Below are 115,343 nucleotides of genomic sequence, written 5' to 3'. Positions count from 1 at the left end.
CTGCTATTTCCTGTCCATCAAGATCGTAGAACACGAAGCCGGCATGCTGCAAAAATAACACAATCGCAAAATTGATAAACACACTGGAACTGACATTGTAGCCGCTCATGCGCCGCCAGCAGGTTAATGCCGCCCCCACTTCCTGCTTCAAGTTTCCATTGGGAAAACGGCAGGTAAAACGGAAACTGTTCCAGCCGTTAATGATGGGGGCATCTATAAAATTAAATGTGTTGTCATAAAATTGGTACTGTTCAGCCGTTTTGGCGATGGCAGCCTCCACGGCCCAGGTGACGCAGTCGTTCATAGTGATGACCAAGCCATCTGGATTGTATACGCCAAGCAGATCGGCCGCCTTCTGCAGGCAGACCCTCGGGATCTCGTTTAACAGGATCTGCTCACTCCACTCTTCCGTCATGGTGGCAGCCGCCTTCTCGGCCTTCGCTGCCTTGCGCATCTTTCGGGCAGACCAAGCTGCCAAATGCGCTGAGTCAAATACAACTGATTCTTTCTCTGATTCTTTTTGTTCAATCATTTTCTAAGAGTCATCTACGGATAACAGAACTGATTCTACTGTAAGTATCTGTACTAAACAAAATCATCTAGTAGGATTTGTAGAATCCCGCAAATAACACTCATAAATTAAACTTGAAAAGCATTAATTGACAAACTAAAGCATTTTTGATATTTTATCTTTAGGTAATTCTTAGATAAACTTATTGACAGATTATTCAAGGAGCCGCCATGGCCTTCTCTAACGATATCCGGGTTGATGCCATTGTAGCCACCCATGAAGAAACACAGGCAATGTTTGCACCAGTTGAATCGAATACATTGAATCATCATGATTCTGATGGTTCTAGTCGGAGCAACCGCCGAGGAATCGAAGATCAGCCAGCTGATACCTTTCCAACAATCTGCTTGGTGGATGAGGAGCAACAACCGTCTCTGCGGCAGTTGATCACGCGATGTGGCCAACAAAAAGAGGGCTATACCCATAAAGTCATGTTGCAAAAATTGATGAATCCAAAGAAGTTGGTTTTATTTAAAAATATTGAGTATGCACTGGAGAAATTGGATTCGTTGGCACAGAAAATGCCGAATTTCAAAGAAGTGATTCTGGATGTGCAGGCACAAGTCGTGCTGCAGGGAAGGATAGGGCAAGCCTTGGTCTGCCAGCCGATGATATTGGTTGGCAATCCGGGAACGGGCAAAAGTCATTTTGTTAGCGAGTTGGCTGTGGCTTTGGGTTTGCCCCTCTTCGAGAAATCGTTTGAAAACGTGACCACCGGTGCGGCCTTAAGCGGGACAAGCAGCAAATGGGGCAACGGCGCACCAGGTGCGGTGGTGCAGAGAATGTCGGATAGCGATACCGCCAATTTCCTATTTTTTATTGATGAAATCAAAAAAGCTGTGAAAGACGAGCGCTATCCTTCCCCTTTAAATGTACTGCACTCGCTGTGGGAATCGGAAACTGCCCGAAAATTTCACGATGATTTCCTAGAACTGCCGATTAATACTGCTTATATCAACTGGATCGCGGCGGCAAACAGTTTGAACCGCATTCCGGCCAGTATCCTGTCTCGGGCAACCGTTTATCACATCGCGTTGCCGACAACGGAACAAATGCACCGGATGATTGATGGTTTTTATGCCTCCTACCGTGCCGAATACCGGATGGAACATTGCACCCCGGCTAAATTGAATGACGAAGTGGTTCGTGCTTTGGCAAAGGAGTCGCCACGTGATGCCAAAAAAAGGCTGGGCCTGGCTCTGGCTCGGGCGTTTTTGGCGAATAGTCAATATGCCGAAATTAAGTTACATCATCTGCCGTTGCTATATAGCAATGTGTCACAGACAGAGGATGAATGCGTATCCATTACCGGGCTGCTACATTAAGGAGGTGCTACATCATCATAGGCGGGTGTTGCTTTTCCAGTTTGGCACAGAACTCTTCCAGTACAAGGCTGGGGTTCAGCTCCAGTGCTTGGCAGTATCTCACAAACTCGGCAATGTCTAAGCGCCGCTCACCCGTTTCAACCTTCCCGATAAACGACAAAATGACCCCCATGCGTTCTGCCAACATTTTTTGGGTTAAATTCAGCTCCAAACGGCGGCCGACTAAGGTTTGCCGCAGCCATGCCATTTCGGGGGAATAAAGGGAGGGACGCATTCTTTTCATAGGAAAATCATAGTGTATTGCTTAATATTCCCCAATTTGGGATAATAGGATATTACAGGTTGTTAACCTATATCTTTGAACTTGAGCCTACCTTTCAGGCTATCTGATAACTGTGTGATTTTTTACAGGAGAACGTTTGATGAAGAAGTCAATATACCTATTACCTTTAGTGAGCTTGTTGACCGCGTGCGGTGGCGAGCCGAGCAATAGCGACATTAAAGGAGTGCTGGCGGAAACCTTGGCACAGATGAATCATTATTCGACGGGAAATCCGATGGCGGGCGAAATGTTGGAAAAGATACAAAGCAACCTGTCTGTCAGCAAAGCGGGAAGCTGTGTGAAGGACGATACAGAAGGGAAGCGCTTTGAGTGCCCGATCAGCTACGAAGTCGGCGAATATGAAATCAACGGGATGAAAGTACCTGCCTATACCGGTTCGACTACCATTGTGCTGGTTCGCACCGATTCAGGCTGGACAGCACATTAAACACTGCCATCTGTTTTTTCTTTTTAACTTTCCCATAAGGAGCATGGTCATGACGACTGAAAACCAAAACAATGCCTCCATCACAAATACATCTAGTGCCGGTAATGGCATCAGCAAACGCTTGGTGGCGGCCTTGTTAGCCATATTTTTGGGTTGCTTAGGCGCACATAAGTTTTATTTGGGTATTAATAAGGTAGGTTTGATCTATCTACTGGTCAGCATACTGGGATCTTTTTTGTTAATCCCAATACTCGTGATCAGCGTGTTAAGCCTGATTGACGGCATCAAATACCTGATGTAGCGATGAAGAGTTTGAGCGTGTGTATGTACAGGGCAAAAAGGCTTGGTTTTAATCCTTAACCCTTAATCCAACGTTTAGGCTACCTGAAAATCATCAGGTAGTCTAAACACCGGTTACTATTTCTTTTAACTCACTTTTTCTTCGAAAAGGGAAGCAAGGATGAAAAAATTAGTTTGTATTGCCATGTTGACTGTATCATTAGTCGCTTGCTCTAAAAAGGATGCTAATAATAGCAATTTTCAGGAAGCTATCCAGAAAGGCTTTGATGAAGGTAGGGCAAACCACAGCGCAGGAATGTGTTTAAGCATCAATACAAATGGAAGCATGCGACTAGGTATTATTTTTGATGAGGACAGCCAAAAGATTTCTATTGGCGACGGTTCTTCTGATGTTGTTACCCAAGAACGTATTGACACTTTAACTGATGCTGGTTTGATTGACCCGGAATCTAATGATGGACATACCTTTAAGGTAAGTGAAATGGGGAAACCATTTTTGCGCAATGTCCTCGACAATAGATATCCAGCTTTTTGTACAGGTAGATACACCATCAAGGTTGAATCATTCAGCGAGCCAGTCAACGATGGCAAACGCACGTATTCAGAGGTTGCCTACACTGCGACGCTCGGTGATCAAGCTCCGTGGTCCAATAATCAAAAAGTTCAAAAAGCTATGTCGTCTATGGTAATGGAACCGCATTATGCTATTGTTTATCTAACCGATAATGGTTGGGTTATGGAAGATAATAGCGATACTGCTGGTATGAAAACAAGTATTCTACCAGAACCGAGCTTATACATGTATTGATGCAGAAAAGTTTTAGAAATCAACAGTGTTTTTTACACTCTCAGCTTTTTCTTGAACAGTCGATTCAGCAGATATTTGATATTATCAAGGATATCAATCAGCACAAAAAAATCTCTGTGTTTTTGATAATGGCGGAAAAGTGTAAACAATACGACGTTTTCCAATATGTGTAGCCTTTATGCAATGCAACAAACCAAGAAATACGGAGTTGCTAATAATGAACAAGCTGATTTTGAATACTAAATTAAAAACCGTCGCAGCCGTCTGTGCAACGATATTCCTGACCGCCTGCGGAGGCGGTGGTGGCGGCGGAGGGGGAAGTTCTCCCGACTGGAGCAGCACGCCTACCGCGCCCGGTGTTTCCAATACCGGCAGTGCCGATACCCCCGACACCCTCGAACCGGACAAGCCGGGCTTCGGCAACAACTGCAAAGGCTACCCCCTCTGCGTGGCAGACCATCTCAAACCGGACAGTACGGAAAATGCACCGGCACCGAATTTGAACATCAATCCTGTTGCAGGGGAACTCCCACCTGTTTTAAACGGATATCCCGAAGCTAATCCGCGTCTGAATTTTAACGACCTAACCCAGTACAAAAACGCGATTAACCTGAAAACCGCACACGATCTCGGCTACAAAGGCAAAGGCGCGGTTGTCGGTGTGGTCGATGACGATATATCCGATTATGCCGAACTGTTCGGCAGCACGACCCGCATCAGCTACGGGTGCAGCGGCCACCAGGCCGGAATCTCGGAACTGGACAGGCTGGCCTGCCCGGGCATGGTATCCGACGGTACGGAAGACATGAATATCGATCCGGCGTATCTCACCGTCAAAGTCCGCCCGTTTGATGTGTATGACAACGCGAAACTCAATCGTGTGTTCCGTGATTTCGAAAACCCGACTTTCCAGCACGGCGCGCCCCACTCGGACACGTTGAACCATATGGATATAGTCAGCTATCTGCTTGCCGGACGTGCCGTGCCCGGCTACGGCACGGGCGGCGTGGCACCGGAAGCCAAACTGGTCGGCTATGACGTGCGGGACAAATTCAATAAAGAAGACATTATTGAAGGCTGGCGGTTTGCTGTCAGCAATGGCGCGAAAATCATCAATAACAGCTATGGTGTATCGGATATGAATGATGCCGGACACGTTGCCCAGTTCAATGCGGATGCCAATTCGCTGAGCTTTCGCAAGATGGACGAACATATCCGCAAAGACGGCGTGCTGTTTGTCTTTGCGGCAGGAAACGATGGGCTGACTTATGGCAGCTATGAAGGATTCTTTCCATACGCCTATCCGAAAGCGCAAAAAGGCCTCATCGTGGCCGCCGGGGTGGAAAGCGACGGTACGATTGCCAAAAGTTCGAACCGCTGCGGCCTGATGGCGCAATGGTGCCTGTCCGCACCATATCAACCCGGTGTTTTGTTTAAAGGCCGTCAATACGTAGACGCCTTGGACAAAAATATGGTTATCAGAGGCTCGAACGACGAACCGCTTCTCGGTTTGGGAAGCCGTGGAACGTCGCTGTCCGCTCCCCTTGTCAGCGGAACGGCGGCGCTGGTGTTGGGCCGTTATCCGTGGATGTCCAACGACAACCTGCGTACCACCATCCTGACTACCGCGCAGGACATAGGCGCCAAAGGCGTGGACAGCGTGTACGGCTGGGGATTGCTCAATGCCGGTAAAGCAGTCAAAGGCCCCGCTCAGTTCGCCTTCGGTATGTTTGATGCGAACGTGACGGGCGAGGACACCGTGTCTTTCTTTGAAAACGACATCAGCGGCAATGGCGGATTGAACAAAACCGGCGACGGCCGCCTCATCCTTGACGGTGAAAACACCTACACGGGCGTGACCAATGTAATGGGCGGCATGCTCTCCGTCAACAAAAGCATTACTTCGGACGTATATAGCGGAAGCAAGTTCCATTTGAACGACAATGCCAGAGTGAAAGGCAATGTACAGGTTGATGTCAACGGCTTCCTCTTTGGCGGCAACAACAGCACCATCGACGGCAATCTGACCTTTACTCAAAACGGCAATCTGTTTGTCCAGTTGGGCGATGTCCTCAATGTGACCGGCAAAACCGAGTTTGGCGACACCGGTGGTATCTGGCTGGGCGGCGTAAGCAAATACTACGCCCGTCCGAACGAACGCCTGATTACCTTCCTGCGTTCAGAGGGCGGCATTACCGCAAAAGACGGACAGGTTCAGCGCGTCTATGCCGACGGCGAGATGGTCTCCCGCGACAAAGTCGGCACCGCCACCGGCAAAGACCTGTACTACAGCCTGCGCCGCAACAATGTCAATACAGTTGCCATGACGGTTAAAGAACGCCTCGATCCCGTACTCGCCCATAATGTCGTACAGGGCGGACGCAACCTCGAAAACCTGATGGAGGAAGCCGACAAACTGAGCGACAAAGAATTGGCAACCGGTTCTTACGCGCAGACAGGCAGGTTGCTCATCCGCGCTCAAAGCGAACGCACGGACGGAACCGCAACCATGTTGGAACAGTTGGCCGCCGGGATTCACGCCAACAGCACCAATGTCTTTGCGGAGACTCAAAGCCGCCGCCTGAAATCGACGGCCGACAAACTTGACCGACCGCTTAAAACCGGCGAAACAGATGTCTTTGCCGAAACCAAACGCGACACCGGCGACTGGAAACACGGGGCGGCTTCTGGCGGTCTGACCGACTTCCGCCAAACCCTGGGTGTCAAATACCAGGCGGGCGAACAAACCACACTTGCCGCCACGTTTGACGCCGGTCAAACCAAATGGGACGAGAACACCCGTGGTAGCGCAGCCGTCAACAGCTTCGGTCTGAATGCCGGTGTCCGTCACAATCTGGACAACATGACTTTTGTCAAAGCCCTCTTGGGTTACAGCGGCTACAAGAACAAAACCGCCCGCCTGAACGGTGTCGATATCCGCGCCGAAGGTGAAGCAGAAGGTTCGCTGACACAGGCAGCCCTATTATCCGGTTTCCGCCTCCCCGTTTTCGGCAGCGGCCTGCTGGAGACCGAAATAGGTGCCCGTTTGGATATACTCAGACAAAAGGCGTTTGAAGAAAAAGGCGGTGCGCTGGCATGGAAAGCCGATAAACTCTCCGAAACCACCCCCGTCGGACTGCTCAACGTCCGCCTGACACAACCGCTGAACGACAAAACCGCCCTCTTCGGTTTTGCAGGTGTCGAACATGACTTCAAAAAACGCGATTACGCCCTGACAGGTATGTTTAAAGGTGCGAATCAGGCTCGTGGCAAAACCGGTGCTTGGGATATGCCGCAAACCCGTTGGAATGCAGGTCTCGGTATCCGCGCAGAATTGGGCAGAGGTTGGAGCGCCTTCGGCAATTACGAGCACACAGGCAGCAGCCGCTACAAAAGCAACAGCCTGAAAGCCGGTGTCGGATACAGGTTCTGACCGTCAAAAAAAACGCCATGTTTGAAACGTGGCGTTTTTTTTACCGGCTGCCGTATAGCACGACAAACGGTGTTATATATACAGAATTTGCTACCTGTTTTGGCGGGACAGCAGCATCGGTTCCGCCCAAAGCCTGATAGACGGACAAGCCGCTGTGTTTCTGCATGATTGGAACGCATTCTGCCGTCTGTTTGTCCGTACCGGTAAACACCGTGGCCATACAGACAACCAAGCGGAAGACGGCCAATACAGTTATTTCGGCTTGCCAATTGTGCATACGCCAGGACAAAATAACGCTCCTGCCGTATTGGAAGCCGACATCGCCAAACTTCCGTTTTACATCTATTGGCGCACTGCCTGCACTTCCGATGTACACCGGTTAGCAGGCGGCACACGCGTTGTACCCCTTGCCGATTGGGAAGCCTTCTGCCAACAGTTGGTATTGACCGGCAGATAGGGAGGGTAAATGGTAAACAGTGCTAGTGGTTTCTGCATTTTTAGTTATTCATTGGATGCTAACATATAAATCAATATCTAAACTTACACTTCTTGACATTTTTAAATCTCCTATAACTTTTAATATTCAAAATATTTAATACCTTTTTTGTTCAAAAATTCTTTAACATGTTTGGGGATTGGTGTATTTGAATGTAATTCATATGTTGCTCCATTTTTTGTTGCAATTTTCAATCTATCACCCATATCTGATTTAAATTTTTCGAATTTTTGAGGTGTAGAAGTGTGATCTCTCCAGAAATTACCAGATTTGGCTTCATACCAACGATTGATTGTAATAGCACCATCAAACTCTCTTTACCTCGGCAGCATAAGGCGCAGCGGCATTGACTGCGCTTTAACCCGCTGGCTCGGTGGCGTTAAACAAAGGCCGTCTGAAACGATTTTCTGTTTTCAGACGGCCTCTTAGCTCAAACCTTGAGAACCGCATGAGTGCATTCCATGCACATCCTACGTATTGAGTTTAGGTTTCATATGGGCCACGGCTTGCTTTCCAAATATGCTTTTATTTCATACATTAGATTATTTATATTAGGGGAAACTACATTTCCTGTTTTTCCTATTACAAGTAGACAATTATATTTTATTGCCCAATCAATGATTTTCTGAATAAATTTAGTATAATCAAATCTTAAATCAAGTTCACACTCTATATCATCTGGCCAAACGGTAAGACTATTACCAAAATTATCACAAAACATGATTGCGTCTTTATCCCAAGACTCTTTCAATTTAAGCTGTTTTTTTGCTTCATTTATTATTGATGATAATATAACATCATTATCGATAAAGTAATTTTCAAAACTTTTATTCTCATTAAAATTCTGAAAACCATTAGATCGATACTCATCAAGTATGATATCTTTATTTGCATTAAATTTATTTCTGATAGCAGCTGATGGGATAAGGTAGTACCGATAATTCCAAATTGCCATTTTTATTTACTCCTATAACGAGGTCTCTTAACATTACCTGATTCATTCAAGACATCAGTAGGATTTTTCCAACTAGTATTAGGAACAGGAAAGTCAACTTTTTTAAATTTTAATTCATGTATCCTGCCAAGGTATTCTGCAGCAAAAACCCTATTATTTCCTCTTACGATATATGCTTTTCCATTTATTTCAACGTACTCCACAACTGGATTTGTGAAGCCATTCTCTTTAACTGATTTCACAAGCCTACTAAAAACCTTGTCATTCATGCTATCGGTAAATTTTCCCATTCCATCTGCAAAATTAATTTCATCGGCAGATTTTAGTTTATTAATTTCCCTCTCTAGTTGAGCATGTTGGCTAAAGTTACTGTTTTTATTACCGTTCCTTATTTCCTGAACATTTTTCTCCACCTGCTCACGAGTTGTCAATTTATTAAGCTTCCTATCAACCTCCCATCTCGGTTTTGCATCAGACACAGGCTTAGCCTTAGGCATACCGGCTCCTGATTTACCCACACTGAACAAATCTATAGAAAACTGAACATATTCCGCAGCCTGCTCCGACAGCCCCAACTGCTTCAAGGTCTGAACCGTAATCGTCGGTCGTTGTTCGCTGGCTTTTTTTCCGAAGTTCTTCGCCCCAGTAATGACATGATCGTAGGAAGACGTTACACCAACCAAAGCGGCGGCACAGCCTAAGCCGAAAGTCTCGGCACAAGATCCGCCTCCGGCTACTCCTGAAAGAACAACACCCAAACTGCCCGAAACGATTTCAGCCCCGGGTGAGATGTAGCGGTGCAGGATACTTTTGTCTTCCCTATCCAGCTTTTCGTACTCAGCCTTCAAATAAGAGGCTACTAAATCAGGATGTTGATTTAGGTAATATAAGGATTCTTTTTCTAAGTCCTTAAACCGACTGTCAAAGCGTTGGTCTTGGGTAAATTCGATAATGCGTCCTATATTTTGACGACATTCGGTAATTCTTCCTGTGGAACTGCATTCATGTTTGACTTGCTCTTTTATGACGGAATAAATTTTACGGGCTGTCTGTTCATCCCGTTTTAAGGCTTCCGATGTCAGATAGAGGTTGTTTTCCACCGCATTCTGCCCGACCGCCCCTCCGGTTTGCGCCTCTGCCGGCGTGCCGCCCACGGCCGCGCCCGTCAGCGATGCAATCACCCCGCTCTTCGATTTGATTTCTTCTTTGATATGTTCCGGCAGCAGGTTGGCATTGAACTCGCCTGTTTGCGGATCGATTGCGGTTTTACCGTCGTTATACCGTTGGGCAAGATGTTCCGCTGCTTTTTCAGCTGCAACTGCAGCCGAGCCGCCGGCAGCAAAATTACCACCGTTGACGCGGGCAATAGCTGCTCCTAAAAGGAAATGTCCGACGGCTTGGGCGGTTTCGTTTTTGTTTTCACCGTGTCCAAATGTCCTGCCTATTGCTTCGGAGGCATAAGGCGCAGCGGCATTGGCTGCGCTTTGTAACCCGCTGGATCGGTGGAGTTAAACAAAGACCGTCTGAAACGGTTTTTCCGTTTTCAGACGGCCTTTCGTCAAGTAATGGGGGATGCAGACATAATTGGTATTGCGGAATCTTCAAGCCAGCGTGCGTGCCATACTCACTCTATAGGGAGGATTGGTTTACATTGTGGCTTGTTCTGCATCAACTTACATCAAATATCAGATTTTTCTTCATCGGTTTTATCATTCATTACCTTATTTACGGCTTCAGGAGACAGGGGCTTGCCGCATTTGCTGCAGTAATCGATTTTTGGAACAGGGGAAATGCCTTTAAAGAAAGTAAAGCTATCCGACCCGATGCCGACGGAGGTGCCATAATTCATCTTTTGGAATTCGTGGCAATAGGGGCAGATTCCTGCGATGATTATGTAGAATAAAATTATGATACCTCCGAAACTGAAATATATCACAAATATTATTTGCACAATTGTTATTTGCAGAAAGTTAGAACCCGTTATCACGTCTTGGATAAATGCCAAAACCACTGTGATTCCGAGAATTAAAAAGAAAAATTTCGGAATCCTCATCCTTTTCTGAAACCTGATTGCGGTATCCATGGCTTTGTCTTTGTCATTTAAGTTTGTGTTCATGTTTTTGACCCTCTTTGTTTCTAAAATCCTTTTTAAATTGCCGACTTTTTCCGTTCCAAATGTCCCATTTGAACATTATCCCGCTGCCTATTTGTGTGTTGAGAGACACCTTTGCTTCGCCTCCTTTATAGATGGAGGAAGTGCCATTAGGCTTATATTCCCTTCCTCCATGAAACGATGTGTTAATATTCAGAATCCCAATCTTACCTTCAATTTCGGCTTTCGTGCCCAAGGATGCGTTCGCGTCCTGCGGGGAAGAGCCGAATTTGGGATTAGCTAGGATGTATTCCGTGGATACGGCAAGGCTTTTGTTTTCGTCCATCTCTACATTCCTCCTTTGGGTATTTCCTCCTACCGAAACTTTCGCACCCAAGCCTAAACCCACACCGCCTTCAGCTTGTACGGACGAACCTCTGTTCCCTAAAGTTACGATTACTTTTGCGTTGACCTGTACACCCACCCCCAGCGCACCTGACAGCTCTCCTTTCAATTCAAAGCCCGTGGGGTAATTATAGTCACGTTTACCCTGATATGTAGATCTATCGATCTGATTCCTCAAATTTTGGCATGCGACAGTATTGATCCCTTTATCACATGCCGCATAAAGTTTTCTCGTATTATTAAGCCCAATCTTCTCCCATTTTTTATCAACTTCAAATTCGCAACGCCAATCGGCTTTGCATGCTCGGAATTCCGCATTCATTTGGATTCGCTGCCCTGCGAGCAGATGGTTGTTTTCCACCGCATTCTGCCCGACCGCCCCCCCGGTTTGCGCCTCTGCCGGCGTACCGCCCACGGCAGCTCCCGTCAGCGATGCAATCACCCCGCTCTTCGATTTGATTTCCTCTTTGATATGCTCCGGCAGCAGGTTGGCATTGAACTCGCCTGTTTGCGGATCGATTGCGGTTTTACCGTCGTTATACCGTTGGGCAAGATGTTCCGCTGCTTTTTCAGCTGCAACTGCAGCCGAGCCGCCGGCAGCAAAATTACCACCGTTGACGCGGGCAATAGCTGCTCCTAAAAGGAAATGTCCGACGGCTTGGGCGGTTTCGTTTTTGTTTTCACCGTGTCCAAATGTCCTGCCTATTGCTTCGGAGGCATAAGGCGCAGCGGCATTGACTGCGCTTTGCAATCCGCTTTGACCACCAAGCAGACCGGTCGCGAGGGTGATGCCGGCATTAAGGGCACGGCTGTGTTTACCTCCCACCCCCCAATTTTGGGCTTCGGCATCGGCTTTGCGATAGGTTTCTGAGTAGTTGATTAGGATTTTTTGCCGTTCGGTTTCGTCCAGTTTGGCGTAGGCTTCATAGCTGCCGTCATTTTGGGCTTTCAGACGACCTTCGAACTCCGATTCGGCTTTGGCTTTATTTTCTGCAGCGGTTTTTTGGCGGTTGCTGCTGAAAGTGTGCGCAGCGGTTACTATATCGGAAGTTGCTTTAGCTATAATCTGTTGCTTTTCGGTAATCTTGGCTAAATCGGGCAGAGCCGCAACAGCACGGTGTGCGTTACTGCTGTCACTATTGATACCCAGTTCTTGCGTAGTGGTCTCTTTGCCGCCGATGTTCAGACGGCCTTCGCTCAGGGTAGCATAGGTGGTGCTGTTGTCGCCGCCTTTTTCATATTGCGGCAAGCCGGGGTTGAAGTCGGTACCATTTTTGCCTGCAGAGCGTGCAAATGCCTTACCTAAGTTTGTTTGACGGAAGTCGGCGTTGTCGGGGGGTTCAGAGGGGCTGTCGCTACCGTAACTACCGCTCAAGCTGACATTGGATGCGCTATAACTGCTTTGGTTTTGAATATTTTCAAAAGTAAGACGTTTGGCAGTTAATTCATTTTGCTCCTTCGGCGCGGTAGAGGTAATGGCTCCGCCTTTTAGGTGGATGCTGTCGGCCTCGATGTGGTAGCCGCCTTCTCCTGCAAAAAGTCCGGATTGGATAGCCGCACTGTCACTGCTGCCTGAAGCTTTGCTTTGGTTGAAGTTGCCCGAAGCCTCCCAGGCGGTGCCCAAGGAAACTTGTACACGTACGCCGGCGCCGGTTTGTTTGTTGTCCTGTTCGGTATGGTAATGTAAGCGGGCAATTATAGCAATGCACAAAAACAGACAAAAAGATAAAAAAACGCCATAAATGAAAATTTAATCACATGTTTATAGGATATGGAAAAGAGGAAGCGAAATCTGAAGCCGTCTGAAAACAACCATAGGCAAAACCCATTTGTTATTTTCAGACGGCCTCTTAGCTCAAACCTTGAGAACCGCATGTGTGCGTTCCGCACACATCTTACTTGTTGAGTTTAGGTTTCATATGGGCTACGGCTTGCTGAATCACTATCGGCACAGCTTTTACCTTCGCACTTCACATTCTCTGCAACAACCATCAGGCAGCCACGACAAAAGTTGAAGATGACGCGATAGGGTTTTGTTCATGATTTTAGTTCCTTGATTTTTATAGAATGATTGCAAATAATTGGACAATATTATTCTAAATCAAGGATCTTATCTAAATCAAAGGATTGCTGCCATTCGTTTATGAGAACTTGTATTCAATACAAGTTCTAACATCTTAATCATGGCACAGCGTATAAGCGTGGATTTGCAGTCCAATCTATATCGCTGATTCTATTCATTAAGCTAATTATGCTTATTCCTCAATCACAGTCTCCACCACCGAATGAATACTTTTAGGCAATTGCAAAAAAGCATTCCAAGCAATTAAAGCAGTTTTAAAAGTATGCAGCGAACAGCTTAAATCAGGCCAGCCGTCTTCTTCATCAAATTCGTTGTGATAGAAAACTACTTTTTCAGCAGAAATATCCCAGCAAAAACCTTGTCCACCTCCTGAATAAACTTCATTGGGATTATTTTCTGCTTGATAGATAAATTCTAAATTTTCATCTATGTCTTTTTGTAGATAAAGGTCTCCTGTTAAAACATAAATAATATATTGATACACTGTTCCTCGTGTATTTATCTTTTGATTAGAAGAATTATCTAAAAACTGGCAGTAGTTAAATAATTCACCAGAACTAAACTGATCATAAAAACATTTTATTTTATACATTTAAAAACACCTTTTTAATCAATACTTCATTTACTATTATAAAGTGGATAAGCTGTTCGATTAGGTTCCGTAAATCCTTCTATTTCAACACCAGATTTACTTGTACCTCTCCATTTTTGACCTTCTAATTCCTTTCTTTTCTCCCAAGCCGAAGTAACTTCAGCCCTAATTCTAGCCTCATCCCAATCTTTTGGGAACATGGTGTGCTTGGTCATCACTTTCCCACCTTTTTTCGTTTTCACCTCCCAACTTCCATCAGGCTTTTTAATTTCCACTGTCGCTTGATAAACCCCATGTTTATCAGGTGCCGAGGTTTGTTGTATCACCCGTACATCACCACGGGTTAGACTATGCCCTCCTGTTACTGTGCCTTTCTTATTGATATCACCACCTATAAAATGATTAAAATCTAACCCTGTTTTATTTTCCCATTCTCGTTGCGCATGGGCTTTAAACTGACTACTCTGACTCCTTCTTCTCGTTTCCTGAACATTTTTCTCCACCTGCTCACGAGTTGTCAATTTATTAAGCTTCCTATCAACCTCCCATCTCGGTTTTGCATCAGACACAGGCTTAGCCTTAGGCATACCGGCTCCTGATTTACCCACACTGAACAAATCTATAGAAAACTGAACATATTCCGCAGCCTGCTCCGACAGCCCCAACTGCTTCAAGGTCTGAACCGTAATCGTCGGTCGTTGTTCGCTGGCTTTTTTTCCGAAGTTCTTCGCCCCAGTAATGACATGATCGTAGGAAGACGTTACACCAACCAAAGCGGCGGCACAGCCTAAGCCGAAAGTCTCGGCACAAGATCCGCCTCCGGCTACTCCTGAAAGAACAACACCCAAACTGCCCGAAACGATTTCAGCCCCGGGTGAGATGTAGCGGTGCAGGATACTTTTGTCTTCCCTATCCAGCTTTTCGTACTCAGCCTTCAAATAAGAGGCTACTAAATCAGGATGTTGATTTAGGTAATATAAGGATTCTTTTTCTAAGTCCTTAAACCGACTGTCAAAGCGTTGGTCTTGGGTAAATTCGATAATGCGTCCTATATTTTGACGACATTCGGTAATTCTTCCTGTGGAACTGCATTCATGTTTGACTTGCTCTTTTATGACGGAATAAATTTTACGGGCTGTCTGTTCATCCCGTTTTAAGGCTTCCGATGTCAGATAGAGGTTGTTTTCCACCGCATTCTGCCCGACCGCCCCTCCGGTTTGCGCCTCTGCCGGCGTGCCGCCCACGGCCGCGCCCGTCAGCGATGCAATCACCCCGATCTTCGATTTGATTTCTTCTTTGATATGTTCCGGCAGCAGGTTGGCATTGAACTCGCCTGTTTGCGGATCGATTGCGGTTTTACCGTCGTTATACCGTTGGGCAAGATGTTCCGCTGCTTTTTCAGCTGCAACCGCAGCCGAACCGCCGGCAGCAAAATTACCACCGTTGACGCGGGCGATAGCTGCTCCTAAAAGGAAATGTCCGACGGCTTGGGCGGTTTCGTTTTTGTTTTCACCGTGTCCAAATGTCCTGCCTATTGCTTCGGAGGCATAAGGCGCAGCGGCATTGACTGCGCTTTGCAATCCGCTTTGACCACCAAGCAGACCGGTCGCGAGGGTGATGCCGGCATTAAGGGCACGGCTGTGTTTACCTCCCACCCCCAATTTTGGGCTTCGGCATCGGCTTTGCGATAGGTTTCTGAGTAGTTGATTAGGATTTTTTGCCGTTCGGTTTCGTCCAGTTTGGCGTAGGCTTCATAGCTGCCGTCATTTTGGGCTTTCAGACGACCTTCGAACTCCGATTCGGCTTTGGCTTTATTTTTTGCAGCGGTTTTTTGGCGGTTGCTGCTGAAAGTGTGCGCAGCGGATACTATATCGGAAGTTGCTTTAGCTATAATCTGTTGCTTTTCAGTAATCTTGGCTAAATCGGGCAGAGCCGCAACAGCACGGTGTGCGTTACTGCTGTCACTATTGATACCCAGTTCTTGCGTAGTGGTCTCTTTGCCGCCGATGTTCAGACGGCCTTCGCTCAGGGTAGCATAGGTGGTGCTGTTGTCGCCGCCTTTTTCATATTGCGGCAAGCCGGGGTTGAAGTCGGTACCATTTTTGCCTGCAGAGCGTGCAAATGCCTTACCTAAGTTTGTTTGACGGAAGTCGGCGTTGTCGGGGGTTTCAGAGGGGCTGTCGCTACCGTAACTACCGCTCAAGCTGACATTGGATGCGCTATAACTGCTTTGGTTTTGAATATTTTCAAAAGTAAGACGTTTGGCAGTTAATTCATTTTGCTCCTTCGGCGCGGTAGAGGTAATGGCTCCGCCTTTTAGGTGGATGCTGTCGGCCTCGATGTGGTAGCCGCCTTCTCCTGCAAAAAGTCCGGATTGGATAGCCGCACTGTCACTGCTGCCTGAAGCTTTGCTTTGGTTGAAGTTGCCCGAAGCCTCCCAGGCGGTGCCCAAGGAAACTTGTACACGTACGCCGGCGCCGGTTTGTTTGTTGTCCTGTTCGGTATGGTCTTGAACACTTTCGATGTTCAGACGGCCTTTTACATCGGCATCAATGCGGCCGGCAGTGGCTGCAGCCCCTTTGAGAGTGGTATCACCTTTGCTTGCCAATTCGATTTTATTAGCTTGGAGGGTCGTGTGATCGTGTGTTTGGGCAAGATAATGGTTTTTACCTTTGCTGCCACCCACTTCGCCATAAGCATAAACACCGGTTTGCGCGCCTACGGAGACGCCTGCACCCACTGATGCACCAAGGCTGCTATTTTTTCCATCGGCGGATTGGGAAGATTGGCCAGATTCGAGTATCAAATCTTTGGCTGAATCTAAGCGGAGGGTTTCAGCCGCTTGTGCTTGGGTGTTTTGAAGGTGGATGTTACCTTCGGTAGAACGGATATTGAGGTTACCACCGGCATTCAAAACATTGGCTTGGCTATGGTTTTGGCTTTGGTCTTGGCTGCTGTTGGCAGTTTTAAAGCCGAAACCTACTTCTGCTTTGGCTAATGCACCGCCGCTGGTAGCGGTATTGTAGGTAGAATAAGCTTGTGCACCTGCAGCCAGTGTTTGCAGCGCCTGCGTGCGGTCGTCTGCTTTACTCTTCACCGCGCCTTCGGCAGCGTTTACCAGGTCGATCAGTGGAGAAGATACCTTGGCAAAGGTGCCAATTTTAACGTCGCGCTCGGATTGGTGGCTGTTGTTGCGATTGTGGTCAGCCAGAATCTCAACGCTTTTTGCTGTAATATTGATGTCTTTGGCGGCCACCACATTGGCAACCTGTTGGGTATAGTTGCCACCAGCCTGTATATTGACGTTGCCGCCCAAGCTCCCAACTTGGGATTTAATCTGTTCAACTTGATTACTGTTACTATCTTTCCGGTTTTTCATCCACCCGGCAAAGTGTTCGGTATCGGAAATTACCGCAGTGCCGATGCCGCTGGTGATTTGACGTTCTGATTGGGTTTGATTGTTTTGGCTGGAACGGATATTGATATTGCGGCCGGCAGACAAGGTAACATCATCTTGCGCGGCAATGCTGCTACCGAAGATGTTGATATCCGCTTTTTTCGCTTGCAATGTGGCGATGCCACCCGCGGACAATTGTGTGCCGGTAGCTTTATCGAGATTGCCTTGTGCATTGCTACGGTCATTAAACGTCCCCGCCGGAATCAATTCTCGGTTATCTATGCTGAAACCGCTGCGCTTACGGGAACCGTGTTGATCGGCGGTGTTGCGGGCAACATCCAACGTTATACTTTCTGTTGCCGAAAGCAGGATATCGCGTTCGGCAGCCAGTTTTGTCCCTTCACTTCTGATACTGCCGCCGTCGGCAACAATGTTTAGGTTGCCTTGCGCAGAAACGGCCGTTACCACTGCTTGCGTATCTTCTTGATGACGATTTTCCGTAGTTTTTTGGCGACCACCGTTGATGACGATAGGAGTAAAAGCTGCTGTGGATGCCTTTGCTCCGGCATCGGCGCGTTGCAAGGCCTTACCCACTATGCTATTGCTGTAGCCACTGCCTTGCATATTGCGTTTGTAATTAGCTTTGGCAGCATCAATGGGATTCAGGGTTATGCCCATGGATAGACCTGATTGTTTTTGTTCGATATCGTTGTTGTTATTTGTTTCCGTGTACCCTGCATTTAAAGCAACATCACGTCCCTGTAGGTGCATATCGCCACCTGATGCCAGTATCGCAGCTTTGGTGTTTAGGGTTCGTTCGGCAACAACTACGGTATTACCTTGTTTACTACCGACTTGGGAGTTTGTCAGGGTGGTTGCAGTTTGGTCTTGGTTGGATTTTGTGGAAGCTTTAGTGTATCCGACACTTAAAACACCGTCGCGGAAGCCTCCGCTCAGACCCGATTTTTTATATTCGTGTGTTTCAGCATCAAAATAGCGATTGGAAGCTGCTTCTAGCTGGATGTCCCTACCTGCTTTTAAGACAGTGCCCTTATCAGAAATAAGGTTGCTGCCGCGTACATTGATATCCTGCCCGGCTGCAACAATCATTTTGCCGCCGCCGATGTTGCTGCCGACTGCTTCATCATGACTGAAGCGGTAGCGGTCGTGTGTTTTGGTACTGGAAAGGATGCCTTTGCTTTTCCCGCTTACCGAGGTATCCAGTTCGGTTATTTGGCGTCCTTCGCTGATAGTGACATCACGTCCTGCGGCAAGGACGGTTTTGCCTTCTTCGGCCTCCAGTTCGCCTTGGCGGATTTTTAAGTTGTTACCGGCTCTAAGCAGTGCGCCGTTTTGCATGCGGATACTGCTGCCGACTTCGGTACTTTGGCGGACATGGCGATGGTTCTCGTCATCTAATGCACCATAGGCTTCGCGATGTTCGGTATGGATGGTGCCGAGGTTGAGATTATTGCCGGCGGTAATTTGGGTAGTGCCGCCTTTAACTTGGTTAGAGACGGTGGCCGCATTGAGGTTGATATCGTTGCCGGCATGCAGGGATAGGATGCCGTCTGAAGCTCTGTTATCTACTTGCTCAGTATAGCTTCCGACCACGTTAATGCCGGCCATACGGTCGATGGCGGTATTGCCGTTACGTTCATTACCGGAAGTTTGGGTTGTACCGTTAAGGTTGATATTTTGCGCTTGGGCAGTCAGCAGTCTGCCTGCTTGTACCTGCCCGCCGTCGATATTGATACTTTTTTCAGCTTTTAAGCCGATTTGGTCGGCTTGAATGTTGCCGTTGCTGTTAATATTCCGTGCCTGGATGAGTACGGCCTGCCGCCCCGCAATGGTACCGCTGTTAGTCAGGTTGCCGTTTTGCAGTTTAAGTAAGACTTGTTCGGCACTAATCAGGCCACCGGAGGTATTGAGATCACCTTTGCGCGCCAGGGCATAGACTTTAGGAACCAGTACGGTTTGAGTCGAACCGTCAGACAGTGTGACGGTTTGATTTTCCATCCAAACGATATCTGAAGTTAAGCGGGCAACTTGCTCTGAACTCAAGGCGATACCTGGGGTGAGACCGAATGTTTTGGCAGCAGTAAGGCCGTTGTCCATCAGAGCTTTGAATTGTTCTTCATCACTCCTGTAGCCGTCGAGTCGGCGGTAGCCTGTTAACTGGTGGATTTGTTCATTAACAAGTTTTTGTTCGTAGTAGCCGTCGCCTAGCCGTTTGTGTAGATGATTGGCGTCCAATTCCAGTTGTTGCAACATGTAGTCGCTGCCCAACCAGCGGCGGTAGTCTGCAAATTGAGGATCGGTTTCAATCAACCAGCCTTTATTGTCAGGATGGGTGGTATAGAGGCTGCTGTTAGGCAGAGTAACAGTAGCGTTATTTAACGAGACCACATTACCGGTATGGATGCGCTGACCATTGACGGCTGCTGTGGATACTCCGTCAATCAGTTTGATTGCAGATGCAGCGGGTTGAAAGGAAGGGGAGGCGGCATTCTGTTGGATGACGGATACAGGCGTGTCGAAGTCGTGGGTAAATAGTTGGGTATCATGGTAAGGAGTATGGTTTCTTTCAGTACGGCGTTGTCTTTTTCTGCCGCTGTACCATCCTTTTTTTGTAACTGAATCCCACTGTGTGCCGACAGCATCTGTGCGACCTTTGCCTGTTGTACTTTGATTGGTAATTTCTTTCTGGTTTAAATCATCAGTGATAATACGCCCGCCCACTACAATCCGGCTGTCTTTGTTCAGCCAATTTTGACCTGAGGCAGTCAAATTACCGCCCACAGTAATGTGTGCCGGCCGGTTTTCGATGATGCGTTCTTTATAAGTCTCGATGTGGTAGTCTCGGACATGCCATTGGTTGGCCTCAATACGAGAACCATTTTTTAAATGGAACGTAGCAGTAGTTTGGTCTTTTTGTCCTTGCGAGTTGTCGAATAAACCGTCTTTTCCTGCCTGATAGTAGGTATTTTGCCCCAGTACGGTGTAGTCACGAACTTGCTTTTCTGCTTTGGCTAAGTATGTCTCTGTTTTAAAGTGATTATTGATATTCTGCATATTCCGAACAGACATCAATGCATCACCTTGTACTTCCAAACCGGCACTGCCATTAACAAAGGTATCGGCCATGCCTGCCGCATGATGTTGTTCATCCAGTCGATTACCTACGGCAAAAATACCTTCGCTGGATAGTAGGGCACCTTCTTGGTTATGAATCTCTTTCGCTCCAATATCCAAACGTTTCCTTGCAGCTATTGCCCCCGCTTTGGTACTGCCTTCCGTCGTTTCTTCCCGGTTAAGCAGTATTTGCGCGTCCAGGGCAATATGGTTGCCATAGATTTTGCCTGTCCCGGTGTTGGTCAGGGTTTGACCTGCACCGATGTGGGTCAAACCGTCGCTGTTGATCAAGCCCCTGTTGTCTACATGCTGTTCGGATGTGATGTCCGTTTGTTCTCCGCCAATAATTTTGCCTGTAACTTGGTTATCTATATTGCCGGCATTGAGTTTGAGCGTATGGCCTGCTTGTAGGGTATGGGTATTTTTCAGACGGCCTTTTATGCTTAGATTTAATTGTTTGCCTGCAGTGAGGTCGCGCTCTACGACGAAATCGTCCGCCAAAGCAATATCCAGTTTGTTACCGGCTGTTAATGTGCCATTGTTGGCGAGTGATTTGGCTTGTAGCGATACATTACCGGCAGATTGAATCGTGCCGTCCGCATTGTTTAACGCCAAAGTGTTTTGATTTTTATCGTGAATAGACAACTGCCGGTTGGTGGCAATTTCACCATGTTGGTTGTATAGGCCGTCTGAAACAGCTAATTGTGCTTGGTTTGCAGATAGTAGTTTGCCGTTTTGGTTGTCTACATTTCGACTATCGATAGTCAGTTGTTCGGTAGCAGTAATATGGCCGCTTTGGTTAGTCAGTTGCTGACTTTGGATGTTAACCGTTTCAGCCTCTATATGTCCGTGCGTATTATCTAGAGCCTGACCTTCGGTATTCAGTCGTGCAACAGAAACTTTTCCTGTATTGCGAAGATTATTCTTGGTGGTAACGGTTCCACTATCGGCAAGAATGTTACCTGCATTATGTAAACCGGCGGTATCAAGCTGTAAATGTGCAGCTCGAATATTGCCTTTTTTATCATTGCTCAAGCGGCCCGAATGAATGAGTGTCAGATTGTTGGCGGCAATTTCTCCGGCATTATGCAGTTCACGGTTGTCAATCTTGCCGGTTAGAGTTAATAAGTGACCGCTGTTTTTAGCAGTTTGAGTGTTAACAGCCAGATCGTGTGCCTGGAGTTTGCCTTTTACCGTATTGTTAAATGAATCGCCTGATACTCGTAGTTTAGCCGCATTCAGACTACCCGAATTTTCCAAACCGTTTTGGGCGGCAATGTCAATTTGCCCACCTGCATTGATTGATCCTGCATTGTCAAATGCTCCTGTTGTTTGAATGCGTCCTACGGCGTAGTTTTTTGCAGGTGCTGTAGGTGAAACGGGATTGTTTGAACCAGGCTTAGATACCGAGACAGTGCTGCTGCCTGAACCTGTTGCAGTACTCGGAATCTGTGGTATGACTGATGGATTGGGATTCAAACCGGTCTGTGGAACGTCACTTACACCAATCTTGCCACTGTTATCGAATTTGCCGGCAGATACCAAATCCAATGCTTGTGAACCTGTTTGAGTAATATTACCTGTGTTATCCAAACCACCTGTTGACATATCTAAGCGGGCAGCCTGGATCGTACCGTTGTTTTGGTTTTTCAGACGGCCTAAATTACGGACAGTCAATTGACCTGAGGATAAGACCGTACCTGAATTGTCCAGCGTCTGGCTGTGAATATTGGCATCATCCTGTGAGGCAACCGTACCGCTATTATGAACATTGCGGGCATGAAGTGAAACCGCATGATTTTCTCCCGTCGCTGCAATCATGCCCGTGTTGACCAGTTTACCCTCAGCATTCACTGCCACATTGCCGGCTGAGGCAAACCATTGCCCCTGATTGCGCACGGATGCATCACGATCAGTGCTGATCAGGGTGATCTTACCGGCATACATACCGCCCAATGCCCCTGTATCGATGGCATACAGTGAGTTGTCGGAATTTATATTCGTAGCAGGGGAGTGTGAAGACCGGATAGAGCCATCAGCTGAGACATCATTTTTCCCTGCCGACACACGCACATCTTTACCCCACACAGGCCCATCAATCTTAACCGCATGGCTCAATATCTGCGTGAAATCGGTATCACGGGCATCCAAACCTTGTCCCGTGATCGCAACATGACCCGAACGAACCTGAAAGCCTGTTAATGCGCCTATTTGATATTGTGGCTCACCTGTCGTCAAAGTGGCACGGGAAGCATTGATAAAACCACCACCATTGACTGCAATCCCTGCCGGATTGGCAATAACGACTTCTGCACGTCGTCCGCCCACTTCAATATAGCCATTCAGTTGTGAAGAATGGCTGCTGTTGATTTGGTTTACAACCACACGTGCTTCGCCCCTTGCCAACCAAGGATTGCCTTGAATCCAACCGCCTAGCTGTGTTTGGGTGTTGCTGCGGCTGTTGTTTAAAATCGCCCCGCGATTACCCACATCAAACTGGGCATATTGATTAACAGAAACCCCTGCCGAAGTAGGGGTTTGAATATTGACTTGCGGTATGCCGTTACCTGTTTGCAGGATGGTAGGCTGTTGCTGTGCAGGTGCGGATTTGTCGGCAACGATACCTTGGGCATTAGCAGAAGAAGAAGTCAGGATAAGGGCAGAACCGAGCAGTAATGAAAGGGAGAATGAGATAACAGAGATAGAATGGATAAAACCCGCAAAGCCCGCAATATCATTTGGCAACATACCTACAGCTTGGGTGTCGGCTGTGTTTTTGTCCTCGCGTTTGGCATTTTCAGCAACGGCTATCATGCAGTTTCGATGTTTGTTAAATACAACTTTGTACAGGGTGCGGTTCATAGTAAGGGCTTTCTTAATAATATTTTTATAATCGTAAATTAGATTAATTTTTAGAGGCTGACGTAGATTAGCAGTTATGCCAGGCTACGAAAATAAAGATAACCAATTGTAAATTAAACAATAGAGTTCAAAAGAAACTGCTTGAATTTTTCGTACTCCAAGCTACCGCCCGTTCCGCTGCCGATATTTTGGGTATGGCGCTGCGGTCAATTTCCGTTCCCACTTCGGCGAGTTGGCGCATAATAGAACGCTCGCGCACGATTTCGGCATAGCGCCGGATGTTGGCGGCAGACGGAGTATTTTGCGCCAGGGAAATCAGATATTCGAATCCCCACGCTGCTTCCAGCTCTTCGTTCCGCTGCAAATCTTCCTGAACCGTGATGACATCGGCAGGACGGCTCTCATTGATCAGTTTGGCAATGGATCGGAAAATCAGGCGGTGTTCATGCCGGTAAAAATCCTCTCCCGAAACCACATCGGCAATCCTGTCCCATGCCGGATTTTCCAGCATCAAACCGCCCAAAACAGACTGCTCCGCCTCCATTGAGTGCGGCGGAAGCGACAATGAGCCGATTCCTCCGTCTTCAGACGGCATGGCTGTGTAATCGTTCATGGTACATCCGCCAAAATTGCAATCTTCTATTGTAGCGTAAAGCAGGTTCAATTGGTTTCCGTACCGCAAAACAGGTAGGATACGCGGGCTGCCGGGTTAAATACCTTCCTCAACCATCACAGTTAACATAGGAAATAATCTGGCAATCTGAGAATCGGCTATCCACCTGTTTGTCCCTTCAGTCCTAAGCATACCTGAATCTTTAACCCAAATTGTTCCATCCTTGTCCTTAAAACGTGTGCCATTAGAAATCTTTTCCCATTCGGTTAAACCGACTTTTGCATTTTTGTTTTCAGGATTTTTGACCCCATTATCTTTAGCCGCATCTTCAAATCCCCAACGTTCCTCTACGGCTTTTTTCAGAATATTCAGCCTATGGGCTTTAGTCACGTTCTGACCTTTTGCAATGAGCGAAGCGATATATGCTTCCGCCCTGACCCGTATCGTTCCGGCTTCCAAATCAGTCATTCCGGCAAAAAGTTCCGATTGATTTTCAAGAGGGATGTCTTTCGACCCTATTTTATGTAGGATTGAGAATGTAAAACCTACAATTTTTCGTCCTTCTTTATGCTGCTCGTAGGTAATGGAAATATCCGTTTTATCATTGATCTGCTTGACGGCGAAATCCAAAACCTTACGTTTGAACAGCTCCATTTTTTGATACTCGTCAGGCATCACACCCAAACGTTCACGCAACTCCATTGTACTGAACATCGGTGTCTTACCGGCTGCACGCCATGAAATAATAATTTCGTAGAGCCGCACCGCGTATTTACTGCTCAACGATGAGACCTGATCAAGCTCGTAGCTTGTGAAGTTTTTTTCTAGCATCGTAATCAAAGGGGCAACATTTGGTGCAAAAACTAACTCTACCGTTGCCTGTTGTTCAATATAGGCGACCTGAGATACCCACCTTGTCCGTACTACCTTTTCCCCTTTTGGTGTTTTCTCGATAAAACTGAATTGGCGTTCAAAAAGGTTGTTACAGGCATCTTTCAAAGCCTTATACGCCGTATTGCGGTTGGTATGGAAATTATTCATGTAACTGCTGGCTGTAATGGTCAACCTGTCGTTTGCGGTAATCCCCTTTCCCGTAGTCCTAGCCTCAATAATGGACAACAGTATTAACCTCTGCTCCACCAGTTCAAGATTGTAGCTGGCATTGATTAACGCATTGTCTTTAACAACAAGGTTTTTAACAGCCATAACAGATGGTTCCGCTAAATAAAAACAATATGCTACCTTTGTATGATTAGGGTGTCAAATGATCGGTTGATTCTTGAACCTTATGCACGCTAAAAGGTGTGATATACCTGCAAAACGGTGTGCCACTTCCCGACAGACGGTGCTGCATTGCACGGTAAACGGTGTCAAATAAAACGACAAAAGGTATGATATTGCCCGATAAACGGTGTGATATATCCTGATTTACAACAGCAATATCTTTGAAATCCAATATATTCTTTTGAAATATACAGACCGAAAAGAGAAAGTGGTTAAAAGACTAAAATGAAAAACTCACTCTATTTTTTTGTTATTCAAGGGTTAAACCCAAGACTGTTGCACGCCAAACGGTGTTATATAAGTTTTTAAAGGGCAGTACATAAAGCATCATCCTGATTTAGAAAGGAACGAATGTCCAAGCGACGGGTTTCAACCGGTAAGGAATTTTGCACACCAAAAGGTGTTATATTGAGGGTGTTTATACAGAATTTATTATAAAAATATATATATATCAATATATTAAAATAGCAGCATAAGTGAATTTTTTAAGCACGAAAAACGGTGTTATATCTTTGGCTGAAATCACATTTGCAAGACAATCAATCCGGAACCTTACATTAAAAGGCACACTGCTATGTGTGCTGCCCTTATTTTTGAGGACATTCATTAACGCCTTCTTCTTACCAGTACTTGGACACTCGTCCTACGTGTTAACGGCCCACCACACCTACAGGTAGGGTTCCAGCTAACAAAAGTTTTTGATGAAATTTAGCACATCGTATGGTGTGATATTGAAGGCAGTATTGACGATTATTTAGAATAAAATCTATATACATCAATTAATTAAATTAATAACTAGGGGGAAATTTTTCAAACACGATAAATGGTGTTATATCAATGTCAGATATGTTGTTCACAGCTTGTTTTACACGAAAACAGGTGTGATATGTCTATTTTCCCATCTGTTTAGTCTTGCACGCTAAAAGGTGCGATATACCTGCAAAACGGTGTGCTATTTCCTGATAGACGGTGCTGAATTGCACGACAAACGGTGTCAAATAAAACGACAAACGGTGTGATATTGCCCGATAAACGGTGTGATATATACCATGATGGCGAGATAAATCCATTTAAATACAGAACACTAGACAAATAAAAAGACTGCTAAAAAAGAGAAAAGGTATTAAAAGACTAAAATTAAAAAATAACCCTATTCTTTATTTTTTAATATAGGCAAACGAAAAGGAATCATGTATTTCATGATTCCTTCTTAAATCCTGTATCAACCCAATATCAAAACACAGCCAAAAATATCTTTGACCATATGGGGGCAAATGCCGTCTGAATGCCTGAGAAGCCGTTTCAGACGGCATTGTTTTATTTGGTAAGCAACTGTCTGCGTTGTATAATTGCCCGCTTTAGAATCGATAATAAACAATAGGAACCGCTATGACCGAATCCATCACCCGCGACAGTATGCAATACGATGTCGTGATTGTCGGCGCAGGCCCGTCGGGTTTGTCCGCCGCCATCAAACTCAAGCAGCTTGCCGAAAAAAACGGGCGCGAAATCAGCGTTTGCGTGGTGGAGAAGGGTTCGGAGGCGGGGGCGCATTCGCTGGCGGGCGCGGTTATCGATCCGATTGCGCTGAACGAGCTGATTCCCGACTGGAAAGAAAAAGGCGCGCCGCTGACGCGCACGGTAACTCAGGACAAGGTGTTGTTCCTGACGGAGAAAAAAGCGTTCAATCTGCCTATTACCCCGAATTTCGACAATCACGGCAACTACATCGCCAGCTTGGGCGAAGTCGTGCGCTGGTTGGCGGAGCAGGCGGAAAATTTGGGCGTGGAAATTTATCCGGGCTTTGCCGCCGCCGAAGTGCTGTATCACGAAGACGGTTCGGTCAAAGGCATTGCGACCGGCAATATGGGCGTGGGCAAAGACGGCGAGCCGACCGATTCATTCCAGCCCGGTATGGAACTTTGGGCGCGGCAAACCCTGTTTGCCGAGGGTTGTCGCGGTTCGCTTTCCAAACAAGTCATCGAACGTTTCCAACTCGACCAAAACAGCCAGCCGCAAACTTACGGCTTGGGCATTAAAGAAATTTGGGAAGTGCCGTCCGAACAGCATCAGCCAGGTTTGGTGGTGCACAGCGCAGGCTGGCCGCTGGACAGCAAAACCTATGGTGGCGCGTTTGTTTACCATTTCGACGACAACAAAGTCGCCGTCGGCTTCGTGGTCGGTTTGGACTATCAAAATCCTTATCTGTCGCCGTTTGAAGAGTTCCAACGTTTCAAAACCCATCCCGAAATCCGTAAAACCTTTGAAGGCGGCCGCCGCATCGCTTACGGCGCGCGTTCGCTGATTGAAGGAGGTTTGCAAAGCCTGCCGAAACTCTCGTTCAAAGGCGGCGTTTTAATCGGCGATGCGGCGGGTTTCCTCAATATGCCGCGCATCAAAGGCATCCATACCGCGATGAAGTCCGCTATGATTGCCGCCGAAGCCGTGTTCCCCTTATTGGGAAACCTTGAAGAAGTGGAAAACTTCGACAGCGGCAAAGAGGCGGCGGATTACCGGCAACGTTTTGAACAAAGCTGGCTGTATCAAGAGCTTTATGCCGCGCGCAACGTCCGTCCGTCATTCAAATGGGGCGTTTACCTCGGCTCACTTTATACCGGCATCGACCAGATGATTTTCAGAGGCAAAGCCCCGTGGACTTTGAAACATCACGGCAAAGACAACGAGCAGCTCAAAAAAGCCGCCGCGTGCAAGCCGATTGATTATCCGAAGCCCGACGGCGTGTTGACCTTCGACCGCTTGAGCAGCGTTTTCCTCGCCAATCTCGCGCACGAAGAAAACCAGCCCGACCATTTGGTACTGAACAATCCGCAAGCGATGATAGACGTGAACTATAAAGAATACGCCTCGCCAGAAACGCGCTATTGTCCGGCCGGTGTGTATGAAATCGTCGAAGAAAACGGCAGCCCGCGCCTACAAATCAACGCGGCCAACTGCGTTCACTGCAAAACCTGCGACATCAAAGACCCGACGCAAAACATCACTTGGATTTGCCCTGAAGGCGCGAGCGGGCCGAATTACGGCGGGATGTAAACCTTATTCCGCCGTTACGCCCGGTCAGGAATAAGGAATGGGGCCGTTGTTCAAACCTGCCCCGTTTGAACCCATAATATAGTGGATTAAACTTAAATCAGGACAAGGCGACGAAGCCGCAGACAGTACAAATAGTACGGCAAGGCGAGGCAACGCCGTACTGGTTTAAATTTAATCCACTATAAAAAATGCCGTCTGAACCTTGGCTTCAACGTTCAGACGGCATTTCTGTTTGGATTTACTTGAAAATATAGGTATCAGGCATATCGTCGAAACCGACAACCTTACCGCCTTTATCCTTGGCAAATTTTTCAGCCTGCTCCTTTTTGCCGAACGGCAGCGCGTCTTCCGCACCCATACCGCCGATAAAGCCGCTGTCAATGACATAAAAGGCTTTTTTCGCATCTATCCACTCCGTGTCGGCATTGGGATTCGTCCAATCGGTAACATTGCCCATATCGGTAACGTAAATCACGCGGATGCCTTTAGGCTCTTCGGGCAGCTTGGTATAGCCGAACATCTGCTTGATGGTGGAGAACCAAACTGGCTGGTCAGGTTTACCGTTCAAGAAAATCTGGGCTTTGGGGCCGTTGTGTTCGGTCAGATTCATACTGCAATAGTGTCCGACCGAACGGTCGCTAATCTGCTGGGGTAAAGGCGGCGGTGCCTCTTCCGCCTGCCGGCAGGCACTTAAGGCGAAAACGGCAACAATTGCCAACAGGGTTTTCTTCATATTTGTCGCTTTCTAAAAATTCCGGCTGCCAAAACAAGCGGAATGATAACCCATAAAACCTGCGCAGTCAGCAAAACGGGGACGGTCAGGCTGATTTGTCCGCTCAAACCCGCCATACCCGCATACATAGCCGTATTTTCGTAACCGGTCAGGTTGAGCAGGCGGTAGATGTCGGTAGGATTAAACAGCAGCACTGTTTCAACAACAGGCGCGGTAATCACCTGTTTCGAGTCGGCAACCAGAATACCCAAAAGCGCCATATCGAAGATGACGACGAAAAACAACCACACACCGATGGAAATGCCGGCCGCCGTCCCCCGCTCTTTGACTTTCGCACTAATCAAGTAGCCCATAGACAGAAAAGCCGCACCGAGGATGACGCTGGCGGCAATCAACAATGCAAAGGGTTTCCAAGCGGCGATGTCGAAACTGCCGTTGGCAAGTTGCAGCGTAATGCCTGCCAATCCGTAGCCTGCCGTGGTGGCGAGGGCGAGGATGATGAGGTGTCCGACAAACTTGCCGGCAAGGATTTGGTTGCGTGAAATGGGATAACTCAACAGCAACGCCATCGTACCGCGCTCGATTTCCCCAATCAGTGCGTCATAGGAAAGCAGCATCGCAATCAGCGGAATCAGGAAAATAGACAGGCTCGACAGGCTGACGACGGTAACGGTCAGCGGATCGACCTTGACCGAACCGGTGGGCGAGCTGCCGAGAAAACCTAAAGAAAGGGCAAGTGCGGCAAGCAGGAGGGCGGCGGCAAGCACCCAGCGGTTGCGCAGACTGTCGCGGACTTCTTTGCCGGTAATAATCCAAACAGGGTTCATACGTCCTCCCTTTTCAAGAACTGTGCGTACATTTCATCAAGCGTCGGCGTGTGGATGTCGAGATAGGCAAGGTCGGACAGGCTGCCCAATTCGCCCAAAAGGTTCATACGTTCTTCCGCCTGACATTGCGCCCGGTAGGAAATGCCGTCTGAAAGCGGCTGCCAGCGGCTGCTCAAGGTGCGCGGTGCATTGAGGCGGATATTGACGGTCAGCGGCAGTCCGCTTTGGACGTGCAATTCGTCCATACTGCCGTCGGCAACCTTAACGCCGTTTTTCATCACGATAATGCGGTCGGCGTGTCCGTCCAACTCGGCAAGGGCGTGGGTGCTGAGCAATACGGTCGCGCCGCGCCCGTTAAGTTCGCGCACGACTTCGTAAAACATTTGTCGTGATGCAGGGTCGAGGCCGGTTGTCGGTTCGTCAAACAGCAGGACTTTGGGCTCGCCCAGCAGGGCTTGTGCCAAGGCAAGGCGTTGGCGCATCCCTTTAGAATAAGTGCCGACGCGGCGGTGTGCCGCCTGTGAAATGCCGACGCGCTCGAGCAGCCCCCGGTTTTGTGTGAGCGGCTGTTTTTTAAGTTTCGCGTAAAAGTCCAGCGTTTCGATGCCGGTCAGCGAAGGGTGCAGCGCAACGGTTTCGGGCAGGTAGCCGATTTGGCTGCGAAGCCGCGCCCCCGCTTTGCTGCCGGTACGTTCGCCCAAAAGCATCACTTCGCCTTCGGTCGGGGTAATCAGCCCGAGTATCAGCTTCATAATGGTGGACTTGCCCGCGCCGTTGTGCCCGGCAAGCCCGACGCTTTCTCCTGCCTTCAAAACCAAATCGACTTGGTTGACCGCTTTTTGCGCCCCGAACCGTTTGGTTACCTTCCTCAATTCGACATGATGTGTGGTCATGGTTGTTCCTTTTGTGTTTTCAGACGGCATTTGAATCCGGATGCCGTCTGAAGCAGACTAGTTCAAAGAACCGTTTTCCGCCCTGCCCCATTCCGACTGCCGCGTTTCGGCTTCTTTGAGCAACTCGTCCTTCATCGCCTGATAACGGGTTTGAATTTTGGGGGCATAAGGCTTCATCAGCGGTTTGCTGTCCACCACGCCTCCGGGCAAAACGGCGGGAAACTGCGCCTGCGCCCATTTGACGATGCTGATTGCAGGGCTGTTCATCAAGAGGCGTGATACGGGCGCGCGCCAGATGATTTGGTCGATAATGCCGTTGGGACGGTACGCGCTGTCGCCGAAGCCGTCGCCGTTCAAATCGAACGCGCTGTTGTCGCTCCAATAGTTGCCGTGTCCGCCTTCGCTCCAGTCGAGAAAGCGCGTGCTGACGTATTTGACCTGGCTTTCGTTGTTGATAAAGGAATTGTCATGCAGGGACGTGCCTTCGATGGCGGCGGTAAAGTGTATGCCGATTTGGCAGTTTTCAAAATGATTGGCGGACAGTTTATCGTAGTTGGCATTGTAGGCAAAAACGCACTTGCCCGCTTTGTTGATAATGTTGTCGTGAATATCGGAATAGTTGACATAGTTGAGCATAATGCCCTGATCGCGGCTGCCGACGGCGATATTGTCGAATACTTTGAGCCGCTCGGAAAACATCAGCACATAGCCCATATTGTTGCCCACGGAAATATTGCCGCTGATTTCGCTGTCGTTGGTGTACATATAGTGGACGGCGAAACGCAAATCGCTGAAACGGTTGTTTTTATAGGTGTTATGCGTGCTGGTATTGGAAAAAATGCCGTCCCGTCCTTTGGAAATGTCGTTGCCGACGACCTGCGCGCCGGGCGCGTTCCAAACGGTAACGCCGTTGCCGCGCTCGTTCACGCGCAAAGTCGCGTCGCCGACGATTTTATTCTCGCGCACCATCGCATCGGCAGAACCATGCAGATATACGCCGACCGAATTATCAAAAATATTATTGTGTTCGATCAGGGCGCGCGGAGCGGTTTCTTCGAGATAAATACCGGCATCCATTGCTGGCAGGCTCATACCGGAACGGGTAACGGTCAGGTTGCGGAGCGTTACGTCCGGCGCGTGTACGGCTATGGTACGCCCGCTCCTGTCCCCTTCGATGGTTGCGGAACGGTCGGCAGGCCCTTCAATCGTAATCGGTTTGTCGATATAAAGTTTGGTTTGATATACGCCGGAAGCCAGTTTGAGCGTATCGCCCGCATGAGCACGGGCAAAAATTTCGGCAAGGTTGTCTTGCGGGGAAACGTGGACGACGGCTGCCGGTGCCGTCTGAAAAATGCTGCCGGCGGCAAGTATCAGTACGGCCTTCAGCCATATACGGAGCGCGGATGTGTGCATGGTGTCCCTCTGTTTCGTTCGGTATGGCCGAACAAAATAAAGCATCATTCAAATGTGCCTGTTTTTATAGCGAAACCGCCTGAAACGGTACGGCAAGCGGTTTGGCTATAAATGCCGTCTGAAGACCTGTTGCCTTCAGACGGCATTCTCCATATTCAGCCGTCAGGCCGCATTATTTGGGATGAACAATCATCTGACCGGACATTTCCATGTGCAAGGCGTGGCAGAACCATTGGCAGTAGTACCAGTGTACGCCCGGACGGACAGCTTTGAAGGTTACGGAAGATGTCGCTTGCGGGCCGATTTCCATAGCGATACCGTAGCCTTCCAAAGTGAAGCCGTGGGTCAAGTCCTCGATGGTCTCGACGTTGGTTACGTATACGGTTACTTCGTCGCCTTGGTTCACTTCAAATTGAGGGATACTGAATGCGGGCGCAACGGCAGTCATGTACACGCGTACTTTGTTGCCTTCGCGTACGACTTTGGCGGCTTTTTCCAACTCGACGCCGTCTTTTTTCGCCTGTTCCAAAGCATCCTGCCAGAACCACGGATCTTTGCGGTCCCAAGTTTTGCCCGGGTTCAATTTAGACGCGGCAACCAAGCACAAGTCGTGCGGTTCGGCAAAAGTCGGATTATCGTGTACCAGACGCATTTCGTCGCCGGAGATGTCGATCAATTGGTCGCACTCGGGTTTCAACGGGCCGGCATTCAGGAAGCGGTCTTTAGAAAACTTGTTCAAAGACACCAGCCATTGGCCGTCGGCTTCTTTGGTTTCGCCCATAGTCGTATGGTTGTGGCCCGGTTGGTAGTGAACGTCGAGTTTTTGTTTGATCGGATCGACTTTGTCGCCTTTGTAGGCTTTGATTGCGTCGTCGATATTCCATTTCACCATTTGGCTGTCGATAAACAATGTCGTATAAGCATTGCCGCGACCGTCAAATGCAGTGTGTAAGGGGCCGAGACCCAGTTGCGGTTCGGCTACGACCACATCGCGCTCTTTGATTTTGCCGGCAAACAAATCGTCCAGTTTGCTGACATCCAATACGGTAACGGTCGGAGACAGTTTGCCGTTGAGCATAATGTATTTGCCGTCGGGGCTTGCGTTACAGCCGTGCGGAGAGTTCGGCACAGGGATATAACGCGTGTATTTGGATTTGGCTTCAGCGCGGCCGTCCAGCATTTTCACGCCGTTCACTTCTTTGAAGTCGCCCGCTTTGATGCCTTCCTCGATGGCTTTCAAGTCGAAAACGACGCACCAGTCCTGTTCGTTGGAAGACGCACCTTGCACGGTCAGCGCGCGCTCGGAGTTGTAGCAGGTGGCAAAAGAATATTTGCCTTGGTAGTCGGCATCGCCGTTGTCCAAGTTGCCGTCAACCAATACCTGCCATGCGATTTCCATGGTTTCGCCGTCGATGGCGGTATAAACGGCATTCCAGGTTTTCGCATCATCCAGTTTGCCTACACCGCTGACAGGGGTAATATGTTCGCCGTTGGCAAAGACATAACCGGTTTTCGGATAACGTTGCGGACGCAGGCCGTGGATACCCGAGGCATTGGGGATGTCGATGATTTTGTCGGCCTTCATCACATCCAGACGCACGCGGCAGACGCGGTTGTTTGCCTTATCGTTGGCATAGGCATAGCGGCCGTCGTAAGTTTGGTCGGTAAACGACAGGTGCGGGTGGTGAAGGTCGCCGTTGGGGTAGCAGCGCAGACCGCTGTCTTTTAAGAATTTACGGGTTTCTTCGGTAATATTGCCGTTGAGGACTTTCAAACTCTCATTGGTACGTCCCCAACCGGTCGCGCTGTCCATATTGAACACGGGGATACGCATCAGTTCGCGCATAGAAGGCAGGCCGATCAGGCGCATCTCGCCGGACTGGCCGCCGGAAAGGAAACCGTAATATTGATCGAGTTCGCCCGGACCGACTTCGGAAGACAGTTGGCCCGGTTTGGATTCCCCTTGCGCCTTGGCGACGGGGGCCGCTCCGGAAGCGTTAGCGGCAGCCGGTTCGCCGTTTTTAGAGCAACCCGCCAAACCCAACAGACCCGCACCGGCAATACCTGCACCGGAAGCGGCGGCCGTACCTAAGAATGAACGACGGCTCAAGCCGTTTTGTTCTAATTTTTCGTCTGACATACAACACTCCTTGGATAAAATACGGCAAACCGGTTTTCAGACGGCAAGCCGATGGGAAAAAATTTTGTTCTTTTACCGGGAAAGCCCTGCCCGTCTGACACTTTGGCTTCAGGCTTCCTCCGGATGCTTATTTTTCAGGTTGCGCCGTTTCGGGTTTGACAAAATGAACGACCTGTTCCTGCGGCTGCTTGGATACACCCTCCAATTCCCCTGATTTGGCAGCAGCCTGTTTTTGTTTTTTCTTATTCACTGCCACAACTTGCGGGCAGCGCGTATCGTGGTGGTACATGACTTGGCAGTGCAGGCACTGGATACATTCGTTCGGATGGATATCTCCCTCCGGGGCAATCGCTTGTACAGGACATTCGTGTGTGCAGATTTGGCAGGGATTACCGCACATTTTGTAGCGGCGCAGCCAGTCGAACACGCGGAATCTGCCCGGCAGCGCGATGCCCGCACCCAAAGGACACAGATAACGGCAGAAGAAACGTTCGATAAACAGTCCTGCAACCAAAAGGGCGACGGCAAAGGCGACAAACCACCAATCGCGCATAAATTTCAAGATAATCGCGGTTTTGAAGGGTTCGACTTCTGCAAATTTTTCCGCCGTACCCAGATCATACAGAGAAATTGCCAAAAGCCCGAAGAAAATCAGATACTTGATGACGCTTAAACGGGTATGCAGCATATGCGGCACGATAATCTGTTTCACACCCAGTTTTTTGGCAATGCGGTTGGTCAATTCCTGCAATGAGCCGAACGGACACAGCCAACCGCAAAACGTCCCCCTGTTCCACAGCAGCATAGTTGCAGCCGTGAACAGCCACAGGATGAACACAATCGGATCCATCAGGAAAAATTCCCAATGAAATTCGGTAAGGATGGCGGAAAACAGCGTCAGCGTATTGACGACCGAAAGCTGCGCCTGTGCATACCAGCCGATATAGAAGAGCGTGAAGGTCAAAAAGGCAAGGCGGAAGCGGTCGTACCATTTTTCGTAACGCACAATCCAGTCTTGGAACAAAAACACCAGTAACAATATGGTCAGTGCAATGCCGACAACGATAATCTGCCCCTGTTTCGCTTTCCAAATCTGTTTCCATAATTGATTGGATACACCGTTTTCAGATGCCGCATCTTCGGCAATGCCGTCTGAAGCGGCATCGGATGCCGCGGCAGGTACGGCTTCGACAGGCGCGCTGATTTCTACGGGCGGTGCTTTGGGATCGTCGACGTAATAAGCTTGGGGCAGTTCGTAATCCAAATCGGCGGTAACGAAGGCTTTATCGTTCACGCTCAATACGCGCTGAACCATTAATTGCAGCCGCCACGGCTCCGCACCGTCAAACGCTACGCCTTCAGGGATGGTAAACCAAGAAACTTCTTTAAAGCGCGGCGCACCGGCGGCGGACAGCGCGACGACGCGTTCGTGTTGGGCATCGGTAAAACGGAAGCTGTTCTCTCCCTGAATCATCTCGATACGGTCGAAAATACCGCCGCGCACATAACCCGAACCTTTCCAAGAATAACGACCCTCCCCGGCAACCAAAACCGCCTGCTGCCCGGGTTTCAACCGTTTTTGCAGATGCGCCCAGCCGTCCTCTCCCAGCAGGCTTTTACCGATGGAGGGCTGGCTGACCAAAGCAACATATAAATCGATAAAGGTATCGTCAGGATCGCCCTGTTCGGCGTGTTCGGCCACGCCGGCCTTGCCGCCTTTCTCAAACAGTTTGTTGATTTGATCCAGCGTGATATGCAGATGGCCGACGGCCTTTTGTTTCAAAAGTTCGTCCCAAGACAAAATATCCTGCTTGTCGGGATTTGCCATACGGCGCGGACGGGTTTTTACCGCAGGCGCGGCTTCCTGAACATCGGAAGCGGATGCCGTCTGAAGAGCCTTATCCGAACCCAAGCGGTATTGGTTGGCAATGACCTTGTACGAACGCTGGATACTGTCGTTAATCACCATCAGCGTAACAGTCGCACCGCTGATAATGTCGCCCGGCGCCACGCCCGGAGTCGGCGGATTTTTAATAAAGTTCAGACCGATATATTTGTCGATGAATTTATCGACACGCGACTGCGGAATACCGATCAGCATAATCGGCTCGTGATGATCGACCAGTTTCGCCCCTGCTATCGTGCCGTCGTTTGCCAACGCCATCAGCGTATCAATCGGCTTGCTCGAATAACCGCGCGTATTGACCACATCGGTCGTGATATAGACCAAACCGAGCTGCTCATCGCCTTTGTAAACGCGGGCGACCATAGGCTTGCCTTCCGGCTTGCCGTAACGATCCGCTCCCGGGAAGATTTCCGAAGGTTGGATTTTCGCCAAAAAATCAGGCAGACGCTCCGCATAGGCGGGCAATGCCGCCGTCAAAAAGACAAAGGCGGCAAAAAACGCCGTTATCCGCGCCCGAAACACGGACATACGCCGGATTGAAAAACAGGACATAGCCATCACCGATATACCGATACTCTTTAATATGGATATTATATGAATCAACTAACGGCATTTTTTTGACGCAAGTCAAGTTTACAAATCTTAAAACCAATCCGCATACAAGATAATACTTTGTGATTACATCTATATAATGTGGGATTTTACGATGTTGCCGGCCTGCACAAAAAATGCCGTCTGAAACCTCTTCAGACGGCATTTTTCCCGGCGCACCGTTATTTGTCCAAATGATAAATCTGCGCGACGGCATGAACCAAATCTTTATCTTCTTCCCCCGCCTTATTCAAGGTTTGGGTCGGCGAATGCAGCAGCTTGTTGGTCAGTTGGATCGACAGCCTTTCCAAAACCTCTTCTGCCGTTGCGCCTTTGGCAAGCTGTTTCATCGCATTTTCCAAGACCTGTTTGCGCGCTTTCTCTCCCTCATCCCTCAATGCCCTGATTAACGGGACACTCTGCCTGCCCTGCTGCTGCCTGACAAATTCGGCAACCTTCTCAGACACCAGCGTTTCGGCGGCGGCGGCGGCCTTCTGCCTTGCCTCCTTGCCGCTTTGGACGATATTGACCATATCGTCCACCGTATAAAGATAGGCATCGTTCAAATCGCCGACTTCCGCCTCAATGTCGCGCGGCACCGCCAAATCAAGCATAAACAACGGCATACTCTGCCTTTGTTTCAATGCGCGCTCCACCATACCTTTGCCGACAATGGGAAGCTGGCTCGCCGTTGAAGAAACCACCACGTCGTACTCATGCAAAATGGCGGGCAAATCGCTTAACAGGCAAGGCTCGGCATTGACACCGAGTTTGTCGCATAATTCCTGCGCCCGCGCCGGCGTCCGGTTGGCAACCGTCATCAATCTGGGGTTTTTAGCGGCAAAATAAGTCGCGACCAACTCAATCATCTCGCCCGCACCGATAAACAAGACATTCAAATCGCCTATATCGGGAAAAATCTGCTCCGCCAACTTGACGGAAGCGGCCGCCATCGAAACCGAGTTCTCGCCGACGGCAGTATCGGTACGGACTTCCTTGGCAACAGAAAAGGTTTTTTGGAACAGGGCATTGAGTTTCTTGCCCATACTTTCCTGCTCTTGCGCGACCCTGACCGCATCCTTAATCTGTCCCAAAATCTGCGGCTCGCCCAACACCATCGAATCCAACCCGCAGGCGACGCGGAAAGCGTGGCGCACGGTTTCCTGCATATCCAGCGTGTACAGATACGGACGGATTTCTTCAATCGGCAAACTGTGGTAATCGGCAAGCCATCGGATGATTTCTTCCGAATCGCCGACACAGTAAAGCTCGGTGCGGTTGCAGGTAGAAAGGATTACCGCCTCCGTTGCCGCATTGCTCCGGGCAAGATTGCGGACGGCTTCGGGCAGGACGGCGGCGGAAAACGCCAGCTTTTCCCGTATGCTTAAAGGTGCGGTTTGATGATTGAGTCCGACAGCGGTAAGTTGCATGAAAAAATCGGTAAAGATGGATATAGACCGTTATTATAGCCTAACTGACCTTGAAGACACAGACAAAAACCGCACTTCCAAACGCATCCTTGCCGTCTGAAAGTGCAGTTTCTCAAATCAGGCATCCCATTATCAGGATAGGGTTTAGTCCACTTCGCCCGCGTATTGTTCGGCAGTCAGCAGACCGTCGTAGTCGGCAACGTTTGCCGGTTTGATTTTGAAGAACCAGCCTGCGCCGTAAGGGTCGCTGTTGGCAGTTTCAGGTGCGCCGGGCAAGTCATCGTTGACGGCAACGACTTCGCCCGCAATCGGCGCGTACACGTCGGACGCGGCTTTTACAGACTCAACCACACCGGCTTGCTCTTCGGCAGCCAGGTTTGCGCCGACTTCGGGCAGCTCGACGAACACGATGTCGCCCAACAGCTCTTGCGCGTGGTGGGTAATGCCGACGGTGATGGTACCGTCTTCTTCAAGGCGCAGCCATTCGTGGCTGGCAACGTATTTCAGTTCGGCCGGGATGTTGTTGCTCATGGTTTGATACTCCATTGGTAGGGGATTATTTTCAGACGGCATCTGCATGAATCAATATCCACAGATACCTTGTTCAAGGCTTTCTGCAAACGTCCGTATCGGACAACAATTAAAACCTGCTTTCAGACGGCATATGAAATGAAAATGCCGTCTGAACCGATATTAATCAAACTGTTTTTGACCGTTGCGGACGAACGGCAGCTTCAGTACGCGCACGTCCGCTTCTTTACCGCGTATCAGCACTTTGGCGGTATCGCCGTCAAAATCTTTCGGAACGCGGGCGATGGCGATGGATTGTTTCAGGCTTGGAGAGAAGACGCCGCTGGTGGTTTCGCCTTTGCCTTTGTCGGTCAACACTTCCATATGCGCGCGCAGGATGCCGCCTTTGCCGAGCAGCAAACCGACCTGTTTGACGGCAACGCCTTTTTCTTTCAATGCCAGCAAGGCGGCTTTACCGACGAAATCGCGGTTTTCGTCTTTCAAATCAACCGTCCAACCCATACCTGCTTCGAGCGGGCTGGTGTCGTCGTCCATATCGTTGCCGTAGAGGTTCATACCGGCTTCCATGCGCAGGGTATCGCGCGCGCCGAGGCCGCAAGGCTGTACGCCTGCTGCTTGCAGGGCTTTGAAGAATGCGACGGCTTCAGTACCGGGTAGGATGACTTCCACGCCGTCTTCGCCAGTGTAGCCGGTGCGGGCGACAAACCAGTCGTTGCCCAAATCAGCGCCTTGGAACGGTTTGAGGTTGCGGACGACATCTGCCCATTCGGGTTTGACGGTCAGGAGTTTTTCGATGGCTTTCGGGCCTTGTACGGCAAGCATACCGAGGTCGTAGCGCGGATTGAAGGCGACGCCGAACTCTTGTCCGACTTTGTGGAATTGCGCCGTGTCTTTTTCGCGGGTCGCGCCGTTGGACACGATGCGGTATCGGGTTTCTGCTTCATTGGTGCGGTAAACGATCAAGTCGTCAATCACGCCGCCGTTGTCGTTGAGCAAAGCGGAATAAAGGGCTTTGCCGACAAAAGCGAGTTTGGCAACGTCGTTGGCAATCAATTTGCGGAAAAAGACCTTGGCATTTGCGCCTGCTACGTCGGTAACGAGCATATGGGATACGTCAAACATACCGGCGTCGGTGCGCACGGCTTCGTGTTCGGCGATTTGTGAACCATAATGGATGGGCAGCTCCCAGCCGGCAAAATCTACCGGCTTCGCGCCTGCATCTTGATGGGCTTGATGAAACGGGGTGGTTTTCAGAGCAGTCATTCTCAAGTTTCTCCGGATTTTTTGTTCAGATGCCGCCCGCGCACCTGTGCGCGGATGACCCTATCTGTCCTTGAACCTGAGATTTTCGGCCGTACCCGCTTGACGGCAAACCAGTCTGCTCACTGCTTTGCGCGGTTGTCTGAATGGTGGTTCAGACGGCCTTCTCCCCTTCGGTGGACGTTATTCTAACGCCGCTCTCCAGATTGTTTGTTTCAATGTGCAGTCCCTGATACCTGAGCGATTTAAGGGTGTCTGCGCCTTCGGTGGTTACATTGTAATCGGGTGTAACACTCTCCTGCACATTTCCCGATTATGTCTTGAATCGGCGGTTTGGGCAAGCCGTCTCGAACATATGCAGCCTTTCCCGGCGTTTTCAAACCGGCTTCCTGAAAATGAAAACCATCTCTGATGACTACACAACTTTTTATATGTTAATATGCCCCAAGCCCATCCATACGGATTATCGCAAGCTGCCCGAATCCCATCAGCGGAACACAAATTTATGCCACAAATCACTTTAGACAAAACGGATATTAAAATCTTACAGGTACTTCAGGAAAACGGCAGGCTGACCAATGTCGAGCTGTCCGAACGCGTCGCGCTCTCGCCCTCCCCCTGCCTGCGCCGCCTGAAACAATTGGAAGATGCCGGTATTGTCCGGCAATACGCCGCGCTGCTGTCGCCCGAATCCGTTAACTTGGGGCTTCAGGCATTTATCCGCGTTTCCATCAGCAAAGCAAAAGACGCGCGGGAAGACTTTGCCGCATCGGTTCGAAAATGGCCCGAAGTTTTAAGCTGTTTCGCGCTGACCGGAGAGACCGACTACCTGCTTCAGGCGTTTTTTACCGATATGAACGCGTTTTCCCATTTTGTTTTGGATACGCTTTTATCCCACCACGGCGTACAGGATGCGCAATCGAGCTTTGTTTTAAAAGAAATCAAACACACCACATCCCTGCCGCTCAACCATTTGTTGAAAGAATGATTTTCCGATACCCATTTATGGATACCGACTGCTTTTCACATCAAGAACACATTGCCCAAGCCACCCGGCAATGGTTGGAAAAAGCCGTTATCGGCTTGAATTTATGCCCCTTTTCCAAAGCACCGTATATCAAAAACCTCGTCCGCATTACCATCAGCAAGGCGCGGCATTCAGACGGCTTTTTAGAAGATTTAGACAAGGAATTGCAAATTTTAGGCAAATCGATGCCGTCTGAAATTGAAACCACGCTACTGGTTCACCCGACCTTATTCCCCGATTTTAGCCGGTTTAATGATTTTCTCGATTTTGCCGATACCGCCATTATTGAAAACGGCTTGGAAGGCATTATCCAAATCGCCCCGTTTCATCCCGATTTCCAATTTGAAGGCACGGATTCGGACGACATCGGCAACTACACCAACCGTTCTCCCTATCCGACACTGCATCTGATACGCGAAGACAGCATTGCCAAAGCCGCACAAGCCTTTCCCGACGCTTCGGCAATATTCGAACGCAATATCGCCCTGCTGGAAAAAATGGGACATGAAGGCTGGGCAAAACTCGGTATCACATCCTGCCCTTATCCGCACAATAAGAAAAATATTTCAAAATGATACGTTATCTTTTAATTGCCTGCGGCGGCATCTCTCTGCTGTTGGGAATCATCGGCATTTTTCTGCCGCTGTTGCCGACCACGCCGTTCGTACTGCTTTCCGCCGCCTGCTGGGCAAAGGCATCCCCGCGCTTTCACCGCTGGCTGCACCGGCACCGCTATTTCGGCCCGATGGTTCATAACTGGGAACAAAACGGCGCAGTGCCGCGCAAAGCCAAGATTTTCGCCATCAGTATGATGACCGCATCCTGCCTGATGATGTTTTGGCAGTTTCCCCAACGCTGGTGGGTCGGGGCGGTTTCATCGGTTTTTTGTTCCCTTGTCGCCATATGGATGTGGCGCAGGCCCGAATCCTGAATGCCGTCTGAAAGGGACGGGCGCAGACAAACGGGTGGGACAAACCTGTTTTATTGCAAATATATGTTAAAATAAATTCACTTTCCGTTTTCGATAGATTATTTATTAAAGACATATATTTATTTGTTTTAAATAAAATTATTTATCAAAAAGAACATATATTCCCAAGCGCGGCAATACGCCTTCCCGCCGCCTTCCGTTTTGGGAAACTGGTTTATCCTGATTATTTACTTTACAATCAATCGGAAACTTTTTTCAAAAACAAACAGGCAGCACAGTCCGCCTATGTCCGGGCGGCACGAAGCCTGTATCACTCCCGCGCGCCGCGCAAGGCAGTGCTTGAATCGAGGAAACACGATGCGCCACCTATCCCTGTTTTCACTAATGCTTTTCCCGGCATCGGTTTACGCCGCAGATTTGGACGGCGCAAACCTAAACCTGCTGTGGGGCCTGCCCTTTGCCCTGATTTTGCTGTCTATCGCATTGGGTCCCTTGTTTTTTTCGCATACCTGGCATCACCATTACGGCAAAATCACCGCCTTTTGGACATTGCTGTTCCTCATCCCGTTCAGTTTGGTTTTTGGCGCGTCCGCCGGTATCCATACCGTCGCACACGCACTCGTTGAAGAATACATCCCCTTCATCCTGCTGCTGCTTGCCCTGTACACCATTTCAGGCGGCATTTTGGTTTGGGGCGACTTGAACGGCACACCCAAGCTCAACACCGCCCTGCTTGCCGTCGGCACGGCACTGGCTTCAATTATGGGTACGACCGGCGCGGCAATGCTGATGATTCGTCCGCTGCTGAAAGCCAACCAAAACCGTGTCCACCGCGTGCACATCGTCATCTTCTTCATTTTCCTGGTTGCAAACATCGGCGGCGGCCTGACCCCTTTGGGCGACCCCCCGCTCTTCCTCGGCTTTCTTAAGGGTGTAGATTTTATGTGGACGGTCAAACATATGCTTGCCCCCGTCCTGATCAGCACCGCCGCTCTGTTGACCGCCTTCTATTTCATCGACAACCGTTTCTTCAAACAGGAAAACATTGCACAAGATACTCCGGCACAACAGGAAAAACCCGAAAAAATTGCCATCTTCGGAAAATGGAATTTTCTCCTGCTGACGGGCGTGGTCGGCGCGGTTCTAATGTCCGGCCTTTGGAAACCCGAACACCCGGGATTTGAAATCCTCGGCAGCCGTTACGCCCTGCAAAACCTCGTCCGCGATGTCATCCTGATTACATTGACCGCCGTATCTATGGCAATCACGCCCAAACAAGTCCGCGCAGGCAACGAATTCAACTTTGAACCCATCGCCGAAGTGGGTAAACTCTTCCTCGGCATCTTCATCACCATCTTCCCCGTCCTGAGCATTCTGAAAGCAGGCGAGGCAGGCGCGCTGGGCGGGGTGGTATCGCTGGTTCACGATACGGCAGGTCATCCGATTAATACGATGTATTTTTGGATGAGCGGCATATTGTCGGCATTCTTGGATAACGCGCCCACTTATCTCGTGTTTTTCAATATGGCGGGCGGCGATGCCCAAGCCTTGATGACGGGGCCCCTGTTCCATACCCTGCTGGCGGTTTCTATGGGTTCGGTATTTATGGGCGCACTGACCTATATCGGCAACGCGCCGAACTTTATGGTCAAAGCCATTGCCGAACAGCGCGGCGTACCGATGCCGACTTTCTTCGGCTATATGATGTGGTCGGTCGCCTTCCTGATACCCGTCTTCATCGTACATACCCTTATCTTTTTCATTTTCAAACTGCTGTAAACGCTATGCCGTCTGAACATTCAGACGGCATTTTAAATTCCGGCATAATCAAATCGATATTTTCCCCTTCCGACAATTATAGTGGATTAAATTTAAATCAGGACAAGACGACGAAGCCGCAGACAGTACAAATAGTACGGCAAGGCGAGGCAACGCCGTACTGGTTTAAATTTAATCCACTATAAAAACGGCTTCCGCAAGGAAAAAAGCAGCAAATCTGACAAACAGGTACAATTCCTGATAAAATCTAACACTTTGCTACATTAATTTATTCAATGCTTTTGGTGCCACGCGACACGGTATCAAAAACACGCCGTTTTTACCTTAACCATCACAAGTAATGCAAATCTATGATTAAAATCAAAAAAGGTCTAGACCTGCCCATCGCGGGCAGACCGGAGCAAGCCGTTTACGACGGCCCGGCCATTACCGAAGTCGCGTTGCTTGGCGAAGAATATGCCGGTATGCGCCCCTCGATGAAAATCAAGGAAGGCGAAGCCGTCAAAAAAGGCCAAGTGCTGTTTGAAGACAAAAAAAATCCGGGCGTGGTGTTTACCGCGCCGGCTTCTGGAAAAATCGCCGCAATTCACCGTGGCGAAAAGCGCGTGCTTCAGTCGGTCGTGATTGCCGTTGAAGGCAACGACGAAATCGAGTTCGAACGCTACGCACCCGATGCCTTGGCAAAATTGAGCGACGAAGAAGTGCGCCGCAACCTGATCCAATCCGGTTTGTGGACTGCGCTGCGCACCCGTCCGTTCAGCAAAATCCCTGCCGTCGATGCCGAGCCGTTCGCCATCTTCGTCAATGCGATGGACACCAATCCGCTGTCGGCAGACCCTGTGGTCATCATCAAAGAAGCCGCCGAAGATTTCAAACAAGGTTTGCTGGTATTGAGCCGCCTAACCGAGCGCAAAATCCATGTTTGTAAGGCAGTCGGTGCGGACGTGCCGTCTGAAAACGCTGCCAACATCGAAATACATGAATTTGGCGGCCCTCATCCTGCGGGTTTGAGCGGCACGCACATTCATTTCATCGAGCCGGTCGGTGCGAACAAAACCGTTTGGACCATCAATTATCAAGATGTAATTGCCATCGGACGTTTGTTCGTAACAGGCCGTCTGAACACCGGGCGCGTGATTGCCTTGGGTGGTTCTCAAGTCAACAAACCGCGCCTCCTGCGTACCGTTTTGGGCGCGAAGGTGTCTCAACTTACTGCCAGCGAATTGGTTGACGCAGAAAACCGCGTGATTTCCGGTTCGGTATTGAACGGCGCGATTGCACAAGGCGCGCACGATTACCTCGGCCGCTACCACAATCAGATTTCCGTTATCGAAGAAGGCCGCAGCAAAGAGCTGTTCGGCTGGGTTGCGCCACAACCGGACAAATACTCGATTACGCGTACGACCCTCGGCCATTTCCTGAAAAACAAACTCTTCAAGTTCACGACAGCCGTCAACGGCGGCGACCGCGCTATGGTTCCCATCGGTACTTACGAGCGCGTGATGCCGCTGGACATCCTGCCCACCCTGCTTTTGCGCGATTTAATCGTCGGCGATACCGACAGCGCGCAGGCTTTGGGTTGCTTGGAATTGGACGAAGAAGACCTCGCTTTGTGCAGCTTCGTCTGCCCGGGCAAATACGAATACGGCCCGCTGTTGCGCAAGGTGCTGGAAACCATTGAGAAGGAAGGCTGATTATGGGCTTGAAACATTTTCTTGAAAAAATCGAACCGCACTTCCTGCCGGGCGGCAAACATGAAAAATGGTATGCCCTCTACGAAGCTGCGGCGACGATTTTCTACACATCCGGCGCGGTAACGCGCAAAGCGGCGCACGTCCGCGACGCGCTCGACTCCAAGCGTATGATGATTTTGGTGTGGCTGGCTTTGTTCCCCGCCATGTTTTACGGTATGTACAACGTCGGCGTACAGGCGTTCGATGCGTTAACGCCCGATTTGCTGCAACAAAGCATCGCCAACGACTGGCATTACGCCCTTGCCGACGCTTTGGGCATCAATATGTCGTCTGAAGCGGGCGTGTCGGGCAAAATGCTGTTCGGCGCGATTTACTTCCTGCCGATTTACGCGACTGTATTTGCCGTTGGCGGCTTCTGGGAAGTTTTGTTCGCCACTGTGCGCAAACACGAAATCAACGAAGGTTTCTTCGTTACTTCGATTTTGTTTGCCTTAATCGTTCCGCCTACGCTGCCGCTGTGGCAGGCGGCTTTGGGCATTACCTTCGGCGTGGTGGTTGCGAAAGAGGTGTTCGGCGGTACGGGTAAAAACTTTATGAACCCTGCGCTGGCAGGCCGTGCCTTCTTGTTCTTCGCCTACCCCGCCAACTTGAGCGGCGATGCGGTTTGGACGGCGGTTGACGGCTATTCCGGTGCAACCGCGCTGGCGCAATGGGCGGCACACGGTGCAGACGGCCTGAAAAACGCCGTAACCGGTCAAACCATCACTTGGATGGACGCGTTTATCGGCAAACTGCCCGGCTCCATCGGCGAAGTCTCCACTTTGGCACTCTTAATCGGCGGCGCGTTTATCGTGTTTGCCCGCATCGCTTCTTGGCGCATTATTGCCGGCGTGATGATCGGTATGATTGCCATGTCTTCGCTGTTCAACTTCATCGGTTCGGACACCAACGCTATGTTTGCTATGCCTTGGTACTGGCACTTGGTCGTCGGCGGCTTCGCCATCGGTATGCTGTTTATGGCGACCGACCCCGTTTCCGCTTCCTTTACCAATGTCGGCAAATGGTGGTACGGCGCGCTGATCGGCGTGATGTGCGTGTTAATCCGCGTGGTCAACCCTGCTTACCCCGAAGGCATGATGTTGGCGATTCTGTTTGCCAACCTGTTTGCCCCGATTTTCGACTATTTCGTCGCACAAGCGAACATCAAACGCAGAAAGGCGCGCAGCAATGGCTAAGAAATTCGATAAAGACAGCTTCAGCGGCACGCTGATTGTGGTATTGGCGGTCAGCCTGATTTGCTCGGTCATCGTTGCCGGTGCGGTCGTCGGCTTAAAACCCATCCAAGAAAAACAAAAACTCCAAGACAAACAAGGCTATATCTTGAGCGTAGCCGGTTTGATGGATAAAGACACCGACATCGGCAAAACCTTTGCCGAGCGTATCGAGCAACGTGTCGTGGACTTGGCGACCGGCGAATATGTGAAAGACGCGCCGAAAGACTTCAGCGCACGCGTTGCCGGCAAAGACCCCGCGCAAAGCATTCAAATCAAACCTGAAGACGATTTGGCAGGCATCAAAAGCCGTGCCAAATACACCGAGGTTTACTTGGTAAAAGGCGAAGACGGCAAAATCGGGCAAATCATCCTGCCGATGCACGGCAACGGTTTGTGGTCGGTCATGTACGGCTTTGTCGCCATCCAACCCGACGGCAACACCATCAACGGCATTACCTACTACGAACAAGGCGAAACCCCGGGCTTGGGCGGCGAAATCGGCAATCCGTTGTGGCAGCAAAAATTCGTCGGCAAAAAACTGTTTGACGGACAAGGCAAACTCGCCCTGCACGTCGGCAAAGGCGCGGGTTCGGACAAAGAACACGGCGTAGATGCCCTCTCCGGCGCGTCGCTGACTTCCAAAGGCGTGCAAGGTTCGTTCGCCTACTGGTTCGGCGAAAACGGCTATATCCCCTACCTGAACAAATTGAAATCAGCAGGAGCGCAATAATGGCTGATATGAAACGCTTGAAACATTTGATGTTTTCACCCTTTATCGACAACAACCCGATTGCCTTGCAGGTTTTGGGTATTTGTTCGGCTTTGGCGGTTACCACCAAACTTCAGACGGCCATCGTGATGGGTATTTCCGTCAGTTTGGTAACCGGTTTTTCCAGCTTCTTCATTTCGCTGGTACGCAACTACATCCCCAACAGCATCCGCATCATCGTGCAAATGGCGATTATCGCGTCGCTGGTTACGCTGGTCGACCAGCTCTTGCAGGCATTTGCCTACGAATTGTCCAAACAGCTTTCCGTATTCGTCGGCCTGATTATTACCAACTGCATCGTGATGGGCCGTGCCGAAGCCTTTGCGATGAAAGAGCCGCCGCTGGAAAGCCTGATCGACGGCATCGGCAACGGCGCGGGCTACGGGATGATGCTGCTTGTCGTCGCCACCGTCCGCGAACTGATCGGCTCGGGCAAGCTCTTGGGCTACACCGTTTTCCAAACCGTGCAGGACGGCGGCTGGTATCAGACCAACGGCTTGTTCCTGCTCGCCCCCAGCGCGTTCTTCATCATCGGCTTTTTGATTTGGGGTCTGCGTACCTGGAAACCCGAACAGGCGGAGGAATAAGCTATGGAACACTATTTGAGCCTCTTCATCAAATCCGTCTTCATTGAAAATATGGCGTTATCCTTCTTTTTGGGTATGTGCACGTTTTTGGCGGTATCCAAAAAAGTATCCACCGCATTCGGTTTGGGTGTGGCGGTAATTTTCGTACTCGGGCTGTCCGTCCCCGCCAACCAACTCGTTTACTCGCTGCTCAAAGACGGCGCGATTGTCGAAGGCGTGGATTTGACCTTTTTGAAATTCATCACCTTCATCGGCGTGATTGCCGCTTTGGTACAGATTTTGGAAATGTTCTTGGACAAATTCGTCCCCGCCCTCTATAACGCGCTGGGCATCTACCTGCCGCTGATTACCGTGAACTGCGCGATTTTCGGCGCCGTATCCTTTATGGCGCAGCGCGAGTATAACTTCGGCGAATCCGTCGTGTACGGCTTCGGCGCGGGTTTGGGCTGGATGTTGGCGATTGTCGCTTTGGCGGGCATTACCGAAAAAATGAAATATTCGGACGCTCCCAAAGGCCTCAAAGGCCTGGGCATTACCTTTATCGCCGCCGGCCTGATGGCGATGGCGTTTATGTCGTTCTCCGGCATCCAGTTATAAGAAAGGGACCGGTATGGAGATTATTTTAGGTATCGTGATGTTTACCGTCATCGTCTTGGTTTTGGCACTGATGATTCTGTTTGCCAAATCCAAGCTGGTCAGCGAAGGCGACATCACTATCAAAGTCAACGGCGAAAAAGAGCTGACGATGCCCGCCGGCGGCAAACTCTTGGGCGCGCTTGCCAACGAAGGCATCTTTATCCCCTCCGCCTGCGGCGGGGGCGGCTCGTGCGGACAATGCCGCGTCGTCGTAAAAAGCGGCGGCGGCGACATCCTGCCGACCGAGTTGTCCCACATCAGCAAACGCGAAGCGCGCGAAGGCTGCCGGCTGTCGTGCCAAGTCAACGTCAAAACCGATATGGAGATTGAAGTACCCGAAGAAGTGTTCGGCGTGAAAAAATGGGAATGCACCGTCATTTCCAACGACAACAAAGCAACGTTCATTAAAGAACTCAAGCTTGCCATTCCCGAAGGCGAAGAAGTTCCCTTCCGTGCCGGCGGCTATATTCAAATTGAAGCCCCTCCTCACACCGTTGCCTACAAAGACTTTGACATTCCTAAGGAATATCACGAAGACTGGGACAAATACAATCTGTGGCAATACGTTTCCAAAGTGGACGAGCCGATTTTGCGCGCCTACTCTATGGCTTCGTATCCTGAAGAAAAAGGCATCATTATGCTGAACGTGCGTATTGCCACGCCGCCCCCGCGCGTACCCGATGCGCCTCCGGGACAAATGTCTTCCTACATCTGGTCGCTCAAACCCGGCGACAAAGTTACGATTTCCGGCCCGTTCGGCGAATTTTTCGCCAAAGACACCGATGCCGAAATGGTATTTATCGGCGGCGGTGCGGGTATGGCTCCGATGCGTTCCCACATTTTCGACCAGTTGAAACGTTTGAATTCCAAACGCAAAATCACCTTCTGGTACGGCGCACGTTCCAAACGCGAAATGTTCTATGTCGAAGACTTCGACCGACTCGCGGCAGAATTCCCGAACTTCACGTGGCACGTCGCCCTGTCCGACCCGTTGCCTGAAGACAACTGGGACGGCTACACAGGCTTCATCCACAACGTGGTTTACGAAAACCATCTGAAAAACCACGAAGCACCGGAAGACTGCGAATTTTATATGTGCGGCCCGCCGATTATGAACCAGTCCGTAATCAAAATGCTCAAAGACTTAGGCGTGGAAGACGAAAACATCCTCTTGGACGATTTCGGCGGTTAAAACCCAACCTCAAATACAAAAGGAAGAAACCTCGGTTTCTTCCTTTTTCTATCCGATACCGTCCGAACACCCTTCAGACGGCATCCGCCCATACCCGTATCAATATCGTTGAACTTCCATTTTTACCCTGCGGCGGATGTGCGGTTAAATATTTTGGCGGAAAAGCAAAGAAGTATACTTCTTTTTAGTTATGGTTGATTCCATAACTAAAAAAGTATCGATAAACCCATTTTGCGAGGTACGGATAATGTCTGACAGCTTTGAAAACAGCCCCGAATACGATGATTGGATTGAATCGGGCGGTCGTGATGAAGATTACGAATACTACTACAACAAATGGCAACGCAGGACGCGCTGACCATTAAACCCTGACAAACCGGTTGGTAAAACACCGGTTTGTTTTTTATAGTGGATTAACAAAAACCGGTACGGCGTTGCCTTGCCTTGCCGTACTATTTGTACTGTCTGCGGCTTCGTCGCCTTGTCCTGATTTAAATTTAATCCACTATATTACCGCCACCCAAACGACGACCGATGCCGCCCGAACACCCTTCAGACGGCATCGGCATAGAAACATATCGGCCGTTTTGCGATATAATTCAAGCCATTTGCAAAAACCGTCAAACACTATGCCGTCTGAAACACGCCTGCCGAACCTTATCCGCGCCTTGATATTTGCCCTGGGTTTTATCTTCCTGAACGCCTGCTCGGAACAAACCGCGCAAACCGTTACCCTGCAAGGCGAAACGATGGGCACGACCTATACCGTCAAATACCTTTCAAATAATCGGGACAAACTCCCCTCACCTGCCGAAATACAAAAGCGCATCAATGACGCGCTTAAAGAAGTCAACCGGCAGATGTCCACCTATCAGCCCGACTCTGAAATCAGCCGATTCAACCAACACACAGCCGACAAACCCCTCCGTATTTCAAGCGACTTCGCACACGTTACCGCCGAAGCCATCCGCCTGAACCGCCTGACACACGGCGCACTGGACGTAACCGTCGGCCCTTTGGTCAACCTTTGGGGATTCGGCCCCGACAAATCCGTTACCCGTGAACCGACACCGGAACAAATCAAACAGGCGGCATCTTATACGGGCATAGACAAAATCATTTTGAAACAAGGCAAAGATTACGCCTCCTTGAGCAAAACCCACCCCAAGGCCTATTTGGATTTATCTTCGATTGCCAAAGGCTTCGGTGTCGATAAAGTTGCGGGCGAACTGGAAAAATACGGCATTCAAAATTATCTGGTCGAAATCGGCGGCGAGTTGCACGGCAAAGGCAAAAACGCGCGCGGCGAACCGTGGCGCATCGGTATCGAGCAACCCAATATCGTCCAAGGCGGCAATACGCAGATTATCGTCCCGCTGAACAACCGTTCGCTTGCCACTTCCGGCGATTACCGTATTTTCCACGTCGATAAAAGCGGCAAACGCCTCTCCCACATCATCAATCCGAACAACAAACGCCCCATCAGCCACAACCTCGCCTCCATCAGCGTGGTCGCAGACAGCGCGATGACGGCGGACGGCTTGTCCACAGGCTTATTCGTATTGGGCGAAACCGAAGCCCTGAAGCTGGCAGAGCGCGAAAAACTCGCCATTTTCCTGATTGTCAGGGATAAAGGCGGCTACCGCACCGCGATGTCTTCCGAATTTGCCAAGCTGCTCCGTTAAACACACACCGATTGGGAAACACTATGAAAACCCTGCTCCTCACCTTCGGCATCTTCCTGACCGTCATCATCGGTATGGCGGTCGGCTATATTTTCTCCAAACGCACCATCAAAGGCAGTTGCGGCGGCATTACCGCCTTGGGTATGAAAAAAATGTGCGACTGCGACACGCCTTGCGACACCCTGCAAAAGAAACTGGATGAAGAAAAACAGGCAGGCGGCATACGGGTTGACCGTTAACGCCGAAATATAGTGGATTAAATTTAAACCAGTACAGCGTTGCCTCGCCTTGTCGTACTATTTGTACTGTCTGCGGCTTCGTCGCCTTGTCCTGATTTTTGTTAATCCACTATAAAATGCCGTCTGAAGCCCGACAGGCGGGTTCAGACGGCATTGCCGTTTTACTTCGATCGGTTCATACGCAAAACGCGCTTCAGGAAATAAATCAGATTATTCCCCAGACGCCTTCAGGTTTCCTTCTGTGCCACCGTAACCATTGCAGGACGCAACACACGGTCGGACAGCGTATAACCCTTCTTCATCACGCCCACCACGGTATTGGGTTCCTGTTCGCTTGCCACCGCCTGCATCGCCTGATGGATATTCGGATCGAGCTTATCGCCCGCTTTAGGATTGATTTCCTTGATTTGCGTAGCATCAAATGCTTTCTGCAACTCGTTCAAAGTCATCTGCACGCCCATTTTCAACGCATCAAAATTGCCGCTTTGATCCAAAAGCGCCATTTCCAGATAATCCTTGACCGGCAGCATTTCCACGGCAAACTTCTGTCCGGCGAACTTGTGCGTATCGGCAATTTCCTGCTGATGGCGGCGGCGCAGGTTTTGCTCGTTTGCCAAAGCACGCAGCTGCTCGTCTTTCAACTGCGCTTCCAACTCGGCAATCCGCGCCTGCAAATCCTCATAAGCCGGCGCAACAGTCGTTTCCCGTCCATCAGGATTATTTTCTGATGTTTCCGCTGTTCCGGCCTCTTCGACGGAAGTTTCCGCCTCCACATTTTCCAACACTTCTTCACTGTTTTGCTGTTGCTGTGTCTGTTCGCTCATATCGTATCCCTTAAAACAATTGGAAATCAAAATCCGGTTATCACGCGCGCAAGATAAGGACATTTTCAAGAAACTTCAAGCAAAGGCAGGAAATTTCACATCCGCCGCCGAATACCCTACCGCAAAAACCATATAAACGGTAAGATACCGCCGACCTTATGCTTTTCAGACGGCATCCATTATGAAAAAAAACCATTTGAACACAAACGGTTTCGACCTCTGGCACACCATCCGCGAAGAAACCGCGGCCGCTGCCGCCGCCGAACCGATGCTGGCAAGTTTTTTGCACCAAACCGTGTTGCGCCACGAGTCCCTCGGCTCCGTCCTTGCCTACCACCTTTCCAGCAAACTCGGCAGCCCGATTATGGACGTGCGCGCGCTGTTTGAAATCTACCAGCAGGCGTTGGGCAGCGACACCCAAATCGGCAAATGTGTCGAAGCAGACTTGAAAGCCATCTACGAACGCGATCCCGCCTGCGACGAATATTCGCTGCCGCTTTTATATTTCAAAGGCTTCCACGCGATTCAGGCACACCGCATCAACCACCGGCTGTATCTCGACGGGCGCAAAACGCTGGCGTATTTCCTGCAAAACCGTATGTCCGAAGTATTCGGCGTGGACATCCATCCCGCCGCCCGTTTCGGATACGGGCTGATGCTCGACCACGCCACCGGCTTTGTTGCCGGAGAAACCGCCGTGTTGGGCAACAATATTTCGATTTTGCACGGCGTAACGCTCGGCGGTTCGGGCAAAGAAGGCGGCGACCGCCACCCCAAAATCGGCGACGGCGTGATGATCGGCGCAAACGCCTCGATATTGGGCAATATCCGCATCGGCAGCAATGCCAAAATCGGGGCGGGCAGCGTCGTGGTTTCAGACGTGCCGCCGTCCATCACGGTTGTCGGCGTACCCGCCAAACCCGTGGCGCGATCGCTCAAAACACCGTCGGCGGATATGGATCAAAATATCCAGTTTACCGAAATCGACTTTATGATTTGAATATCCGCACCAATGCCGTCTGAAACGCCAAACGGGCTTCAGACGACATTGCCCGCTTCAAGCCTGCGCCTTGATATGCCGCCGATACCGGCACTTGCCAGTCGGACAAAATGCCTTTTATTCGATACACCCGATTCCCACGCAACCGGAAATATAGTGGATTAACAAAAATCAGGACAAGGCGACGAAGCCGCAGACAGTACGGGTAGTACGGAATCGATTCACTTGGTGCTTCAGCACCTTAGAGAATCGTTCTCTTTGAGCTAAGGCGAGGCAACGCCGTACTGGTTTTTGTTAATCCACTATAACCGATTTCCTTATAAACGGACGGAGTCGGGCGATGATTCGGACAAAGCCTATTTCAAAAGCAGAATCAGCAGCAAAACAAACGCGATTGCCGCCAGCCACAGGCTTTGCCGCTGCTGCACTTTGACCAAATGGATATAGGCATCGCGCATTTCCTGCTGACGGTTTTCATCAACCAGCGCACTGATTTTACGCGGCAATGAAGGAATGATTTGCGCCCAGTCGGGGGCTTCGTTTTTGAGGTTGCGCCAAAGGGCTTTGGGGCCGACCTGCTCGTTCATCCATTTCACCAAAAACGGTTTCGCGGTTTTCCACAAGTCCAAATCGGGATCGAGTTGTCGGCCCAGGCCTTCGATGTTGAGCAGCGTTTTTTGCAGCAGCACAAGCTGCGGTTGGATTTCGACATTGAAGCGGCGGCTGACTTCAAACAGGCGCATCAGCACCAAGCCGAAGGAAATCTGCGAAATCGGTTTGTTGAACACAGGCTCGCACACGGCGCGGACGGCGGCTTCCAATTCTTCCGCACGCGTGTCGGCAGGCACCCAGCCCGATTCGATGTGGGCGGTGGCGACGCGCCGGTAATCGCGGTTGAAAAAGGCGAGGAAGTTGATGGCGAGATAGCGTTTGTCGTAATCGGTCAGCGTGCCGACGATGCCGAAATCGAGGGCGATATAGCGGTTGTCGGCGGCAACCAAAATATTGCCGGGGTGCATATCCGCGTGGAAAAAGCCGTCGCGGAAGACCTGCGTGAAAAAGATTTCCACGCCGTAATCGGCGAGTTTGTGCAAATTGATGCCGTCTGCTTTGAGTTTGGCGATGTCGGAAACCGGCGTGCCGTCCATCCATTCGATTGTCAGCACGTCGCTTGTGCAGTAGTCGTAAAACACCTTGGGCACAATCAGCATATTGCTGTTTTGGAAATTGCGCCCGAGCTGTCCGGCATTGGCGGCTTCGCGCATCAAATCCAATTCGTCGTGCAGGTATTTGTCAAACTCCGCCACCACTTCGCGCGGCTTCAGACGCTTGCCGTCTGAAAACAAACGCTCCACACAAGCCGCGCCGAAACGCATCAGCGACAAATCCTGTTCGATAAGGGGCAAAAGGTTGGGGCGCAAAACTTTGACCGCCACTCGTTCACCCGAATGCAGGCGGGCTTTGTGTACTTGGGCGATGGACGCGCTGGCGACAGGCTCGGTTTCAAATTCCGCATACAGCTTTTCGATGGGCTGACCCAGCGATTTTTCGATTTGCGAGCGCGAAAGCCGCGCGTCAAAAGGCGGCACTTTGTCTTGCAGCTTTGCCAGTTCGACGGCGTAATCGTGCGGAATCAAATCGGGGCGTGTGGACAAAACCTGCCCGAACTTGATGAAAATCGGTCCCAGGCTTTCCAAGGCAAGGCGCAGACGGACGGCAGGCGGTTCGTTTTTCAATTTGGACGACTGCGGCATCATTTTCAGCAAACCGTATATCCAGCCGCGCCGAACCAATCCGGCGCACAATCCCGCCAGCCGATAGCGGTAAAAAGTCCCGACAATAACCGTCAGGCGTTTCAACCATTTCATATATAAAATCCCGAATACAGCATTTATCGGACAATCAAAAAATCTTACCGAGCAGATAGCTCAAAAAGGCAATCAGCAGCCCGAAAACCAGCGGTTTGATATTGCGGGGCGGCGGTTCGGGTTGCGAAGGTGCGGGAATATCATCTTCCTGCCCGCCGTGAAGTTCAAGATATTCGGGCATTTCCCTATCCGCGCCTTCTCCTTCGCCCTCCCCTTCCTCAGGCGGCGCGACCGTTTCCAACTCCATATATCTCCGGGTAATAATATCCAAACCCAAATAGCTGAAATAATCGTGCAACTCTTCCCGTTTCGCCCAAGTGCATTTTTCCTCAACCAGCACTTGAGGTTTGGAATCGAGCGATTCGATCAATCCTTCCGCCTTTTCCTCGCCGAGATTCTCCCTGAGGCACTCCCGGATAAGCCCGCGATCCACTTGGGGCGGGTAGGAAACATATACATCGTACAAATCATTTCGGTAATCTTTACTCATCTCAATCATAAGGGAACAAATACGCCTGATACCGTTCCGCCCGTTCCTTTCGGGAAACCCGATTCATCTTCAAACAATCGGATTATATGTGAATTCATCCCGATAATATATTTTCCAAAAGTAAAAATGCCGTCTGAACGCTCAGACGGCATCGCACCAATCGGTCGTTTATACGGAAAACGACGATCCGCAACCGCAGGTTGTTTCCGCATTCGGATTGCGGATGACGAATTGCGAACCCTGCAAACTTTCCGTATAGTCGATTTCCGCACCAACCAGATATTGATAGCTCATCGGATCGACCAAAAAGACCAAACCGTTTTTCTCGATTTCAAAATCGTCGTCGTTTTTAATTTCATCAAAAGTAAATCCGTACTGGAAACCCGAGCAGCCGCCGCCGTTGACAAAAACCCGCAATTTCAAATCGGGGTTGTTTTCTTCGGCAATCAAATCAGCAACTTTCGTACAGCAGCTGTCAGTAAAGATAATAGGGCTTTCGTCCGACATGGTGTGATTCCTTAATATAATATTTCCGCATTCTCTCTCAAACCCCTTGCAAAGGCAAGCGGGGGCTTGTTCCCTGAAAAGGAACTGCCTTACAGATAAGTTTGACCGCTCCCGATTTCAAGCCCCGGACTCAAACCGCCCTGCCGAACCACTCGACCCGCCCGATGATTTCCACATCATCGGCAGGATGATTCAAATTAATTTCAAAAGCAGGGTAAGCCTCGTTGGCGGAAATAACGTTGATTATCCCGCCGGGGACGATTTGCAGGCGTTTGACCAGCAGGTTTTCATTAATCCGCAAAACATACAGTCCGTCCTTCGGCGTATTCTCGCTATGGTTGACCAAAATCGAATCGCCGTCATTCAAAACCCCCTCCATAGAATCGCCCTTAACGGAAATCACAGACAGGTTTTTCACATCGCAGGTAACGTAGTTCTCGATCCAATGCCGTCTGAACGCCATTGTAAATACAGGCTCTTCGTGATCGACAAACTGCCCGTATCCCGCTGCCGCACGAATATCATATCTCGGCACGAAGACAAATTCGTCCGTATCGACTTCATTGCCCAAGGTATCGTAAGCAAAGGATTTTTTTGGGGCTTCATCTGGAAACGGACTACCCTCCCCCGTCAGCAGCCAATCGATACTACACCCCTTCAACTGCTTAATTTTTTTCAATGTTTCAGACTTCGGCAGACCGCCTTCATTCCATATTCTGCCAAAGCCCGCAATCGTCATTTCAATATCGGATGCGATTTTTGCCTGCCTCGCTTCGCTTTTCCATAAAAAAACCAGTCTGTCTTTAAAGGTTTCCATAAATATCCTTCCGCTCCCCTTCATTCAATCATCTAAAGTAAACATGAAATATATTTTACCTTAGCTATCCAAAAAACGGAACAACTATGATAAACTAAACTTAAATTATGATTTTTATTACTCAATACATAATTTTTCAGATTTTCCATAGGTTTAATCCTGAATTGACAGAAAAAGGATAGAAAAATGAAGAAAACCGGCAAATATCTTATCTATACTGCGGCATTTACCGCATTCTGCTTTGCCTTCCAAGAAAACCGTTCTGAAGCCAAACAGCCCGACATCACTTTATCCGCATCCCTGTGCGAACAATTCAACATGCTGAACGCCAAAGATATGGATGCAGAACAAGTCTCCCTTTCCAAAGAATGCGACATCATCGAGTCTTCACACGACTGGGAAAAAGAGTACGGCAACTTGAACGAACAGGAAATGCTCGCCGGCATCGTCTATGAATAAACCTGCCTGCCATTTGAAATATTATGCTTGAATGCATTGGAGCCAAATGTATTAAATCAAATATAAAACCAATATATTCATAAAGTTATATACTTATAGCCATGCTGTAGCTTGAAACAGCCCGCCGCCCGCCCTATTTACAGCCCATCGGGACAAAATGTTCCAACATATTTCTCAAAATAAGCAAAATCAAATAGGAGTATCCACATGGCAAAAGTAATCGGTATCGACTTAGGTACAACCAACTCTTGTTTGGCCATTTCTGAAAACGGTCAAACCAAAGTGATTGAAAACGCAGAAGGCGCACGCACCACACCATCCGTCATCGCTTATCTGGACGGCGGCGAAATTCTCGTCGGCGCGCCTGCAAAACGCCAAGCCGTAACCAACGCTAAAAACACTATTTACGCCGCCAAACGTTTGATCGGTCATAAATTTGAAGACAAAGAAGTCCAACGCGACATCGAATCTATGCCTTTCGAAATCATCAAAGCCAACAACGGCGACGCGTGGGTGAAAGCGCAAGGCAAAGAGCTGTCTCCTCCTCAAATTTCCGCAGAAGTCCTGCGTAAAATGAAAGAAGCCGCCGAAGCTTACCTGGGCGAGAAAGTAACCGAAGCCGTGATTACCGTTCCCGCCTACTTCAACGACAGCCAACGCCAAGCCACCAAAGACGCAGGCCGCATCGCCGGTTTGGACGTAAAACGCATCATCAACGAGCCGACCGCTGCCGCTTTGGCATTCGGTATGGACAAAGGCGACAACAAAGACCGCAAAGTAGCCGTATATGACTTGGGCGGCGGTACCTTCGATATTTCCATCATCGAAATCGCCAACCTCGACGGCGACAAACAATTCGAAGTATTGGCAACCAACGGCGATACCTTCTTAGGCGGCGAAGACTTCGACCAACGCTTGATCGACTACATCATTGACGAGTTTAAAAAAGAACAAGGCATTGATTTGAAACAAGACGTGATGGCATTGCAACGCCTGAAAGAAGCTGCCGAAAAAGCCAAAATCGAATTGTCCAGCGGCCAGCAAACCGAAATCAACCTGCCGTACATCACGATGGATGCAACCGGTCCGAAACACTTGGCAATGAAAATTACCCGCGCCAAATTCGAGAGCTTGGTTGAAGACCTGATTGCCCGCTCTATCGAGCCTTGCCGCACCGCATTGAAAGATGCCGGCTTGAGCACCGGCGACATCGACGACGTAATCTTGGTCGGCGGTCAGTCCCGTATGCCGAAAGTACAAGAAGCCGTGAGAGACTTCTTCGGCAAAGAGCCGCGCAAAGACGTGAACCCTGACGAAGCTGTCGCCGTAGGCGCAGCGATTCAAGGCGAAGTGTTAAGCGGCGGCCGCAGCGACGTATTGCTGCTGGACGTAACCCCTCTGTCTTTGGGTATCGAAACCATGGGCGGTGTGATGACCAAGCTGATTCAAAAGAACACTACTATTCCGACTAAAGCGTCTCAAGTGTTCTCTACTGCCGAAGACAACCAAAGCGCAGTAACCATCCACGTACTGCAAGGCGAACGCGAACGCGCTTCTGCCAACAAATCTTTGGGGCAGTTCAACTTGGGCGACATCGCACCCGCACCGCGCGGTGTGCCGCAAATCGAAGTCACCTTCGATATTGACGCCAACGGTATCTTGCACGTTTCCGCCAAAGACAAAGGCACAGGCAAAGCCGCCAACATCACCATCCAAGGTTCTTCAGGCTTGAGCGAAGAAGAAATCGAACGCATGGTGAAAGATGCCGAAGCCAATGCCGAGGAAGATAAAAAACTGACTGAATTGGTCGCTTCCCGCAACCAAGCCGAAGCCCTGATTCACTCCGTGAAAAAATCTTTGGCCGACTACGGCGACAAACTCGATGCAGCCGAGAAAGAAAAAATCGAAGCCGCGTTGAAAGAAGCCGAAGAAGCAGTTAAAGGCGACGACAAAGCCGCCATCGATGCCAAAGCCGAAGCTTTGGGTGCAGCCAGCCAAAAACTGGGCGAAATGGTTTACGCGCAAGCGCAAGCCGAAGCCCAAGCCGGCGAAGGTGCGCAAGCGGACGCATCATCCCAAAAAGACGATGACGTGGTCGATGCGGACTTTACCGAAGTAAAAGACGACAAAAAATAATTGATGCCGTCTGAAAAAAGCGCGAACCGTTCGGTTCGCGCTTTTTTAGGCTGTGTTTTAATACAGTGCCGACAGGCATACTCGGCTTCAAGGTATTTAATAGGATAGGTTTCTACCCAACCGAAAAAATAATTTTCTTTTCCCTGACAGATAGTTGTAATCAACGGATTATTAAAATACAGCTTTTTTTATCAGCTGCTGCAAAAACGATAGTATGGCAACAGTTCCAAATCAATCTGCCGCAACGCTCCCAAAATCAAGTTTCAACCGATGTATCACGCTCTAGGCGTTTTTATATCATTTTCTTGTTTACTTAAAATTTTTTTAATAGGATAATAAATAATAATTATTATCAAAGGATGAAAATGAAACCAAATCCGCTCCTATGGGCTTTGATGACCGTTTTTTCCGTTGCTCCGTCTTGGGCAGAACAACCGGCAAATACTGAAGAAATACAATCCGTCAAAACCTTCTCCCCTCCCAAACCGATTGCACCGACCGCCGCACAAGGCTATTTCCCCGAAAACCAATTCGACCGCACCGACCGCAGCGATTATTACTTTGTTACCGAAAACATAGACCAAGCCTTCCGTCCGCTGAAGGCAAACAGCGGTTTTTACGGCAAAAGCTTTTACAACTCCGTTACCGCGCAAGCACGCGGGGCGAAGGTATACGGCGTAGCCAACCTCAATCACACCAAGGCAAACGGCTACAAAGATGGCGGCGGGCGCGACACCGATTGGAAATACAGCCGCTTCAATCAGGCTTTGGTACTCGGTTTCGTGCCGTCTGAAAATCAAGAATACCGCCTCACTTATCTGCACGACGACATCAACAACGACCGCCAACCGCAGTTCGTCAACGACGCATTGGACACCGAACGCCACATCTCCAAACTCAACGCACGTTGGGGCAATGCCGATTTAAGCAATACGGTCAGCGCGGAAGCAGGTATCATCAAACTCAAACGCCGCGCCGACAATTACTCCCTGCGTCAAAACAATACGCAGCAGAAAGTGTTCGTAGAGCTTGACCGCAAAGTGTATGATTTCTCGCTCAAACACGACGCGGATTTCGGCAAGTTCCACAACACCGCCGCCGTCAGCTACCGCAATGACAGCCAAAACGGCGAGCGCAACGCCCACACTCCCATGCGCGACTTCCTCAACGGCTACCGTTTCGCCGATGTGCACATCGACCGCTGGCGCATTGCCGATACCTTGTCTTACAAGTTTGACGACCAACACAAACTGGGCTTGGGCTTAAGCTACGAACTCAACGAAGCGGACGTACGCAAAAATACGGCACAGCCTGAAAACCCAATAAAACCCGGTTTTTCCTTCGCCTCATCACAACAAATCTGGAAAACCCATTACGGCTACGACTTCAACGGCAAAGTGCGCCGTCGTGCTTTGTCGGGCGAACTCAAATACGATTTCACGCCGTCTGAAACGCAAAAATACAGCATTTCCCTCGCACATTTGGAACGCATCGGCGACAACACCGAACGCTTCAACTCGCTTGCCGCCATCATGCAAAACCGTACGAACGGCGCGTTAACAGATTCCAAACCGGCCGCCGCTATCGTGGGCAATCCCCTGCTGAAAAACGAAAAACACAACCGCATCAAGCTCACCGCCGACAGCCGCAACGACTACTACAACGGCTATATGAACTCGCTCGCAGGCGCGGGATGGAACGTGGGCGGCACGCTTGTGGCGGACAAAGTCAAAGACCTGATTATTTTTGACCGCGCACACGGACAAAGCGGTATTTCATCCAACGGCGGCGGCATCATCACACGCAACGTGGACGCACGCCTCATTACCGCGCAGGCCTACGCGCGTTACAACTTCAATCCGCATTGGGCCGCAGGCATCAAAGCCGCCTACAACTACGGACACAACGAAACCGACGGCAGGCCGCTCTATCAAATCCGTCCGTTTGAAGCCGCCGTCCAAGCCGACTACAAAAACTACTTTGCCCACGGCAGTTACAACATCGGCGCGGCAACACGCTTTGTCGCCAAACAAACGCGCGGCAATTTTGATATGGCAAGCGGTCTGGGCATAGACAAACGCGAAGCCGCCAAAGGCTTTACCGTTGCCGACGTGTATGCCGGCATGAACATCAAAGACAAATACGGCTTGCGCTTGGGCGTGAACAACGTATTCAACAAAAAATACGCCGAACACATCAGCGGCGACCACGTCCTCGCCCTGTCGCCCAGCGTGGTGTATGCACCGGGCAGGACATATTGGTTGAGTTTGCACGCGGCGTTTTAAAATCATGCCGTCTGAAAAAATGCCGCACCGGCTTATTAAGAATTAGGAGATAAAAAATGGAACTGAAAAGACGTGATTTCTTAAAAATGACCACCGCGCTGGCAGCCGCAGGCGTTTCGCCTTCATTGTTGGCTGCAGGTAAAGAACAATTTACCGTGTACGGCGCACCGGCGATGCCCAGCGTAACCATTGCCGTAGCGGCGTTGCAGGGCAAGCTGGCGAAACAGGCGGACGTATCGCTGAAAATCTGGCGTTCGCCCGACCAACTGCGCGCGGGCGTAGCGAGCGGACAATTTAAAGTGATGATGAGTCCGAGCAATGTCGGTGTAAACCTGCGCAACCAAGGGCAGAAAGTCGGCATGGTGAATATTTTGACCAACGGCATCACGCAGCTGATGTGCAAAGGCAGCGCGATTGCCTCGCCGCAGGACTTGGTCGGCAAAAAAATCCTCGTGCCGTTTAAAAACGATATGCCCGACATCGTGCTGCAAGCCTTGTTGAAAAAACTGAAAATCGACGCGCACAAAGTCGGCATCACCTACACCGCCACGCCGCCCGAAGCGGTGGGACTGTTTTTGAGCAAGGAGTACCACGCCGCCATCCTGCCCGAACCGATGGCAACCGCCAGCCTGCTTAAAGGCAAAACAATGGGCGTAAACGTCGTGCGCGGTTTTGATTTGGTGAAGGCGTGGGGGCAGGCGTTTGACACCAAACCGCTGATTCCGATGGCAGGCATCATCGCCAACGAAGAATATTTCCACGCGCACAAAGCGCAGTTCGAACTCTTCCATCAGGATTTGAAAAACGCGCTCAACTGGATACTGGCCAACCGCCAAAGCGCGGCGAAAATCGGCAAAAACTACCTCCCCGCCCCCGAACCCGCCCTAGTCATGGGCTTGGACGGCGCGCGGCTGACGGTAAGCAAAGGCAGCGAAGTGAAAAACGAGATTTTGAAGTTTTACGAAATCCTGATGCAGTTCAACCCGAAACTTCTGGGCGGCAAGCTGCCGGATAACGGGTTCTTCTTGGCTTAAAAGGAGAAGAGGCCGTCTGAAAATAGTAAAGTAGCCATGAAATCTGACTTGTCATTTTCAGACGGGCTATAAGGACATTATCAGCAGCGTAGATCAGATTCTTGAATCCGATATTTCGGCTAAACGGGGCTGTCGGATACGAGTATCCGATCTACTCTTTTCAGACGGCCTATCAGATAATAGTCAGAACAGTACACAAAAAGCCGTCATTCCCGCGCAGGCGGGAATCCAGAGGTTTAATGTTGCTGCAATTTAAAACATTCCTGCAGTATCTACGACTGGATTCCCGCCTGCGCGGGAATGACGGCGGGTGGTAACCGTGGGTCAGACTCCGGCATCCGACTTTACGGCATAGCTGAACAAACTGTCGGATACGAGTATCCTGATAACTGATTTTTCAGACGACCTATCCTTGCCAAAACATAACGACAAACCAACACCCCAAACCATGATTAAAACCGACAAAATCCGTAAACCGCAGCCTGCGCTGTTTTACATCATCGACTACCTTTGGAGCGGCTTTGCCGGTCTGAGTGTGGCGATGGTGGTGGTGGCGTTGTGGGCGTGGGGCAGTGCCGTGTTCGGTGGGTTTATGCTGCCTGCGCCGGTGGAGGTATTTCAAAAGTCTTTGGATTTATTGAAACATTTTCAGGAAAACGAAATCGGGATTTCGCTGTGGCGGTCGGTGGTGGGGATTTCGGTTGCTTTGGTAGCAGGATTGGCGGCGGGGCTGGTAGCGGGAAGTTTTAAGACGGCGATGGCGTTGCTCAAGCCTGTGATTACGGTTTTGTTGGCGATGCCGCCGATTATTTGGGTGGTGATGGCGTTGTTTTGGTTCGGTTTCGGCAATCCGAGCGTGTTGTTTACCATCATTGTGCTGGTTGCGCCGCTGACGTTTGCGAGTGCGGCAGTCGGGATGGCGAGCGTGAACAAGCAGCATGAGGAATTGTTTGACGCTTATAAATTAGGCCGTCTGAAAAAAATCCGCTATCTGTATATCCCGCATCTGACAGGCTATGTGATTTCCAGCATCGGCGTGGCGGTGGCGATGGGGGTGAAAGTGGTGATTATGGCGGAACTCTTGGGCGCGAGCGAAGGCGTGGGCGCGCGGATCGCGGACGCGAGGGCGATGCTGGAGACTTCGACGGTGATGGCTTATGTGGTGCTGGTCATCGTGTTTGTGTCGCTGTTTGAATACCTGATTACCAAGCCTTTGGAAATTTTGTTTATGCCGTGGAGAAGATGATGCTCTGTCTTGAAAACGTGCGTTTTGAAATTCTCCGCGACCCCATCGTGCGCGATTTCAGTTTGAACCTGCAACACGGCGAAGTGAAAGCCTTGTTCGGGCCGAGCGGCTGCGGCAAGACGACGGTTTTGCGGCTGATTGCGGGCTTGGAAACGCCGAAATCGGGCACGATACGCAATACTTTCCGCAAAACGGGTTTTCTGTTTCAGGAAAACCGCCTGCCGGAAAACCTGACCGCGATGCAGAATATCGCGATTTTTATGGACAAACCCGATGAAGGCGAAATCATCGCGCTGGCGGCGAAAGTCGGGCTGACTGCGGGCGATTTGAACAAATATCCGACCGAATTGTCCGGCGGTATGGCGAAACGGGTGGCGTTTTTGCGCCTGCTGCTGTGCGGCTGCGACCTTGCCTTGCTGGACGAGCCGTTTGTCGGTTTGGACCGCGATTTGCGCGATATTTTGGTCGCCATGCTGGTGGAAAAAATCGAGCGGCAGACTATGGCGTGTATGCTGGTAACACACGACCGCTTTGAAGCCTCACGCCTGAGCCATGAAATCATGCTGCTTTCCACTAAGGGCATGAACGTGCAAAACGTGATGACCCTGCCCACACCGCTGTCCGAACGCGATTCGGCTTTTGAAGAAGGCGTGGTGGCAAGGGAGTTTCAGGGGATTCATTATTATGAGTGATGGGATTTGAGTGTCTGACGAATCGCCCTCTCCCTAACCCTCTCCCACAGGGAGAGGGGAACAGGTTGCTGAAAATCAGAGAACCGTAGAATTGAGAATCGGATGGCAGGCAAACCTGAAAATGTTCGGGTTTGACAACCCAATTCCCCTCGCCCCGTGGGGGAGGGCAAGTAAGCCGTAGGCTTGCCTCTTCGGCGAAAGGTACGAATCTGTTATCCGAACGCGACTCGGTTTTTGAAAAAGCCGTGGTGCCAAGGGGGCAGGGGATTCATTATGAGGTGCTTTATGTTTTCGACTGTGATTACTGCTGCTGTTTTATATATTGCTACAGCAGTAGATTTGTTGGTAATACTATTAATATTTTTTGCTAGAGCAAATACTAGAAAAGAATATCGAGATATTTATATCGGACAATATTTAGGTTCTGTAATTTTAATATTAGTTAGTTTATTTCTAGCTTTTGTTTTAAATTATGTTCCGGAAAAATGGGTGTTGGGTTTATTAGGTTTAATACCGATTTACTTAGGTATTAAAGTTGCTATTTACGACGATTGTGAGGGCGAAAAAAGAGCTAAAAAAGAATTGGATGAAAAAGGGTTGTCAAAATTAGTCGGTATTGTTGCTTTGGTTACAGTTGCTAGTTGTGGTGCAGATAATATTGGACTTTTTGTTCCTTACTTTGTGACTTTAGATCTTGTCGACTTATTAGTTACTCTTCTTGTATTTTTAATATTGATTTTTGTTTTAGTATATACAGCACAAAGATTGGCTAATATTTCAGGTGTTGGTGAAATCGTAGAGAAGTTTAGTCGTTGGATAATGGCTGTTATTTATATTGGTTTAGGGTTATTTATTATTATTGAAAATAATACAATTCGAACAATAATATCAATAATATGAATGATACGGGCATTGAGTATCTGACGAACCTTGCGGTTCGTTGCCCTCTCCCTAACTCTCTCCCACAGGGAGAGGGGAGCAGGTTGCTGAAAATCAGAGGGCGCGTAGGATTGGGAATTAGATGGCAGGTAAACCTGAGAATGCTCGGACTCGACAGCCCGATTCCCTCTCCCTGTGGGAGAGGGTTAGGGAGAGGGCAAGCAAACCGCAGGCTTGCCTCTTCAACAAAAGATACGGTCCTGTCCGCCCAATAAATCCATACCCGAAAGCATCTTCATACAGAATCAAGCCAAGCGATGAATAAATTTTTTACCCACCCTATGCGCCCGTTTTTCGTCGGTGCGGCGGTGCTTGCCGTACTCGGCGCGTCGGTGTTTTTCATCAGCCCCGGCGCCATCGTCCTGCACCGCCAAATTTTCTTGGAACTTATGCTGCCGGCGGCATACGGCGGTTTTTTGACTGCGGCTTTGTTGGATTGGACAGGTTTTTCGGGCAACCTGAAACCTGCCGCTACTTTGATGGCGGTGTTGTTGCTTGTTGCGGCTGTTTTATTGCCGTTTTTACCGCAACTTGCCGCATTTTTCGTTGCCGCCTATTGGCTGGTATTGCTGCTGTTCTGTGCTTGGCTGATTTGGCTTGACCGCAACACGGACAACTTCGCCCTCTTGATGCTGCTTGCCGCGTTCACAGTTTTTCAGACGGCCTATGCCGTCAGCGGCGATTTGAACCTGTTGCGTGCGCAAGTGCATCTGAATATGGCGGCGGTGATGTTTGTTTCCATACGCGTGAGTGTTTTGCTGGGTGCGGAAGCGTTGAAAGAATGCCGTCTGAAAGACCCCGTATTCATCCCCAACGCCGTCTATAAAAACATCGCCATCACCTTCCTGCTGCTGCACGCCGCCGCCGAACTTTGGCTGCCTGCGCAAACCGCCGGTTTTACCGCGCTCGCCGTCGGCTTCATCCTGCTTGCCAAGCTGCGTGAGCTTCACCATCACGAACTCCTGCGCAAACACTACGTCCGCACTTATTACCTGCTCCAGCTCTTTGCCGCGGCAGGCTATCTGTGGACAGGCGCGGCGAAATTGCAAAACCTGCCCGCCTCCGCGCCCATGCACCTGATTACCCTCAGCGGCATGATGGGCGGCGTGATGATGGTGTGGCTGACTGCCGGACTGTGGCACAGCGGCTTTACCAAGCTCGACTACCCCAAACTCTGCCGCATCGCCGTCCCCATCCTCTTTGCCGCCGCCGTCTCGCGCGCTGTTTTAATGAACGTGAACCCGATATTCTTCATCACTGTCCCCGCGATTCTGACCGCCGCCGTGTTCGTGCTTTACCTGCTGACATTCGTACCGATTTTTCGAGCGAACGCGTTTACAGACGATCCGGAATAAAAATGCCGTCTGAAACGGTTTTCAGACGGCATCGTATTGCCGATAATCAAGCCTCCTGCGGATCGACATCCACCGACCATCTGATTTTGCCGTCGCGGTTTTGCTGCAACACCTGCACCCACAAACTCACGGCGCGGTGCAAATCCTGTCGGGATGTCGATTCGAGGAAGATTTGCGCGCGTTCGCGTTCGGCGAGGCGCACCATCAGCATCGGAGCGGCACCAAACTGGGAAACGCTTTCGGGCAACAGCGGGGCAAGGGTTTCTTTGGCGGCGTTGAGAAATTCCATCGCATCGGCAACGCGCGGCGCGTCGGCGCGGACGGCGGTCTGAAAACCGAAGGGCGGCATCGCGAACATTTGCCGCTCGTTCAATTCGTTTTCGGCAAACACGGCGTAGTCCTGCGCTTTGACGGCGGCAAAAACGGGATGTTCGGGCAGTTGGGTCTGTATCAACACCTTGCCGGGTTTGTCGGCGCGCCCCGCCCTGCCGGACACCTGCATCAGCTCGGCGAACAGCCTTTCCGGCGCGCGAAAGTCCGCGCTGTACAGGCTGCCGTCGGCGTTCAACACGATAACGAGGTTGAGCCGCGCGAAATCATGCCCTTTGGCGAGCATCTGCGTGCCGACCAAAATGTCGATTTTGTTGTCGGCGATGCGGCGGTACAAATCCGCCCAGTCGTTTTTGTGCGCGGTGCTGTCCCTGTCAACACGGACGACGGCAGCCTTGGGCAAGAAGGCGCGCAGGGTTTCTTCGACGCGCTGTGTGCCGTGGCCGACGGCGGTCAGGTCTTGGTTGCCGCAGTCGGGGCATTTGAACGGGATGGGTTCGCGGTGATCGCAGTGGTGGCATCGCAGTTGGCGGGCGCGTTGGTGCAGCACCATTTTGGCGGAACAGTTCGGGCAGCCGAAGGTATGGCCGCAGTCGCCGCAAAACAGCGCGGGCGCGAAACCGCGCCGGTTGAGGTACACCAGCGACATACCGCCCGCTTCAAAATTCTGTTTCAAAAGCTGCAAGGCTTGCGGCGAGAAGCCGTTGTCAAGTTTCAGACGGCCTACGTTGAGGATGCCCACTTGCGGCAGTTGCGCGGCGGTATGGGCGCGCTCGGTCAGTTGCAGCAGGCGGTACGCGCCGCTTTGCGCCTTGTGCCAGCTCTCCAAGCTGGGCGTGGCACTTCCCAATATGATCGGGCAGCCGCTCTGCTTCGCCCGCCACACCGCCAAATCGCGGGCGTGGTAGCGCAATTCGTTGTCTTGTTTGAACGAGCCGTCGTGTTCCTCATCGACCACAATCAGCCCGACATCATCCATCGGCGTGAACACCGCCAGCCGCGTACCGATCACCAGCTTCGCCTGCCCTAACATCGCGCGCAGATAATCCTGCGTACGCCTGCCTGCCGCCATCCGGCTGTGCAACACGGCAGTCGGCACGTCGGCAAAACGGTTTTCCACCCGCTTCAAAAGCTGCGGCGTGAGGTTGATTTCGGGCAACAGAAACAACACCTGCCGCCCCTGCGCCAACACTTTCGCCATCGCATCAAAATACACCTCGGTCTTGCCGCTGCCGGTGATGCCGTACAGCAGAAACGGCTGGAAGCGTCCCAATGTCGTCTGAATGGCATCGGAAGCCTGCCGCTGGCCGGCGTTCAACACAAATTCAGAGTGCGAAGCCTGCCCGTGGTACGACCTTAAAACGGGCTTCGCCGCTTCCGTCGTTTCAATCCAACCCTGTTCCGCCCAATCTTCGATTAATTTCGCCGCCTGCGCGTTTACCTGCTTCAACGCCGCCATCGTCATTCCGCCCGAAAGCAGCGCGTCCCACAAAGCCGCTTTTTTGTTGAACCGCGCCGGCGGCGGCGTTTGCGCCCTGCCCGCTTCGTTCAGCGCGTAAAACAAGGGCGGCTGCGGCATTTCCACCGCGCGCGTTTCCTTCAAACCCTGCGGCAGCGCGGCAAACACTGCCTGCCCGGTCGGATAATGGTAATAACGCGACGTAAACGAGAGCAAATCACGCCAGCTTTCGGGCAGCGGCGGTTCGTCCGAAAAGGCCGTCTGAACGCTCAAAATCCGCGCCGTATCCATATCGGGCGCAATATCCGTTTCCCACACAACACCGACAACGGTTTTATTGCGGAAAGGCACAAGCACCCGCATTCCCTGCGGCAGCGGCTCGGAATGGGAATAAGTCAAAAGGCCGTCTGAAAGCGGCACGTTTACAGCGATGCGGTGGTAGATCATAGCGTGGTCGGACAAATGGTTTGAGACCGTCTGAAAAAACGGAAGCTATTTGCACAAATATAAACAGTCTTTATCCAAAGTAAAGCCGTAACCCTGTTTCCACAAATCGAAATAAGGACGGAGAAAATCGCTGTCGGGCTTGGTGCGGTAAAGCGGATATTGCAGATAGGCGGACAGGTAATAATCGCAATTTATAGAATAATAGGCTTCGTCCAACACTTGTTCGGGGCTGTTGTAATCCGTATTACTAATCCGCCATTCATCAAACGCTTCTCCAAACAAGTCCCGAGTATCATTAAACTCTTCCGCAGGCTCGCCAAAACGTATCTGTTTAATCGCTGCCAAGGCTGCAATCAGCTCTTCGTCTTCAACAAAGCGGGCAAATTCGCGCAACCCTTCCAACAAACGCTCACCCGTCTGTCTCACTTCTGCCTCATCTTGCGCAGGCGGGCAGAAATAGCCGGGAATATAGCCGCCGTCGAGGATCTCTTGGTTGTGTTCGGCAGTGTTTTGATACACAGGCATAATGCGCGCCAGCAATTCCTGTCCCTTTTCCAAAGGTTCAAACACCGCAGCCACGCCTTCTCCGTCGGGCATAAACCCCTGAAACAAACCGTAGAAATAATCCTCCCAGCCATTATATTTATCTGCTGCCTGCGGCTCTTCGCCCAGCAGCTTAAACAGATATTCAGCGTATTCTTGTTGGTTCATTTTTTCTCTCAAAATGTCGATAAAATCTTTCAGTTGCCCGCCGCAAATCTTTCAGACGGCCTCAAACCGGCCCGAAGTCCGCTTAGCCATATGTTTACGGCGATACGGTGGTAGATCATACAGGCAGACAAATCATTTTTTTGCGTATTTTAACAGCCGGAAGCTATTTTCAGACGATAAATTGAGCCTCGGCGCAATGCAGGCGCAACAGAGGTTTGATACAATGCCGCTTTTCCAACACGCGCAATCATCTTTATATGAAAACCAAGTTAATCAAAATCTTAACCCCCTTTACCGTCCTCCCGCTGCTGGCGTGCGGGCAAACGCCCGTTTCCAATGCCAACGCCGAACCCGCCGCCAAAGCCGAATCCGCCGGCAAATTCGTTGCCGCCTCTTTGAAAGCGCGTTTGGAAAAAATCTATTCCGCCCAAGATTTGAAAGTGTTGAGCGTCAGCGAAACACCGGTTAAAGGCATTTACGAGGTCGTCGTCAGCGGCAGGCAGATTATCTACACCGATGCAAACGCCGATTATCTATTTTCCGGCGAACTTATTGACATCAACAACCGGAAAAACCTCACCGAACAGCGTATGGCAGATTTGAACAAAATCGACTTCGCCTCCCTGCCTTTGGACAAAGCCATCAAAGAAGTGCGCGGCAACGGCAAGCTGAAAGTCGCTGTCTTCTCCGACCCCGACTGCCCGTTCTGCAGACGCCTGGAACACGAGTTTGAAAAAATGACCGACGTGACGGTTTACAGCTTTATGATGCCCATTGCCGGCCTGCACCCCGATGCCGCGCGCAAGGCGCAAATCTTATGGTGTCAGCCCGACCGCGCCAAAGCGTGGACGGATTGGATGCGTAAAGGCAAATTCCCGGCCGGCGGCAGCATCTGCGACAACCCCGTCGCGGAAACCACTTCCTTGGGCGAACAGTTCGGCTTCAACGGCACGCCGACCCTCGTCTTCCCCAACGGGCGCAGCCAAAGCGGCTACAGCCCGATGCCCCAACTGGAGGAAATCATCCGCAAAAATCAATAATCCATCCGCAAAAAAGGCTTGGAAAATTCCAAGCCTTTTTCAAATGCCGTCTAAAGCCTGTCGCGGCAGCTTCAGACGGCATCTTTGTTCCAACCTCAATCCTGCGCCAATGCGTCTATCGGATTGAGTTTGGCTGCTTTATTGGCAGGCATAAAGCCGAACGCGATGCCGATTCCGGTCGAACAGGCGACCGCCCCGATAACGGATGCCGCCGAAATGTCCATCGGGAAGTCGGTTACAAAGTGGTTGAACACGAGGCTGACGGCGGCGGACAAACCTACGCCGACCAAGCCTCCGATGACGCAGATTAACACCGCCTCAATCAAAAACTGCTGCAAAATATTGCCGCGCCGCGCGCCGATTGCCATCCGTATGCCGATTTCTTTGGTGCGCTCGGTAACGGACACCAGCATAATGTTCATCACGCCGATGCCGCCGACCACCAATGAAATCAGGGCGATGGAGGAAATCAGCAGCTTCATCGTGCCGGTGGTGCTTTCGACCATCTGCCTGATGCTGTCGCTGTTGTTCATAAAGAAATCTTCCGTGCCGTGCCGCGCTTTGAGCAGCTCGGTCAACCCTTTTTCGGCGACTTGGGTGTTGGCATCGTCTTTGATTTTAACGGTGATGGAGTTGGTGTGGCTCTCGCCTGTGATTTGGTGCATCACGGTCGTATAGGGCGACCAAAGCATCAGCACGTCGGAATTGCCGAAAGCGTTTTCGTCTTTTTTCATCACGCCGATGACGGTCAAGGGGCGTTTCCTGAACAAAATGGTTTTACCCAACGGATCCGAATCCGCAAAGAGTTTGTCTTTAACATTTTGGTCGATGACGACGACTTGCGCGTCTTCTTTCACATCGTTTTCGTCAAACAGCCGCCCCGTTTCCAGCTTCAGCCCGCGCACGTCGAAATATTGTTCGCCCACGCCGTACAAAGAAGCGGTCAAGTCGGTATTGCGGTAAGTCAGCGTGCCGCCGCTCGAAGTCATAGGCGTGGCGGAAGCAACGTAGCTTTGTTTGGCGATGATTTTTGCGTCGTCTATGGTCAGGGTTCTGATTTTGCCGCTGCGCCTGTCGCCGAAGCCGCGCCCGGGGAAGATGCTGATGGTGTTCGTCCCCATCGAACTGATGTCTTCGAGGATTTTTTTCTGCGAACCGTTGCCCAATGCAACGACGGAGACAACCGAAGCGATACCGATGATGATGCCCAGCATCGTCAGAAGCGAACGCATTTTGTGCGCCAATACTGCTTGCACCGACATTCTGAAGGCTTCGACAAACTGGTCGTAATAAAACGACCACGAGGCTTTTTCCCGAATCCTCCCGACCTTGCTTGCGGGGATTTCGGGATTTTTCGAGGTGTCGGAAATGATTTCGCCGTCCCGGATTTCGATGACGCGGTTGGCGTTGGCGGCAATGCCGGGGTCGTGTGTGACCATAATGACGGTATGCCCCGCTTCGTGCAGCCTGCGGATGATTTCCATCACGTTTTTGCCGCTGGCGGTATCGAGCGCGCCGGTCGGCTCGTCGGCGAAGATGATTTCGCCGCCGTTCATCAGGGCACGGGCGATGGAGACGCGCTGCTGCTGTCCGCCCGAGAGTTCGCCGGGCTTGTTGCCCTCTTTACTTGCCAAACCCAAATCCTGCAACAACTTCTCCGCCCGCGCGGAACGCTCTTTGCCGCCCATACCCATATACACGGCCGGCAGCGCAACGTTGTCCCTTGCGGTCAGCGAGCTTAAGAGGTTGTAGCGTTGGAAGATGAAACCGAAGCGTTCGCGGCGCAATGCCGCCAGTTCGTCAGGCTGCATTTTGGCAGTTTCGATGCCGTCGATTCGGTACGAACCGGAACCGGCGGTATCCAAACAGCCGAGTATGTTCATCAGCGTGGACTTGCCCGAACCGGACTGCCCGATGATGGCGACAAAATCGCCCTTCTCTATCGACAGGCTGATGTTTTTCAAAATATGGACGCGGTTCTCGCCGCTGCCGAAATAGCGGTTGATGTTTTTACATTCGATCAAGCTCATAATGTTCCGTCAATCAGTATGATAAATGCCGTCTGGAACCGTTTCCGTGTTCAGACGGCATATTCGTTTATCAGCGCGGCGGGCCGCCCATAGCGCGTTCGCTGCTTTCCTGTTGCTCGGCGGCGGTCATTTCGGAGATGACCACTTTGTCCCCCTCTTTCAAACCGCTTTTCACTTCGGTATTCATACTGTCTTTCATACCGGTTCGGATTTCGCGCTCCACTGCTTTGCCGTCTGCACCCAACACGCGTACGAACGCCTTGCCGCCGCGATTTTTCACGGTCAGCGACGGAATAATCAGCACATTCTTCACACCGTCGATTTCAACCGTATTCTGCGTCGTCATACCCGTGGCGAGTTTGCCGTCCGGATTGGGCACAAACGAACGGGCATAATAGTAGACCGCATTGGAAGCCGTATCCGTACTGCTGTTGTAGCCGCCCGACGACATCGTGGTCAGCCCGGGGTCGACGCTGTCGAGCTTCGCCTTAATCGGCGTATCCGGTTCGGACAAAATCATAAACGAAATATCCTGCCCCGCCTTCACCTTGGTAATATCGCCCTCGGCAATCTGCATTTTGTTCAACATCATATCCAAATTGGCAAGCTGGATAATCGTCGGTGCGGACTGCGCCGCGTTCACAGTCTGCCCTTCTTCCACGGGAATCGCCACCACCGTGCCGTCCATCGTTGCGGTAATGCGCGTGTAGCCCAATTCCGACTCGGCGGTATTGATGGAAATTTTGCTCTGTCTGATTAGAGCCTTCAGCTCGGCAACATTGGCTTTGGCGGCGGCAAGCGCATCCTGCGCGCTTTCCAAATCTTCTTTAGAGGTCGCATCATCCTTCCACAACGCCGCCTGACGCTTATATTTCTTCTCCGCGCTGCCCAATGCAATCTGTGCCGACACCAGCTTCGCCTGATACGTTTCCAATTTGGATTTTTCCGTATTGAGCGTATTGGTCTGCGAGGTCGAATTGATTTCCGCAATCAAATCGCCCTTTTTGACCTGTTGTCCGAGTTTGACATAAAGTTTCTTAATCTGCCCCGATGCCTGCGCGCCGACCGATACCAGATTCGACGGTGAAATCTCACCTGTCGCAGAAACCGTCCGGATGATGTCGCCGCGCCTGACCGTTTCCGTAATATAAGAAGCCTGCGGTTCGGGCTTCAGATAAGACCATCCGCCCCAAACCGCTGCCGCCGCGACTGCCGCAACAACCGCCCATTTCATCATTTTTGCCATATTTTCAATTCTCTGTATGCGCCAATCCCATAAATCGGAAGCGGATTCTACCGCAAGTCCCTGCCCCATCCAAGGCGGCAAACTGCCGACAATAAAAATAACCATTTGTTTTAAATGACTTATACAATCTGCTTTCCCGAAAATTTCAATCCGTTTACATATTCCGCCATTTCCGATACGGCGTTATAATGCCGCCGACCGATAAACAAATGGAAACACATTGCTATGAAAAACGTTCAAAAAGGCTTCACGCTGCTCGAGCTGCTGATTGCCGTCGCCATCCTCAGCATCCTGACGCTCATCGCCTACCCTTCTTATAAAGCCTACACCCGCCGCATCCGCCTGTCGGAAGTCAAATCCACCCTGCTGATGAACGCGCAAAACTTGGAGCGTTACTACCGCCAAAAAGGGACGTTTGACAACTACGACCCAAAAAAACTGAAACAAAACAAATATTTCAACATTACCTTAAGCAAAGTCACCCCCGACCACTTCACCCTTCAGGCCGTCCCCGATCCGGCGACCAACGAAGGCGAAACCTGCATCGTCACGCTCAACGACGGCGGCACGCTTTCCGCCGCCGGCAACGGACAATCCTGCCCGGACTTCGACTGATCCTCCGCCGAACCCGCAAACCCGCAAAAATGCCGTCTGAAGCTGTGTTCAGACGGCATTTTTGCGGGTTTCCCGTCCGGTTTTTTCAAACTGAAAACCTGCCGCCCCTTATCCGGCAACCGCCCGGATGCCGCGCCTTTCCAAGCCGTTATAGTATAACATATAACCCATATTTTTCAACAACATACCATTTGACCTGTAAGATGCGGAAGCGTATGCTTACCCTTATAGTGGATTAACAAAAACCAGTACGGCGTTGCCTCGCCTTAGCTCAAAGAGAACGATTCTCTAAGGTGCTCAAGCACCAAGTGAATCGGTTTCGTACTATCTGTACTGTCTGCGGCTTCGTCGCCTTGTCCTGATTTTTGTTAATCCACTATATATCGGACAACATTCCGTTTACAGGTTTTTTTACCGTAACTAAGGAGCGCAATCATGAAAATGCAGGCAGTTGTTGTGAATAAAAATGTAGCGGGCGATGTGGAAGTAGTCGAACGCGAGGTTCGCCCGTTGGAATACGGCGAGGCATTGGTCGAAGTCGAATATTGCGGCGTATGCCACACCGACCTGCACGTTGCGGCAGGCGACTACGGCGAAAAACCGGGCCGCGTGTTGGGACACGAGGGCATCGGTTTGGTTAAAGAAGTTGCCGACGGTGTGAAAAATCTGAAAGTCGGCGACCGCGTCAGCATCGCCTGGCTGTTCCAAAGCTGCGGCTCTTGCGAATACTGCAATACCGGCCGCGAAACCCTGTGCCGTTCCGTATTGAACGCGGGCTACACCGCCGACGGCGGTATGGCGACCCACTGCATCGTCAATGCGGACTACGCCGTCAAAGTCCCCGACGGTCTCGACCCCGCCCAAGCATCCAGCATTACCTGCGCCGGCGTTACCTGCTACAAAGCCATTAAAGTTTCCGGCGTGCGCCCGGGACAGTGGATTGCAATTTACGGCGCGGGCGGTTTGGGCAACCTGGGTGTCCAATACGCGAAAAAAGTATTCGGCGCGCACGTTGTCGCCATCGACATCAACGACGACAAACTGGCGTTTGCCAAAGAAACCGGCGCGGATTTGGTTGTCAACGCCGCCAAAGAAGACGCTGCTAAAGTGATTCAGGAAAAAACCGGCGGCGTACACGCTGCGGTCGTAACCGCCGTATCTGCTGCCGCATTCAACTCTGCCGTGAATTGCGTCCGCGCGGGCGGACGTGTGGTTGCCGTCGGGCTGCCGCCGGAATCGATGGATTTGTCCATCCCGCGTTTGGTTTTGGACGGCATCGAAGTGGTCGGCTCTTTGGTCGGCACGCGCAAAGATTTGGAAGAAGCCTTCCAATTCGGCGCGGAAGGTTTGGTTGTGCCCAAAGTCCAACTGCGTGCTTTGGATGAAGCACCCGCCATTTTCCAAGAAATGCGCGAAGGCAAAATCACCGGCCGTATGGTGATCGATATGAAAAAAGAATGCGGCTGCGGCCATCACCACTGATTTGACGTGGCAGTACACATCGAAATGCCGTCTGAACGCTGTTCAGACGGCATTTTTTATGGATTTGGATTTGATTTTAATCTGTTCTGTTTGAAATATAGTGAATTAAATTTAAATCAGGACAAGGCGGCGAGCCGCAGACAGTACAAATAGTACGGCAAGGCGAGCCAACGCTGTACCGGTTTAAATTTAATTCACTATACCGTCTGAAAACCCGTATCGCAACACGTCATTAAAAACGGCAAGATTCAACCGTTCTGCAACCCGCTTAGACGGATTCCGCCATTTCCAACGCCTGTTTGATGTCCACGGCAACGACGCGCGATACGCCTTTTTCCTGCATCGTTACGCCGACGAGCTGCTCCGCCATTTCCATCGTCAGGCGGTTGTGGGAGATGTAGAGGAACTGGGTTTGCGCCGACATTTCTTTGACCAGGTTGCAGAAACGCGAAGTGTTGGCATCGTCCAGCGGAGCGTCGACTTCGTCCAAAAGACAGAACGGAGCGGGGTTGAGGCTGAACAGGGCGAACACGAGGCTCATCGCGGTAAGGGCTTTTTCGCCGCCGGAGAGGAGGTGGATGGTGCTGTTTTTCTTGCCGGGCGGACGCGCCATAATGGACACGCCCGCAGTCAGGAGGTCGTCGCCTATCATTTTGAGGGTGGCTTCGCCGCCGCCGAACAGGGTCGGGAAGAAGGTTTGGACTTTGCCGTTGACGGCATCGAAGGTTTCTTTGAAACGCGCTTTGGTTTTGTCGTCGATTTGGGCGATGGCTTCTTCCAAAAGGGTAATGGCTGCCTGCACGTCTTCGCTCTGGCTGCGGTAGTAGCCGTCGCGTTCGCGCGCTTCTTCGAGTTCTTGCAGGGCGGCGAGGTTGACCGCGCCGAGTGCTTCGATTTGCCGGGTGAGGCTGCCGATGCTGCTGTTCAATACTTTCGGCGATTCTTTCGCCAACGCTTCGAGCGCGTCCAAATCGGCGGCGCGTTCGGTCAGGTTTTGATGGTAGCGTTTGGCGTTGATCAGGGCTTCCTGCTGCTGCAACAGGGCGGTTTGGGTAGCGGCCTGAAGCTGCGGCAGCTTGGTTTGCAGGGTTTGCACTTTAGCGTATTGCTCCCTGCCCTGTTCCTGGATCTGCGCGAGTTTCTCTTGCACAACAATATATTCTTCGTCCAAGGTCTGTACGGCTTCGCTTAATTCTTCAAGCTTGATGTGCTGCTCGTCGTTTTGGAACTCGGTTTCATAGGCGAGGGCAAGCTCTTGCTGGCGTTCCTGCCAGTCCAGGGTTTGCTGTTCAAGCTGGGCGATTTGCTGCCGGTAATTTTGTTTTTGCTGGTTGAGCTTGTGGACGGCGACTTCGGCAAGCCCGTATTGGCGGTTGGCTTCCAACAGGGCAAGCTGCGCCTGTTTCAGACGACCTTGCTGCTCTTGGCGGCTGTGCGCGGCGGTTTGCTGCTGGTGTTCGAGTTCGGCGGCGGCTTCCTGCAAAATGGCGATGTCGTCTGAAAGCCCGTCGGACGTGTGTTGCAACACGGTCTGCTCTTCCGCCAACTGCGCCAGTTCGCGCTCGATGTGTTCGCGGCGGATTTGCCCTTGGTTGGTGCGCGCCAGAAGTTCGGCGGCGCGTTGCTGCGCCTGACTGTATTGGCGCGTGTGCTGCTGTTGTTGCTGCATCAGGTTTTTGTGCTGCACTTCGGACGAGCGCACGGCGGCTTCCGCCTGTTTGAACGCGGCTTCGGCGGCGGAGAGTTCGGGGGCTAGGTTGTCCAGTTCGGATGCGATGCCGTCGAGGTGCGCTTTTTGGGTAATCAGGCTTTCCTGCGCGGGCTTGGCATAGAGCAGGACGCTGACTTTGTCGACCTGATGACCTTCGGGCGTGAGCCAGATTTGGTGTGCGCCCAAATCGTTTTGATGCGCGAGGGCATAGCTCAAATCGGGCGCGCACAATACGCCGTCGAGCCAGTGGTGCAATGCCGTCTGAAACGGTGGCTGCGCTTGGATTTGGTTCAGCAATGCCTGTACGGGCAGGGATTTTTTGATGCCGCCTGAGAGGTCGTCTGAAAGCCATGCCGCCTGCCCCTGCGGCAAAGGCGCGGGGGGAACGAAACCTTGCGGCACGGCGCGGGCGTGCAGGCGTTCGGCAAGGATGACGGACAGGGCGTGCTGCCACTCGGCGGGCGCGGTGATGTGCTGCCACAGTTGCGGCGCGGCGGCGTGGCTGGTTGCCTGCCAGAAGTCGGCGGCTTCCTGCTGTTGCGACAGGATTTGCGACAACGCCTGCTGCTGCGCCTGCAAGGTGATGTGTTGCTGCTTCAGGCTTTGGAAGCGGTTTGAGGCCGTCTGAAACGCCTCGCGGGCGGCGTGTAAGGCTTCTTCGGCGGCGATGATTTGTTCTTCGTAATGCTCTTGCCGGTTTTGCAACAGGGCGGCGGCTTCCTGCGCGGCGGCGGTTTCGGCTTCGTCGGGCAGGTTCAGGGCTTGGTTTTCCTGTTTCAGACGGCCTTTGCGCTCTTCGTGCCCGGCAATCGTTTGTCCGGTATGGGCAAGCTGCTGCTGCTTCAACGCCAGTTCACGGCGGATGCGGTTTGCCTCATCCTGCCGGGTTTGGAAGGCGGCGTTGAGCGTGGCTTGGGCTTCTTCCAATTCGGGCAGACGCTCTTCGTGTTCAGCAACCTGCATCGCCCACTCCGCCAGCTCGGTTTGCTTTTCTTCAACCTGCAACTCGTTTTCTTCAAGCTGCACGCGGATTTGCTGCTGCTCCTGATGGATGCGCTGCATCTGCGCCTGCGCCGCCTGCTTGTCGCGTTCGATACGTTGGTGCAGGTTTTGCCGGTGGCGGATTTGTTCTTCCAAACGGGCTATCTGCTCGCGCAACACGCCGCGTTTGTTGCCCAATTCGTGTACCGCCTGCTGCTGCGCCTGTTCGGCAGTCTGCAAGGCGTGTACTTCGTCGTTTAACGCCTGAACCTGAGCGGCGGTTTCGTCCTGCTGCGCCTGCAAAGACTGATGCTGCGCGGTCGCCTTGTCGGCGGCGGCAAGCGATTGCTGCCATTGGGCGTAATCGAGCAAATCCTGTTGCTGGTTCAACTGTGCGGTCAGGGATTTGTAGCGTTCGGCGGTTTCCGCCTGTTTCTCCAACTTTTCCACCTGACGCGCCAACTCGTTCTGCAAATCGCCCAAACGCTGCAAATGCTCGCGCGTGTCTTTCAGACGGCCTTCCGTCTCCTTGCGGCGTTCCTTATATTTGGACACGCCCGCCGCCTCCTCGATATAGGCGCGCAACTCCTCCGGCCGCGCTTCGATGATGCGCGAAATCATCCCCTGTTCGATGACGGCATAACCGCGCGCACCCACGCCCGTACCCAGAAACAAATCGGTAATGTCGCGGCGGCGCACGGTCTGATTGTTGATGAAATAAGTCGATTCGCCCTGACGCGTCAGCTGCCGCTTGATGCTCACCTCGGCATACTGTCCCCACGCCCCCTGCAAACTGTGGTCGCTGTTGTCAAACACCAGCTCCACCGAAGCCCTCGGCGCAGGACGGCGCGTTGCCGCACCGTTAAAAATCACGTCCTGCATACTCTCGCCGCGAAGCTGCTTCGCCGAAGCCTCACCCAGCACCCAGCGCACCGCGTCAATCACATTCGACTTGCCGCAGCCGTTCGGCCCGATAACCGCGACAAGCTGCCCCGGCACATGAATCGTGGTCGGGTCGGTAAAAGATTTGAAGCCGGAGAGTTTGATGTGGGTCAGGCGCATAATGGTCGGAAAAAATAAAAAAGAAGCGTATTTTAACGGAAATCCCGCCGCCACACCCCATATCTTGCCGGCAAAACCTTACCGCATCCCGCACCCGCGCGATGCCGTCTGAAGCCTTCAGACGGCATTTTTAACGTGCCCGAACCCCGGTTCCGCCAATGCCCGATGCTTGGCGCGGCATTTGCCGTATTGCCCCGCCGCCGGGCGCGTTATAATCCGCCACGACATCCGCCCGATTGGAAAGCAACCTGTGAAACCCGCCTATTTCATTTCCGACCTGCATTTGAGCGAAAAGCACCCCGAACTGACCGCGCTGCTGCTGCGTTTTTTACGTTCTGCCGCCGCCGGGCAGGCGCGGGCGGTTTATATTTTGGGCGATTTGTTTGATTTTTGGGTGGGCGATGACGAAGTTTCCGAGTTGAATACTTCGGTTGCGCGGGAAATCAGGAAATTGTCCGACAAAGGCGTTGCCGTGTTCTTTGTCAGGGGCAACCGCGATTTCCTGATTGGGCGGGATTTTTGCCGGCAGGCGGGTATGACGCTGCTGCCGGATTACTCGGTTTTGGACTTGTTCGGCTGCAAAACCCTCATCTGCCACGGCGATACATTGTGCACCGACGACAAGGCATACCTGCGTTTCCGCAAAATCGTGCATCGGAAGCGGCTGCAAAAACTGTTCCTGATGCTGCCCCTGAAGTGGCGCACGCGCCTTGCCGCCAAAATCAGGCGTGTCAGCAAAATGGAAAAACAGGTCAAGCCCGCCGATATTATGGATGTCAATGCCGTCTTTACCGCGCGGCAGGTTCGCGCCTTCGGTGCAGAAAGGCTGATACACGGACACACCCACCGCGAGCATATCCATCACGAAAACGGCTTTACCCGCATCGTTTTGGGCGATTGGCACGGCAGTTATGCCTCGATTCTGCGCGTGGACGGGGACGGCGCGGTATTCGTGCCGCTGGAAAAATGCTGAAAATGCCGTCTGAAGCCTTTCGGGCGGCTTTTTTTTACACGCCCCTTTCCCACACTCCCTCCGCCGCATCATCACCATCCTTAACCCGCATTAATAGCCATTATCGATAAAATGCTTGACCGATTACATAAGATTACGTAAAGTGTGCAAACGCATAATAATTGGTCTTACCAATTTATCTTTTAATCAAAATATCGGGTGTGCGGGATTTGAACGTCTTTCCAAACCTCGACGCGCCTTATGATGCAAATGCCTAAAAAGGATTCGTTATGGCACTTTTCCTCAGCATATTCCCCATCGTCCTGCTGATTTGGCTGATGGTGAAAAAAAACAGTATGCCTTCTTACGTCGCGCTGCCGATTACCGCAGTGCTGATTTACGCCATCAAACTTTTCTACTTCGGCGATGCGGGAATGCTGCTCAACGCCACCGCCGCTTCCGGCCTCGTCAAAACGCTCACGCCGATTACCGTGATTTTCGGCGCGATTATGTTCAACCGTATGATGGAAACCACGGGCTGCATCGATGTCATCCGCAAATGGCTGGCGACCATCAGCCCGAACCCCGTAGCGCAACTGATGATTATCGGCTGGTCGTTTGCCTTTATGATTGAGGGCGCATCCGGCTTCGGCACGCCTGCCGCGATTGCCGCGCCGATTCTGATGAGTTTGGGCTTCAACCCATTGAAAGTGGCAATTTTCACTTTGGTGATGAACTCCGTCCCCGTCTCTTTCGGCGCAGTCGGTACGCCGACTTGGTTCGGTTTCGCACCGCTGAACCTGAGTGCCGAAGACATCCTCGCCATCGGCAGGCAGACCGGCGTGATGCACTTCTTCGCGGGTTTCGTCATCCCCGTCATCGGCTTGAGTTTTATCGTACCTTGGTCTGAAATCCGCAAAAACTTGGGCTTCGTCGCCATTGCCGTTTTCTCCTGTACCCTTCCCTATGTCGCGTTGGCAATGGTCAACGAAGAATTTCCTTCTTTGGTTGCCGGCGCAATCGGTCTGATGTTTTCCGTATTTGCAGCTAATAAAGGCTGGGGCTTGAGCAAAGACCACGCCAAAGACCCGAATGCCGAAAAAGTGCCGTTCGCCCAAGTCGCCAAAGCACTCGCCCCTTTGGGTATGCTGATCGGTATGCTGGTGGTTACTCGCATCAAACAGCTCGGTATCAAAGGCATTTTGACCAGCAAAGAAGAATGGTTCAGCTTCCAACTGCCGTTTGATTTGTCCAAAATTACCGTCAGCGACTCCCTGACGATTACCTTCGGCAATATTTTCGGACAAGATGTCAGCGCGTCTTACCAAACGCTGTACGTTCCCGCTTGGATTCCGTTTGTCTTTACCGTTTGGATCTGCATCCTGCTGTATAAGACCAAATTCAAAGATGCTTGGACGATTTATGCCGTAACCTTCAATCAAACCAAAAAACCGCTGCTTGCCCTGATGGGCGCGCTGATTATGGTTCAGCTGATGCTGGTCGGCGGCGACAATTCGATGGTGAAAATCATCGGTAAGGAATTTGCCGCAATGGCGGGCGAACACTGGGTTTATTTCTCGCCGTATCTGGGCGCGATCGGTGCGTTCTTCTCCGGTTCCAACACCGTGTCCAACCTGACCTTCGGTCCGATCCAACAGCAAATCGCCTTGGATACCGGCCTGTCCGTTACCCTGATTTTGGCGTTGCAGTCCGTCGGCGGCGCGATGGGCAATATGGTGTGCCTCAACAACATCATCGCCGTATGTACCGTATTGGACGTGAAAAATTCCGAAGGTGCGATTATCAAGAAAACCGTTATCCCGATGGCGATTTACGGCGTGATTGCCGTCGTCGTGGCAATGATTTTCTTCCTCTAAGCGAAACGCCGCCATCCATAGCGGCAGCACGCGGAGAACGGAAACCGCCGTTCCCCGTCCGGGCGGTGCGTCGGGCAGAATCTCGGTGCCGGAACAGCCCGCCCCGCCAAACAAATGCCGTCTGAAACCGGAAAAGGCTTCAGACGGCATTTTTCCGCCGTTTGCATTCAGGCGTAATGATGATGCGGCATCTTGCCGTCAAGTCGGTAGCGCGTGCCGCAATACGGACAAGAAACGCTGCCCGATTCTCCTTCGCCCAAAGGCAAAAACACTCTCGGATGCCCGTTCCACTGCTCGTTGTCGGGCCCCGAGCAATACAGCGGCAGATTTTCCGGCAACACGGAAATTTCCTGCGGATTCAGATTGTTCATTTGATTTTCCTTTGCGTGGTTGGCGTGCGCCCATTTTACGCCATCGGCAGGCTAAAGGATATTGCCGAAGCCGCCGAACAAGATTTACCCCCGCCTACCGAACACATACGGTCAAACCGGGAAACCTTCGCCCATATGCACGGCTGTTTCCGGCACATATAAAACAGCGTAAAATCGGCAAACCCGAATGACCTTCCGTCCCCATCAAGGAGCAAGCTATGTTCTTCAAGCACATCGAAGCCGCCCCCGCCGATCCGATTCTCGGTTTGGGCGAAGCGTTCAAAGCCGAAACCCGCCCCGAAAAAGTCAACCTCGGCATCGGCGTGTACAAAGACGCATCCGGCGCGACACCCATTGTCAAAGCCGTCAAAGAGGCTGAAAAACGCCTGTTGGAAAGCGAAACCACCAAAAACTACCTCACCATCGACGGCGTTGCCGACTACAACGAGCAAACCCAAATCCTGCTGTTCGGCAAAGACCACGAAATCATCGCCAGCCGTCGTGCCAAAACTGCGCAAAGCCTTGGCGGTACGGGCGCATTGCGTATTGCGGCCGAGTTTGCCAAACGTCAGTTGGACGCGCAAACCATCTGGATTTCCAATCCGACCTGGCCCAACCACAACGCCATCGCCAAAGCGGTCGGTATCCAAGACAAACCTTACCGCTACTATGATGCCGCCAAACACGGTTTGGATTGGGACGGTATGATTGAAGACTTGGACCGGGCGCAAAAAGGCGACATCGTCCTGCTGCACGGCTGCTGCCACAACCCTACCGGCATCGACCCTACGCCCGAACAATGGGAAACTCTGGCAAAACTTTCTGCCGAAAAAGGCTGGCTGCCGCTGTTTGACTTTGCCTACCAAGGCTTCGGCAACGGTTTGGAAGAAGATGCCTACGGCTTGCGCGTGTTCTTGAAACACAATACCGAATTGCTGATTGCCAGCTCTTATTCCAAAAACTTCGGTATGTACAACGAGCGCGTGGGCGCGTTCACTTTGGTGGCCGAAGACGAAGAAACAGCAGCCCGCGCCCACAGCCAAGTCAAAACCATCATCCGTACCTTGTATTCCAACCCGGCTTCACACGGCGCGAACACCATTGCGCTGGTGTTGAAAAATGATGATTTGAAAGCCCAATGGATTGCCGAACTCGATGAAATGCGCGGCCGCATCAAAGCCATGCGCCAAAAATTTGTTGCGTTGCTCAAAGCCAAAGGTGCAAGCCAAGACTTTGATTTCATTATCGAACAAAACGGTATGTTCTCTTTCAGCGGATTGACTCCCGAACAAGTCGACCGTTTGAAAAACGAGTTTGCCATTTATGCCGTCCGCTCCGGCCGCATCAACGTTGCCGGCATTACCGACGACAACATCGATTATCTGTGCGAAAGCATCGTGAAAGTCTTGTAAAACAAAAGCGCATACGAAATGCCGTCTGAACACCTTTCCGGTTTTCAGACGGCATTTATTGTTTCATCCCGTCAGATTGCAAAGCAGGTTCAGACCTGTTCCTGCAATACCGCCCCAATCAATTCCCGCGCACCGTCGTCCGCCAGTTTTTTGGCAACCGCACGTCCGAGCGCGTCGGCGTATCCGGCAGGGGCTTGCGCGTCCGCCCGCAAAATAACCGAACCGTCGGGGTGTCCGACCAAGCCGCGCAAGGTCAGCAAGCCGTTTTCTTCCGTGCAATATGCGGCCAGCGGCACTTGGCAGCTTCCGCCCAAAGCGCGTGCGAGGGCGCGTTCGGCGGTAACGCAGGCATTGGTCACGCCGTGGTTCAAGGGTTTCAAAACCTCATACAAGTCTTCGCGGTGCGCGGCAATTTCGATACCCAACGCGCCTTGTCCGGCGGCAGGCAGGCTGTCGGATTCCGACAAAATCATGCGGATGCGTCCGTCCAATTCCAGACGCTGCAAACCGGCGGCGGCCAAGATAATCGCATCGTATTCGCCGTTATCGAGTTTGGACAAACGGGTTTGCACATTGCCGCGCAGGGGTTTGATCGCCAAATGCGGATAGCGCGCGCGCAACTGGGCTTCGCGGCGCAGGCTGGATGTGCCGACAACCGCGCTTTCGGGCATTTCTTCCAAACGCGCGTATCGGTTGGACACAAACGCGTCAAACGGATTGGCGCGTTCTCCGATTGCCGCAAGCGCGAAACCTTCGGGCAAATCCATCGGTACATCCTTAATCGAATGCACCGCCAAATCGGCGCGCCCGTCTTGAAGGGCTTGTTCCAACTCTTTGACAAACAAGCCTTTACCGCCGACTTTTGACAAAGTTCTGTCCAAAATCCGGTCGCCGCGCGTGGTCATACCCAAAATCTCGACTTCGCAATCGGGATACAGGGCTTTCAGACGGCCTTGGATATGCTTTGCCTGCCACATGGCAAGCAGGCTTTCGCGGCTGGCGATGACGAGTTTTTTCGGGTTCATATCTTTATGTGCCACAAGGATGGGAAACGGCGTGGAGTCTATCATATTTTGAACGTTTCTTCAGACGGCATCATCAGGTCTATGTTATATTTACGCCCACAAAACACGAAACCCGCCACAATGAAACGCGCCAAAAAATACCCTTTCTTAACGTTGCAGCGGCAACGTTTCCATCTGAACTTTGAAAACGCTTCTTCCGCCGCCAACCTTCCAAGCAAACACGATTTTTACCGCTGGGCGTGGTCTGCCTTGAAAAGCGGATACCGCCGCGCAGACATCAGCCTGATTCTTCTGGACGAAGAAGCAGCCCGCGCCTACAACTGCGACTACCGGGGCAAAGACTACGCCACCAATGTCTTGAGTTTCGCGCTCAACGAAGGCGAAACCCTGCCCTGCCAAGTTTCGGAAAAACTGTACGGCGATTTGATTATCTGCCCGCAAGTGGTTTTGAAAGAAGCTGCCGAACAAGGCAAAACGCCCGAACGGCATTTTGCCCACTTAACCATACACGGCGTTTTGCACCTGATGGGCTACGACCACATCGAAGACGATGAAGCCGAAATAATGGAAGCCGAAGAAATCCGCCTGATGCGGGCGGCAGGCTATCCCAACCCCTACCGAGAGGACGGACATTAAAATGGACGGCGCACAACCGAAAACGAATTTTTTTGAACGCCTGATTGCCCGACTCGCCCGCGAACCCGATTCCGCCGAAGACGTATTAAACCTGCTTCGGCAGGCGCACGAGCAGGAAGTTTTTGATGCGGATACGCTTTTAAGATTGGAAAAAGTCCTCGATTTTTCCGATTTGGAAGTACGCGACGCGATGATTACGCGCAGCCGTATGAACGTTTTAAAAGAAAACGACAGCATCGAACGCATCACCGCCTACGTTATCGATACCGCCCATTCGCGCTTCCCCGTCATCGGCGAAGACAAAGACGAAGTTTTGGGCATTTTGCACGCCAAAGACCTGCTCAAATATATGTTCAACCCCGAGCAGTTCCACCTCAAATCGATATTGCGCCCTGCCGTCTTCGTCCCCGAAGGCAAATCGCTGACCGCCCTTTTAAAAGAGTTCCGCGAGCAGCGCAACCATATGGCTATTGTCATCGACGAATACGGCGGAACATCCGGCTTGGTCACCTTTGAAGACATCATCGAGCAAATCGTCGGCGACATCGAAGACGAGTTTGACGAAGACGACAGCGCGGACAACATCCACGCCGTTTCTTCCGAACGCTGGCGCATCCACGCGGCTACCGAAATCGAAGACATCAATACTTTCTTCGGCACAGAATACAGCAGCGAAGAAGCCGACACCATCGGCGGCCTGGTTATTCAGGAATTGGGACACCTGCCCGTGCGCGGCGAAAAAGTCCTTATCGGCGGTTTGCAGTTCACCGTCGCCCGCGCCGACAACCGCCGCCTGCACACGCTGATGGCAACACGCGTGAAGTAAGCATAGTCTGCCTGCACCGCCGTTTCTGCACAGTTTAGAATGACGGTACGGGCGTTTTCTGTTTCAACCCGCCCCATCCGCCAAACATAAAAATGCCGTCTGAAACCGTTGCAAGTTTCAGACGGCATTTCGCTTATCCGCTTATTTTTTGCTCAAAGTCAGCCCCGTCCAACCGAATAACAGGGTCAAAGCCAAACTCAAATAGCAGAAAAAGGCATACGGCAGATATTCCCAAACCGGCACGCCCAGCGCGTGGCTGATGAACACGCCGCATACGCTCCACGGTACGAGAGGGTTAATCACCGTCCCCGCATCTTCCAGCGTCCGAGACAGGTTGCGCGAATGCAGGCCGAGTTTGTCGTAAACGGGTTTGAACGTTTCACCCGACAACAAAATACTCAAATATTGTTCACCGATCAGGAAATTAACCCCGACCGAAGTCATAGCAACGCTGAATGTGGCACGCCCGGCATTCGTCAAAAAGCTGCGGACGGCATCCAGCAGGGAAGGAATCGCGCCCAGTGCAAACAACAGCCCGCCCAAACTCATCCCGAGGATAACGATGGTTTGCGTGAAGAACATACTCTCCAAGCCGCCGCGCGAAATGAGTTTGGCAATGTCTTTAAACGCTTCGCCTTCAAGTTTGTAACCGCCGTAAAACCAAGCGCCGAGCTGACGCAGATCGGGCGTGCTGTGCAGATACGTTACGGCAACGGCAACCATGACGGTAAAGAGCATGGCGACCACGGCATTGACGCGCATCAATGCCAAAACGACCAACAGTGCAAACGGAATCAGCGAATAGCCGTGCACCAATCCCGTGGCTTCAAGCTGGCTGCGGAAGGATTCGACGCTGTTCAAATCCTGCGCGGCGACATTCGGCAAAAGCCAAAGCATCAGTGCCGCGCTGATGAGCCACGCGGGGATGGTGGTGTACATCATGTTTTTAATGTGCTCAAACAAATCGATGCCGACGATAGACGCGGAAATGCCCGTCGTATCGGAAAGCGGGGACATTTTGTCGCCGAAAAACGCACCCGAAACAATCGCGCCTGCCGTCATCGCCATATCGGCCTGAAACGCCGCCGCCATCCCCATAAAGGCAACGCCGACAGTGGCGCAGGTGGTCAGGCTGCTGCCGATGGATACGCCGATGACGGAACACAGCGCGAAAGCGGAAAAATAAAAATAAGTCGGGGAAATCAGTCCGAAACCGTAATACATCAGCGTCGGAATCGCGCCGCTCATCATCAGCGCGCTGACCATCAGCCCGATGAAGAAAAACAGGTAAATCGCGCCCATACCCTGATTCAACGCGCCTATCATGCCCTGCTGCATATCGTTGTATTTCAAACCGCGCGCCAAGCCGTACAAAATCAGCACGACGATGGCGGCAATAATGGACATATGCGGCAGCCACTCCAATGAAATGATGGTATAGCCCATCGCGGCAATCAGAGCGACGACGACGGCAAGTGCCTCACCGCGCGGCATATCGAGTAAGGATTTGAAAGCAAACATGATTCTTTGCCCGATTTGATATAAAGTTAACGGATTCTAACACACCATACCGAATCCGCCCGACGTTTTCAGACGGCATTTTAGCGTTTTACAAAAGTCGGACAGAAACAAAACAGCAATTTTCTCAATTTAAATTAATTTTTTTGAAATATAATTTTTTATTTTTTTGTTTGTTGGCATATAAGACTTTTATGGATTGAAGTATAGTGGATTAACAAAAATCAGGACAAGGCAACAAAGCCGCAGACAGTACAAATAGTACGGAACCGATTCACTTGGTGCTTCAGCACCTTAGAGAATCGTTCTCTTTGAGCTAAGGCGAGGTAACGCCGTACTGGTTTTTGTTAATCCACTAATACCGTACAATCCGTTGCCGATTTTTGCCTGTTTGAGACTGTTTGCAATGATGCCCGCCTACGCCTACGCCGCGCTCGCTTTTTCCGCCTTCACTTCCGCCACCCTCCTGCCCGGCACGTCCGAAGCCGCCTTTGTCCTGTTCGTCCGCCGTTTTCCCGAACACGCATACGGCGCGTTGCTGTGCGCCGGCCTTGCCAACGGATTGGGCAGTATGGTTTCCTATTGGATGGGGCGTTTGCTGCCCTCCCGAAAAATGCCGTCTGAAAAAACAATCAGGATAATGGAGCGTTACGGCGTATGGCTGCTTGCGTTTGCATGGCTGCCCATCGTCGGCGACGCACTACCGCTTGCCGCCGGCTGGCTGCGTCTGAACCCGTGGACAAGCGGGCTGATGCTGATAGCCGGCAAGATGGCGCGTTACGCCTTTATCCTGTGGGGAATGCAATATTACGCCGCCTGAACCGTGCGTTATAATGCCGGACACACAAACCTACCGTATAAAAAAATGAACAGACAAATCCGCCAAGAAATTTTCGAACGCTTCCGCGCCGCCAACCCCCATCCGACCACCGAGCTGAATTTCAACTCCCCTTTCGAGCTTTTAATCGCCGTTCTGCTTTCGGCGCAGGCGACCGATGTCGGCGTAAACAAGGCGACGGCGAAGCTGTTTCCGATTGCCGATACGCCGCAAGCGATGCTGGATTTGGGTCTGGACGGCGTGATGGAATACACGAAAACCATCGGGTTGTATAAAACCAAATCCAAACACATTATGCAGACCTGCCGCATCCTGCTGGAAAAATACAAGGGCGAAGTGCCGGAAGACCGCGAGGCTTTGGAATCCTTGCCGGGCGTGGGGCGCAAAACGGCAAACGTGGTATTGAACACGGCGTTCGGACATCCCGTTATGGCAGTCGATACGCATATTTTCCGAGTGTCCAACCGAACCAAAATCGCGCCGGGGAAAGACGTGCGCGAAGTCGAAGACAAACTGATGCGCTTCATCCCCAAAGAATTTCTGATGGACGCGCACCACTGGCTGATTTTGCACGGACGCTACACCTGCAAGGCGCTCAAACCGCAATGCCAAACCTGCATCATCAACGATTTGTGCGAATATCCCGCCAAAGCCTGACCGCCGCCGCCCTTCAAAATGAAACGCTTGAAAATTCGGACGGACATTGTAAAATTTCAACCTATGCCGTCTGAAGCCGACAAAATGCGTTTCAGACGGCATTAAAGCCGGTATCGGCACCAAACAAAGGACAAAACGTGTTCAAAAAATACAAATACTTCGCTTTGGCAACCCTGTGCGCCGCCGCGCTGGCAGGCTGCGACAAGGCAGGCAGCTTTTTCGGTGCGGACAAAAAAGAAGCATCCTTCGTAGAACGCATCGAACACACCAAAGACGACGGCAGCGTCAGCATGCTGCTGCCCGACTTTGCCCAACTGGTTCAAAGCGAAGGTCCGGCAGTCGTCAACATTCAGGCGGCCCCCGCCCCAAGTACCGAAAACGGCGGGCGCAATACCGAAAACGATTCCGACCCGATTGCCGACAACGATCCCTTCTACGAATTTTTCAAACGCCTCGTCCCGAATATGCCCGAAATCCCCCAAGAAGAAGCAGACGACGGCGGATTAAACTTCGGCTCCGGCTTCATCATCAGCAAAGACGGCTACATCCTGACCAATACCCACGTCGTTGCCGGTATGGGCAGCATCAAAGTCCTGCTCAACGACAAACGCGAATATACCGCCAAACTCGTCGGCTCGGATGTCCAATCCGACGTGGCGCTGTTAAAAATAGACGCAACAAAAGACCTTCCCGTCGTCAAAATCGGCAATCCCAAAGATTTGAAACCGGGCGAATGGGTCGCCGCCATCGGTGCGCCCTTCGGCTTCGACAACAGCGTTACCGCCGGCATCGTCTCCGCCAAAGGCAGAAGCCTGCCCAATGAAAGCTATACACCCTTCATCCAAACCGATGTCGCCATCAATCCGGGCAACTCCGGCGGCCCGCTGTTCAACTTAAAAGGACAGGTCGTCGGCATCAATTCGCAAATATACAGCCGCAGCGGCGGATTTATGGGCATTTCCTTCGCCATCCCGATTGACGTTGCCATGAATGTCGCCGAACAACTGAAAAACACCGGCAAAGTCCGACGCGGGCAACTGGGCGTGATTATTCAGGAAGTATCCTACGGTTTGGCACAGTCCTTCGGTCTGGATAAAGCCGGCGGCGCACTGATTGCCAAAGTCCTGCCCGGCAGCCCCGCAGAACGCTCCGGCCTGCAGGCAGGCGACATCGTCCTCAGCCTCGACGGCGGAGAAATACGTTCTTCCGGCGATCTTCCCGTTATGGTCGGCGCCATTACACCGGGAAAAGAAGTCAGCCTCGGCGTATGGCGCAAAGGCAAGGAAATTACCGTTACCGTCAAACTGGGCAATGCTTCCGAACAAACCGGTTCCTCGTCCGAGCCGGACAAAGCCCCTTATGCCGAACACCAATCCGGCACGTTCTCGGTCGAATCTGCCGGCATTACCCTCCAAACCGATACAGACGGCAACGGCGGACGGCTGGTCGTCGTGCAGGTTTCGGGGGCGGCACAACGCGCGGGCCTGCGGCGCGGCGACGAAATCCTCGCCGTCGGGCAAAACCCCGTCAATGACGAAGACGGTTTCCGCAATGCGCTGGACAGGGCGGGTAAAAACATCCCCCTTTTGGTTATGCGCCGGGGCGGCACTTTGTTCATTGCACTGACCCTGCCGTAAACCGCATAATCCGCCCGAAATGTCCTTTAAATGGTAAAATGCCCGCCTGCACCCGCCGACGGGCATTTTAAAGAAATCAATCCTTTGATTTCAAATCAGTATTTGAAAATACAAAAAAATACTTCCGCCCGTTTTGCCGACCAACCCGAACCGTTGCGGACAAAAACCGCCATCCGGACACTTATACCTCGCACATTATGCAGCTCATTGATTATTCACACTCATTTCTCTCGGTTATCCCGCCTTTTTTGGCACTGGCCCTCGCCGTCGTTACCCGGCGTGTATTGCTGTCGTTAAGCATAGGCATTTTGGTCGGCACCGCCTTCCTGACGGGCGGCAACCCCGCAAACGGCCTGATTCATTTGAAAGATATGGCGGAAGGGTTGGTACGGGCAGACGGGGAATGGTCACTCGGCAAGCTCAAAATACTGATTTTCCTGATACTTTTGGGCATCTTTACTTCGCTGCTGACCCTTTCCGGCAGCAATCAGGCGTTTGCCGACTGGGCAAAACGGCACATTAAAAACCGGCGCGGCGCGAAAATGCTGACCGCCTGCCTCGTGTTCGTAACCTTTATCGACGACTATTTCCACAGCCTCGCCGTCGGTGCGATTGCCCGCCCCGTTACCGACAAGTTTAAAGTTTCCCGCGCCAAACTCGCCTACATCCTCGACTCCACTGCCGCGCCGATGTGCGTGCTGATGCCCGTTTCAAGCTGGGGCGCGTCGATTATCGCCACGCTTGCCGGATTGCTCGTTACCTACAAAATCACCGGATACACGCCGATGGGGACGTTTGTCGCCATGAGCCTGATGAACTATTACGCGCTGTTTGCCCTGATTATGGTATTCGTCGTCGCATGGTTCTCCTTCGACATCGGCTCGATGGCACGTTTCGAACAAGCCGCCTTGAACGAAACCCATAATGAAACAGCCGTTTCAGACGGCATCGCGGGCAGGGTTTACGCGTTGATTATTCCCGTTTTGACCTTAATCGCCTCCACCGTCGCCGCCATGATCTACACCGGCGCGCAGGCAAGCGAAACCTTCAGCATTTTGGGTGCGTTTGAAAATACGGACGTAAACACTTCGCTGGTATTCGGCGGCACTTGCGGCGTGCTTGCCGTCGTCCTCTGCACGCTCGGCACGATTAAAACCGCCGACTATCCCAAAGCCGTTTGGCAGGGTGCGAAATCTATGTTCGGCGCAATCGCCATTTTAATCCTCGCCTGGCTCATCAGTACGGTTGTCGGCGAAATGCACACCGGCGACTACCTCTCCACGCTGGTTGCCGACAGCATCCGCCCCGGCTTTCTGCCCGTCATCCTCTTCCTGCTCGCCAGCGTGATGGCGTTTGCCACCGGCACAAGCTGGGGAACGTTCGGCATTATGCTGCCGATTGCCGCCGCCATGGCAGTCAAAGTCGAACCCGCGCTGATTATCCCGTGTATGTCCGCAGTAATGGCGGGGGCGGTATGCGGCGACCACTGCTCGCCCATTTCCGACACGACCATCCTGTCTTCCACCGGCGCGCGCTGCAACCACATCGACCACGTTACCTCGCAACTGCCTTACGCCTTAACCGTTGCCGCCGCCGCCGCATCGGGCTACCTCGCATTGGGTCTGACAAAATCCGCGCTGTTGGGCTTCGGCACGACAGGCATTGTATTGGCGGTGCTGATTTTTCTGTTGAAAGATAAAAAACGCGCCAACGCCTGACCCCTTTCCCTGTTCAGACGGCCTATGCCGTCTGAAGCTTTTTGGAGCAAACCGCAATGACCGTCCCCCATATTCCGCGCGGCCCCTTAATGGCCGACATTGCCGCCTTCCGCCTGACCGGAGAAGAAAAACAACGCCTGCTCGACCCCGCAATCGGCGGCATCATCCTCTTCCGCCGCAACTTCCAAAACATCGAACAGCTCAAAGAACTTACCGCCGAAATCAAATCCCTCCGCACCCCCGAACTCATTATCGCCGTCGATCACGAAGGCGGCAGGGTGCAACGGTTTATCGAAGGCTTTACCCGCCTGCCCGCAATGAACGTTTTAGGGCAAATTTGGGACAAAGACGGCGCGTCTGCTGCCGAAACCGCCGCCGGACAAGTCGGCCGGGTTTTGGCAACCGAGCTTTCCGCCTGCAACATCGATTTGTCCTTCACCCCCGTCTTAGATTTGGACTGGGGAAACTGCCCCGTCATCGGCAACCGCAGTTTCCACCGCAACCCCGAAGCAGTCGCCCGCCTTGCCCTCGCCCTTCAAAAAGGTTTGGCAAAAGGCGGTATGAAATCCTGCGGCAAACATTTTCCCGGACACGGCTTTGTCGAAGGGGACAGCCATTTGGTGCTGCCCGAAGACGGGCGCAGCCTCGACGAACTCGAAGCCGCCGACCTCATCCCTTTCCGCATTATGAGCCGCGAAGGTATGGCGGCGGTTATGCCCGCCCACGTCGTTTATCCGCAAGTGGACACAAAGCCCGCCGGGTTTTCCGAAATCTGGCTCAAACAAATTTTGCGCCGCGACATCGGGTTTAAAGGCGTGATTTTCTCGGACGATTTGACTATGGAGGGCGCGTGCGGGGCCGGCGGCATCAAAGAACGCGCCCGGCTGTCGTTTGAAGCGGGTTGCGACATCGTATTGGTTTGCAACCGTCCCGACCTTGTGGACGAACTGCGCGAAGATTTCCGCATTCCCGACAATCCCGCTTTGGCGCAACGTTGGCAATATATGGCCAACACGCTCGGCAGTGCCGCCGCGCAAGCCGTGATGCAGACGGCGGATTTCCAGGAGGCACAGGCCTTCGTTGCCGGCCTTGCCTCGCCGCAGGACACGGCGGGCGGCGTAAAAGTCGGAGAGTCCTTTTAAACCGGCTGCGTTTCAACAATCTGCCGATTCCAACCGTTTGTCAGGGAAAGGCAATGATTTTTTTCGGTCAGGTAGAAAGTTATCCTATTGGATTACTTGAAGATAAGTATGCTTATCAGCACTGTATCCAAACACAGTCCTTTAAATCCGCCCGATACGCGGCAAACAGGCAAAACGGTATAGGCACGCCGCACTTTTTGCGTTATAATCCCGTTCCAATCAATTCGGAATGTAGCGCAGCCCGGTAGCGCACTTCGTTCGGGACGAAGGGGTCGGAGGTTCGAATCCTCTCATTCCGACCATATTCAAACCGCCTCAGCATCGATTGCCGGGGCGGTTTTTCCTTTTGGCGGCAACAGAAAAATGCCGTCTGAAACAGCATTCTGTTTCAGACGGCATTTCGTTTTCCCCAACCCTGCCATTTGCGTGCGCCGACAAAGGGTATCGGCAAGGTTAAAAAGACTATCGAAATTTAGGAAGCCGAGCTTGTACCCAACGGCGGCATCTTATTCAGTAAGGTTACAAACCAATTAGGCAGCGGAAATGTCGGCAATTTCACGCGGAAGCGGTACACTTCTCGTATGTCAAACATCGGCAAAACGGTACGCCGTCCCTTTGAGTTACACTGCATAAACTACTCTATTCCCGCCCATTTGTGCGTCTGCACGCTTAACTGCCAATGCACCGGCGCGTCGGGGCGGCTGTTTAAAATACCGATTTGGCGGATGGTGTCGTAGATGTTCATTGCGCCGTTTTGTTCGCAGGGCGAAAGGTAGTAATGGCGCGCGCGGATTTTGCGTTCCATATTTTCGCAAAACGCAAGGACATCGCCGTCGGCAACAATCCGCACTTCGTCGGCTTCGGCGATGCAGTTGGTTTCATACTTGGCGGCGTAGCAGGCTTTGGGGCTGGTGGCGACGTAGTCGATTTGCGGCGGCGCGGGATTGAGTCCGTTGGTTTCGAGACAGAGGAAATAACCTTCGGCTTTGAGCGCGTCCAGCAGCGTATCGAGATGCGGCTGTATGGTCGGCTCGCCGCCGGTGATGATGATGTTGCGGGCGGCATAGGCTTTCAGACGGCCTAAGATGTCGGACAGGCTCATCATGCCGAATGTCAAATAATCGGTATCACACCAGCCGCAGGCGAGGTTGCATTTGCCCAAGCGGACGAAAACGGCAGGCATACCCGTGTTCCGGCCCTCGCCTTGCAGGCTCTCGAAAATTTCGACGATACGGTATTGCGGATTTTCGGGGGCGACATTGATTTTTTTCATGCCGCCAACACCGCTGCCGCCGCCAAAAATGCGGGCAAACCTTGTTTGACGAGTATGCCTTTGTTGCCGGACGAAAACGCGCCCCACGCGGCAGCAATCAATACGAAACCGAGAAACAGAATCGTCGCGCCGTAAACGGCGTTGTCCGGCGCGGCAAACCGCGACCACACCAGCCCGATGCCGAGAAAGCCGTTATACAGCCCTTGATTACTGAACAAGGTCTGCACTTGCTTTTGTTCCATAAATTCATAAGGCAGCTTGAATATTTCCGCCGCCTTTTCGCCGGGAATCTGCGTCATTTCCAGCCAGGCGATGTAGAAATGTTCGGCGGCGACGAGGAGGACTAAGAGGGTGGAGAGAAGTTTCATGGGTGTTCCTTTTAACGGGTGTATTTGATATGGAATGCCGTCTGAAAAAACGGGGGAATCCTTACTGGAAAAAAACCGTTTTATAGTGGATTAAATTTAAATCAGGACAAGGCGACGAAGCCGCAGACAGTACAGATAGTACGGCAAGGCGAGGCAACGCTGTACTGGTTTAAATTTAATCCACTATAAAGCAGATTCAAATAAGGACGCCCCACACTGTCATTCCCGCGCAGGCGGGAATCCAGAGAGTTGGAATTGCTGCAATTTTTAAATATTCCTGATAAATCAAGGTCTGGATTCCCGCCTGCGCGGGAATGACAGCTTAGTGCAAGTTTCATTCAAATTCACTATATCGATACGTTCAAACTATCTCCTACCCCCCTTCATACTCCGCACACGATGTCGGCGTTTCCCACAATTTCACGCCGCACACGTTCAGCCCCGCGTTTTGCAAACGGCCGTACATTTCGACCGCCATATTTTCGGCAGTGGTGCGGCAGGGCAGGCGCAGGGTTTTCATGTCCCAGCCCTCCAAAAGCGCGGCGATTTGGGATTCGCGGCCGTTGCCGCCGTGGTAGATAAACGCGTGGTCGAAGGGGTCGGTAATGTGTTGTTTCACAATGGCTTTCAAGTCGGTAAAGTCCATCACCATTCCGTCTTTCGGCCCGCCACTGACGATGCCGTCTGAAACGGTGATTTCGAGTTTGTAGGTATGCCCGTGCAGGTTTTGGCATTTGCCGTCATGCCCGTCGAGCATATGCGAGGAGTCGAAAGTGAAGATTTTGGTGATTTTCATGGGTTCTCAAATGGGCAAATAGCCCTGAAAGCCGATTTCGGCAGGCTTGCCGTGCGGATTCGGGGTCAGGCGGATATGGAAATTGCCGATGCGATCGAGCGCAAGCAGGTTGTCCACGTCTTTTAAGTTGTCTTTGTGCCGCTGCATATAACCGTTGGGCAGCAGGGTTTGCAGGGCTTTTTGTTTGGCTTCGGCAGGCGTGGCGGCGGCGAACAGCCCGAAAGCGTGCGCTTCGGCAAGCTGACCCGCGCGATAACCGCCGACATTGGCGAAATACAGGCGCGGGGCGTGTTCAGACGGCATTGCGGTATGTTCTTCCGCCTCACTCACGCAGACATCGTAACCGTCCGCCCATTCGACAATCTGCCAGCCGTCGATGTGGATTTTGTCCGCATCGCCAAACCACGCGGCTTTGAGTGCGGGGACGGCTTCGCGGTAGTCGTCGCACACGGCAAATTGGATGTCGTGCACTTCGATATTCGACCTGCCGGCATTGCCGCCGAGGTAAAACATATGGAGCTTGGGCATATCGTATTCCTTGTGGTTTGCGCGTGTTCAGACGGTCTTTTTATAGTAGATTAAATTTAAACCAGTACGGCGTTGCCTCGCCTTGCCGTACTATCTGTACTGTCTGCGGCTTCGTCGCCTTGTCCTGATTTTTGTTAATCCACTATACTTTCCAAATATTCCGCCAACCCGCGTTCGCGCAAGATACAGCTCGGGCATTCGTGGCAGCCGCCGACAATGCCGTTATAGCAGGTGTGGGTTTGCTCGCGGATATAGTCCAGCGCGCCCATTTCGTCCGCCAACGCCCAAGTTTGCGCCTTGGTCAGATACATCAGCGGCGTGTGGATTTGGAAATCATAGTCCATCGCCAAATTAAGGGTAACGTTCATCGATTTGACGAATACATCGCGGCAGTCGGGATAGCCGGAAAAATCGGTTTCGCACACGCCGGCGATGATGTGCCGTATCCCCTGCCCTTTGGCGTGAATCGCGGCGTAGAGCAGGAAAAGCGCGTTGCGTCCGTCCACAAAGGTGTTGGGAACGCCGTTATCGACGGTTTCGATGGCGGCGGCTTCGTCCATCAGGGCGTTGTGCGTGATGGTTTTCATCAAGTTTAAATCAACCAGTGTTTGTGGAACGCCCAAATCCTGTGCAATCCAAGCAGCGCGTTCCAGCTCGACGGCGTGGCGTTGCCCGTATTGGAAAGTAATCGCCCGGACGTTTTCGCGCCCGTAGGTTTGAACCGCCTGAATCAGGCAGGTGGTCGAATCCTGACCGCCCGAAAAGATGACCAGGGCTTGTTGGTTTGACATATCGAATCCTAGTTTTGGTAACGCGGGAGGGTTGCGAACCGCGAAGTTGGAAAAATCGGATTATAGCAAACTCCGGATGCGGATTGCGTACCGCCGCCGATGCCGTCTGAAGCCGCGGGGGCATCCGGTCGGGAAACGGCGCGGCTTGAAATCTCCGAAAAACAGCCTGTTCGCGGAATTTGACGCATCACGATGCGCCGCCCCCAGCCGGCCAAGACCTTGCCGATATTGGGAAAAAATAAAGGCTGCGTCTGAACCATCCGCCGATTCCGACTATTTGCCGGGGAAAAGGCAATTATTTTTCAGTATTGAAACGCCGTCAAAATAAAAAAATCGGGGGCTTATTCATTTTGTAGACGACATTTGAAAACGAAGCCCCCCATAAGCGATGCGCCTGCAAAGAATCCGGCCTGCCTTTATCCGGCCCCGCACCTGCGGCGCAACGGATGCCGGATTTGGGGACGGCGGCGGTTTCGGTTACAATTTGTGCTTTCCGTTCGGTACAGGCATATAAAAATGACGGTATTTTCAAAGTATTGGCAAAAAGGTATGGAAAACGGCGGCGTTGCCTTCCTGCTGTTTGTCGCCCGCCGTTTCAGCGAAGAGCGCGTACCTCAGGCGGCGGCGAGTATGACGTTTACCACGCTGCTGGCTTTGGTGCCGGTGCTGACGGTAACGGTGGCGGCGGTTTCGGTCTTTCCGGTATTTGAGAGCTGGTCGGGTGCGTTTGTGTCCTTCGTCAAACAAACCGTCGTGCCGCAAGGGGCGGACAAGGTGCTGGATTACCTCGACGCGTTCCGCCGGCAGGCAGGCAGCCTGACCGCCATCGGCAGCGTGATGCTGTTCGTCACGTCGCTGATGCTGGTTCGGACGATAGACCAGGCGTTTAACCGCATTTGGCGCGTCGGCGCGCAGCGTCCTTGGATGATGCAGTTCCTCGTTTATTGGGCCCTGCTGACTTGCGGGCCGCTGTTTTTGGGCGTGGGCATCTCGCTGACGGCGGGATGGGGGGAATCGTGGCTGTTGCGCCCGCTGGCGATGCCGCTGGGAACGGTGCTGCTGTTGTGGGGGCTGTACTGCTTTGTCCCCAACCGTTTCGTACCCGCGCGGCACGCCTTGATCGGGGCGGCGGCGACGGCTTTGTGCCTGTGGTGCGCGCGCGCGGTTTTCGTGTGGTATATGGGCAGTTTCGACGGCTACCGCTCGATTTACGGCGCGTTTGCCGCCGTGCCGTTTTTCCTGTTGTGGCTGAACCTGTTGTGGACGCTGGTCTTGGGCGGGGCGGTGCTGACGGCCTCCCTGTCGTATTGGCAGGGTGGGGCGTTTCGGAAAAATGCGGACGCGCGCGGCGGCTTTGACGATGTGTTGGACATTTTACTCTTGCTCGACGCGGCGCAAAAACGCGGCAAAGCCCTGCGGGTCCGGCAGTTCAGACGGCATATCGGTATGGGCTACGACGAGTTGGGCGCGCTCTTGGACAAACTGGCGCACTACGGTTATGTTTATTCCGGGCGGCAGGGCTGGGTTTTAAAGACAGGGGCGGATGCCATTAAATTAGACATACTCTTCAAACGCTTTGCGTACCGCCCTTGCGCCGCCAATCAAAACCCTGTCGGACAAGCCGTCGGCAGGCTGGTGCAACCCTGCCTTCAATCTTTAGAGATAACGCTGGCGGAGTTTGCCGCGCAAACCGGGCAAACCGCCCCCCAGCCGTCCCAACCGCTGTCCGAAGGATAAAACGATGCAGCCGAAAAACCTCCTCATCTTCATTTCCGCAGCCGCCTTTGCTTCGGCGCGCGCCGATGCGCCCGACGGCGTTTTTACCGTCAACTTCCAATCCCCGAGCGGCAACATCGTCTGCGGAGGCGACACCGGACCGCAGGAAGGCGAAGAACCGTGGCACGGCGTATCCTGCTTCATCCACGAAACCGGCAATACCAAACCCGCTATGCCGAAACCCAAAGGATGCGGATTCGACTGGGGCAACGTGTTCAATATCGACAACAAAGGGAAAGCCTATATGAGCTGTTACAGCGACTACCCGTACAGCCCCGAACCGCCCGTCCTCGCCTACGGCAGCAGCATCAAAGGCACAGGTTGGCAGTGCGGCAGCCTCGAAAACGGCGTACTCTGCACCAACTCGGCAGGACACGGCTTCCTGCTCAACCGCAAACGGCAGCGTATGTTTTAAAACAGAATGCCGTCCGAACCGCAGTTTTGCAGCGTTCGGACGGCATACCCGCCAACCACACAAAGGAAAAACCATGAGCAAAAAAATCAAAGCCGGCATTGTCGGCGCGACGGGCTACACGGGCGTGGAACTGCTGCGCCTGCTTGCCGCCCATCCCGATGTCGAAGTCGCCGCCGTAACCAGCCGCAGCGAAGCGGGAACCGCAGTTGCCGATTACTTTCCAAGTCTGCGCGGCGTGTACGGCCTCGCCTTCCAAACGCCCGACGAGGCAGGTTTGGAACAATGCGACATCGTCTTCTTCGCCACGCCCAACGGCATCGCCATGAAAGACGCGCCGCGCCTGATTGAACAGGGCGTGCGCGTCATCGACCTTTCCGCCGACTTCCGCATACGCGACATCCCGGTATGGGAACACTGGTACGGTATGCCCCACGCCGCCCCCGGCCTCGTTTCCCAAGCCGTGTACGGATTGAGCGAACTCAACCGCGAAGCCGTCGCACAGGCGCGCCTCGTCGCCAACCCGGGCTGCTATCCGACCTGCGTATCCCTGCCGCTCGTGCCGCTGTTGCGGCAAGGCCGTCTGAAGCCCGGTATGCCGCTGATTGCCGACTGCAAATCCGGCGTATCCGGCGCGGGCAGGAAAGGCAATGTCGGTTCGCTGTTGTGCGAAGCCGGCGACAACTTCAAAGCCTACGGCATAGCCGGACACCGCCACCTGCCCGAAATCAGACAGACCATCGCCGGGCTTCAGGACGGCATCGCCGAAGGATTCGTGTTCACGCCGCACCTCGCGCCGATGATACGCGGTATGCACGCCACCGTTTACCTCCACCTTTCAGACGGCATCTGCCCCGAAACCGTCCTGCGCGACTATTACCGCGACAGCCCGTTCGTGGACATCCTGCCTGCCGGTTCGACACCCGAAACCCGCAGCGTGCGCGGCGCAAACCTCTGCCGCATCAGCATCCAACAGGCGGCGCAATCCGACGTGTGGGTCGTCCTTTCCGTCATCGACAACCTCGTCAAAGGCGCGGCGGGACAGGCGGTGCAAAACATGAACATTATGTTCGGACTGGAGGAAACGCACGGCTTGGGCGGCATCCCCCTGCTCCCCTGAAGCGCAAACGGCAAACCGCAGGCATCGTGCCTGCGGTTTTTTGATGCCGTCTGAAAGCGGCGGTTTTTTGATTCGGACGGTTTTTGGCTCATCATTCCCGCGAAAACAAAAACCTAAAATCCCGTCATTCCCGCAAAAGCGGGAATCTAGTTTATCCGGCTTCAGCGATTTCCGACACATTTCCACACGCTTCGATTCCGTCATTTCTCCGGTTTCAGTCATTGCCGATAACACCGTGGTTTTTTCATTTCCAGATTCCCGCCTCCGCGGGAATGACGGCGGAAGGCTTGCCGTTTTTCCCGATAAGTCTCTGCGGCTTCTCATTGCCGGTTTCCGCCCACTTGGCAATAACGGGATTTGAAATGATGAAAATGTGTCAAAAATAGCGAAAATCAGATTCCGTTGCACTTTTTTCCAATATTTCCGGCGGCATTTCGCTCACACGCCCAAATACCTTTCCCTGCCGGAAAGCCATCTTGCCAAATGCGCTTCGACGATTTCGGGGTTTTGTTCAATCAGCATCGGGGCAGTTTCGCGCGCTTGTTCCAAAAGGTGTAAGTCTTCTTCAAGCTTGGCGAAGCGCAGCATAGGCACGCCGCTTTGGCGCGCGCCGAGAAATTCGCCGGGGCCGCGGATGTTGAGGTCTTGGCGGGCGATTTCAAAGCCGTCGGTGTGTTCGTAAATCACTTTCAACCGCGCTTTGGCGAGTTCGCCCAAGGATTCGGCAAATAAGAGGACGCACACGCTTTCTGCCGCGCCGCGCCCTACCCGCCCGCGTAATTGGTGCAGCTGCGCCAAGCCCATGCGCTCGGCGTGTTCGATGACCATCAGGGCGGCGTTGGGCACATCTACGCCGACTTCGATGACGGTGGTGGCGACTAAGACATTCAGTTCCCCCGAAGAAAACCGCGCCATCACTTCGGCCTTTTCGGCGGCCTTCATGCGCCCGTGTACCAGTCCGATATTGAGTTCGGGCAATGCCGTCTGAAGCCGGGCGAGGGTTTCGGCGGCGGTTTGCAATTGCAGGGTTTCGCTTTCTTCAATCAGCGGACAAACCCAATACGCCTGCCGCCCTTTGCGGCAAGTATTGAGGACGAAGCCTTCGACTTCGGCGCGGCGGACGTTGTTGACGAGGCGGGTTTTAATCGGTGTGCGCCCGGGCGGCAATTCGTCGATGACGGACACGTCCAAATCGGCGAAAAAACTCATCGCAAGCGTGCGCGGGATGGGCGTGGCGGACATCATCAGCTGGTGGACTTCGCGCCCTTTGTTTTTGAGGGCGAGGCGTTGGGCAACGCCGAAACGGTGCTGTTCGTCCACGATGGTCAGGCCCAAATTGTGAAACGCCACGCCGTCTGAAAACAGGGCGTGCGTGCCGACGGCGATTTTGACGCTGCCGTCGGCGAGTTTGGCTTTGGCTTCGTCTTTAGCTTTTTTACGCAAACTGCCAAAAAGGCGGACAACCTCAATACCCAAAGGTTCGAGCCATTGTTTAAATTTAATAAAATGTTGTTCGGCAAGGATTTCAGTGGGGGCCATCACGGCAACCTGTGCGCCAGATTCAATAGCCGTCAAAGCAGACAAGGCGGCGACTATGGTTTTGCCACTGCCGACATCGCCTTGCAGCAGGCGGTGCATCGGGTGCGTTTGCGCCATATCGGTTTGAACTTCCGCCAACACGTTTTCTTGTGCATCGGTCAGGGCAAACGGCAGGGCGCGGCGCAGGGCTTGGGTCAATACGCCATTGCCGCGCAATGCCGCCGCCGAGCCGCCGATGCGCTTCTGCCGTGCCAAGCGCATAGAAAGCTGTTGCGCCAAAAGTTCGTCGAATTTGAGCCGCTGCCACGCCGGCAGCGCGCCGTCTGAAAGCTGATGAATCGTGAAACTCGGCGGCGGCGCGTGCAGAAGACGCAGGCTTTCGGCAAGGTGCGGCAGCTCCAGACGGCATAGCAGGGCATCGGGCAGCGTGTCGTGCAGCGGCGTAACGTCCAACGCCGTCTGAATGATGCGGCGCAAAGTGGGCTGGTTCAAACCGTTTACGGTCGGATAAATCGGCGTGAGGCTTTCCGCCAAACCACTGCTCTCGGCATCACGGATTTTGGGATGAATCATCTCATCGCCGTAAAACCCGTGTTTGATTTCTCCCACGGCGCGGATGCGTTTACCGACCGCCATCTGTTTCTGATGGCCGGCGTAAAAGTGGATGAAGCGCAGAAAAAGGACGCTGCCTGAGCCGTCGGCAATTTGGACAATCAGCTGCTTGCGCGGTTTGAACGTTACTTCCTGATGGATAACCTCACCCTCAACCTGACACGGCACGCCGATCGGCGCGTCCTTAATCGGCATAATGTGCGTCTCGTCCTCGTAACGCAGCGGCAGATGCAAAACCAAATCCCACGCGGTATGGAGGTTGAGTTTGTCGAGCTTCTTGGCGGAAACATCGGTGATTTTGAGCTGTTTCTGGGTTTCGGGCGACATCATAGGCGGATTCCTTTGGACGCGCCTATTTTATCCGAAAACAAAAATGCCGTCTGAAACGGATTCAGACGGCATCGGCAGGCAGGAATCAAGCCCCGGCGGCTTCGGCTTCCTGCTGTTGTTGGTAAATCGCCTCAAAATTAATCGGCGCAAGCAGGACGGGCGGGAAGCCGGCGCGCGTTACCGTACCGGAAACCGCTTCGCGCGCGTAAGGGAAGAGGATGTTCGGACACGCCACGCCGAGCAGCAGGTCGGCATCTTCTTCGGGGATGTTTTCCAGACGGAAAATACCGCTTTGGGTTACTTCGTTCAAAAACATCGTGCGCTCGTTATCCAATTTGGCGGTAACGGTAACGGTAACGTCCACGTTGTAGTAACCGTCTTCCAGCTTTTGGCTGCCGGTGGAAACGCGCATATCCACTTCGGGCTCGCCCTGTTCCAAAAAGATTTGCGGCGCGTGCGGCACTTCCAAAGACAAGTCTTTGACATACAGTCGCTCGATGCTGAATACGGGTTGCAGTTCTTCGCTCATTGTGTTTTCCTAGTTGGGGGTTAAGGGTTCAGCAGTCCGTCCAAACCGCCTTCCTGCTGGAGGCGGTAGAGGTCGGTAAATCCGCCGACGTGCGTTTCGCCGATGAAAATCTGCGGCACGCTGCGCTGTCCCGAAAGCTGCTGCATTTCGGCAAAGGCTTCGGGGCTTGCATCGACACGGATTTCGTCGATATGTCCGACACCTGCCGCGTGCAGCAGCCTTTTCGCCATCGTGCAGTAGGGACAAAACGGACCTGTGTACATGGTAACGGTCTGCATATTGGGTTTCCGAAAGTTTTGCAATGATAATCAATATAGGGGCAATCGCTCCGTTTGGCAAGTGCGGAACAGATGCACATTCAGACGGCAAGTGCGGAATGTGTCAAACTTTCTTTTTTAAAGTATGATAGGCATTGTGAAAAATATTTTTGCACCCGCGCTGCGCGGCGGAACGGGTGCAAAAATATTTTTATTACATTTTCAGGAAAAACCATGTTGTCAGGACTCCCCATCCCCAAAGACATCGCGCGCCCGCCCGAAACGATATTGGTCAACATCACGCCGCAGGAAACGCGTGTGGCGGTGTTGGAGGAAAACAATATCTGCGAGCTGCACATCGAGCGCAACAGCGGGCACAGCCTGGTCGGCAATATCTATTTGGGCGTGGTGCGCCGCGTATTGCCCGGAATGCAGAGCGCGTTCATCGACATTGGTTTGGAACGCGCGGCGTTTTTACACATCGTCGATGTCCTCGAGCAACGCCGTAACCCCGAAGAAACCCAGCGCATCGAACATATGCTGTTTGAAGGGCAGTCGGTTTTGGTGCAGGTCATCAAAGACCCCATCAACACCAAAGGCGCGCGGCTTTCCACCCAAATCTCGCTGGCGGGGCGTTTCCTCGTCCACCTTCCGCAGGAAGACCACATCGGCGTATCCCAGCGCATCGAGGACGATGCCGAACGCAGCAGCCTGCGCGAACGCCTCAACAAGCTCCTGCCGGAAAACGCCTGCCGGGGCTACATCATCCGCACCAACGCCGAAAACGCCACCGACGAACAGCTCCAGTCCGACATCGACTACCTGACCAAAGTGTGGGAACACATCCAAGAACAGGCAAAAATCCAACCGCCCGAAACCCTGCTTTATCAGGATTTGCCTTTAAGCCTGCGCGTGTTGCGCGATATGGTCGGCTGCGACACGCAGAAAATCCTCGTCGATTCCACCGTAAACCACGGACGGATGACGCGTTTTGCCGAACAATACGTCCACGGCGCATTGGGCAGGATAGAATTGTTCAAGGGCGAACGCCCGCTGTTTGAAACCCACAACGTCGAACAGGAAATCAGCCGCGCCCTGCAACCGCGCGTCAACCTCAACTTCGGCAGCTACCTGATTATCGAGTCCACCGAAGCGATGACCACGATAGATGTAAATACCGGCGGCTTCGTCGGCGCACGCAATTTCGATGAAACCATCTTCCGCACCAACCTTGAAGCCTGCCACACCATCGCCCGCGAATTGAGGCTGCGTAACCTCGGCGGCATCATCATCATCGACTTCATCGATATGGCGCAGGAAAGCCACCGCGAAGCCGTGTTGCAGGAGCTTGCCAAAGCCCTCGCCTTCGACCGCACGCGCATCACCCTGCACGGCTTTACCCATTTGGGGCTGGTCGAGCTGACGCGCAAACGTTCGCGCGAAAACTTAAACCAAGTCCTCTGCGAACCCTGCCCTTCCTGCCAAGGCAGAGGCCGTCTGAAAACGCCGCAAACCGTGTGCTACGAAATCCAGCGCGAAATCGTCCGCGAAGCGCGCCGTTACGATGCCGAAAGTTTCCGCATCCTCGCCGCCCCCAACGTTATCGATTTGTTTTTGGACGAAGAATCGCAATCCTTGGCAATGCTGATAGATTTCATCGGCAAACCGATTTCGCTGGCGGTCGAAACCGCTTACACACAGGAACAATACGATATTGTGCTGATGTAAAAATGCCGTCTGAAGCCTTCAGACGGCATCTGTCTATTTCAGGGTTTCCTTGTCCAACAAGGCGCGTATCAGCAGCCTGAGACCTTTGCAAAATTCCCCAAAATCCCCTAAATTCCCACCCAGACATTTAGGGGATTTTCCATGAACACCTTCTTCCGGCAAACCGCACAAGCCATGATTGCCAAGCACATTGACCGCTTCCCACTATTGAAGTTGGATCAGGTGATTGATTGGCAACCGATCAAGCAGTACCTGAACCGTCAAAGAACCCGTTACCTTCGAGACCACCGCGGCCTCCCCGCCTATCCACTGCTATCCATGTTCAAAGCCGTCCTGCTCGGACAATGGCACAGCCTCTCCGATCCCGAACTCGAACACAGCCTCATCACCCGCATCGACTTCAACCTGTTTTGCCGTTTCGACGAACTGGGCATCCCCGATTACAGCACCTTATGCCGCTACCGCAACCGGCGGCGCAAGACGACACCCTGTCCGAATTGCCGGAACTGATTAATCGACAATTGACCGAAAAAGGCCTAAAAGTAGAGAAAGCATCCGCCGTCGTCATTGATGCCACCATTATTCAGACCGCCGGCAGCAAACAGCGTCAGGCTATAGAAGTCGATGGGGAAGGACAAGTCAGCGGCCAAACCACACCGAGTCAAGACAGCGATGCCCCTTGGATAAAGAAAAACGGTTTATACAGACTCGGTTACAAACAACATACCCGTACCGATGAGGAAGGCTATATCGGGAAACTGCACATTACCCCCGCCAATACCCATGAGTGCAACCACCTGTCGCCTTTGCTGGAAGGACTGCAAATTTTGCCAAAACAGAAGCACGTTCTACGTTTTAAAACCGCTCAAATCCCTTTCGTCAGTCGCTCAAATTCAGCAATGCTCATGGGCGTGTGGCTTTTTATCAGCACGATTTTATCCACGCGGCGGACGAGTTGCAGGGTGCAATCGGAAAAGCGCAGGGTTGTATCCGTCCAATCCAGATAACTGTATTTGGTTTCCAGCAGGTCTTTTCGGTCGGAAAATTGGGGAATCAGGTAGAAATAGTGGTGCAATGCCTGATGATAATCGTCGAAGGCAACCTCTTCAAAATAAAATAATTTCCCCTGTACTTCAATTTGTTGGGCGCGTACGAATTGACCGCGCTTGAGCAGGCGGGCAGGACGTTTGCCGACAAAACAGAAGATGAGGACGGCGAAGACAAAAGCAAAAAGAAACCACATTGTTTTAAAAAACCGTCTGAAGCAGACGTTCAGACGGCATATCGATTATTTCACTTCGGTAAACGTGCCTTTGTAATTCAGGAACGTATGGTCGGGCAAAGTGATGTTGGTGTAAACGACGGCGTTGTTGAAATCTTCGACGTGGGTTACGGTCGAGCCATCAGGCTCTGCCCAGGTAACCATAAACACCATGTCGGCGACTTCGGTTGCGGTGTAGTTTACTTTGACCTCGGGTTCGGCAACGGGTTTTGCCGTGCCGATGCTGGTAAAGGTCATGGTTTTGCCGTCTGCGTCAAAATTCAGGTGGTAAGCCAGTTCGCCGAATTTTGCTTGGTAGATTTTGCCGACAGGGGGAAATTTATTGGGGCTGTACTAGATTAGCCCTAAATTCCACACCAATCCCGTAGAATTTTTAGCTGCCGGGACGGTGTGCCGAAGTTAAATCGAAATTCGCATTCTTTCAAGAACAGCGGGAAAGATTTACGATCGATTCCGTTGTATTTTCGCAAGACGCGTTTTGACTGATTCCAAAAGTTCTCAATGCCGTTAATGTGGTTTTGACGGTCTGCAAATTCCTTGGAATGGTTGATACGGTAATGGATAAAACCGCTCACGTCCAACTTGTCGTAGCTGCTCAGACTATCGGTATAAACAATACTGTCCGGCATGATTTTCTTTTTGATGACAGGGAGTAACGTTTCAGACTTGGCATTATCTACGATAACGGTATAGACCCGTCCGTTGCGTTTCAGAATGCCGAAGACAACCACTTTTCCTGCCGCACCGCGACCACGTCTGCCTTTACGCCGTCCGCCGAAATAGCTTTCGTCCAGCTCGACAGGGCCCTCAAAAACCTCATCGGCAGCCAAGGCCAAATGATAATTGATAACCGTGCGGATTTTACGGTAGAACAGTGCTGCCGAATTGGGATGGATACCCAAAATATCGGCGGCAGAACGGGCGGTAACTTCCAGCACAAAAAAACGGAGCAGTTCTTTCTGTACTTTTTTCTTTAATTTGCAGTGTGTTATCTTCATACTTTGAGGGTAACATATCTGCTAATCTAGTACAGCCCCAATTTATTTGCCATGATAGGCTCCTTCTTCGTTAAAAATTCGTTGTCAAACAATTATTTCACAGGGAACATTGCGTTGCCGTTTACGGCTTTATCCGCAGGCACTTCTTCCTGCATCACGTCCCAATGTTCCACCACTTTGCCGTTTTCCAAGCGGAAAATATCAACGGCAAGCATGGTTTTGCCGCCCCAGTTGTTGTAGCGGCCATGAACCATCACATAATCGCCGTCTTCCATAATGATGCCTTGTTCATAGCTCATCGCTTGTGCATCCGGCGATTGGATAAAACCGCGCAATACGTCCAAACCGTTGGGCATACTTGGGTTATGTTGGATCATATCGCCCGCCCAGTAGGTTTCGGCTTTTGCCACGTCTTTTTGGTTGAAAACAACATCTAAATAATCGCTCACGATTTTTGCATTAGACATAAAAATTCCTCTTAAAATGATAGTAAAAACAGCTAATTGCCGAAGCAAAAAGCGTGTAAAGATAGCACGTTGGTTGCGTGCCGTAAACCTGCTGACAAACAAGCAGGAAACTTTTGATTAATCGGCAATCGCCGCCACCTCAAAGCCCAAATGGTGCATCCATTCGCGCATCACCAATACAAACGCTGCCGATGTCGCATGATGGGCAAGTTTTGGCAAATCGCGGGTTGGGCGGTAGCCTGCTAATACAGCGAATGCTGTTTCAAAAATCTCGGTGGAAATCTGCCGATTTTCATCCGCCAATATTTGCAACGGTTCGGCGTGATAAAGTTCAATCACACGATAATCTTTTAAAACGTCGCGGTAAGGCGAAATCAAATCTTCCACTTGCATAATGGCTTCTTCCCACGCCATTTCGCTTGGCGGATAGGGCGTGAATCGGGCTTGCAGCTTTGCAATGGAAAGCGGAATGTCAATGGTTTGTCCGCCGAATTGCAGCACTAATTTTTCCGATTCAAAATAAAGTTTGGCGTTCATTTTGCCTCCTATTTTAGTAGGCGGGCATTCTTGCCCACCGTTTTCAGACGACCTTAAATTTTGGCGGGCAGAAAGGCACACCTTACCCGATTAAAACCGAAGTCATGCTTAACGATCCTGCCATCAATTCGTCGTTGAAAAATGCGACCTTATCACTCGGCTCACGCAATGCCATCACATAAAGCAGTGGCAGATAATGGTCGGGTGTCGGCACGGCAAGTTCGGCGTTTTCGCCCAATTGCCCGTAATGCACCAGCAAATCATCGTTTTGCGCGTCAATGGCTTGGTTGATTTCATTACGGAAGGCAAACGCCCAATCGTAGCCCGCCCCGATTTGGTTGATGTGTTCCCAGCTGATCGCGCGCAAATTATGCACAATGTTGCCGCTGCCGATAATTAGCACGCCTTCATCACGCAGCGGAGCAAGTTTTTTCGCCAGCGCAAAATGCCTCTCGGCAGGCTGCAAACGGTTGATGCTGAGCTGCACCACAGGCACATCGGCATCGGGATACAGATATTTCAGCTCCGTCCACGCGCCGTGGTCGAAACCGCGCGTCGGGTTCATCTCCACCGATTCCGGCGCCAATAATGACCGCACTTTTTCCGCCAATTCGGGCGAACCTTTTGCGGGATATTGCACTTGGCTGAGTTCTTCGGGGAAGCCGTGGAAATCGTAAATCATCGGCGGATTTTCGCCCGACGTAACCTGCAAACGGCTGCTGTACCAATGTGCCGAAATCATCAAAATGGCTTTGGGTTTTTCAAAGGTTTGCGTCGTTTGGCGGAAGTTTTGGTTAAACGGACTATTTTTGTCCAACGCATTCATCGGATTGCCATGACCGACAAACAATACAGGCATTTTTTTCATGATTGTTCTCCTGTGGGTTTTTGATGGTCGGTATTATAAATTGTATTCAAATGGGAAATAAATGCTTAAATTGGAATAGATATGTTTACTATTGGTTAATAATCAAATCGGCAAACGGGTAAAAGATAAAGATAGGCAGTATTCCTGCCCACTATTTCAGACGGCTATGTTTTATTATTTATCTTGATTTCAAGCTAAATAACCCAAGCCTTCAGGAACAACGCCATGACAAGCCGCGCCGCCATTCTTCTTTCCACCTCGCTTGCGCCCGTGATTTGGGGCAGCACTTATCTGGTTACCACCGAATTTCTGCCGCCAAACCGGCCGTTTACTGCCGCTTTAATCCGTGTTTTGCCTGCAGGACTTTTGCTGTTGGCGTGGACGCGGCGGATGCCGAAACGCGACGAATGGGCGACCGTTGTCTTGCTCGGTTTTTTGAACATCGGCTTTTTCCAGGCCATGCTGTTTGTGGCGGCGTACCGCTTGCCGGGCGGACTGGCGGCGGTGCTGAGTTCCACGCAGACGCTGATGGTGCTGGTGTTCACTTGGCTGATTGACAAAATCATGCCGCCCAAAGCCGCTTGGGCTTGGTCGGCAACAGGTGTTTTGGGAATTGCGATGCTTGCTAATGAGCTTGCTGCTTGCCAATGGCACACCTATGTTGTTGGCTGGCGATGAATTCGGTAATACCCAATATGGTAATAACAATGCCTATTGCCAAGACAATGTAAAAACGGCTAATTGCAAAAGCAAAAAGCGCGCAAATACAGCAAGTTTGTTGCGTGCCGTAAACCTGCTTATCAACAAGCAGAAAACTTTTGATTAATCGGCAATCACCGCCGCATCAAAGCCCAAATGGTGCATCCATTCGCGCATCCAACAATACACGCATCAACTTTCCCTTCAAAATAAACCGCGGCTATTCTAACACTCGAACATTAGCTGCAATTTAGCGGCAACAAAAAACCGCAGAACCAAGATTCTGCGGTTTCTGTCCTTGTTCAAACTACTTGGCGTGTTTTTCCACCAAAGCGGCAAACTGGTCGATATAGCCTTGGACAAAATCCCTTGCCGAGTCAATCAACTTACCGTTTTCATCAAACAGCGTCGGCGAATTGCCCAAAAACACTTCCGGCTGTCCGGTTACGGGCATATCGAAATAAGACAGCGCAAGGCGCAGGTTTTTTTGGGAACTGTAACCGCCCATCTTGCCGACAGAATGGCTGATGATGCCGGCCGGTTTGTTTTTCCACGCCACGTCGGCATTCGGTTTCGAGCCGATGTCCACCGCATTTTTCAAACAGGCGGGAACGGTGCGGTTGTTTTCGGACGTAACGAACAAAATGCCGTCCGAAGCCTTAATCGTTTCGCGGAAAGCCGTGTAGCTTTCGGGTAGCGGCACATCTTCCACCGCAGGGTCGTCATAATCGAAATTGTAAAGCGGCAGATGTCCGATTTCGACAATTTCCGCCTGCCAGCCTTCGGGGAACATCTCCGTCGCATTCAATGCTACTTTGCGCGCAAAAGAAGCACGGCGCAGGCTGCCCACCAAAATACTGATTTTCTTAGCCACAATCATTCCTCCTGAATATTAAGTTTGTGTGTTTCAATCATTTAATAATGATAGCGATTATTATATATTCGATTTCCCCTGCGGACAAGCCGGCCCGCCGCCCCGGCGTTCCCACTTATCCGGCTTTGCCTTATAATTGCTTTTTTATGTAACAGATTCACCTATGAATTTCCCCAAAACAGCGGCCTTTCTGCTGCTGCTTCTCGCCTCCCTCGCCGCACACGCGCTCGATACGGGCCGCATTCCGCAAAACGAAATCGCCGTATATGTCCAAGAACTCGGCAGCGGCAGGGTCGTCATCGACCATCGCGCGGATGTCCCCGTCAATCCCGCCTCCACGATGAAACTCGTTACCGCGTTTGCCGCCTTCAAAACCTTCGGCAGCAATTACCGCTGGGCGACCGAGTTTAAAAGCAACGGCAAAGTGAGTAACGGCACGCTCGATGGCGATTTGTATTGGGCAGGCAGCGGCGACCCCGTTTTCAATCAGGAAAACCTGCTTGATGTTCAAAAACAGTTGCGCGACAAAGGCATACGCAATATCACGGGACACCTGATACTCGACCACAAGCTGTGGGGCGAAGTCGGCAGTCCCGACCATTTTGAAGCCGACAGCGGTTCGCCGTTTATGACGCCCCCAAATCCGACTATGCTGTCTGCCGGTATGGTTATGGTGCGCGCCGAACGCAATGCCGCCGGCAGTACCGACATCCTCACCGATCCGCCTTTGCCGCATATTTTCGCCCAAAACAACTTGAAAATTACCGCCTCCCAAGCTGCCTGCCCTTCGGTAAAAAAACTGATGCGTGCATCTTTTTCGGACAATACGCTGAAATTGCGCGGCAATATTCCCGAAAGCTGTTTGGGCAAGCCTGTCGGTGTCCGGATGTTCGCGCTTGACGAACTGATCCGGCAAAGTTTTACCAACCACTGGCTGCTCGGCGGCGGACGGATTTCAGACGGCATCGGCATAGCCGACACGCCGGAAGGCGCGCAGACGCTTGCCGTTGCACACTCAAAGCCGATGAAGGAAATTTTGACGGACATGAACAAGCGTTCGGACAATCTGATTGCGCGTTCCGTCTTCCTCAAACTCGGCGGCAACGGCAAACTACCCGCCGTTTCCGAACAGGCAGCGTCTGCCGTCCGGCGCGAACTTGCCGTGTCAGGCATCGATGTTGCGGATTTGGTTTTGGAAAACGGTTCGGGTCTGTCCAGAAAAGAAAGGGTAACGGCGAGAATGATGGCGCAAATGTTGGAAACGGCTTATTTCAGCCCGTTTGCACAAGATTTCATCGACACGCTGCCCATCGCCGGCACAGACGGGACTTTACGCAACCGCTTCAAACAAAGCGGCGGGCTGCTGCGCCTGAAAACCGGCACGCTCAACAATGTCCGCGCCCTTGCAGGCTACTGGCTGGGCGACAAACCGATGGTCGTCGTCGTCATCATCAACAGCGGGCGCGCCGTTTCCCTGCTGCCTGATTTGGACAACTTCGTTGCCAAAAACATCATCTCCGGCGGCGACGGCTGGCTGGATGCGAAACTGATGTGCAAAGAACGCCGCGCCTGAAACAGGAAAAGATAAAAATGCCGTCTGAACCTTCAGACGGCATTTTTGATGTTCAAGCTGAAATTACAGCCCTGCGGCTGCTTTCAATGCGACTGCTTTATCAGTGCGCTCCCAAGTAAATTCAGGCTCTTCACGGCCGAAATGTCCGTAAGCGGCGGATTTTCCGTAAATCGGGCGCAACAGGTCGAGCATTTGGACGATGCCTTTGGGGCGCAGGTCGAAATGTTCGCGAACTAAGGCAATCAGTTTTTCCTCGCTGATTTTGCCCGTACCGAAAGTGTCGATGGAAATCGAAGTCGGTTCGGCAACGCCGATGGCGTAGGAAACTTGGATTTGGCATTGGGTTGCCAAGCCTGCGGCTACGATGTTTTTCGCCACATAACGGCAGGCGTAAGCGGCGGAACGGTCCACTTTGGACGGGTCTTTGCCGGAGAATGCGCCGCCGCCGTGCGGAGCTGCGCCGCCGTAGGTATCGACGATGATTTTACGGCCGGTCAAACCGCAATCGCCTTGCGGACCGCCGATAACGAAGCGGCCGGTCGGATTGATCAGGTATTTGGTTTCGTCGGTCAGCATTTCAGACGGCAAAACAGGCTTGATAATCTGTTCGATCACGGCGTTTTTCAGCTCTTCATAACCGATTTCCGGGTCATGTTGCGTAGAGAGGACGACGGTATCAATGCGTTTTACTTTACCAGTTTCGCTGTCGTAAACCACGGTCAGTTGGGCTTTTGCGTCGGGACGCAGCCACGGCAGGCGGCCGTCTTTGCGCAATTCGCTTTGGCGTTGCATCAGGCGGTGGCTGTAATAGATGGCAAACGGCATCAGGGGCGGGGTTTCGTCGCAGGCATAGCCGAACATCAAGCCTTGGTCGCCCGCGCCTTGGTTCAGGTCGATGCCTT

94 protein-coding genes, 1 tRNA gene, 10 pseudogenes and 1 riboswitch (2 of these 106 cut by a window edge) are annotated in these 115,343 nt (G+C 51.7%); of the genes and pseudogenes, 53 read left to right on the top strand and 52 right to left on the bottom strand.

All coding sequences use genetic code 11. The features are described 5' to 3' along the window. A protein-coding gene (locus tag FGL10_RS11735; RefSeq protein WP_003711100.1) for a hypothetical protein crosses the window boundary here: on the bottom strand, positions 1-532 show its 5' end (the start). The gene continues 881 nt to the left of window position 1, outside the view; only the first 532 of its 1,413 coding nucleotides appear in the window; its start codon is at positions 530-532; its stop codon lies off the left edge, out of view. Between the two features lie 209 nt (positions 533-741). On the opposite strand from FGL10_RS11735, the gene FGL10_RS11730 reads away from it, so the two are divergent. Then, on the top strand, positions 742-1,896 hold the full coding sequence (locus FGL10_RS11730; protein ID WP_003711099.1) for an AAA family ATPase: 1,155 nt from the start codon (positions 742-744) through the stop codon (positions 1,894-1,896). A 7-nt stretch (positions 1,897-1,903) separates the two neighbouring features. Here FGL10_RS11730 and FGL10_RS11725 read toward each other — a convergent pair whose 3' ends face one another. Further along, positions 1,904-2,179 (bottom strand): helix-turn-helix domain-containing protein, encoded by a 276-nt coding sequence (locus FGL10_RS11725; RefSeq protein ID WP_025458200.1) that lies wholly within the window; start codon positions 2,177-2,179, stop codon positions 1,904-1,906. 136 nt (positions 2,180-2,315) lie between these two features. Between FGL10_RS11725 and FGL10_RS11720 the strand changes: the two genes are divergently transcribed. The 5 genes and pseudogenes from FGL10_RS11720 to FGL10_RS11700 form a co-directional block, all read left to right on the top strand. Beyond that, positions 2,316-2,666 (top strand): hypothetical protein, encoded by a 351-nt coding sequence (locus FGL10_RS11720; protein WP_138251462.1) that lies wholly within the window; start codon positions 2,316-2,318, stop codon positions 2,664-2,666. A 49-nt stretch (positions 2,667-2,715) separates the two neighbouring features. Continuing rightward, a complete protein-coding gene (locus tag FGL10_RS11715; RefSeq protein ID WP_232043746.1) occupies positions 2,716-2,967 on the top strand; it encodes a TM2 domain-containing protein in 252 nt (83 codons plus the stop codon). Between the two features lie 159 nt (positions 2,968-3,126). Continuing rightward, positions 3,127-3,774, top strand: a complete 648-nt coding sequence (locus tag FGL10_RS11710; RefSeq protein ID WP_003711095.1) for an SEN1982 family lipoprotein — start codon at positions 3,127-3,129, stop codon at positions 3,772-3,774. Positions 3,775-3,991: 217 nt separating this feature from the next. Then, positions 3,992-7,207, top strand: a complete 3,216-nt coding sequence (locus tag FGL10_RS11705) for a S8 family serine peptidase (protein ID WP_036470432.1) — start codon at positions 3,992-3,994, stop codon at positions 7,205-7,207. Between the two features lie 91 nt (positions 7,208-7,298). Further along, a pseudogene (locus FGL10_RS11700) lies at positions 7,299-7,664 on the top strand (hypothetical protein); the annotation flags it as partial. A gap of 529 nt (positions 7,665-8,193) precedes the next feature. Here the strand turns inward: FGL10_RS11700 and FGL10_RS11695 are convergent. From FGL10_RS11695 to FGL10_RS11650, 9 genes and pseudogenes are all read right to left on the bottom strand, one after another. Then, complete coding sequence (locus tag FGL10_RS11695; protein WP_003711090.1) at positions 8,194-8,658, bottom strand: hypothetical protein; 465 nt, start codon at positions 8,656-8,658, stop codon at positions 8,194-8,196. A 2-nt stretch (positions 8,659-8,660) separates the two neighbouring features. After that, positions 8,661-9,839, bottom strand: coding sequence for a VENN motif pre-toxin domain-containing protein (locus tag FGL10_RS13050; protein WP_415087384.1), 1,179 nt, complete (start codon positions 9,837-9,839; stop codon positions 8,661-8,663). Between the two features lie 497 nt (positions 9,840-10,336). Continuing rightward, positions 10,337-10,774 (bottom strand): hypothetical protein, encoded by a 438-nt coding sequence (locus tag FGL10_RS11685; protein WP_003711619.1) that lies wholly within the window; start codon positions 10,772-10,774, stop codon positions 10,337-10,339. After that, positions 10,755-12,779: a VENN motif pre-toxin domain-containing protein gene (locus FGL10_RS12720; RefSeq protein ID WP_138251460.1), complete on the bottom strand. Its 2,025-nt coding sequence runs from the start codon at positions 12,777-12,779 to the stop codon at positions 10,755-10,757. The genes FGL10_RS11685 and FGL10_RS12720 overlap by 20 nt, the downstream gene beginning before the upstream one ends. 305 nt (positions 12,780-13,084) lie before the next feature. Then, a pseudogene (locus FGL10_RS13045) lies at positions 13,085-13,174 on the bottom strand (hypothetical protein); the annotation flags it as partial. Between the two features lie 236 nt (positions 13,175-13,410). Beyond that, on the bottom strand, positions 13,411-13,830 hold the full coding sequence (mafI, locus tag FGL10_RS11660) for a protein MafI (protein ID WP_003711570.1): 420 nt from the start codon (positions 13,828-13,830) through the stop codon (positions 13,411-13,413). Positions 13,831-13,856: 26 nt separating this feature from the next. Next, a complete protein-coding gene (locus FGL10_RS12955) occupies positions 13,857-15,410 on the bottom strand; it encodes an EndoU domain-containing protein (RefSeq protein WP_332000810.1) in 1,554 nt (517 codons plus the stop codon). Beyond that, positions 15,362-17,728, bottom strand: a pseudogene (locus tag FGL10_RS13095) (hemagglutinin repeat-containing protein); the annotation flags it as partial. The gene FGL10_RS12955 and the pseudogene FGL10_RS13095, both read right to left, overlap by 49 nt. 369 nt (positions 17,729-18,097) lie before the next feature. After that, positions 18,098-23,224 (bottom strand): annotated as a pseudogene (locus FGL10_RS11650) (two-partner secretion domain-containing protein); the annotation flags it as partial. Positions 23,225-23,316: 92 nt separating this feature from the next. On the opposite strand from FGL10_RS11650, the pseudogene FGL10_RS12245 reads away from it, so the two are divergent. Beyond that, positions 23,317-23,421: pseudogene (locus FGL10_RS12245) on the top strand (IS1595 family transposase); the annotation flags it as partial. Here the strand turns inward: FGL10_RS12245 and FGL10_RS11645 are convergent. After that, positions 23,421-23,837: pseudogene (locus tag FGL10_RS11645) on the bottom strand (DnaB-like helicase N-terminal domain-containing protein); the annotation flags it as partial. The pseudogenes FGL10_RS12245 and FGL10_RS11645 sit on opposite strands and share 1 nt — an antisense overlap. Positions 23,838-23,933: 96 nt before the next feature. Next, positions 23,934-25,043 (bottom strand): replication initiation protein RepM, encoded by a 1,110-nt coding sequence (gene repM / locus FGL10_RS11640; protein ID WP_003711201.1) that lies wholly within the window; start codon positions 25,041-25,043, stop codon positions 23,934-23,936. A 1,467-nt stretch (positions 25,044-26,510) separates the two neighbouring features. Here repM and FGL10_RS11630 point away from each other — a divergent pair. Continuing rightward, complete coding sequence (locus FGL10_RS11630) at positions 26,511-28,172, top strand: electron transfer flavoprotein-ubiquinone oxidoreductase (protein WP_003709605.1); 1,662 nt, start codon at positions 26,511-26,513, stop codon at positions 28,170-28,172. A 238-nt stretch (positions 28,173-28,410) separates the two neighbouring features. Here the strand turns inward: FGL10_RS11630 and FGL10_RS11625 are convergent, their stop codons facing one another. The 9 genes from FGL10_RS11625 to gcvT all read right to left on the bottom strand — a co-directional run bounded on the left by FGL10_RS11625 (position 28,411) and on the right by gcvT (position 39,899). Further along, a complete protein-coding gene (locus tag FGL10_RS11625; protein WP_003709601.1) occupies positions 28,411-28,905 on the bottom strand; it encodes a nitrous oxide reductase accessory protein NosL in 495 nt (164 codons plus the stop codon). Continuing rightward, a complete protein-coding gene (locus FGL10_RS11620; RefSeq protein ID WP_003709598.1) occupies positions 28,902-29,732 on the bottom strand; it encodes an ABC transporter permease in 831 nt (276 codons plus the stop codon). The genes FGL10_RS11625 and FGL10_RS11620 overlap by 4 nt, the downstream gene beginning before the upstream one ends. After that, entirely contained in the window at positions 29,729-30,625 is an 897-nt protein-coding gene (locus tag FGL10_RS11615; RefSeq protein WP_003709597.1) for an ABC transporter ATP-binding protein, read from the bottom strand. The genes FGL10_RS11620 and FGL10_RS11615 overlap by 4 nt, the downstream gene beginning before the upstream one ends. Before the next feature lie 57 nt (positions 30,626-30,682). After that, complete coding sequence (locus tag FGL10_RS11610) at positions 30,683-32,038, bottom strand: nitrous oxide reductase family maturation protein NosD (protein WP_036469877.1); 1,356 nt, start codon at positions 32,036-32,038, stop codon at positions 30,683-30,685. A gap of 172 nt (positions 32,039-32,210) precedes the next feature. Continuing rightward, positions 32,211-34,178, bottom strand: coding sequence for a TAT-dependent nitrous-oxide reductase (gene nosZ / locus FGL10_RS11605; protein WP_003709594.1), 1,968 nt, complete (start codon positions 34,176-34,178; stop codon positions 32,211-32,213). A 127-nt stretch (positions 34,179-34,305) separates the two neighbouring features. After that, positions 34,306-36,612 carry a NosR/NirI family protein gene (locus tag FGL10_RS11600; RefSeq protein WP_248699964.1) on the bottom strand — a complete coding sequence of 769 codons (2,307 nt, stop codon included), beginning with the start codon at positions 36,610-36,612 and terminating at the stop codon, positions 34,306-34,308. 245 nt (positions 36,613-36,857) lie between these two features. Then, positions 36,858-38,105 carry a glutamyl-tRNA reductase gene (gene hemA / locus FGL10_RS11590; RefSeq protein ID WP_003709585.1) on the bottom strand — a complete coding sequence of 416 codons (1,248 nt, stop codon included), beginning with the start codon at positions 38,103-38,105 and terminating at the stop codon, positions 36,858-36,860. Between the two features lie 144 nt (positions 38,106-38,249). Then, entirely contained in the window at positions 38,250-38,636 is a 387-nt protein-coding gene (gcvH, locus tag FGL10_RS11585; protein ID WP_002258491.1) for a glycine cleavage system protein GcvH, read from the bottom strand. 162 nt (positions 38,637-38,798) lie between these two features. Further along, on the bottom strand, positions 38,799-39,899 hold the full coding sequence (gene gcvT / locus FGL10_RS11580; protein WP_003709580.1) for a glycine cleavage system aminomethyltransferase GcvT: 1,101 nt from the start codon (positions 39,897-39,899) through the stop codon (positions 38,799-38,801). A gap of 210 nt (positions 39,900-40,109) precedes the next feature. Continuing rightward, positions 40,110-40,207: riboswitch (glycine riboswitch) on the bottom strand. A gap of 194 nt (positions 40,208-40,401) precedes the next feature. Between gcvT and FGL10_RS11570 the strand changes: the two genes are divergently transcribed. From FGL10_RS11570 to nqrM, 12 genes are all read left to right on the top strand, one after another. Continuing rightward, a complete protein-coding gene (locus FGL10_RS11570; RefSeq protein WP_003709576.1) occupies positions 40,402-40,884 on the top strand; it encodes an Lrp/AsnC family transcriptional regulator in 483 nt (160 codons plus the stop codon). A 17-nt stretch (positions 40,885-40,901) separates the two neighbouring features. Beyond that, on the top strand, positions 40,902-41,498 hold the full coding sequence (locus FGL10_RS11565; protein WP_003712478.1) for a DUF1415 domain-containing protein: 597 nt from the start codon (positions 40,902-40,904) through the stop codon (positions 41,496-41,498). After that, the gene (locus FGL10_RS11560; RefSeq protein WP_003689264.1) at positions 41,495-41,854 is read left to right on the top strand and encodes a YbaN family protein; all 360 of its coding nucleotides are present in this window, start codon (positions 41,495-41,497) and stop codon (positions 41,852-41,854) included. Before FGL10_RS11565 ends, FGL10_RS11560 begins: the two co-directional genes overlap by 4 nt. Before the next feature lie 357 nt (positions 41,855-42,211). Beyond that, the gene (locus FGL10_RS11550; protein ID WP_036475275.1) at positions 42,212-43,633 is read left to right on the top strand and encodes a sodium:proton antiporter; all 1,422 of its coding nucleotides are present in this window, start codon (positions 42,212-42,214) and stop codon (positions 43,631-43,633) included. Between the two features lie 350 nt (positions 43,634-43,983). Then, positions 43,984-45,327, top strand: a complete 1,344-nt coding sequence (locus FGL10_RS11540; protein ID WP_003709564.1) for a Na(+)-translocating NADH-quinone reductase subunit A — start codon at positions 43,984-43,986, stop codon at positions 45,325-45,327. 2 nt (positions 45,328-45,329) lie between these two features. Beyond that, positions 45,330-46,562 (top strand): NADH:ubiquinone reductase (Na(+)-transporting) subunit B, encoded by a 1,233-nt coding sequence (locus FGL10_RS11535; RefSeq protein WP_003709562.1) that lies wholly within the window; start codon positions 45,330-45,332, stop codon positions 46,560-46,562. Next, entirely contained in the window at positions 46,555-47,331 is a 777-nt protein-coding gene (locus FGL10_RS11530; protein ID WP_003709560.1) for a Na(+)-translocating NADH-quinone reductase subunit C, read from the top strand. The genes FGL10_RS11535 and FGL10_RS11530 overlap by 8 nt, the downstream gene beginning before the upstream one ends. Further along, on the top strand, positions 47,331-47,957 hold the full coding sequence (locus FGL10_RS11525; protein WP_003709559.1) for an NADH:ubiquinone reductase (Na(+)-transporting) subunit D: 627 nt from the start codon (positions 47,331-47,333) through the stop codon (positions 47,955-47,957). Before FGL10_RS11530 ends, FGL10_RS11525 begins: the two co-directional genes overlap by 1 nt. A gap of 3 nt (positions 47,958-47,960) precedes the next feature. Beyond that, the gene (gene nqrE, locus FGL10_RS11520; RefSeq protein ID WP_002223986.1) at positions 47,961-48,554 is read left to right on the top strand and encodes an NADH:ubiquinone reductase (Na(+)-transporting) subunit E; all 594 of its coding nucleotides are present in this window, start codon (positions 47,961-47,963) and stop codon (positions 48,552-48,554) included. Between the two features lie 13 nt (positions 48,555-48,567). After that, positions 48,568-49,785: an NADH:ubiquinone reductase (Na(+)-transporting) subunit F gene (gene nqrF, locus FGL10_RS11515; protein ID WP_003709557.1), complete on the top strand. Its 1,218-nt coding sequence runs from the start codon at positions 48,568-48,570 to the stop codon at positions 49,783-49,785. A 629-nt stretch (positions 49,786-50,414) separates the two neighbouring features. Beyond that, positions 50,415-51,470, top strand: coding sequence for an FAD:protein FMN transferase (locus tag FGL10_RS11505; protein WP_003709555.1), 1,056 nt, complete (start codon positions 50,415-50,417; stop codon positions 51,468-51,470). Between the two features lie 23 nt (positions 51,471-51,493). Continuing rightward, complete coding sequence (gene nqrM / locus FGL10_RS11500; protein WP_002214367.1) at positions 51,494-51,709, top strand: (Na+)-NQR maturation NqrM; 216 nt, start codon at positions 51,494-51,496, stop codon at positions 51,707-51,709. 227 nt (positions 51,710-51,936) lie between these two features. On the opposite strand, the gene grpE is transcribed toward nqrM, so the two are convergent. Beyond that, the gene (gene grpE / locus FGL10_RS11495) at positions 51,937-52,533 is read right to left on the bottom strand and encodes a nucleotide exchange factor GrpE (protein WP_003709553.1); all 597 of its coding nucleotides are present in this window, start codon (positions 52,531-52,533) and stop codon (positions 51,937-51,939) included. 181 nt (positions 52,534-52,714) lie between these two features. Between grpE and cysE the strand changes: the two genes are divergently transcribed. Beyond that, a complete protein-coding gene (cysE, locus tag FGL10_RS11490) occupies positions 52,715-53,533 on the top strand; it encodes a serine O-acetyltransferase (RefSeq protein WP_003709551.1) in 819 nt (272 codons plus the stop codon). A gap of 356 nt (positions 53,534-53,889) precedes the next feature. Here the strand turns inward: cysE and ubiB are convergent, their stop codons facing one another. From ubiB to FGL10_RS11470, 5 genes are all read right to left on the bottom strand, one after another. Continuing rightward, entirely contained in the window at positions 53,890-55,401 is a 1,512-nt protein-coding gene (ubiB, locus tag FGL10_RS11485; RefSeq protein WP_003709544.1) for a ubiquinone biosynthesis regulatory protein kinase UbiB, read from the bottom strand. A gap of 34 nt (positions 55,402-55,435) precedes the next feature. Further along, entirely contained in the window at positions 55,436-55,900 is a 465-nt protein-coding gene (locus FGL10_RS11480; RefSeq protein WP_003709542.1) for a hypothetical protein, read from the bottom strand. Further along, the gene (locus FGL10_RS12240; protein ID WP_003709540.1) at positions 55,897-56,043 is read right to left on the bottom strand and encodes a hypothetical protein; all 147 of its coding nucleotides are present in this window, start codon (positions 56,041-56,043) and stop codon (positions 55,897-55,899) included. Before FGL10_RS12240 ends, FGL10_RS11480 begins: the two co-directional genes overlap by 4 nt. A gap of 16 nt (positions 56,044-56,059) precedes the next feature. Beyond that, positions 56,060-56,398 carry an iron-sulfur cluster insertion protein ErpA gene (gene erpA, locus FGL10_RS11475; protein WP_002233615.1) on the bottom strand — a complete coding sequence of 113 codons (339 nt, stop codon included), beginning with the start codon at positions 56,396-56,398 and terminating at the stop codon, positions 56,060-56,062. A 130-nt stretch (positions 56,399-56,528) separates the two neighbouring features. Beyond that, positions 56,529-57,215: a S24 family peptidase gene (locus FGL10_RS11470; RefSeq protein ID WP_003712492.1), complete on the bottom strand. Its 687-nt coding sequence runs from the start codon at positions 57,213-57,215 to the stop codon at positions 56,529-56,531. 186 nt (positions 57,216-57,401) lie between these two features. On the opposite strand from FGL10_RS11470, the gene FGL10_RS11465 reads away from it, so the two are divergent. From FGL10_RS11465 to FGL10_RS11425, 8 genes are all read left to right on the top strand, one after another. Further along, on the top strand, positions 57,402-57,674 hold the full coding sequence (locus FGL10_RS11465) for a hypothetical protein (RefSeq protein ID WP_003709535.1): 273 nt from the start codon (positions 57,402-57,404) through the stop codon (positions 57,672-57,674). A gap of 207 nt (positions 57,675-57,881) precedes the next feature. Further along, positions 57,882-59,810, top strand: a complete 1,929-nt coding sequence (gene dnaK, locus FGL10_RS11460) for a molecular chaperone DnaK (RefSeq protein WP_003709533.1) — start codon at positions 57,882-57,884, stop codon at positions 59,808-59,810. A gap of 365 nt (positions 59,811-60,175) precedes the next feature. Beyond that, a complete protein-coding gene (locus FGL10_RS11455; RefSeq protein ID WP_036475273.1) occupies positions 60,176-62,095 on the top strand; it encodes a TonB-dependent receptor in 1,920 nt (639 codons plus the stop codon). A 56-nt stretch (positions 62,096-62,151) separates the two neighbouring features. Continuing rightward, on the top strand, positions 62,152-63,129 hold the full coding sequence (locus tag FGL10_RS11450; protein ID WP_003709528.1) for an ABC transporter substrate-binding protein: 978 nt from the start codon (positions 62,152-62,154) through the stop codon (positions 63,127-63,129). A 448-nt stretch (positions 63,130-63,577) separates the two neighbouring features. After that, positions 63,578-64,375: an ABC transporter permease gene (locus FGL10_RS11440; RefSeq protein WP_003709524.1), complete on the top strand. Its 798-nt coding sequence runs from the start codon at positions 63,578-63,580 to the stop codon at positions 64,373-64,375. Further along, entirely contained in the window at positions 64,375-65,067 is a 693-nt protein-coding gene (locus FGL10_RS11435; RefSeq protein ID WP_171007439.1) for an ATP-binding cassette domain-containing protein, read from the top strand. The genes FGL10_RS11440 and FGL10_RS11435 overlap by 1 nt, the downstream gene beginning before the upstream one ends. Positions 65,068-65,352: 285 nt before the next feature. Then, positions 65,353-65,967: a CadD family cadmium resistance transporter gene (locus FGL10_RS11430; protein ID WP_003703682.1), complete on the top strand. Its 615-nt coding sequence runs from the start codon at positions 65,353-65,355 to the stop codon at positions 65,965-65,967. A gap of 296 nt (positions 65,968-66,263) precedes the next feature. Next, entirely contained in the window at positions 66,264-67,361 is a 1,098-nt protein-coding gene (locus FGL10_RS11425) for an NnrS family protein (protein WP_003709517.1), read from the top strand. Between the two features lie 46 nt (positions 67,362-67,407). Here the strand turns inward: FGL10_RS11425 and FGL10_RS11420 are convergent, their stop codons facing one another. Continuing rightward, complete coding sequence (locus FGL10_RS11420) at positions 67,408-69,597, bottom strand: primosomal protein N' (RefSeq protein WP_003709515.1); 2,190 nt, start codon at positions 69,595-69,597, stop codon at positions 67,408-67,410. Between the two features lie 45 nt (positions 69,598-69,642). After that, positions 69,643-70,308: a hypothetical protein gene (locus FGL10_RS11415; RefSeq protein ID WP_003709509.1), complete on the bottom strand. Its 666-nt coding sequence runs from the start codon at positions 70,306-70,308 to the stop codon at positions 69,643-69,645. Between the two features lie 257 nt (positions 70,309-70,565). Between FGL10_RS11415 and FGL10_RS11410 the strand changes: the two genes are divergently transcribed. Further along, positions 70,566-71,348, top strand: a complete 783-nt coding sequence (locus FGL10_RS11410) for a DsbC family protein (RefSeq protein ID WP_003709507.1) — start codon at positions 70,566-70,568, stop codon at positions 71,346-71,348. Positions 71,349-71,443: 95 nt separating this feature from the next. Here FGL10_RS11410 and FGL10_RS11405 read toward each other — a convergent pair whose 3' ends face one another. Both FGL10_RS11405 and FGL10_RS11400 read right to left on the bottom strand, forming a co-directional pair. Continuing rightward, positions 71,444-73,378 carry a MacB family efflux pump subunit gene (locus FGL10_RS11405; RefSeq protein WP_003709505.1) on the bottom strand — a complete coding sequence of 645 codons (1,935 nt, stop codon included), beginning with the start codon at positions 73,376-73,378 and terminating at the stop codon, positions 71,444-71,446. A 70-nt stretch (positions 73,379-73,448) separates the two neighbouring features. Then, positions 73,449-74,624 carry a MacA family efflux pump subunit gene (locus FGL10_RS11400; protein ID WP_138251486.1) on the bottom strand — a complete coding sequence of 392 codons (1,176 nt, stop codon included), beginning with the start codon at positions 74,622-74,624 and terminating at the stop codon, positions 73,449-73,451. A 225-nt stretch (positions 74,625-74,849) separates the two neighbouring features. Here FGL10_RS11400 and FGL10_RS11395 point away from each other — a divergent pair, with 225 nt between their 5' ends. The 3 genes and pseudogenes from FGL10_RS11395 to FGL10_RS12235 form a co-directional block, all read left to right on the top strand. Further along, positions 74,850-75,239 (top strand): type IV pilin protein, encoded by a 390-nt coding sequence (locus FGL10_RS11395; protein ID WP_003709501.1) that lies wholly within the window; start codon positions 74,850-74,852, stop codon positions 75,237-75,239. A 435-nt stretch (positions 75,240-75,674) separates the two neighbouring features. Next, complete coding sequence (gene adhP, locus FGL10_RS11390) at positions 75,675-76,721, top strand: alcohol dehydrogenase AdhP (protein WP_003711197.1); 1,047 nt, start codon at positions 75,675-75,677, stop codon at positions 76,719-76,721. A 93-nt stretch (positions 76,722-76,814) separates the two neighbouring features. Beyond that, positions 76,815-76,954: pseudogene (locus FGL10_RS12235) on the top strand (IS5/IS1182 family transposase); the annotation flags it as partial. A 35-nt stretch (positions 76,955-76,989) separates the two neighbouring features. On the opposite strand, the gene smc reads toward FGL10_RS12235, so the two are convergent. Continuing rightward, entirely contained in the window at positions 76,990-80,475 is a 3,486-nt protein-coding gene (gene smc / locus FGL10_RS11385; RefSeq protein WP_036475270.1) for a chromosome segregation protein SMC, read from the bottom strand. A gap of 250 nt (positions 80,476-80,725) precedes the next feature. Between smc and lpxH the strand changes: the two genes are divergently transcribed. Further along, positions 80,726-81,448: a UDP-2,3-diacylglucosamine diphosphatase gene (gene lpxH / locus FGL10_RS11375; protein WP_003711193.1), complete on the top strand. Its 723-nt coding sequence runs from the start codon at positions 80,726-80,728 to the stop codon at positions 81,446-81,448. Positions 81,449-81,717: 269 nt separating this feature from the next. Next, positions 81,718-83,304 carry an L-lactate permease gene (locus FGL10_RS11370; RefSeq protein WP_003711191.1) on the top strand — a complete coding sequence of 529 codons (1,587 nt, stop codon included), beginning with the start codon at positions 81,718-81,720 and terminating at the stop codon, positions 83,302-83,304. A gap of 167 nt (positions 83,305-83,471) precedes the next feature. On the opposite strand, the gene FGL10_RS11365 is transcribed toward FGL10_RS11370, so the two are convergent. Then, the gene (locus FGL10_RS11365; protein WP_036470529.1) at positions 83,472-83,675 is read right to left on the bottom strand and encodes a zinc-finger domain-containing protein; all 204 of its coding nucleotides are present in this window, start codon (positions 83,673-83,675) and stop codon (positions 83,472-83,474) included. A 218-nt stretch (positions 83,676-83,893) separates the two neighbouring features. Here FGL10_RS11365 and FGL10_RS11360 point away from each other — a divergent pair, with 218 nt between their 5' ends. Continuing rightward, positions 83,894-85,087 carry an amino acid aminotransferase gene (locus tag FGL10_RS11360; protein WP_003711189.1) on the top strand — a complete coding sequence of 398 codons (1,194 nt, stop codon included), beginning with the start codon at positions 83,894-83,896 and terminating at the stop codon, positions 85,085-85,087. Between the two features lie 89 nt (positions 85,088-85,176). Here the strand turns inward: FGL10_RS11360 and hemC are convergent, their stop codons facing one another. Next, positions 85,177-86,112 carry a hydroxymethylbilane synthase gene (gene hemC / locus FGL10_RS11355; protein WP_118791159.1) on the bottom strand — a complete coding sequence of 312 codons (936 nt, stop codon included), beginning with the start codon at positions 86,110-86,112 and terminating at the stop codon, positions 85,177-85,179. Between the two features lie 120 nt (positions 86,113-86,232). On the opposite strand from hemC, the gene ybeY reads away from it, so the two are divergent. Together ybeY and FGL10_RS11345 are read left to right on the top strand one after the other, a co-directional pair. Then, complete coding sequence (gene ybeY, locus FGL10_RS11350; protein WP_003711187.1) at positions 86,233-86,748, top strand: rRNA maturation RNase YbeY; 516 nt, start codon at positions 86,233-86,235, stop codon at positions 86,746-86,748. A 1-nt stretch (position 86,749) separates the two neighbouring features. Next, on the top strand, positions 86,750-87,574 hold the full coding sequence (locus tag FGL10_RS11345; protein WP_003711186.1) for a CorC family transporter: 825 nt from the start codon (positions 86,750-86,752) through the stop codon (positions 87,572-87,574). Positions 87,575-87,715: 141 nt separating this feature from the next. Here the strand turns inward: FGL10_RS11345 and nhaC are convergent, their stop codons facing one another. Beyond that, positions 87,716-89,095: a Na+/H+ antiporter NhaC gene (nhaC, locus tag FGL10_RS11340; RefSeq protein ID WP_003711185.1), complete on the bottom strand. Its 1,380-nt coding sequence runs from the start codon at positions 89,093-89,095 to the stop codon at positions 87,716-87,718. A gap of 403 nt (positions 89,096-89,498) precedes the next feature. On the opposite strand from nhaC, the gene FGL10_RS11335 reads away from it, so the two are divergent. From FGL10_RS11335 to FGL10_RS11310, 6 genes are all read left to right on the top strand, one after another. Continuing rightward, positions 89,499-89,912, top strand: a complete 414-nt coding sequence (locus FGL10_RS11335; RefSeq protein WP_003710147.1) for a YqaA family protein — start codon at positions 89,499-89,501, stop codon at positions 89,910-89,912. A gap of 45 nt (positions 89,913-89,957) precedes the next feature. Beyond that, complete coding sequence (gene nth / locus FGL10_RS11330; RefSeq protein ID WP_003710149.1) at positions 89,958-90,587, top strand: endonuclease III; 630 nt, start codon at positions 89,958-89,960, stop codon at positions 90,585-90,587. Positions 90,588-90,724: 137 nt separating this feature from the next. Continuing rightward, positions 90,725-92,224: a DegQ family serine endoprotease gene (locus FGL10_RS11325; protein WP_003710151.1), complete on the top strand. Its 1,500-nt coding sequence runs from the start codon at positions 90,725-90,727 to the stop codon at positions 92,222-92,224. Positions 92,225-92,421: 197 nt separating this feature from the next. Beyond that, a complete protein-coding gene (locus FGL10_RS11320; RefSeq protein ID WP_003710153.1) occupies positions 92,422-93,942 on the top strand; it encodes a Na+/H+ antiporter NhaC family protein in 1,521 nt (506 codons plus the stop codon). Positions 93,943-93,998: 56 nt separating this feature from the next. Further along, a complete protein-coding gene (gene nagZ / locus FGL10_RS11315) occupies positions 93,999-95,084 on the top strand; it encodes a beta-N-acetylhexosaminidase (protein WP_036470070.1) in 1,086 nt (361 codons plus the stop codon). Positions 95,085-95,309: 225 nt separating this feature from the next. Next, positions 95,310-95,386: transfer RNA gene (locus FGL10_RS11310), tRNA-Pro, on the top strand. Between the two features lie 332 nt (positions 95,387-95,718). Here the strand turns inward: FGL10_RS11310 and FGL10_RS11305 are convergent. Continuing rightward, positions 95,719-96,357, bottom strand: a complete 639-nt coding sequence (locus tag FGL10_RS11305; protein ID WP_003710160.1) for a 7-carboxy-7-deazaguanine synthase QueE — start codon at positions 96,355-96,357, stop codon at positions 95,719-95,721. Continuing rightward, positions 96,354-96,725 (bottom strand): DUF1304 domain-containing protein, encoded by a 372-nt coding sequence (locus tag FGL10_RS11300; RefSeq protein WP_003710162.1) that lies wholly within the window; start codon positions 96,723-96,725, stop codon positions 96,354-96,356. Before FGL10_RS11300 ends, FGL10_RS11305 begins: the two co-directional genes overlap by 4 nt. Before the next feature lie 72 nt (positions 96,726-96,797). On the opposite strand from FGL10_RS11300, the pseudogene FGL10_RS12230 reads away from it, so the two are divergent. Then, positions 96,798-96,911, top strand: a pseudogene (locus FGL10_RS12230) (IS5/IS1182 family transposase); the annotation flags it as partial. A 187-nt stretch (positions 96,912-97,098) separates the two neighbouring features. Here FGL10_RS12230 and queD read toward each other — a convergent pair. From queD to queC, 3 genes are all read right to left on the bottom strand, one after another. Then, complete coding sequence (queD, locus tag FGL10_RS11290; protein ID WP_003710165.1) at positions 97,099-97,521, bottom strand: 6-carboxytetrahydropterin synthase QueD; 423 nt, start codon at positions 97,519-97,521, stop codon at positions 97,099-97,101. Between the two features lie 6 nt (positions 97,522-97,527). Next, the gene (locus FGL10_RS11285) at positions 97,528-98,049 is read right to left on the bottom strand and encodes a DUF1543 domain-containing protein (RefSeq protein ID WP_003710167.1); all 522 of its coding nucleotides are present in this window, start codon (positions 98,047-98,049) and stop codon (positions 97,528-97,530) included. A 134-nt stretch (positions 98,050-98,183) separates the two neighbouring features. Continuing rightward, positions 98,184-98,840: a 7-cyano-7-deazaguanine synthase QueC gene (queC, locus tag FGL10_RS11275; protein WP_003710170.1), complete on the bottom strand. Its 657-nt coding sequence runs from the start codon at positions 98,838-98,840 to the stop codon at positions 98,184-98,186. Positions 98,841-99,356: 516 nt separating this feature from the next. On the opposite strand from queC, the gene FGL10_RS11260 reads away from it, so the two are divergent. From FGL10_RS11260 to FGL10_RS12225, 4 genes are all read left to right on the top strand, one after another. Beyond that, positions 99,357-100,577: a YihY family inner membrane protein gene (locus tag FGL10_RS11260; RefSeq protein WP_003710175.1), complete on the top strand. Its 1,221-nt coding sequence runs from the start codon at positions 99,357-99,359 to the stop codon at positions 100,575-100,577. Between the two features lie 4 nt (positions 100,578-100,581). Further along, positions 100,582-101,031, top strand: coding sequence for a DUF6636 domain-containing protein (locus FGL10_RS11255; protein WP_003710179.1), 450 nt, complete (start codon positions 100,582-100,584; stop codon positions 101,029-101,031). Between the two features lie 73 nt (positions 101,032-101,104). After that, a complete protein-coding gene (gene argC, locus FGL10_RS11250; protein WP_003710180.1) occupies positions 101,105-102,148 on the top strand; it encodes an N-acetyl-gamma-glutamyl-phosphate reductase in 1,044 nt (347 codons plus the stop codon). A gap of 43 nt (positions 102,149-102,191) precedes the next feature. Beyond that, on the top strand, positions 102,192-102,509 hold the full coding sequence (locus FGL10_RS12225; RefSeq protein ID WP_003710183.1) for a hypothetical protein: 318 nt from the start codon (positions 102,192-102,194) through the stop codon (positions 102,507-102,509). Between the two features lie 77 nt (positions 102,510-102,586). On the opposite strand, the gene recG is transcribed toward FGL10_RS12225, so the two are convergent. From recG to grxC, 3 genes are all read right to left on the bottom strand, one after another. Further along, positions 102,587-104,629 (bottom strand): ATP-dependent DNA helicase RecG, encoded by a 2,043-nt coding sequence (gene recG / locus FGL10_RS11245; protein WP_003710185.1) that lies wholly within the window; start codon positions 104,627-104,629, stop codon positions 102,587-102,589. Between the two features lie 85 nt (positions 104,630-104,714). Further along, a complete protein-coding gene (gene secB / locus FGL10_RS11240) occupies positions 104,715-105,158 on the bottom strand; it encodes a protein-export chaperone SecB (protein ID WP_002226664.1) in 444 nt (147 codons plus the stop codon). 20 nt (positions 105,159-105,178) lie between these two features. Continuing rightward, complete coding sequence (grxC, locus tag FGL10_RS11235) at positions 105,179-105,436, bottom strand: glutaredoxin 3 (RefSeq protein WP_002214462.1); 258 nt, start codon at positions 105,434-105,436, stop codon at positions 105,179-105,181. Positions 105,437-105,649: 213 nt separating this feature from the next. On the opposite strand from grxC, the gene rng reads away from it, so the two are divergent. After that, the gene (rng, locus tag FGL10_RS11230; protein WP_003710189.1) at positions 105,650-107,143 is read left to right on the top strand and encodes a ribonuclease G; all 1,494 of its coding nucleotides are present in this window, start codon (positions 105,650-105,652) and stop codon (positions 107,141-107,143) included. A gap of 141 nt (positions 107,144-107,284) precedes the next feature. After that, a pseudogene (locus tag FGL10_RS11225) lies at positions 107,285-107,964 on the top strand (transposase); the annotation flags it as partial. 44 nt (positions 107,965-108,008) lie between these two features. Here FGL10_RS11225 and FGL10_RS11220 read toward each other — a convergent pair. The 6 genes from FGL10_RS11220 to ygiD all read right to left on the bottom strand — a co-directional run bounded on the left by FGL10_RS11220 (position 108,009) and on the right by ygiD (position 111,295). After that, positions 108,009-108,386 carry a hypothetical protein gene (locus tag FGL10_RS11220; RefSeq protein WP_036470078.1) on the bottom strand — a complete coding sequence of 126 codons (378 nt, stop codon included), beginning with the start codon at positions 108,384-108,386 and terminating at the stop codon, positions 108,009-108,011. 45 nt (positions 108,387-108,431) lie between these two features. After that, a complete protein-coding gene (locus tag FGL10_RS11215; protein WP_036470080.1) occupies positions 108,432-108,725 on the bottom strand; it encodes a MoaF-related domain-containing protein in 294 nt (97 codons plus the stop codon). Between the two features lie 44 nt (positions 108,726-108,769). Beyond that, complete coding sequence (locus FGL10_RS11210) at positions 108,770-109,423, bottom strand: IS1595 family transposase (RefSeq protein WP_003710196.1); 654 nt, start codon at positions 109,421-109,423, stop codon at positions 108,770-108,772. 92 nt (positions 109,424-109,515) lie between these two features. Further along, on the bottom strand, positions 109,516-109,890 hold the full coding sequence (locus FGL10_RS11205; RefSeq protein WP_003710199.1) for a nuclear transport factor 2 family protein: 375 nt from the start codon (positions 109,888-109,890) through the stop codon (positions 109,516-109,518). 117 nt (positions 109,891-110,007) lie between these two features. Next, positions 110,008-110,427, bottom strand: a complete 420-nt coding sequence (locus FGL10_RS11195; RefSeq protein WP_003710200.1) for a hypothetical protein — start codon at positions 110,425-110,427, stop codon at positions 110,008-110,010. Between the two features lie 82 nt (positions 110,428-110,509). Continuing rightward, entirely contained in the window at positions 110,510-111,295 is a 786-nt protein-coding gene (ygiD, locus tag FGL10_RS11190) for a 4,5-DOPA-extradiol-dioxygenase (protein ID WP_003710202.1), read from the bottom strand. 225 nt (positions 111,296-111,520) lie between these two features. On the opposite strand from ygiD, the pseudogene FGL10_RS11185 reads away from it, so the two are divergent. After that, a pseudogene (locus FGL10_RS11185) lies at positions 111,521-111,919 on the top strand (EamA family transporter); the annotation flags it as partial. A gap of 382 nt (positions 111,920-112,301) precedes the next feature. Here the strand turns inward: FGL10_RS11185 and FGL10_RS11175 are convergent. After that, positions 112,302-112,874 (bottom strand): NADPH-dependent FMN reductase, encoded by a 573-nt coding sequence (locus FGL10_RS11175; protein ID WP_003710210.1) that lies wholly within the window; start codon positions 112,872-112,874, stop codon positions 112,302-112,304. 157 nt (positions 112,875-113,031) lie between these two features. Between FGL10_RS11175 and dacB the strand changes: the two genes are divergently transcribed. Beyond that, complete coding sequence (gene dacB, locus FGL10_RS11170) at positions 113,032-114,441, top strand: D-alanyl-D-alanine carboxypeptidase/D-alanyl-D-alanine endopeptidase (protein ID WP_036470084.1); 1,410 nt, start codon at positions 113,032-113,034, stop codon at positions 114,439-114,441. A 63-nt stretch (positions 114,442-114,504) separates the two neighbouring features. Here dacB and metK read toward each other — a convergent pair whose 3' ends face one another. Then, positions 114,505-115,343, bottom strand: the 3' portion of a protein-coding gene (gene metK / locus FGL10_RS11165) for a methionine adenosyltransferase (RefSeq protein WP_036470085.1). 331 nt of this gene lie beyond the right edge of the window; 839 of the gene's 1,170 nt are visible here — the last part of the coding sequence; its start codon lies off the right edge, out of view; the stop codon is at positions 114,505-114,507.

It is taken from the genome of Neisseria lactamica (genome assembly GCF_901482445.1).
Classification (GTDB): domain Bacteria; phylum Pseudomonadota; class Gammaproteobacteria; order Burkholderiales; family Neisseriaceae; genus Neisseria; species Neisseria lactamica.
Note: the sequence above shows the minus strand (reverse complement) of the source record. Positions and strands in the feature narration are given on the sequence as shown.

Bases quoted from the DNA above. Each gene is read 5' to 3' on its own strand.
- FGL10_RS11195 (WP_003710200.1), bottom strand. From the start codon at position 110,427: ATGAACGCCAAACTTTATTTTGAATCGGAAAAATTAGTGCTGCAATTC.
- ubiB (WP_003709544.1), bottom strand. From the start codon at position 55,401: ATGAAATGGTTGAAACGCCTGACGGTTATTGTCGGGACTTTTTACCGC.
- queC (WP_003710170.1), bottom strand. From the start codon at position 98,840: ATGTCAAACCAACAAGCCCTGGTCATCTTTTCGGGCGGTCAGGATTCG.
- queD (WP_003710165.1), bottom strand. From the start codon at position 97,521: ATGAAAATCACCAAAATCTTCACTTTCGACTCCTCGCATATGCTCGAC.
- FGL10_RS11615 (WP_003709597.1), bottom strand. From the start codon at position 30,625: ATGACCACACATCATGTCGAATTGAGGAAGGTAACCAAACGGTTCGGG.
- FGL10_RS12240 (WP_003709540.1), bottom strand. From the start codon at position 56,043: ATGCCGTCTGAGCGTTCAGACGGCATTTTTACTTTTGGAAAATATATT.
- FGL10_RS11175 (WP_003710210.1), bottom strand. From the start codon at position 112,874: ATGATTGTGGCTAAGAAAATCAGTATTTTGGTGGGCAGCCTGCGCCGT.
- nagZ (WP_036470070.1), top strand. From the start codon at position 93,999: ATGACCGTCCCCCATATTCCGCGCGGCCCCTTAATGGCCGACATTGCC.
- FGL10_RS11440 (WP_003709524.1), top strand. From the start codon at position 63,578: ATGATTAAAACCGACAAAATCCGTAAACCGCAGCCTGCGCTGTTTTAC.
- grxC (WP_002214462.1), bottom strand. From the start codon at position 105,436: ATGCAGACCGTTACCATGTACACAGGTCCGTTTTGTCCCTACTGCACG.
- ybeY (WP_003711187.1), top strand. From the start codon at position 86,233: ATGAAACGCGCCAAAAAATACCCTTTCTTAACGTTGCAGCGGCAACGT.
- hemC (WP_118791159.1), bottom strand. From the start codon at position 86,112: ATGAACCCGAAAAAACTCGTCATCGCCAGCCGCGAAAGCCTGCTTGCC.
- FGL10_RS11685 (WP_003711619.1), bottom strand. From the start codon at position 10,774: ATGAACACAAACTTAAATGACAAAGACAAAGCCATGGATACCGCAATC.
- FGL10_RS11415 (WP_003709509.1), bottom strand. From the start codon at position 70,308: ATGAACCAACAAGAATACGCTGAATATCTGTTTAAGCTGCTGGGCGAA.
- FGL10_RS11725 (WP_025458200.1), bottom strand. From the start codon at position 2,179: ATGAAAAGAATGCGTCCCTCCCTTTATTCCCCCGAAATGGCATGGCTG.
- FGL10_RS11730 (WP_003711099.1), top strand. From the start codon at position 742: ATGGCCTTCTCTAACGATATCCGGGTTGATGCCATTGTAGCCACCCAT.
- FGL10_RS11630 (WP_003709605.1), top strand. From the start codon at position 26,511: ATGACCGAATCCATCACCCGCGACAGTATGCAATACGATGTCGTGATT.
- FGL10_RS11505 (WP_003709555.1), top strand. From the start codon at position 50,415: ATGCCGTCTGAAACACGCCTGCCGAACCTTATCCGCGCCTTGATATTT.
- nosZ (WP_003709594.1), bottom strand. From the start codon at position 34,178: ATGTCAGACGAAAAATTAGAACAAAACGGCTTGAGCCGTCGTTCATTC.
- FGL10_RS11470 (WP_003712492.1), bottom strand. From the start codon at position 57,215: ATGGAAACCTTTAAAGACAGACTGGTTTTTTTATGGAAAAGCGAAGCG.
- dnaK (WP_003709533.1), top strand. From the start codon at position 57,882: ATGGCAAAAGTAATCGGTATCGACTTAGGTACAACCAACTCTTGTTTG.
- smc (WP_036475270.1), bottom strand. From the start codon at position 80,475: ATGCGCCTGACCCACATCAAACTCTCCGGCTTCAAATCTTTTACCGAC.
- FGL10_RS11525 (WP_003709559.1), top strand. From the start codon at position 47,331: ATGGCTGATATGAAACGCTTGAAACATTTGATGTTTTCACCCTTTATC.
- FGL10_RS11395 (WP_003709501.1), top strand. From the start codon at position 74,850: ATGAAAAACGTTCAAAAAGGCTTCACGCTGCTCGAGCTGCTGATTGCC.
- FGL10_RS11405 (WP_003709505.1), bottom strand. From the start codon at position 73,378: ATGAGCTTGATCGAATGTAAAAACATCAACCGCTATTTCGGCAGCGGC.
- argC (WP_003710180.1), top strand. From the start codon at position 101,105: ATGAGCAAAAAAATCAAAGCCGGCATTGTCGGCGCGACGGGCTACACG.
- FGL10_RS11450 (WP_003709528.1), top strand. From the start codon at position 62,152: ATGGAACTGAAAAGACGTGATTTCTTAAAAATGACCACCGCGCTGGCA.
- FGL10_RS11260 (WP_003710175.1), top strand. From the start codon at position 99,357: ATGACGGTATTTTCAAAGTATTGGCAAAAAGGTATGGAAAACGGCGGC.
- rng (WP_003710189.1), top strand. From the start codon at position 105,650: ATGTTGTCAGGACTCCCCATCCCCAAAGACATCGCGCGCCCGCCCGAA.
- secB (WP_002226664.1), bottom strand. From the start codon at position 105,158: ATGAGCGAAGAACTGCAACCCGTATTCAGCATCGAGCGACTGTATGTC.
- FGL10_RS11600 (WP_248699964.1), bottom strand. From the start codon at position 36,612: ATGTCCGTGTTTCGGGCGCGGATAACGGCGTTTTTTGCCGCCTTTGTC.
- FGL10_RS11430 (WP_003703682.1), top strand. From the start codon at position 65,353: ATGTTTTCGACTGTGATTACTGCTGCTGTTTTATATATTGCTACAGCA.
- gcvH (WP_002258491.1), bottom strand. From the start codon at position 38,636: ATGAGCAACAACATCCCGGCCGAACTGAAATACGTTGCCAGCCACGAA.
- recG (WP_003710185.1), bottom strand. From the start codon at position 104,629: ATGATGTCGCCCGAAACCCAGAAACAGCTCAAAATCACCGATGTTTCC.
- nqrF (WP_003709557.1), top strand. From the start codon at position 48,568: ATGGAGATTATTTTAGGTATCGTGATGTTTACCGTCATCGTCTTGGTT.
- FGL10_RS11535 (WP_003709562.1), top strand. From the start codon at position 45,330: ATGGGCTTGAAACATTTTCTTGAAAAAATCGAACCGCACTTCCTGCCG.
- FGL10_RS11530 (WP_003709560.1), top strand. From the start codon at position 46,555: ATGGCTAAGAAATTCGATAAAGACAGCTTCAGCGGCACGCTGATTGTG.
- FGL10_RS11570 (WP_003709576.1), top strand. From the start codon at position 40,402: ATGCCACAAATCACTTTAGACAAAACGGATATTAAAATCTTACAGGTA.
- FGL10_RS11210 (WP_003710196.1), bottom strand. From the start codon at position 109,423: ATGAAGATAACACACTGCAAATTAAAGAAAAAAGTACAGAAAGAACTG.
- FGL10_RS11255 (WP_003710179.1), top strand. From the start codon at position 100,582: ATGCAGCCGAAAAACCTCCTCATCTTCATTTCCGCAGCCGCCTTTGCT.
- FGL10_RS11625 (WP_003709601.1), bottom strand. From the start codon at position 28,905: ATGAAGAAAACCCTGTTGGCAATTGTTGCCGTTTTCGCCTTAAGTGCC.
- FGL10_RS12225 (WP_003710183.1), top strand. From the start codon at position 102,192: ATGCCGTCTGAAAGCGGCGGTTTTTTGATTCGGACGGTTTTTGGCTCA.
- FGL10_RS11620 (WP_003709598.1), bottom strand. From the start codon at position 29,732: ATGAACCCTGTTTGGATTATTACCGGCAAAGAAGTCCGCGACAGTCTG.
- FGL10_RS11695 (WP_003711090.1), bottom strand. From the start codon at position 8,658: ATGGCAATTTGGAATTATCGGTACTACCTTATCCCATCAGCTGCTATC.
- FGL10_RS11335 (WP_003710147.1), top strand. From the start codon at position 89,499: ATGATGCCCGCCTACGCCTACGCCGCGCTCGCTTTTTCCGCCTTCACT.
- FGL10_RS11410 (WP_003709507.1), top strand. From the start codon at position 70,566: ATGAAAACCAAGTTAATCAAAATCTTAACCCCCTTTACCGTCCTCCCG.
- FGL10_RS11715 (WP_232043746.1), top strand. From the start codon at position 2,716: ATGACGACTGAAAACCAAAACAATGCCTCCATCACAAATACATCTAGT.
- FGL10_RS11435 (WP_171007439.1), top strand. From the start codon at position 64,375: ATGCTCTGTCTTGAAAACGTGCGTTTTGAAATTCTCCGCGACCCCATC.
- hemA (WP_003709585.1), bottom strand. From the start codon at position 38,105: ATGCAACTTACCGCTGTCGGACTCAATCATCAAACCGCACCTTTAAGC.
- FGL10_RS11705 (WP_036470432.1), top strand. From the start codon at position 3,992: ATGAACAAGCTGATTTTGAATACTAAATTAAAAACCGTCGCAGCCGTC.
- FGL10_RS11345 (WP_003711186.1), top strand. From the start codon at position 86,750: ATGGACGGCGCACAACCGAAAACGAATTTTTTTGAACGCCTGATTGCC.
- nqrM (WP_002214367.1), top strand. From the start codon at position 51,494: ATGAAAACCCTGCTCCTCACCTTCGGCATCTTCCTGACCGTCATCATC.
- FGL10_RS11305 (WP_003710160.1), bottom strand. From the start codon at position 96,357: ATGAAAAAAATCAATGTCGCCCCCGAAAATCCGCAATACCGTATCGTC.
- FGL10_RS11370 (WP_003711191.1), top strand. From the start codon at position 81,718: ATGGCACTTTTCCTCAGCATATTCCCCATCGTCCTGCTGATTTGGCTG.
- nhaC (WP_003711185.1), bottom strand. From the start codon at position 89,095: ATGTTTGCTTTCAAATCCTTACTCGATATGCCGCGCGGTGAGGCACTT.
- FGL10_RS11365 (WP_036470529.1), bottom strand. From the start codon at position 83,675: ATGAACAATCTGAATCCGCAGGAAATTTCCGTGTTGCCGGAAAATCTG.
- grpE (WP_003709553.1), bottom strand. From the start codon at position 52,533: ATGAGCGAACAGACACAGCAACAGCAAAACAGTGAAGAAGTGTTGGAA.
- FGL10_RS11550 (WP_036475275.1), top strand. From the start codon at position 42,212: ATGCGCCACCTATCCCTGTTTTCACTAATGCTTTTCCCGGCATCGGTT.
- FGL10_RS11220 (WP_036470078.1), bottom strand. From the start codon at position 108,386: ATGTGGTTTCTTTTTGCTTTTGTCTTCGCCGTCCTCATCTTCTGTTTT.
- FGL10_RS11400 (WP_138251486.1), bottom strand. From the start codon at position 74,624: ATGGCAAAAATGATGAAATGGGCGGTTGTTGCGGCAGTCGCGGCGGCA.
- ygiD (WP_003710202.1), bottom strand. From the start codon at position 111,295: ATGAAAAAAATGCCTGTATTGTTTGTCGGTCATGGCAATCCGATGAAT.
- FGL10_RS11560 (WP_003689264.1), top strand. From the start codon at position 41,495: ATGATACGTTATCTTTTAATTGCCTGCGGCGGCATCTCTCTGCTGTTG.
- FGL10_RS11300 (WP_003710162.1), bottom strand. From the start codon at position 96,725: ATGAAACTTCTCTCCACCCTCTTAGTCCTCCTCGTCGCCGCCGAACAT.
- cysE (WP_003709551.1), top strand. From the start codon at position 52,715: ATGAAAAAAAACCATTTGAACACAAACGGTTTCGACCTCTGGCACACC.
- nqrE (WP_002223986.1), top strand. From the start codon at position 47,961: ATGGAACACTATTTGAGCCTCTTCATCAAATCCGTCTTCATTGAAAAT.
- FGL10_RS11205 (WP_003710199.1), bottom strand. From the start codon at position 109,890: ATGTCTAATGCAAAAATCGTGAGCGATTATTTAGATGTTGTTTTCAAC.
- FGL10_RS11285 (WP_003710167.1), bottom strand. From the start codon at position 98,049: ATGCCCAAGCTCCATATGTTTTACCTCGGCGGCAATGCCGGCAGGTCG.
- FGL10_RS11360 (WP_003711189.1), top strand. From the start codon at position 83,894: ATGTTCTTCAAGCACATCGAAGCCGCCCCCGCCGATCCGATTCTCGGT.
- FGL10_RS11420 (WP_003709515.1), bottom strand. From the start codon at position 69,597: ATGATCTACCACCGCATCGCTGTAAACGTGCCGCTTTCAGACGGCCTT.
- FGL10_RS11565 (WP_003712478.1), top strand. From the start codon at position 40,902: ATGGATACCGACTGCTTTTCACATCAAGAACACATTGCCCAAGCCACC.
- repM (WP_003711201.1), bottom strand. From the start codon at position 25,043: ATGGCTGTTAAAAACCTTGTTGTTAAAGACAATGCGTTAATCAATGCC.
- FGL10_RS11610 (WP_036469877.1), bottom strand. From the start codon at position 32,038: ATGCACACATCCGCGCTCCGTATATGGCTGAAGGCCGTACTGATACTT.
- FGL10_RS11320 (WP_003710153.1), top strand. From the start codon at position 92,422: ATGCAGCTCATTGATTATTCACACTCATTTCTCTCGGTTATCCCGCCT.
- adhP (WP_003711197.1), top strand. From the start codon at position 75,675: ATGAAAATGCAGGCAGTTGTTGTGAATAAAAATGTAGCGGGCGATGTG.
- nth (WP_003710149.1), top strand. From the start codon at position 89,958: ATGAACAGACAAATCCGCCAAGAAATTTTCGAACGCTTCCGCGCCGCC.
- gcvT (WP_003709580.1), bottom strand. From the start codon at position 39,899: ATGACTGCTCTGAAAACCACCCCGTTTCATCAAGCCCATCAAGATGCA.
- mafI (WP_003711570.1), bottom strand. From the start codon at position 13,830: ATGTATAAAATAAAATGTTTTTATGATCAGTTTAGTTCTGGTGAATTA.
- FGL10_RS11710 (WP_003711095.1), top strand. From the start codon at position 3,127: ATGAAAAAATTAGTTTGTATTGCCATGTTGACTGTATCATTAGTCGCT.
- FGL10_RS11465 (WP_003709535.1), top strand. From the start codon at position 57,402: ATGAAGAAAACCGGCAAATATCTTATCTATACTGCGGCATTTACCGCA.
- FGL10_RS11455 (WP_036475273.1), top strand. From the start codon at position 60,176: ATGAAACCAAATCCGCTCCTATGGGCTTTGATGACCGTTTTTTCCGTT.
- erpA (WP_002233615.1), bottom strand. From the start codon at position 56,398: ATGTCGGACGAAAGCCCTATTATCTTTACTGACAGCTGCTGTACGAAA.
- dacB (WP_036470084.1), top strand. From the start codon at position 113,032: ATGAATTTCCCCAAAACAGCGGCCTTTCTGCTGCTGCTTCTCGCCTCC.
- FGL10_RS11480 (WP_003709542.1), bottom strand. From the start codon at position 55,900: ATGATTGAGATGAGTAAAGATTACCGAAATGATTTGTACGATGTATAT.
- FGL10_RS11425 (WP_003709517.1), top strand. From the start codon at position 66,264: ATGAATAAATTTTTTACCCACCCTATGCGCCCGTTTTTCGTCGGTGCG.
- FGL10_RS11540 (WP_003709564.1), top strand. From the start codon at position 43,984: ATGATTAAAATCAAAAAAGGTCTAGACCTGCCCATCGCGGGCAGACCG.